Annotated in this window: 112 protein-coding genes, 3 tRNA genes and 3 pseudogenes (2 of these 118 cut by a window edge); 56 read left to right on the top strand and 62 right to left on the bottom strand. The window is 71.0% G+C overall.

The annotated features are described in order from the left end of the window. The 4 genes from AMR74_RS09155 to AMR74_RS09170 form a co-directional block, all read left to right on the top strand. Nucleotides 1-300: the final stretch of a phosphatase PAP2 family protein gene (locus AMR74_RS09155; protein WP_053771765.1), read on the top strand. 534 nt of this gene lie to the left of the window's left edge; only the last 300 of its 834 coding nucleotides appear in the window; the start codon falls outside the window, past its left edge; its stop codon occupies nt 298-300. A 182-nt stretch (nt 301-482) separates the two neighbouring features. After that, nucleotides 483-968, top strand: a complete 486-nt coding sequence (locus AMR74_RS09160; protein WP_053771766.1) for a FlaD/FlaE family flagellar protein — start codon at nt 483-485, stop codon at nt 966-968. After that, complete coding sequence (locus tag AMR74_RS09165) at nt 965-2017, top strand: cell division FtsA domain-containing protein (RefSeq protein WP_053771767.1); 1053 nt, start codon at nt 965-967, stop codon at nt 2015-2017. The genes AMR74_RS09160 and AMR74_RS09165 overlap by 4 nt, the downstream gene beginning before the upstream one ends. A gap of 434 nt (nt 2018-2451) precedes the next feature. After that, nucleotides 2452-3384 (top strand): hypothetical protein, encoded by a 933-nt coding sequence (locus tag AMR74_RS09170; RefSeq protein ID WP_053771768.1) that lies wholly within the window; start codon nt 2452-2454, stop codon nt 3382-3384. Between the two features lie 50 nt (nt 3385-3434). On the opposite strand, the gene AMR74_RS09175 is transcribed toward AMR74_RS09170, so the two are convergent. Continuing rightward, nucleotides 3435-3923: a hypothetical protein gene (locus AMR74_RS09175; RefSeq protein ID WP_053771769.1), complete on the bottom strand. Its 489-nt coding sequence runs from the start codon at nt 3921-3923 to the stop codon at nt 3435-3437. Nucleotides 3924-4019: 96 nt separating this feature from the next. Here AMR74_RS09175 and AMR74_RS09180 point away from each other — a divergent pair. Together AMR74_RS09180 and AMR74_RS09185 are read left to right on the top strand one after the other, a co-directional pair. Next, a pseudogene (locus AMR74_RS09180) lies at nt 4020-4671 on the top strand (hypothetical protein). A gap of 103 nt (nt 4672-4774) precedes the next feature. After that, nucleotides 4775-5200, top strand: a complete 426-nt coding sequence (locus tag AMR74_RS09185; RefSeq protein WP_053771770.1) for a low molecular weight phosphatase family protein — start codon at nt 4775-4777, stop codon at nt 5198-5200. A gap of 138 nt (nt 5201-5338) precedes the next feature. On the opposite strand, the gene AMR74_RS19085 is transcribed toward AMR74_RS09185, so the two are convergent. Together AMR74_RS19085 and AMR74_RS09190 are read right to left on the bottom strand one after the other, a co-directional pair. Beyond that, a tRNA-Gln gene (locus AMR74_RS19085) sits at nt 5339-5490 on the bottom strand. A gap of 68 nt (nt 5491-5558) precedes the next feature. After that, complete coding sequence (locus AMR74_RS09190; protein WP_053771771.1) at nt 5559-6149, bottom strand: AsnC family transcriptional regulator; 591 nt, start codon at nt 6147-6149, stop codon at nt 5559-5561. Between the two features lie 127 nt (nt 6150-6276). Between AMR74_RS09190 and AMR74_RS09195 the strand changes: the two genes are divergently transcribed. Then, on the top strand, nt 6277-6471 hold the full coding sequence (locus tag AMR74_RS09195) for a heavy-metal-associated domain-containing protein (protein WP_053771772.1): 195 nt from the start codon (nt 6277-6279) through the stop codon (nt 6469-6471). Nucleotides 6472-6520: 49 nt separating this feature from the next. Here AMR74_RS09195 and AMR74_RS09200 read toward each other — a convergent pair whose 3' ends face one another. After that, the gene (locus tag AMR74_RS09200) at nt 6521-6745 is read right to left on the bottom strand and encodes a hypothetical protein (RefSeq protein ID WP_053771773.1); all 225 of its coding nucleotides are present in this window, start codon (nt 6743-6745) and stop codon (nt 6521-6523) included. Nucleotides 6746-6862: 117 nt separating this feature from the next. Between AMR74_RS09200 and AMR74_RS09205 the strand changes: the two genes are divergently transcribed. Continuing rightward, nucleotides 6863-7753, top strand: a complete 891-nt coding sequence (locus AMR74_RS09205) for an NAD-dependent epimerase/dehydratase family protein (RefSeq protein WP_053771774.1) — start codon at nt 6863-6865, stop codon at nt 7751-7753. Nucleotides 7754-7787: 34 nt separating this feature from the next. On the opposite strand, the gene AMR74_RS09210 is transcribed toward AMR74_RS09205, so the two are convergent. The 4 genes from AMR74_RS09210 to AMR74_RS09225 all read right to left on the bottom strand — a co-directional run bounded on the left by AMR74_RS09210 (nt 7788) and on the right by AMR74_RS09225 (nt 12973). After that, nucleotides 7788-9056 carry a DUF5305 domain-containing protein gene (locus tag AMR74_RS09210; protein WP_053771775.1) on the bottom strand — a complete coding sequence of 423 codons (1269 nt, stop codon included), beginning with the start codon at nt 9054-9056 and terminating at the stop codon, nt 7788-7790. A gap of 3 nt (nt 9057-9059) precedes the next feature. Continuing rightward, a complete protein-coding gene (locus AMR74_RS09215; protein WP_053771776.1) occupies nt 9060-10223 on the bottom strand; it encodes a signal peptidase I in 1164 nt (387 codons plus the stop codon). A 163-nt stretch (nt 10224-10386) separates the two neighbouring features. Next, on the bottom strand, nt 10387-11322 hold the full coding sequence (locus AMR74_RS09220; RefSeq protein ID WP_053771777.1) for a hypothetical protein: 936 nt from the start codon (nt 11320-11322) through the stop codon (nt 10387-10389). Nucleotides 11323-11431: 109 nt separating this feature from the next. Next, entirely contained in the window at nt 11432-12973 is a 1542-nt protein-coding gene (locus AMR74_RS09225; protein ID WP_053771778.1) for a CARDB domain-containing protein, read from the bottom strand. Nucleotides 12974-13293: 320 nt separating this feature from the next. On the opposite strand from AMR74_RS09225, the gene AMR74_RS09230 reads away from it, so the two are divergent. The 3 genes from AMR74_RS09230 (at nt 13294) to AMR74_RS19540 (ending at nt 16011) form a co-directional block, all read left to right on the top strand. After that, on the top strand, nt 13294-13881 hold the full coding sequence (locus AMR74_RS09230; RefSeq protein WP_053771779.1) for a DUF7344 domain-containing protein: 588 nt from the start codon (nt 13294-13296) through the stop codon (nt 13879-13881). A gap of 178 nt (nt 13882-14059) precedes the next feature. Next, complete coding sequence (locus tag AMR74_RS09235; protein WP_053771780.1) at nt 14060-15046, top strand: hypothetical protein; 987 nt, start codon at nt 14060-14062, stop codon at nt 15044-15046. 338 nt (nt 15047-15384) lie between these two features. Continuing rightward, nucleotides 15385-16011 (top strand): hypothetical protein, encoded by a 627-nt coding sequence (locus AMR74_RS19540; RefSeq protein WP_240471141.1) that lies wholly within the window; start codon nt 15385-15387, stop codon nt 16009-16011. Between the two features lie 145 nt (nt 16012-16156). Here AMR74_RS19540 and AMR74_RS09240 read toward each other — a convergent pair whose 3' ends face one another. Then, the gene (locus AMR74_RS09240) at nt 16157-16447 is read right to left on the bottom strand and encodes a ribbon-helix-helix domain-containing protein (RefSeq protein ID WP_053771781.1); all 291 of its coding nucleotides are present in this window, start codon (nt 16445-16447) and stop codon (nt 16157-16159) included. Nucleotides 16448-16507: 60 nt separating this feature from the next. Further along, nucleotides 16508-18220, bottom strand: a complete 1713-nt coding sequence (locus AMR74_RS09245; protein ID WP_053771782.1) for an L-lactate permease — start codon at nt 18218-18220, stop codon at nt 16508-16510. Between the two features lie 242 nt (nt 18221-18462). Here AMR74_RS09245 and AMR74_RS19090 point away from each other — a divergent pair, with 242 nt between their 5' ends. After that, complete coding sequence (locus AMR74_RS19090) at nt 18463-18612, top strand: DUF7550 family protein (RefSeq protein WP_167551902.1); 150 nt, start codon at nt 18463-18465, stop codon at nt 18610-18612. Nucleotides 18613-18670: 58 nt separating this feature from the next. On the opposite strand, the gene AMR74_RS09250 is transcribed toward AMR74_RS19090, so the two are convergent. From AMR74_RS09250 to AMR74_RS09260, 3 genes are all read right to left on the bottom strand, one after another. Beyond that, entirely contained in the window at nt 18671-19837 is a 1167-nt protein-coding gene (locus AMR74_RS09250) for an ABC transporter ATP-binding protein (protein WP_053771783.1), read from the bottom strand. A 161-nt stretch (nt 19838-19998) separates the two neighbouring features. Then, nucleotides 19999-22260: a phosphoribosylformylglycinamidine synthase subunit PurL gene (purL, locus tag AMR74_RS09255; RefSeq protein WP_053771784.1), complete on the bottom strand. Its 2262-nt coding sequence runs from the start codon at nt 22258-22260 to the stop codon at nt 19999-20001. A gap of 391 nt (nt 22261-22651) precedes the next feature. Then, the gene (locus AMR74_RS09260; protein WP_053771785.1) at nt 22652-23029 is read right to left on the bottom strand and encodes a hypothetical protein; all 378 of its coding nucleotides are present in this window, start codon (nt 23027-23029) and stop codon (nt 22652-22654) included. A gap of 127 nt (nt 23030-23156) precedes the next feature. On the opposite strand from AMR74_RS09260, the gene AMR74_RS09265 reads away from it, so the two are divergent. From AMR74_RS09265 to AMR74_RS09300, 8 genes are all read left to right on the top strand, one after another. Further along, nucleotides 23157-24206, top strand: a complete 1050-nt coding sequence (locus AMR74_RS09265) for an MBL fold metallo-hydrolase (protein ID WP_053771786.1) — start codon at nt 23157-23159, stop codon at nt 24204-24206. Nucleotides 24207-24370: 164 nt separating this feature from the next. Then, entirely contained in the window at nt 24371-25318 is a 948-nt protein-coding gene (locus AMR74_RS09270; protein ID WP_053771787.1) for a DUF4129 domain-containing protein, read from the top strand. Nucleotides 25319-25370: 52 nt separating this feature from the next. Further along, nucleotides 25371-25922, top strand: a complete 552-nt coding sequence (locus tag AMR74_RS09275) for a DUF7269 family protein (RefSeq protein ID WP_053771788.1) — start codon at nt 25371-25373, stop codon at nt 25920-25922. Then, complete coding sequence (locus AMR74_RS09280) at nt 25919-27424, top strand: DUF58 domain-containing protein (RefSeq protein WP_053771789.1); 1506 nt, start codon at nt 25919-25921, stop codon at nt 27422-27424. The genes AMR74_RS09275 and AMR74_RS09280 overlap by 4 nt, the downstream gene beginning before the upstream one ends. After that, on the top strand, nt 27364-27969 hold the full coding sequence (locus AMR74_RS09285; protein WP_053771790.1) for a DUF7519 family protein: 606 nt from the start codon (nt 27364-27366) through the stop codon (nt 27967-27969). The genes AMR74_RS09280 and AMR74_RS09285 overlap by 61 nt, the downstream gene beginning before the upstream one ends. A 56-nt stretch (nt 27970-28025) precedes the next feature. Beyond that, entirely contained in the window at nt 28026-28721 is a 696-nt protein-coding gene (locus tag AMR74_RS09290) for a phosphoribosyltransferase (protein WP_053771791.1), read from the top strand. Nucleotides 28722-28733: 12 nt separating this feature from the next. After that, on the top strand, nt 28734-29372 hold the full coding sequence (locus AMR74_RS09295) for an HD domain-containing protein (protein ID WP_053771792.1): 639 nt from the start codon (nt 28734-28736) through the stop codon (nt 29370-29372). A 153-nt stretch (nt 29373-29525) separates the two neighbouring features. Next, nucleotides 29526-30923, top strand: a complete 1398-nt coding sequence (locus AMR74_RS09300) for an FAD-dependent oxidoreductase (RefSeq protein WP_053771793.1) — start codon at nt 29526-29528, stop codon at nt 30921-30923. A gap of 49 nt (nt 30924-30972) precedes the next feature. Here AMR74_RS09300 and AMR74_RS09305 read toward each other — a convergent pair whose 3' ends face one another. Further along, nucleotides 30973-32397 (bottom strand): HD domain-containing protein, encoded by a 1425-nt coding sequence (locus AMR74_RS09305; protein WP_053771794.1) that lies wholly within the window; start codon nt 32395-32397, stop codon nt 30973-30975. Nucleotides 32398-32528: 131 nt separating this feature from the next. On the opposite strand from AMR74_RS09305, the gene AMR74_RS19095 reads away from it, so the two are divergent. The 3 genes from AMR74_RS19095 (at nt 32529) to mtnP (ending at nt 34619) form a co-directional block, all read left to right on the top strand. Then, nucleotides 32529-32690, top strand: a complete 162-nt coding sequence (locus AMR74_RS19095) for a hypothetical protein (RefSeq protein WP_167551903.1) — start codon at nt 32529-32531, stop codon at nt 32688-32690. After that, nucleotides 32687-33685, top strand: a complete 999-nt coding sequence (locus tag AMR74_RS09310) for a YeiH family protein (protein ID WP_053771795.1) — start codon at nt 32687-32689, stop codon at nt 33683-33685. Before AMR74_RS19095 ends, AMR74_RS09310 begins: the two co-directional genes overlap by 4 nt. 67 nt (nt 33686-33752) lie before the next feature. After that, nucleotides 33753-34619 carry an S-methyl-5'-thioadenosine phosphorylase gene (gene mtnP / locus AMR74_RS09315; RefSeq protein ID WP_053771796.1) on the top strand — a complete coding sequence of 289 codons (867 nt, stop codon included), beginning with the start codon at nt 33753-33755 and terminating at the stop codon, nt 34617-34619. Between the two features lie 380 nt (nt 34620-34999). Here the strand turns inward: mtnP and AMR74_RS09320 are convergent, their stop codons facing one another. The 4 genes from AMR74_RS09320 to AMR74_RS09335 all read right to left on the bottom strand — a co-directional run bounded on the left by AMR74_RS09320 (nt 35000) and on the right by AMR74_RS09335 (nt 41385). Then, nucleotides 35000-36244: a glycosyltransferase family 2 protein gene (locus AMR74_RS09320; RefSeq protein WP_053771797.1), complete on the bottom strand. Its 1245-nt coding sequence runs from the start codon at nt 36242-36244 to the stop codon at nt 35000-35002. A gap of 91 nt (nt 36245-36335) precedes the next feature. Continuing rightward, nucleotides 36336-37340 carry a segregation and condensation protein A gene (locus AMR74_RS09325; protein WP_053771798.1) on the bottom strand — a complete coding sequence of 335 codons (1005 nt, stop codon included), beginning with the start codon at nt 37338-37340 and terminating at the stop codon, nt 36336-36338. After that, entirely contained in the window at nt 37333-40917 is a 3585-nt protein-coding gene (smc, locus tag AMR74_RS09330; RefSeq protein ID WP_053771799.1) for a chromosome segregation protein SMC, read from the bottom strand. Before smc ends, AMR74_RS09325 begins: the two co-directional genes overlap by 8 nt. Nucleotides 40918-40935: 18 nt before the next feature. Continuing rightward, on the bottom strand, nt 40936-41385 hold the full coding sequence (locus tag AMR74_RS09335) for a DUF7518 family protein (RefSeq protein ID WP_053771800.1): 450 nt from the start codon (nt 41383-41385) through the stop codon (nt 40936-40938). Nucleotides 41386-41563: 178 nt separating this feature from the next. Between AMR74_RS09335 and AMR74_RS09340 the strand changes: the two genes are divergently transcribed. The 3 genes from AMR74_RS09340 (at nt 41564) to ftsZ (ending at nt 43797) form a co-directional block, all read left to right on the top strand. Then, on the top strand, nt 41564-42163 hold the full coding sequence (locus AMR74_RS09340) for a double zinc ribbon domain-containing protein (protein WP_053771801.1): 600 nt from the start codon (nt 41564-41566) through the stop codon (nt 42161-42163). 214 nt (nt 42164-42377) lie between these two features. After that, nucleotides 42378-42557, top strand: coding sequence for a ribbon-helix-helix domain-containing protein (locus AMR74_RS09345; protein WP_004595187.1), 180 nt, complete (start codon nt 42378-42380; stop codon nt 42555-42557). A 4-nt stretch (nt 42558-42561) separates the two neighbouring features. Then, nucleotides 42562-43797, top strand: a complete 1236-nt coding sequence (ftsZ, locus tag AMR74_RS09350) for a cell division protein FtsZ (RefSeq protein WP_053771802.1) — start codon at nt 42562-42564, stop codon at nt 43795-43797. A gap of 65 nt (nt 43798-43862) precedes the next feature. On the opposite strand, the gene ncsA is transcribed toward ftsZ, so the two are convergent. Beyond that, entirely contained in the window at nt 43863-44840 is a 978-nt protein-coding gene (gene ncsA / locus AMR74_RS09355) for a tRNA 2-thiolation protein NcsA (protein ID WP_053771803.1), read from the bottom strand. 201 nt (nt 44841-45041) lie between these two features. Between ncsA and AMR74_RS09360 the strand changes: the two genes are divergently transcribed. Further along, a complete protein-coding gene (locus tag AMR74_RS09360) occupies nt 45042-45560 on the top strand; it encodes a DUF4442 domain-containing protein (protein ID WP_053771804.1) in 519 nt (172 codons plus the stop codon). Between the two features lie 21 nt (nt 45561-45581). Here the strand turns inward: AMR74_RS09360 and AMR74_RS09365 are convergent, their stop codons facing one another. The 4 genes from AMR74_RS09365 to AMR74_RS09380 form a co-directional block, all read right to left on the bottom strand. Next, the gene (locus AMR74_RS09365) at nt 45582-46532 is read right to left on the bottom strand and encodes an alpha/beta fold hydrolase (protein ID WP_053771805.1); all 951 of its coding nucleotides are present in this window, start codon (nt 46530-46532) and stop codon (nt 45582-45584) included. Between the two features lie 81 nt (nt 46533-46613). Next, nucleotides 46614-47780, bottom strand: a complete 1167-nt coding sequence (gene meaB, locus AMR74_RS09370) for a methylmalonyl Co-A mutase-associated GTPase MeaB (RefSeq protein ID WP_053771806.1) — start codon at nt 47778-47780, stop codon at nt 46614-46616. Beyond that, complete coding sequence (locus AMR74_RS09375) at nt 47781-48200, bottom strand: cobalamin B12-binding domain-containing protein (RefSeq protein ID WP_053771807.1); 420 nt, start codon at nt 48198-48200, stop codon at nt 47781-47783. 90 nt (nt 48201-48290) lie between these two features. Then, on the bottom strand, nt 48291-49343 hold the full coding sequence (locus AMR74_RS09380; protein WP_053771808.1) for a sodium:calcium antiporter: 1053 nt from the start codon (nt 49341-49343) through the stop codon (nt 48291-48293). A 232-nt stretch (nt 49344-49575) separates the two neighbouring features. On the opposite strand from AMR74_RS09380, the gene AMR74_RS09385 reads away from it, so the two are divergent. Then, a complete protein-coding gene (locus tag AMR74_RS09385) occupies nt 49576-51837 on the top strand; it encodes a helix-hairpin-helix domain-containing protein (RefSeq protein WP_053771809.1) in 2262 nt (753 codons plus the stop codon). A 288-nt stretch (nt 51838-52125) separates the two neighbouring features. On the opposite strand, the pseudogene AMR74_RS09390 reads toward AMR74_RS09385, so the two are convergent. After that, a pseudogene (locus AMR74_RS09390) lies at nt 52126-52386 on the bottom strand (phosphate signaling complex PhoU family protein); the annotation flags it as partial. Between the two features lie 76 nt (nt 52387-52462). Here AMR74_RS09390 and AMR74_RS17150 point away from each other — a divergent pair. Further along, complete coding sequence (locus tag AMR74_RS17150; RefSeq protein ID WP_077152242.1) at nt 52463-53098, top strand: IS6 family transposase; 636 nt, start codon at nt 52463-52465, stop codon at nt 53096-53098. 58 nt (nt 53099-53156) lie between these two features. After that, a complete protein-coding gene (locus tag AMR74_RS09395) occupies nt 53157-53453 on the top strand; it encodes a DUF7853 family protein (protein WP_053771810.1) in 297 nt (98 codons plus the stop codon). Nucleotides 53454-53487: 34 nt separating this feature from the next. Here the strand turns inward: AMR74_RS09395 and AMR74_RS09400 are convergent, their stop codons facing one another. The 4 genes from AMR74_RS09400 to AMR74_RS09415 form a co-directional block, all read right to left on the bottom strand. Beyond that, entirely contained in the window at nt 53488-55668 is a 2181-nt protein-coding gene (locus tag AMR74_RS09400) for a (Fe-S)-binding protein (protein WP_053771811.1), read from the bottom strand. 110 nt (nt 55669-55778) lie between these two features. Continuing rightward, nucleotides 55779-56492 (bottom strand): energy-coupling factor transporter transmembrane component T family protein, encoded by a 714-nt coding sequence (locus AMR74_RS09405; protein ID WP_053771812.1) that lies wholly within the window; start codon nt 56490-56492, stop codon nt 55779-55781. Continuing rightward, the gene (locus AMR74_RS09410; protein WP_077152274.1) at nt 56489-57241 is read right to left on the bottom strand and encodes an energy-coupling factor ABC transporter ATP-binding protein; all 753 of its coding nucleotides are present in this window, start codon (nt 57239-57241) and stop codon (nt 56489-56491) included. The genes AMR74_RS09405 and AMR74_RS09410 overlap by 4 nt, the downstream gene beginning before the upstream one ends. A 10-nt stretch (nt 57242-57251) precedes the next feature. After that, nucleotides 57252-57833, bottom strand: coding sequence for a biotin transporter BioY (locus AMR74_RS09415; RefSeq protein ID WP_053771813.1), 582 nt, complete (start codon nt 57831-57833; stop codon nt 57252-57254). Nucleotides 57834-57979: 146 nt separating this feature from the next. Between AMR74_RS09415 and AMR74_RS09420 the strand changes: the two genes are divergently transcribed. Together AMR74_RS09420 and AMR74_RS09425 are read left to right on the top strand one after the other, a co-directional pair. Next, complete coding sequence (locus tag AMR74_RS09420) at nt 57980-58195, top strand: ribbon-helix-helix domain-containing protein (RefSeq protein ID WP_053771814.1); 216 nt, start codon at nt 57980-57982, stop codon at nt 58193-58195. After that, complete coding sequence (locus AMR74_RS09425; protein ID WP_053771815.1) at nt 58188-58907, top strand: queuosine precursor transporter; 720 nt, start codon at nt 58188-58190, stop codon at nt 58905-58907. Before AMR74_RS09420 ends, AMR74_RS09425 begins: the two co-directional genes overlap by 8 nt. 40 nt (nt 58908-58947) lie before the next feature. Here the strand turns inward: AMR74_RS09425 and AMR74_RS09430 are convergent, their stop codons facing one another. Then, nucleotides 58948-59994 carry a WD40/YVTN/BNR-like repeat-containing protein gene (locus tag AMR74_RS09430; RefSeq protein WP_053771816.1) on the bottom strand — a complete coding sequence of 349 codons (1047 nt, stop codon included), beginning with the start codon at nt 59992-59994 and terminating at the stop codon, nt 58948-58950. A 145-nt stretch (nt 59995-60139) separates the two neighbouring features. On the opposite strand from AMR74_RS09430, the gene AMR74_RS09435 reads away from it, so the two are divergent. Beyond that, nucleotides 60140-60871: a DUF5781 family protein gene (locus AMR74_RS09435; protein WP_053771817.1), complete on the top strand. Its 732-nt coding sequence runs from the start codon at nt 60140-60142 to the stop codon at nt 60869-60871. A gap of 102 nt (nt 60872-60973) precedes the next feature. Here AMR74_RS09435 and AMR74_RS09440 read toward each other — a convergent pair whose 3' ends face one another. Continuing rightward, nucleotides 60974-62401 (bottom strand): hemolysin family protein, encoded by a 1428-nt coding sequence (locus tag AMR74_RS09440; protein ID WP_053771818.1) that lies wholly within the window; start codon nt 62399-62401, stop codon nt 60974-60976. A gap of 184 nt (nt 62402-62585) precedes the next feature. Between AMR74_RS09440 and AMR74_RS09445 the strand changes: the two genes are divergently transcribed. The 3 genes from AMR74_RS09445 to AMR74_RS09455 all read left to right on the top strand — a co-directional run bounded on the left by AMR74_RS09445 (nt 62586) and on the right by AMR74_RS09455 (nt 64066). Continuing rightward, the gene (locus AMR74_RS09445) at nt 62586-62846 is read left to right on the top strand and encodes a glutaredoxin family protein (RefSeq protein ID WP_053771819.1); all 261 of its coding nucleotides are present in this window, start codon (nt 62586-62588) and stop codon (nt 62844-62846) included. Between the two features lies 1 nt (nt 62847). Continuing rightward, nucleotides 62848-63357 carry a redoxin domain-containing protein gene (locus AMR74_RS09450; RefSeq protein WP_053771820.1) on the top strand — a complete coding sequence of 170 codons (510 nt, stop codon included), beginning with the start codon at nt 62848-62850 and terminating at the stop codon, nt 63355-63357. Between the two features lie 79 nt (nt 63358-63436). Next, entirely contained in the window at nt 63437-64066 is a 630-nt protein-coding gene (locus AMR74_RS09455; RefSeq protein ID WP_053771821.1) for an L-threonylcarbamoyladenylate synthase, read from the top strand. A 27-nt stretch (nt 64067-64093) separates the two neighbouring features. Here AMR74_RS09455 and AMR74_RS09460 read toward each other — a convergent pair whose 3' ends face one another. The 4 genes from AMR74_RS09460 to AMR74_RS09475 form a co-directional block, all read right to left on the bottom strand. Beyond that, complete coding sequence (locus AMR74_RS09460; protein WP_053771822.1) at nt 64094-64360, bottom strand: HAH_0734 family protein; 267 nt, start codon at nt 64358-64360, stop codon at nt 64094-64096. An 89-nt stretch (nt 64361-64449) separates the two neighbouring features. Then, complete coding sequence (locus AMR74_RS09465) at nt 64450-65193, bottom strand: creatininase family protein (RefSeq protein ID WP_053771823.1); 744 nt, start codon at nt 65191-65193, stop codon at nt 64450-64452. A 75-nt stretch (nt 65194-65268) separates the two neighbouring features. After that, nucleotides 65269-67089 (bottom strand): ribosome biogenesis/translation initiation ATPase RLI, encoded by a 1821-nt coding sequence (locus tag AMR74_RS09470; protein ID WP_053771824.1) that lies wholly within the window; start codon nt 67087-67089, stop codon nt 65269-65271. 1 nt (nt 67090) lies between these two features. Further along, complete coding sequence (locus AMR74_RS09475; protein WP_053771825.1) at nt 67091-67399, bottom strand: EMC6-like membrane protein; 309 nt, start codon at nt 67397-67399, stop codon at nt 67091-67093. Nucleotides 67400-67683: 284 nt separating this feature from the next. Between AMR74_RS09475 and AMR74_RS09480 the strand changes: the two genes are divergently transcribed. Further along, a complete protein-coding gene (locus AMR74_RS09480) occupies nt 67684-67965 on the top strand; it encodes a MarR family transcriptional regulator (RefSeq protein WP_008443026.1) in 282 nt (93 codons plus the stop codon). Between the two features lie 104 nt (nt 67966-68069). On the opposite strand, the gene AMR74_RS09485 is transcribed toward AMR74_RS09480, so the two are convergent. Beyond that, a complete protein-coding gene (locus AMR74_RS09485; RefSeq protein ID WP_443984485.1) occupies nt 68070-68375 on the bottom strand; it encodes a DUF7536 family protein in 306 nt (101 codons plus the stop codon). A gap of 142 nt (nt 68376-68517) precedes the next feature. Here AMR74_RS09485 and AMR74_RS09490 point away from each other — a divergent pair, with 142 nt between their 5' ends. Further along, nucleotides 68518-69492 carry a C-terminal binding protein gene (locus AMR74_RS09490; RefSeq protein WP_053771826.1) on the top strand — a complete coding sequence of 325 codons (975 nt, stop codon included), beginning with the start codon at nt 68518-68520 and terminating at the stop codon, nt 69490-69492. A gap of 30 nt (nt 69493-69522) precedes the next feature. Here the strand turns inward: AMR74_RS09490 and AMR74_RS09495 are convergent, their stop codons facing one another. Next, nucleotides 69523-70362, bottom strand: a complete 840-nt coding sequence (locus AMR74_RS09495) for a DUF6663 family protein (RefSeq protein ID WP_053771827.1) — start codon at nt 70360-70362, stop codon at nt 69523-69525. A gap of 120 nt (nt 70363-70482) precedes the next feature. Between AMR74_RS09495 and AMR74_RS09500 the strand changes: the two genes are divergently transcribed. Then, nucleotides 70483-71172 carry a methyltransferase domain-containing protein gene (locus AMR74_RS09500; RefSeq protein WP_053771828.1) on the top strand — a complete coding sequence of 230 codons (690 nt, stop codon included), beginning with the start codon at nt 70483-70485 and terminating at the stop codon, nt 71170-71172. Nucleotides 71173-71239: 67 nt separating this feature from the next. On the opposite strand, the gene AMR74_RS09505 is transcribed toward AMR74_RS09500, so the two are convergent. Continuing rightward, nucleotides 71240-71686 carry a type IV pilin gene (locus tag AMR74_RS09505; protein WP_053771829.1) on the bottom strand — a complete coding sequence of 149 codons (447 nt, stop codon included), beginning with the start codon at nt 71684-71686 and terminating at the stop codon, nt 71240-71242. A gap of 75 nt (nt 71687-71761) precedes the next feature. Next, nucleotides 71762-73102 (bottom strand): DUF7094 domain-containing protein, encoded by a 1341-nt coding sequence (locus AMR74_RS09510; protein WP_053771830.1) that lies wholly within the window; start codon nt 73100-73102, stop codon nt 71762-71764. 178 nt (nt 73103-73280) lie between these two features. Between AMR74_RS09510 and AMR74_RS09515 the strand changes: the two genes are divergently transcribed. The 6 genes from AMR74_RS09515 (at nt 73281) to AMR74_RS09540 (ending at nt 79201) form a co-directional block, all read left to right on the top strand. Next, nucleotides 73281-74579 carry a helix-turn-helix transcriptional regulator gene (locus AMR74_RS09515; protein ID WP_053771831.1) on the top strand — a complete coding sequence of 433 codons (1299 nt, stop codon included), beginning with the start codon at nt 73281-73283 and terminating at the stop codon, nt 74577-74579. Nucleotides 74580-74725: 146 nt separating this feature from the next. Then, nucleotides 74726-75514 carry an electron transfer flavoprotein subunit beta/FixA family protein gene (locus AMR74_RS09520; protein WP_053771832.1) on the top strand — a complete coding sequence of 263 codons (789 nt, stop codon included), beginning with the start codon at nt 74726-74728 and terminating at the stop codon, nt 75512-75514. Next, nucleotides 75511-76458, top strand: a complete 948-nt coding sequence (locus AMR74_RS09525) for an electron transfer flavoprotein subunit alpha/FixB family protein (RefSeq protein WP_139042985.1) — start codon at nt 75511-75513, stop codon at nt 76456-76458. Before AMR74_RS09520 ends, AMR74_RS09525 begins: the two co-directional genes overlap by 4 nt. A gap of 81 nt (nt 76459-76539) precedes the next feature. Then, a complete protein-coding gene (locus tag AMR74_RS09530; protein ID WP_053771834.1) occupies nt 76540-77463 on the top strand; it encodes a DUF5995 family protein in 924 nt (307 codons plus the stop codon). A gap of 96 nt (nt 77464-77559) precedes the next feature. Next, nucleotides 77560-78543: a replication factor C small subunit gene (locus tag AMR74_RS09535; RefSeq protein ID WP_053771835.1), complete on the top strand. Its 984-nt coding sequence runs from the start codon at nt 77560-77562 to the stop codon at nt 78541-78543. A 124-nt stretch (nt 78544-78667) separates the two neighbouring features. Next, nucleotides 78668-79201, top strand: coding sequence for a metallophosphoesterase (locus tag AMR74_RS09540; RefSeq protein ID WP_053771836.1), 534 nt, complete (start codon nt 78668-78670; stop codon nt 79199-79201). A 359-nt stretch (nt 79202-79560) separates the two neighbouring features. Here AMR74_RS09540 and AMR74_RS09545 read toward each other — a convergent pair whose 3' ends face one another. The 3 genes from AMR74_RS09545 to AMR74_RS09555 form a co-directional block, all read right to left on the bottom strand. After that, nucleotides 79561-82287 (bottom strand): TRAP transporter permease, encoded by a 2727-nt coding sequence (locus AMR74_RS09545; protein ID WP_053771837.1) that lies wholly within the window; start codon nt 82285-82287, stop codon nt 79561-79563. After that, nucleotides 82284-82727 carry a DUF1850 domain-containing protein gene (locus tag AMR74_RS09550; protein ID WP_394324738.1) on the bottom strand — a complete coding sequence of 148 codons (444 nt, stop codon included), beginning with the start codon at nt 82725-82727 and terminating at the stop codon, nt 82284-82286. The genes AMR74_RS09545 and AMR74_RS09550 overlap by 4 nt, the downstream gene beginning before the upstream one ends. Nucleotides 82728-82921: 194 nt before the next feature. Further along, complete coding sequence (locus tag AMR74_RS09555) at nt 82922-83884, bottom strand: TAXI family TRAP transporter solute-binding subunit (protein WP_053771838.1); 963 nt, start codon at nt 83882-83884, stop codon at nt 82922-82924. A gap of 262 nt (nt 83885-84146) precedes the next feature. Here AMR74_RS09555 and AMR74_RS19805 point away from each other — a divergent pair. Further along, nucleotides 84147-84278, top strand: a pseudogene (locus AMR74_RS19805) (DUF7859 family protein); the annotation flags it as partial. Beyond that, entirely contained in the window at nt 84278-85453 is a 1176-nt protein-coding gene (locus tag AMR74_RS09560) for an inorganic phosphate transporter (protein WP_053771839.1), read from the top strand. The pseudogene AMR74_RS19805 and the gene AMR74_RS09560, both read left to right, overlap by 1 nt. Before the next feature lie 28 nt (nt 85454-85481). On the opposite strand, the gene ygfZ is transcribed toward AMR74_RS09560, so the two are convergent. The 3 genes from ygfZ to AMR74_RS09575 all read right to left on the bottom strand — a co-directional run bounded on the left by ygfZ (nt 85482) and on the right by AMR74_RS09575 (nt 87575). After that, complete coding sequence (ygfZ, locus tag AMR74_RS09565) at nt 85482-86639, bottom strand: CAF17-like 4Fe-4S cluster assembly/insertion protein YgfZ (RefSeq protein ID WP_053771840.1); 1158 nt, start codon at nt 86637-86639, stop codon at nt 85482-85484. Between the two features lie 47 nt (nt 86640-86686). After that, nucleotides 86687-86986, bottom strand: a complete 300-nt coding sequence (locus AMR74_RS09570) for a DUF6432 family protein (RefSeq protein WP_053771841.1) — start codon at nt 86984-86986, stop codon at nt 86687-86689. A 67-nt stretch (nt 86987-87053) separates the two neighbouring features. Next, nucleotides 87054-87575: an archaemetzincin family Zn-dependent metalloprotease gene (locus tag AMR74_RS09575; RefSeq protein ID WP_053771842.1), complete on the bottom strand. Its 522-nt coding sequence runs from the start codon at nt 87573-87575 to the stop codon at nt 87054-87056. A gap of 39 nt (nt 87576-87614) precedes the next feature. Between AMR74_RS09575 and AMR74_RS09580 the strand changes: the two genes are divergently transcribed. Both AMR74_RS09580 and AMR74_RS09585 read left to right on the top strand, forming a co-directional pair. After that, nucleotides 87615-88082 (top strand): UPF0146 family protein, encoded by a 468-nt coding sequence (locus AMR74_RS09580; RefSeq protein ID WP_053771843.1) that lies wholly within the window; start codon nt 87615-87617, stop codon nt 88080-88082. A 119-nt stretch (nt 88083-88201) separates the two neighbouring features. Continuing rightward, the gene (locus AMR74_RS09585; RefSeq protein ID WP_053771844.1) at nt 88202-89065 is read left to right on the top strand and encodes a TIGR01548 family HAD-type hydrolase; all 864 of its coding nucleotides are present in this window, start codon (nt 88202-88204) and stop codon (nt 89063-89065) included. 442 nt (nt 89066-89507) lie between these two features. On the opposite strand, the gene AMR74_RS09595 is transcribed toward AMR74_RS09585, so the two are convergent. Then, nucleotides 89508-89582, bottom strand: a tRNA-Ile gene (locus tag AMR74_RS09595). 69 nt (nt 89583-89651) lie between these two features. After that, nucleotides 89652-89724 (bottom strand) — tRNA-Asn (locus tag AMR74_RS09600). 161 nt (nt 89725-89885) lie between these two features. Between AMR74_RS09600 and cca the strand changes: the two genes are divergently transcribed. Continuing rightward, nucleotides 89886-91316: a CCA tRNA nucleotidyltransferase gene (cca, locus tag AMR74_RS09605; protein ID WP_053771845.1), complete on the top strand. Its 1431-nt coding sequence runs from the start codon at nt 89886-89888 to the stop codon at nt 91314-91316. 58 nt (nt 91317-91374) lie between these two features. Here the strand turns inward: cca and AMR74_RS09610 are convergent, their stop codons facing one another. The 4 genes from AMR74_RS09610 to AMR74_RS09625 all read right to left on the bottom strand — a co-directional run bounded on the left by AMR74_RS09610 (nt 91375) and on the right by AMR74_RS09625 (nt 93704). Further along, on the bottom strand, nt 91375-91689 hold the full coding sequence (locus AMR74_RS09610; protein ID WP_053771846.1) for a hypothetical protein: 315 nt from the start codon (nt 91687-91689) through the stop codon (nt 91375-91377). Between the two features lie 68 nt (nt 91690-91757). Then, nucleotides 91758-92117, bottom strand: a complete 360-nt coding sequence (locus AMR74_RS09615) for a fluoride efflux transporter FluC (RefSeq protein WP_053771847.1) — start codon at nt 92115-92117, stop codon at nt 91758-91760. Beyond that, nucleotides 92114-92506 carry a fluoride efflux transporter FluC gene (locus AMR74_RS09620; protein ID WP_053771848.1) on the bottom strand — a complete coding sequence of 131 codons (393 nt, stop codon included), beginning with the start codon at nt 92504-92506 and terminating at the stop codon, nt 92114-92116. Before AMR74_RS09620 ends, AMR74_RS09615 begins: the two co-directional genes overlap by 4 nt. Before the next feature lie 49 nt (nt 92507-92555). Then, nucleotides 92556-93704 carry an ATP-binding protein gene (locus tag AMR74_RS09625; RefSeq protein ID WP_394324736.1) on the bottom strand — a complete coding sequence of 383 codons (1149 nt, stop codon included), beginning with the start codon at nt 93702-93704 and terminating at the stop codon, nt 92556-92558. An 80-nt stretch (nt 93705-93784) separates the two neighbouring features. Here AMR74_RS09625 and AMR74_RS09630 point away from each other — a divergent pair, with 80 nt between their 5' ends. Next, on the top strand, nt 93785-94261 hold the full coding sequence (locus AMR74_RS09630) for a DUF7382 domain-containing protein (protein WP_053771971.1): 477 nt from the start codon (nt 93785-93787) through the stop codon (nt 94259-94261). Between the two features lie 28 nt (nt 94262-94289). Here the strand turns inward: AMR74_RS09630 and AMR74_RS09635 are convergent, their stop codons facing one another. From AMR74_RS09635 to AMR74_RS09650, 4 genes are all read right to left on the bottom strand, one after another. Next, nucleotides 94290-95057, bottom strand: a complete 768-nt coding sequence (locus tag AMR74_RS09635) for a protein-L-isoaspartate O-methyltransferase family protein (RefSeq protein WP_053771849.1) — start codon at nt 95055-95057, stop codon at nt 94290-94292. Nucleotides 95058-95106: 49 nt separating this feature from the next. Further along, complete coding sequence (locus tag AMR74_RS09640) at nt 95107-95739, bottom strand: protein-L-isoaspartate(D-aspartate) O-methyltransferase (RefSeq protein ID WP_053771850.1); 633 nt, start codon at nt 95737-95739, stop codon at nt 95107-95109. Between the two features lie 145 nt (nt 95740-95884). Continuing rightward, the gene (gene hsp14 / locus AMR74_RS09645; RefSeq protein WP_053771851.1) at nt 95885-96298 is read right to left on the bottom strand and encodes an archaeal heat shock protein Hsp14; all 414 of its coding nucleotides are present in this window, start codon (nt 96296-96298) and stop codon (nt 95885-95887) included. 98 nt (nt 96299-96396) lie between these two features. Beyond that, on the bottom strand, nt 96397-96885 hold the full coding sequence (locus tag AMR74_RS09650; RefSeq protein WP_053771852.1) for an Hsp20/alpha crystallin family protein: 489 nt from the start codon (nt 96883-96885) through the stop codon (nt 96397-96399). A gap of 95 nt (nt 96886-96980) precedes the next feature. Between AMR74_RS09650 and AMR74_RS09655 the strand changes: the two genes are divergently transcribed. The 3 genes from AMR74_RS09655 to cysS all read left to right on the top strand — a co-directional run bounded on the left by AMR74_RS09655 (nt 96981) and on the right by cysS (nt 101594). Next, nucleotides 96981-98366, top strand: a complete 1386-nt coding sequence (locus AMR74_RS09655; protein WP_053771853.1) for a cryptochrome/photolyase family protein — start codon at nt 96981-96983, stop codon at nt 98364-98366. Nucleotides 98367-98435: 69 nt separating this feature from the next. Continuing rightward, nucleotides 98436-99698, top strand: coding sequence for a threonine ammonia-lyase (gene ilvA / locus AMR74_RS09660; RefSeq protein WP_053771854.1), 1263 nt, complete (start codon nt 98436-98438; stop codon nt 99696-99698). 408 nt (nt 99699-100106) lie between these two features. Beyond that, nucleotides 100107-101594 carry a cysteine--tRNA ligase gene (gene cysS, locus AMR74_RS09665; protein WP_053771855.1) on the top strand — a complete coding sequence of 496 codons (1488 nt, stop codon included), beginning with the start codon at nt 100107-100109 and terminating at the stop codon, nt 101592-101594. Nucleotides 101595-101626: 32 nt separating this feature from the next. Here the strand turns inward: cysS and AMR74_RS09670 are convergent, their stop codons facing one another. The 8 genes from AMR74_RS09670 to AMR74_RS09705 all read right to left on the bottom strand — a co-directional run bounded on the left by AMR74_RS09670 (nt 101627) and on the right by AMR74_RS09705 (nt 108371). After that, nucleotides 101627-101908: a hypothetical protein gene (locus tag AMR74_RS09670; RefSeq protein ID WP_053771856.1), complete on the bottom strand. Its 282-nt coding sequence runs from the start codon at nt 101906-101908 to the stop codon at nt 101627-101629. A gap of 55 nt (nt 101909-101963) precedes the next feature. Continuing rightward, nucleotides 101964-102239, bottom strand: a complete 276-nt coding sequence (locus AMR74_RS09675; protein WP_053771857.1) for an ArsR/SmtB family transcription factor — start codon at nt 102237-102239, stop codon at nt 101964-101966. 103 nt (nt 102240-102342) lie between these two features. Continuing rightward, the gene (locus AMR74_RS09680) at nt 102343-102831 is read right to left on the bottom strand and encodes a fasciclin domain-containing protein (protein ID WP_053771858.1); all 489 of its coding nucleotides are present in this window, start codon (nt 102829-102831) and stop codon (nt 102343-102345) included. 197 nt (nt 102832-103028) lie between these two features. Beyond that, on the bottom strand, nt 103029-103835 hold the full coding sequence (gene pheA, locus AMR74_RS09685; RefSeq protein WP_053771859.1) for a prephenate dehydratase: 807 nt from the start codon (nt 103833-103835) through the stop codon (nt 103029-103031). Nucleotides 103836-103924: 89 nt separating this feature from the next. Further along, on the bottom strand, nt 103925-105136 hold the full coding sequence (locus tag AMR74_RS09690; protein ID WP_053771860.1) for a DR2241 family protein: 1212 nt from the start codon (nt 105134-105136) through the stop codon (nt 103925-103927). Nucleotides 105137-105138: 2 nt separating this feature from the next. Further along, nucleotides 105139-106008, bottom strand: a complete 870-nt coding sequence (locus AMR74_RS09695; RefSeq protein ID WP_053771861.1) for a CbiX/SirB N-terminal domain-containing protein — start codon at nt 106006-106008, stop codon at nt 105139-105141. 113 nt (nt 106009-106121) lie between these two features. After that, a complete protein-coding gene (locus AMR74_RS09700) occupies nt 106122-106649 on the bottom strand; it encodes a DUF7523 family protein (protein ID WP_053771862.1) in 528 nt (175 codons plus the stop codon). Between the two features lie 105 nt (nt 106650-106754). Continuing rightward, a complete protein-coding gene (locus tag AMR74_RS09705) occupies nt 106755-108371 on the bottom strand; it encodes a BCCT family transporter (protein ID WP_053771863.1) in 1617 nt (538 codons plus the stop codon). 184 nt (nt 108372-108555) lie between these two features. Between AMR74_RS09705 and AMR74_RS09710 the strand changes: the two genes are divergently transcribed. Beyond that, nucleotides 108556-108891 (top strand): hypothetical protein, encoded by a 336-nt coding sequence (locus AMR74_RS09710; protein WP_053771864.1) that lies wholly within the window; start codon nt 108556-108558, stop codon nt 108889-108891. A 66-nt stretch (nt 108892-108957) separates the two neighbouring features. After that, nucleotides 108958-109469: the 5' portion of a hypothetical protein gene (locus AMR74_RS09715; protein WP_053771865.1), read on the top strand. 13 nt of this gene lie beyond the right edge of the window; 512 of the gene's 525 nt are visible here — the first part of the coding sequence; the start codon lies at nt 108958-108960; its stop codon lies off the right edge, out of view.

The following is a 109469-nucleotide window of genomic DNA, read 5'->3' on the forward strand; positions in this document are numbered from 1 at the left end:
GCGGCCCCCGTCGAGCCGCTGCTCCTCGACTGGTTCGGGGGAGTCACCCAGCTCACCTCGCAGGTGAACGCCGCCACGAACGTCTTCCCCTCCCTCCACGCCGCGCTGTCTGTGACCGTGTTCCTCGCCGCCGTCTCGACCCACGAGGAGTTCCCGTGGTGGACCTACGTCGCGGGGGCGCTGGCGGGCAGCATCGTCGTCGCGACCGTGTTCCTCGGCATCCACTGGGTCACGGACGTCGTCGCCGGCGGCGTCCTCGCGGCGGGGAGCGTCGCGGCGGCGAACCGGATCGTCGGCTGAGCGGCGGGGCGGCTGACTCGCCGTGAGCGGGGGATCCGAACCGGCTCGCCGTGAGCAGGGCCCGAACCGGCTCGCCGTCGGGCCCGCCGGCGCGGTAGTTTCTCACCGCTGATAACTGAGGGCCAACTATCATATAACCCCGCCGCGACAGTGCCGGTACGGACGCGAACGACGGACGGAACATGAGTCTGAATCCACGACGGTACGACGTACGGGAGCTGCGCCGGATCGCGGACGCACCGCGAGACGGTGCGGACGGAGCGCCTCGGGAGCGGGCGCTCCGGCGGCCGAACCGGAACCGAGCCGAGCAGGCGGCGCGTTCGGCGGTGTTCACGGAGCTGCTCCAGCGTCGGCGTGGTGCGCGGTTGAACGGCGGGGGCGCGGGGGAGAAGCCGTACCTGACGGCGATCCCGGCGTCGCCGGCGGCGGAACGCGAGCTCGGCGAGTGGCTCGGCTACCTCGTCGACGTCGGCGGTCACGTGCGGGCCCGAGACGCGCTGTCCTACTACGGCGAGCTCGACTGGGTCGGCGACGACGCGGTCGCGGCGCTGACGCGCCGCCTCGAGGGGTTCGACGCCCCGACGCGCGACCGGCCGTTCACGCCCGCGGACCACCGGATCAGCCTCGTCTCCATCGTCCGGATCGCTTCGTGTGCGAGTGACCAATGAGCGACGACGAATCCACGGACATCAACGAATCGGACGAATCGGCGGCGGTCGGCGTGAAATTAGGCAGCACCCGAACGGTGCTCGACATCCCCGACGGGCGGGGCGGCCGCGAACGCCACTCGGTGCTGACCTGCCTGGCGACTTACGAGGACGCCATCACCGGCGAGGAGAAGGTGCTGTTCGGGGAGGAGGCGGCGGTCGAGTACCCCGACCGCGTGCGCTTCATGCTGCGCTCGGGGCTCCCCGAGGACGACGACAGCGTCGCCGACGCCGAGCGCTTCTTCGAGGCGGTCGTGGACGCCCACGACGTGCCCGAGGACAGCGCGGTCGTCTACGCCGTGCCGACCATCGACAACGAGGCCGGCGTCGAGAACCTCAAGTCGGTGATCGAAGGCTCCTCCATCGGCGGCGTCGAGACGCGGAGCTACCCCGAGTCGCTGTGCGGGGCGATCCCCGCCTACGGCGACGACCTCGACGCGATCGACGAGGTGTTCGTGTCGGTGAACCTCGGCTCGACGACGATGGAGGCGTGCGCCTACCGGCGCGGCGAGCAGCTCTCGCCGTTCTCGACCGGCTCGGTGACGGGCAACGAGGTCGACCGCCGCATCGTCGCGGCCGTCGAGGAGGAGACGCAGGGGCGCGTCCACATCGACCGGACGACCGCTCGGGAGTACAAGGAGCAGCACGGCGACGTGTACGACTTCGAGCCGTTCACCGACGTGGTCCAGCAGCCGGGCGGCGGGAGCCACGAGTTCACCGTCGACCGCGGCGTCCAGGAGCCGATCGACCGGTACATCGACGAGGCGGTCGACGTCGTCGCCAACGAGTTCCTCCCCGAGCTCGCGAACGACCACATGAAGCCCTACCAGCTGGCGCTCGGGCGCCCGCTCGCCATCACCGGCGGCATGGCGTGTATCCCCGGGCTCACCGAGGAGTTCGAGAAGCGCCTCAGCGAGGAGCTCGACCGCGACGTCGAGGTCGTCTCGCCCGACGACCCCGCGACCGCGGCCGCGGACGGCGCGGCGCGCATCGCGGCGCGGCTCGTCTGAGCGGCGCGCGAGCGGTCCGGTTTTTTTACCAATTTTAATTCTCACAGCGGCCGATCCGCGCTCCGCCGATCGAGGCCAACGCGGTGGCGCTCGCAGACACGTGCGGGGGACTGCGGCGACCGGAGCGAAGCGGAGGGAGCCGCGAGGCTGGGGAGGTGTGGGGCTGTGCGGTACGGCTGGGGCTTTGGAGGTGTTCGCGGTCGATCCACTATCAATTATTCAGCTCTGGTGAAATCTTCAGCAGGTGATATGTTCTTCGAGCCGTGCCGAATACAGTGCGCGTGTCGGTCAGTGGTCACTCGTTACTCACGGGTGCCTAGAGCGATAGACAGGGGGCGGTACCGGTACGAGGCGAACCAGGCGACCCTTCCAGCGGACTCGCCGGCAACGCCATCCACAAGAGACTTGGCGGGAGAGCAGGCATTGCCGCACATATGGAAGAGCCCTCCTGGACGCGTCGAACCCTGCTCCGTCGCGGGAAGACGGCCGCCACGACGGCAACGCTCGTCGGCCTGGCTGGCTGTTCGGGGGTCGGGTCAGTCGTCGACGGGAGCCCCGACAGTCCCTACCCCGCCACGTGGCTCCCAGCGCCTGATCGCGTCTTCGCTTCGGACACCGACCCGGCCCAACGCTGGTACCCGTTCCGCGTCCGGCGTTTCGACGAGCTAGCAACGTATCTACAGGACCGGGGAGCGTCCTTCGAGTCGACAGCGCTGTATCAAGACGGCAAAGCGCACCCGGTGCTCGACATCGAGCCGAGCCGAGCAGCAATGGAGATCCGTGCCGGCGGACGAGGACTGTCCGTACTGGAGACGGACCTCCTCGCCGAGGAAATCGTCGAAGAGTTCCAGACCCCCGAATCGGGAGAGCCCATTCAGAAGGCGTTCGAACCGCTCGACGAGTACGAAGGGTATCGCCTGTTCGGTGCCCCCGACACCGACTGGGTCGTCGGCATCAAGGCCGGGGTCGTTGTCGAGGCCTTCGCCAGTATGGCACCCGACCCGCTGGGCGATAAGCGTGCGGCCGTCGAGGCGATCATCGATGCCCGTGACGGCGAGGGACGGTACACTGCCACGGACGAGACGCTGGCGGGTGTTGTCCGTCGACTTGGCACCGGGATGACTGTCCGCGCCGAGTCACCTGGCGTCGAGGTCGCCGACGCCGACGGGGAACCGGCGGCGAGCGGCACCGCTCACACGAGTGCTGAGACGGAGAATGCCACACGAGTTCTCGCGTTCGAGACCCGGGAGGACGCGGAGACGTTCGCCGCTGACCCGCAGTCGGAGCAAATGCGCTCGTGGGAGGACATAGCGGTCTCTCGTGACGGCCGGTTCGTGACGATTACCGGCACGAGCCACCCAGCATAATTGTCGCCGTACGCAGCGGACCGAGGGCGAAACAATCGGGAATCGACTAGTTATAGGTCAAAGAGGCGCTCGGCGTCGATCGCCTGTCGGCGGTAGATGCCGCGACCCTTCAGCCGCGGGACCTCGTGACGGTGGAGCCGCTCCGCCTCGGTGTCGTACACGAGCGGGAACACGTTCGTCCGTCGCTTCGCGACCGTGAACCCGGACATCGCGTCGAGCAGCGACGCGTCCGGGTCCGGCGTCGCGAGCGTCACGTAGCCGACGGGCGTCGGCGCCTCGCCGCCGTCGGCGCGTCCCGGTCGGGGGTCGACGGTGTCGGTCAGTACGTCGCGGAACGCCGCCGCGGCGTCGAGCAGCGTCTCCGCGTCCGCCCCGTCGGCCTCGACGAGCGTCGCCAGCACGACCACCTCGCCGACCGTGTCGTCCGTCTCGCGCGCCGTCCACAGCCGGTCGAACTCGTCCGTCCGCCCGTCGACCGCCTCGAAGCCGTGTTCGCGCCGGTTCGCCGCGACCTCTGCCCGGTAATCGGAGATGTCCATGGGACACCCACGATCCGCATGGTAAAAAATGACACACACGATCGGCGGGCGGATCCCCGACAACAACGCTATACCCTCACTGGTGCTGTCGGACCGATGACACCGACTCGACGGCGGTACCTCCGGGGTGTGGGCGGAGCGAGCGCGGGCGGACTGATCGCGCTCGCCGGGTGTGCGTCGACGGGCTCGGACGGCGACGGGTCCGACAGCGACGGCCTACCGGGGTCGGACGGGAACGACGGCGACGCCGGCGGGACGCGCCCCGAGGGGACCGGCGGCCCGGGCGTCTTGATCGTCGCCACCGACGGCGACATGGACTTCCCGGTCCAGCCGAGCGTGGAGGTCACGAGCGAGGCCGCGACGACCGACCACCCGCCGCAGCTACGCACGACGCTGACGAACGCGGGCGACGAACGGGTGCGCGTCGGCGAGAGGGCGCGCCGTCCACTTCGAGTACGTCTCCGACGGGAGCAACGCGCTCGTCTGCCTGCCGGCCGACGGCGAGTATCCCGCCGAACCCGACTGCTGGCGGCTGACCGACGCGATCGCCACGACCGAGGAGTCCCGGACGTTCGCGCTCGACCCCGGCGAGTCGAGCGAGCGGCTCGTCGGCCTGTACGCGACGCCCGGCGAGGACGCCTGCCTCCCGGTGGGCGAGTACCGGTTCGAGACGACGATGGCGGTCGTGTCCGACGACGCCGAGCCCCGGTCGTCGGCGGCGTGGGGGTTCTCGGTAGTGCTGGAGTGAGTGCCCGTCGCCGATGCCCGCCCCTCGGCGCCGACGCGCGGAATACATAGCGCTCTATAGCCCTCTTAGGAAGCGTTAATCGGGCGCGCCGGGACGCACGGGTATGAACGACGACGACGTCGTGACGTTCGGGTTCGTCTGCGTCCAGAACGCCGGTCGCAGCCAGATGTCGGCGGCGTTCGCGGAGCGCGAGCGCCGCGAGCGCGGCCTCGACGACCGCGTCGAGGTCGTCACCGGCGGCACGCATCCGGCCGACGAGGTCCATCCCGAGGTCGTGGAAGCGATGGGAGAGCTCGATATCGACCTCTCCGATCGCGTCCCCCGCGAGGTCTCGACCGCGGAGCTGAACGCCTGCAACGTCGTCGCCACCATGGGGTGCTCGACGCTGACGCTCGCCGACGGCGTCGATGCCCGCGACTGGGCGCTCGACGACCCGCACGGGCAGGAAATCGAGCGCGTCCGCGAGATCCGCGACGAGATAGAGGGGCGAGTCGTCGCCCTCTTCGACGAGTTCTTCGACGAGGCGTAGGGGGTGTCGAACGGCGGGGCCCACAAGTCGGCCGGAAATAGTCCCGGGCGGATTCGAACCGCGAGGACTCGCTGCGCTCATCCGCTGGGTTCGAACCGCTGCGGATAGTTGCGCCTCACGAGATTGTTCGGCGCAAAGTAGTCCCGGGCGGATTCGAACCGCCGTCAATGGCTGACTTCGGGTATCCGACGGGGCGTTCCAGCAGAAACGCCCAACAGCCGCGTTTGAGCCGCGAACGCGGACGGATTCCCTCCAAAGGCCATTATGATTGGCCACTACACCACGGGACTGCAAGTTCGGCTAACCGGCGGGCACTCAAGTACGTTACTCTCCGCGGCGCGTCGGGGGCGTCCCCCGACTACGCGCCCTCCTCGATCCGGTCGAAGCGCTCCTCGAAGTTCTCCCGGCAGGAGCCGCAACAGAAGTGGTACAGCGTCCCGTCGATCCGGGCCGACTCCCCCTCGGCGGTGACGGTGTTCCCGCACTCGACGCACTCGACCGCGAGGTCCGCGTCGCCGACGGCGGGCGACCAGTCGTGGGCGTCGAGCGGCCGCACCGACAGCTCGGTCACGGCGTCCAGGCCGACCGCGTCGTCGACGAGGTCGCGGGCGGTCCCCTCCTCGACGCGCGCGACGACCGTCACCTCGCCGTCGGCGGTGAGGAAGGCGTGCTCGACGCGCTCGTGGGCGGCGACCGACTCGTGGACGCGCTCGGCGTCCGCGGGCGCGACGGCGAGCGTCGCGAGGACCCGCAGCCCGTCGGAGAGCGCGTCGCCGTCGATCCGGAGGGTGAACCCCTCGATCACGCCCACCTCGCGGAGGCGGTCGACGCGGTCGGACACCGCGGGCGCCGACAGGTCCACGCGCTCGGCGATGTCGCTGTACGGGCGCCGCGCGTCGGCCAGCAGCAGCCGGATGATCTCTCGGTCCGTCTCGTCGAGGGTGCGCATGGGCGGGCGTTCGACCGGCGCGGTCAAAAGCGGTCCGACGGTCGAGCGACGCGAGAGCGACCCCGGGAACCGGTCGCCTGCGGGGACGACGGAAAGGCAGTTGTGTCCGCGGCGGCTACGCCCGGACATGACGACGGTAAACGTCGACGGCATGTCGTGTACCGGCTGCGAGGACAACGTGACCGACGCGCTCGGTGAGCTGCCGGGCGTCGAGTCCGCGAGCGCCGACCACGAGGCGGGGACCGCGACCGTCGAGGGCGACGTGGACGTCGACGCCGTCGTGGCCGCCATCGAGGACGCCGGCTACGAGGCATCGGCGTAGGCGACGGCGTCGAGCCCGCGGAGCGTCGGCGCCCGCCTCGGCGGCCCGCTCAGACGGAGCCGGACCGGTCGGTCGGCTCGGCGCCCGCCGAGGGGCGCTCGCGGGCGGCCGCGACGCCGACGGCGGTGCCGAACGCCGCCCCGAGACCGATGCCGAGCCCCGTCCAGAAGGCGAGGTCGCCGGTCGTCGCGCCCACCGCGAGTCCGGTGCCGGCGCCGAGCGCGTGGCCGAGTCCGAGCCCGAGCGCGATCGTGCCGTTGCTACTCGTTGCCATGAGCCACACACGCACACCGCGAACATAGCCCTTGCGCCCGGCGGGACCGGTGCGACCGGCGCGACCGAGCGTCCCGGGATCGCCGCACCTATGTCCCGGAGTCGCGCTCGCGGTGACATGGACACCGTACTGGTCACGGGAAGCGCCGGCGGCGTCGGCGCGCGCACGGTCGACGCGCTCGCCGACGCGGGCCGCGAGGTCGTCGCCGTCGACCGGCGGACGCCCCTGAGCGACGAGCGCCGCGACGGCGTCGACTACGCGGCGGCGGACCTCACCGACTACGGGGAGACGCGACAGGTGATCGGGGCGGCCGCGCCCGACGCGGTCGTCCACCTCGCCGCGATCCCGCACCCCGAGGACCACGCCGGCTCGCGGGTGTTCGCGAACAACGTCGAGAGCGCGTACAACGTCTTCGACGCGGCCGGCGCCGCGGGCGCCCGGATCGCGTGGGCGTCGAGCGAGAGCCTCTACGGCACCGTCTTCGCCGACGAGGACTGGCTCCCCGACCGCCTCCCGATCGACGAGGCGACGCCGACCGAGCCGGAGGACCCGTACGGCCTCTCGAAGGTCGTCGGCGAGGAGGTCGCGGCCGCGGCCGCCCGCCGCCACGGCGTCCCCGTCGTCTCGCTGCGCCTCTCGTGGGTGACCTACCCGGGCGACGAGCGGCGCCGCGAGGCCCGGGAGACGTTCGACCCCGCGACCGCCGACCCGAGCGGCAACTGCTGGTCGTACGTCGACGTGCGGGACGCGGTCTCGGCGATCGAGGCCGCGATCGACCCAGAGACCGATATCGAGGGCCACGAGGCGGTGCTGATCGTCGCCGCGGAGAACTTCCTCGGCCGCGACACCGCCGCGACGATCGAGGCGGTCCGCGGCACCCTCCCCGCCGACTGCGACCTCGACGGCGACGAGTCCGTCTTCGACTGTACGAAGGCCGAGCGGCTGCTCGGGTGGGAGCCGGAACACTCCTGGCGCGACGACGAGGCGAACGCGGACGAAAACGGCTGAATCGCGGTCGGTGACGGCGAGTGCGGCCAGGAGGTCAATCCCGCTCGTCCCCCCCGTCGGACCCCGTCGCGTCGGCGGTGGAACCGTCGAGGTCGGCGGCGTCGAGGTCGGCGTCCGGCGAGTCGCCGTCCTCGGCCGGAGTCGAGGCGGTCGCGGCCGAGTCCGGACTGACCGCGGCCGTCGCTCCCGGGGCGGGGCCGGCGACCGCCTCGCCGTCGGCGGGGCCGTCGCCCGTCGCCGGCGCGGGCGGGCGGTAGGTGTAGACGAACTCGCCGGCGACCGCGTGGAAGGCGCCGGTCTCGGGGTCCTCGACGACGCCGGTGTCGTTGTCGATCGCGAAGTCGACGAGGTCGCGCAGCGACCCGGCCTCGGCGGTCGGACGCTCGTGGACCGACGCGGGGAGCCGGAACGTCGTGATCCACTCCGCGAACTCCGAGCGGTCGTCGCGGTACGAGAGGTACGCGCGCTCCGCCTCGGTGAGCGCGAGGTCGTACTCCCGTCTCGCGTAGGTGACGCCGCCGGCGCCCGCGAGGCCGACGAGCAGGAGGAGGGGGCCGCCGAACGACCGGAGCGCGCCGTACTCCCGGTCGACGGTCTCCGGCTCGGTCCGCTCGGTCGTGTCGGACTGGACGCCGGGCTCGGAGACCGAGTAGGTGTCGCCACCGTGGGTGACCGTCATGTCGAGTGTCTGCGTCGAGGCCGTCGGTACGCCCCCGATCGACCCGTCGACCGCGACCTCGGTCGTGACGAACGTCTCCGTCTCGCCCGGCGAGGCGCCGAGCTGCTCTTCGATCGCGGCCACGCGGCCGTCTATCGCCGTGCTGTTGAGCGTAAAGGAGGCGTTCACGGTCTCGCCGGGCGCGACGCCCGAGGCCGTCTCCGACGCGATCGGCTCCGTTTCGCGCCAGTAGACGGTCCCCTCCTCGCCGACGTTGCGGATCACGAGCGCGGAGTCGACCTGGACGGTCACGTTCTCCGCGGTCGACGTGCGGTAGCTCGTCGCCACGCTCACGTCGAGCTCCGGCGCCACCCGCGTGAAGTACGTGTCGCGCCCGTCGAGCACGCGCCCGGTCTCGAAGACGGCGTTCGGCTCCGTCACCGTCGCGCTGTGGCGGTACTCGCTCTCGACGGTGAGCGACGAGACCGTCCGCTGCTCCGTCTCCGTCTCGGGGTCGACGTGCGTCGTGTACACGAGCCCCGCCCCGACCGCGACGAGGAGGAGACAGACCGCGAGGATCGCGGTGGACTGTGCGTTCAGTACGGCGCGGAGTCGGAGTCGACGTTCGTCGGGCGCTGAAGACATGTGTTACCTGTAGAGCTCGCGGAGGAGTCGCTTGTACAGCGGGGGGCGCTCGCGGGAGCCGCGCGACCGGATCCGGGCGGGCTCGCCGCGCAGCAGCAGCAGTCCGATCCCGACGATGCCGCCGCCGAGCAGGCCGTTGATCGCGACGAGCGGCGCCCAGGGGTGGACGCCGTACAGCTCGTCGACGACGCCCGAGGGCAGCACCGCGAGGTAGCGGTGTTCGACGACGAACAGGCGGTAGTAACCGGTCTCGTCGGGCGCCGAGAGTGTCACCGTCGTCGACGCCTCGCCGCGGCTGCCGACGGCGAGGCGCTGCGGCTCGACGTCGACGCCGGGGCTCGCCGGGGTGACGTACGCGTACACCGGGACGAGCCCGGCGTTGGGGACGACGTACTCGATCTCCTGGCTCGTGCCGCGCTCGATGACGGTCGGGTTCTCGGACTCGAACTCGGCGCTCACGACGCCGTACTCCTGGGTCCCGCCCGGGACGACCATCGCGGCCGTCGCGGTGGCCATCAGCACCAGCGCCAGCACGCCGAGGATCGCGAACACGGAGGTGCCGTCGTCGCGCGACCGGTCGCGCGACTCGCGGTCGCGGGAGCCGGCGTCGAGGTACCAGTCGACCGCGTACGCGATGATGGACAGCCCGAAGACGATGTACGCGAGCCCCTGCGTCCCCTGGAACGACCGAACGCCGAACGTCACCGCGAGCCACGTCTGCACGGACTGTAACGCGGACTGGAAGCCCATGGCGACGGTGCCGAGGTGCGGGATCACGACGACGCCCCCGCCGACCTGGAGCGCCTTCGCGACGACGTCCGCGTCTTGGACCACCGGCTCGCCGCCGTCCTGATCGGTGAAGGGGTTGTTGTCCCCGCGGGTGATGTACCCCCGCTCGGTCTCCTCGACGACGCGGTGGGTCGTCAGCCCGCCGCCCTGGATCTCCTGGGCGTCGAACGTCACCACGTCGCCCGGCCCGATCCCGCCGGCGATCTGCGCCGGGATCGCGACGAACCCGTCGCCGGGCGAGAGCGTCGGCTGCATGCTCCCGGTCTCGACGTAGCTGAGCAGGATCGGCTGTCCGAGGAACTGACCGACGACGAGCGAAACGACGACCAGCACCGCGGCCGCCTGAAGGGCCACGGACAGCGTTCGTTTGATGGACATGGTGTCGGACTCGGCTCGGAGACGGGCCGGGAACGGTCTCGGGGGGGCCGCCGCCGCGCGGCGATTCCTGTCGCCCGATCGTCAGGTAGCCGTCGATCGCTGAACGTCGGCGTGCCCTAATAAGTTCGTGGGTGGAGGCGAATCGGGGCGGTCGACGGCGGCGTCACTCGTCGAAGACGCCGGCGGCCAACAGCGCGAAGGGGGCGATGAAGCCGAGGCAGAACCCGAGGAGGTGGACGTAGAGGTTCACGACGCTGCCGCCGCCGGCGGGGTCAGACGGGAAGCCGACGACGGGGTACCCCACGGCGATCACCGCGCCGACCGCGAGCAGGTCGCCGTAGCCCGGGCGCGCCGCGACCGACTTCGCGTGCGCCCGGAGCGGTCGCGGGAGCCGGACCTCGCTGCTGGCCGCGTACAGCAGCGCGAGGAGCGGGCCCGCGACGCCGACCGACAGCCCCGCGATCCCGACCCCCTCGGTCGAGACCGGCAGCGCGAGGAGCGCGATCCACCCCACGAGCGCGAAGAAGACCGCCGGCAGCGCGGCGACGGAGGCCCCGGGCGCGAACTGCTCGCGGGCGTAACAGTACCACAGGATGGAGAGCAGCCCGGCGAGCGCCATGTTGACGCCGGAGAAGCCGAACCCGATCGCGTTCCGCGGGACGGCGAGGTTCAGCGCCGACAGCGCGAACGGGAGGGCGGCGAGGTAGGTGACGAACGCGGTGAAGAAGAGCCGCCGGCGCCCGCCCAGGACCGCGAGCGCGTAGCCGACCCCGGCGAGCAGCCCGTACCCGGCGAGGTTCCCGAGCAGGTGGTCGGCGCCGAGGTGGACGTAGTGCGCCGTGAACGCCGACAGGAGCGTGGGGTCCGTGTACGCGAACGCCAGCGAGCGCCGGGTCGCCCGCGGGAGCGCAAACACGGCGGCGAGGGCGATCGGCGGGACGCAGAGCGCGAGGAGGTCGACGACGCGGGCGCGGGCGACCAGTTCGTCGGCAAACGCCGCGTAGCCCGAGCGAGCGCCCGCGTCGCGGTCGCGGACGGGGCCGTCGCTGCCGCCGCGGCCGGGGACCGAGCGGTCCGTCTCGGACGAGAGGTCGCTCACGGGTCTCCCTCCGGTGACGGTCGCTTAACCTCTGTGGTCCCGCGATCCAGCGGTGATAACTGTCGCCCGGCGGTCGCGCGAGGAGCGCGGAGCCGGCCGCGAGCGCGCGTCACGACCGCGGCATCCGCCGGACGAGCGCGACGGCCGTGAGGACGATGGCGACGAACACGGCGAGCCCGACGACGTTCGACGGGTCGATCCCGCTCGGCTCCTCCGTCGGCGGGTCGGTCGTCGCCGCCGCGTCGTCGGTCCCGTCTCCCACCGAGGCGGTGTCGTCCCCGTCGCCGTTCGCCGGGTCGCCGACCGCGAGCGTCCCCGCCGAGGCGCCGTCGACCGCGACGTCGTACTCGCCCGGCTCGTCGAAGGTCGGTTCGAACGCGACGACGGTGCGCTCGCCGGGGTCGAGCTCGACCCGCTGCGTCGCGAGCGGCTCGCCGTCCGCCGTGAGCGTCACGTCGCGCGCGCCGTCGGCCCGCCCCCCGTTCGCGACCGTCGCGCGGACGACGACCGATTCGCCCGCACTGACGGCCCCGCGGTCGAGCGAGGCGTCGGCCGCGCGGATGCGGGCCCGGTCGGTCGCCACGGCGAACACCGAGAAGTCGTCTGTCGGGGCCGTGAGGTGGACCCGGTCCTCGGGCAGGTCCAGCAGGCGGCGGACGGCCGGGTCGACGCGCTCCGTCTCCAGCCGCTTCCAGCCGTCGGGCGCCGACGCGGACCGGCGGTACAGCGAGACGTCGTCGGGGTCGGCGCCCGTCTCGTTGAGGTAGTCGCGGTCGACGCTCACCGAGAACCTGACGCGGGACACGTCCTCGTCCGTGAAGGTGTGGTCGAACTCGAAGTAGCCGACCGGCGCCGCCCCCCGAGAGTCGTTCATCGGTCCGGCCGACGCGAACGGCTCCGGTCGCCCGACGGTCTCGAACGCGACGTCGCGGCCGTTCGCGCTCTCGATCCGGACGCGGTCGAGCGTCACGTCGCCGCCGACGATCTCCATCGCGCCTGCGTCGAAGGTGACCCACTCGCCCCGAGGGAAGTCCGAGCCCTGGAACTGTCTCCGGGTCGGGACGGGGCTGCTGACCGTGGTGCTGGCGCCGTCGCCCCCGTCCGCCTCGTCCCCGTCGCCCGCGGTGTCGGGCGAGTCGACGGACTCGGGGTCGGCGACCTCGGCGCGGATGTCGAAGTCGTCGCCGCCCAGCTGCGTGCCGGCGACGGCGCCGCGCGCGTCGACCTCGAGGCCGACGGCGACGGTCTCGTCCGGGCCGAGCGTGATGTTGTTCGACGCGCCCTCGATCGACTCGCCGTCCGCGACGAAGGTGACGTTCTCCTCGGGGTGTTCGATCCAGACCCGGGCGTACTCGTCGGCCGTGTAGGTGATCGTGAACACGCCGTCGGCCGACGCGAGCGTCCCCGGATTGACGCCCTCGAAGTCGCTCGGGAGCTTCGGGTTCGACCCCGAGACATCGACGACGATCTCGTCGTCGTCGTTCAGGTACGCGTAGGCGCCGTTGGGTCCCTCGACGGGCTGGACCGCGAGGCGCTCCTCCGCGAACGTGTCCGCCGGTCCGTCGACCACCGCCGCTCCCGTGGCGAAGGCGAGGCCTCCCGCGGCGGCGACGACGATGGCGAGGAGAAGGGTCCGGCGGACGGTAGACATATAGCTGATCGCCTCTTCCCCTCGAAGGGACTTGGTTATGCTGTGCTTGAAGTCCGGAAGGGGTTGATCAAGCGACCCGAGAGCGGCTCGTGACCCCGGCGTCGCCGCTCCGGGAAGTGGTTCGGGATGTGATAATCCCGGTGTGTTTTACGCGATCGAGTAAGCTGTCCTTCAGTTGAAATGCGCCATAGAACCACTCAAGACGCCCAAAACAAGAGTTTCAGCCGTATTCGCACGGAGTATCGTGAACGCTGATAAACGTTGTAGAGTTATCACAACCCGTAGTTTTATGTTGGCGTGTTCATAGTTGTCTGACGTTAATGGCGTCGGCACAGCAGATCGAGACGGGAGGGGCAGAGCCGGCGGCGGAGATCTCCGAGGACGATCTGTTCGACGTACTGGCCAACCAGCGGCGGCGGTTCGCGGTCCACCTACTGAAGCGCGAACCGGACGACGCCGTCGAGATCGGCGACATGGCCGAGCAGATCGCGGCCTGGGAGAACGGGATCGACACCGCCGAGATATCCAGCAGCGAGCGGAAGCGAGTGTACACGGCCCTCCAGCAGTCGCACCTGCCGAAGATGGACGACGCGGGGGTCGTGGAGTTCAACAAGGCGCGCGGGGTCGTCGAGCCGACGCCGGCGCTGACGGACGTGGACGTGTACTTGGACGTCGTGGAGGGCCGAGAGATACCGTGGAGCGAGTACTACCTCGGGCTCTCCGGCGTCGCCGCCGCGCTCGTGTCGGCGGTGTGGATCGGGGTGTGGCCGTTCACCGTCCTCCCCGAGATGGCGTGGACGCTGGCGATCGTCGTCGCGTTCGCGTTCTCGGCGCTGGCGCACAAGTACTACACCGCGGAGATGGAGGTCGGCCGCGGCGAGGAGCCGCCCGAAGTGAACCGCGAGTGAGCGACCGGCGAGCGGGCCGACCGCGGGCGGCCGATGACCGGCGGTCGGCGGCGAGAACGGGGTTCAGGCCAATGTCACGGGAATTCAAGCGGTGCGATACCCGCTTCCGACGGCTCATAACCTTAAGTGTGCGACACGTGTTGTCAGCCAGTAAGCGAGTCGCGGTCCCACGCACATCATGAAACGACGCAACCTCATCCTCCTGCTCGGCGGAACCGGGTCGGCCGCGCTCAGCACCGGCACCGGCGCCTTCTCCAGCGCGAGCGCGGACCGCTCCGTGGAGGTGTCCGTCGTCGAGGACGAGAACGCGTACGTGGGGTACAAAGCCCTCCCGGAAGTCGAGGAGCTAAGTGACGACGACGGGGAGAAGAAGTCGATCACCGTCGAGGACGGCGACCGAGTCACGCTCCTCAGAGTCGCGAATCGGTTCCCGAAAAATTCCGGGATCGGTATCGTGGGTATCGACTTCGCAGACAACAAGGACCTGTTCAGCGACCTGGCAGTCGAGCTGTCGACCGACGACGAGTACGAACAGATGGGCGACAGCGAGGTCCGTCGCGGGCCCTTCGAGGACGGCGGGCCGGTTCGTGACGAGTACGCGTTCGGTCCCGGAGAGTACGCCTACGTGACGGCGGACGTACACGGAGAACCAGGCCCGTACGATATCGAGATCACGATCCGCGTCCGCGGTACCGAGGACACGGGTGTCTCGGCGAGTATTTTCGGGGACACGCGAGCGTTCAAACTCAGGATCGAAGCGGACGACGACGGCGGGACTGCTACCGTCTCTGGCGTGGAGTTCAGGTCTGGGAACTCAGGCGTCGTTCTCAACACGCAACAGAGCGACAACAGTCCGGGAACCGCGTCAGCTGGAGGCGACAGTAGCACCGAAATCACGGCGAGCGCCTACTACGAGGACGGAGGGGACGTGAAAAAGACCGGTGAGGCCTCTGTCTTGGCCGACGAGAAACTCAAACTGAAGGACTTCGACGACAGCCTCGACAACGGCAAGCGGATCGTCGGGATCGAGGTCAAGGGGGTCACTGGCGTGTTCGACCGCGGGCAGACTTCGGCGTCCGGGAACAGCGACAACTACAGCGGGACGACGGACGGGACAGTCGACCTACAGGACGCTTCCTTTTACAATCAGTTCGTCGACGACTGAGGCTCAATCGTATCTGCGGCGTCTTCGAGTACGACGCCGAAGAGCGTCGCGTCCGTCCGGCCTCGTTTCCTTCGATGTCGGCTCAACACTGTTTCAGGGACCCACTGATGCCGAGGCGGGCGCTAACACGACCGGTTCTGGCTGGTCAAGAGCAGTCGAAGGAGGTTCCTGAACGGTGTCAGAGTGGCTGTGAACGTGCTTCAGGGTTTGACGGTGGTTCTTCCGGTCGCTCATAACGATATGGGATACGTCCTATAGGTGTAATAGAGCGACCCGGGGTGACACGGGATGTCTCGTGCTCCCGTCGGGTCGTGTGCGGTAACAGAGGTAGACAATCCATGGAACGACGCAAATTCGTAGTTGGTCTGGGTGCATTGGCAAGCGGAAGCGCGGCGGCAGTTGGTACTGGAGCGTTTGAAACCGCTAGTGCCGAGCGGACCGCAAGGGTTGAGATCTCTGCTGACTCTGAGAGTTTCATCGAGATCACCGAAGGAAACAGTGTTTCTGGAGGGTCTAGCAGATACGCCGAAGAAAGCGATGGACAGTTGGAACTGTTCTTTAATGATGAAGCACTCGATGGTTCCAAGATCATCGGTTCGGTTGATGGAATAGGCCTCAACCCGAACACGGAGTACAATTTCTCGGAAGTTTTCAGTATATCTAATATTGGAGGGTTTGGTCAGCTTGACTTCGTGGTTGAGGCAGAAGGTTTCGACGGCACGGTGACGCTGACAGCTAGTGGGGAAAGTGGGACTTTTGAGGGAACCGGTGGTCAGTCGCTGATGGCTCAAGATTACAGCTCAACGAGCAACATCCCACGAATCAGTCAACCAGGGTCGTGCGTGGTCGATGTGAAAATAGAGACAGGAGACTCGCCTAACGAATCTGCAGGTGGAACGCTGACTATTCACGCGGCCACAATCGGAAACGCCTCTGAGTTATCTGACGTTATTGGAGGGGAGTAAGACAAATCAACCGTCTCGATCACTTATTGTATCTGTCAGCGAAGTAGGATTCCACCGTTTAGTACTAATAAGAAATCCTCATTAAAAATAACTAATAATATAAAATATCGCTAGCAAGGGCGGTCAAAACTCTCACGTCCAGTCGTCACTCCTCGTCATCGATCATTTCGACGACCTCGTCGCGAGAGACGGCCTCGTTGTCACCCTTTCGCATCGCGTACTCCTCGGCGGCGATGCTCGCCAGCATATCGCGTGACGCGCCCGGATGCTCCGTCGCGTCCCGGATCGCGTGCCGGAGGAACTCGCTCCGCGACGTGTAGCCCTCCTCCTTCCAAGCCGCGTCGATCTCCGCCAGCTGGCGCTCGGTGACGCGCACGTTGATCGTCGTCGTCTCGGGGTCGTCGACGTCGGGGGCGTTTGTACCCGTTTCAGACATACGTGTGTATTGCGTCAGCGGTTATATAAAATATCGGCCCCGAACCGACCCGCCGCGGGCTCAGAACAGCCCGGGGACGAGGACGTAGCTCAGGAGCATCCCGAACAGCCCGGCGAACAGCGCGAACAGGGCCATCGGGATGATGGCCTTGCGGAGCAGGTCGCCCTCGCGGCCGGTGATGCCGACGACGCCGCAGATCGCGGCGACGTTCAGCACCGAGACCATGTTGCCGAGGCCGCCGCCGACGTTCTGGAGGCTGACGACGACCGTCCGCGAGAGCTCGACCGTCTCGGCGGCGTTGTACTGGAGCACGCTGAAGAGGATGTTCGAGGAGGTGTTGCTCCCGGTCATGAACGAGCCGATGGCGCCGATCCACGGCGAGATCAGCGGGAGCAGGCCGCCCGCGCCGATGGCGAGCGCGCGGCTGAGCGCCTCCATCATGCCGAGGAGGTCCGCGGTGTTCGTCTGCGACTGGATCATCACCTGCGTCATCGACACCGCGATGATCAGCGTGAGCGCGGCGGGCGCGACCTGCTCGACCGAGCGCCGCCACGCGGCGCCCATCTCGTCGAGGTCCATCTTGTGGAGGAGCCCCGTGAGGACGGCGATGGGGATGAACGGCATCGTCCCCGGGAGGTAGAGGTACTGGAGCGTGTAGCCGAGCTCCGTGCCGAGGATCGAGTCGATGCTGACGGAGAAGCTCTGGATCCACGCGAGCACCTCGGTCCCGGCGACGGTGAGGTCGGGCCACCGCGTGACGAGGAGCGCGAGGGCGACGAGCAGGTACGGCGTCCACGCGAGCAGCACCGACATCTCCTTTTTCGGCTGGTCGCGGGAGATCTCGTCGAGGTCCAGCCCGCCGAGCCAGGTGTCGCTCCACCGCGAGTCGCTCGGGAAGTCCCACTCGCGGTCGGGGACGAGGACGTCGTTGTTCGCGAGCAGGAGCCCGACGCCGAGGACGACGAACCCGGCCGCGATGTCGGGGAGCGCGGGGCCGACGACCCACGCGATGGCCAGCTGCGTCCCGCCCGTGACGGCGCCGAGCAGGAGCGCGAACGGCGCGATGGGGAGCGTGTCGCGGACGGCGCCGCCCACGCTTCGCCCGCCGTCGGCGTCGCCGAACCAGTACGTCAGGAAGAACACGCCGAGCAGGCCCCAGAACACGTAGGTCACCCCCGTGACGACGCCGGACCACGCGGAGACCATCGAGAGGAACTCGCCGACGCTCATCGAGCCCGACAGCGCCGGCTCGATGACGGCACCGGTGCCGCCGATGACCGGGGTCCCGGCCGCGCCGAAGGGCGGGTTCGGCGCGTTGAAGAAGAGGCCGAACACCGCGGCCGCAAGCGGCGGGAAGCCGAGCCCGATGAAAAGCGGCGCGGCGAGCGCGCCGGGGGTGCCGAACCCGGCCGCGCCCTCGATGATCGTCATGAAGCCGAGGCCGATGAGCAGGACCTGGATGCGTCTGTCCTCCTCGATCTGGCCGAAGTACCAGCGGATGGTGGCGATGGCGCCGCTCCCCTCGAGGTAGTTCATCAGGAGGATGGCGCCGAAGACGATGAGGATGATGTCGACCGCCTGGAGCGCGCCGTAGACGGCCGACGCGACCAGCCAGTCGAGCTCCATGCCCCAGTACGTCAGTCCGATCCCGCCCGCGAGCAGCCACCCGACGCCCATCGCGCGGGCGGCCGACCACCGCAGTCCGGCGAGCAGGACGAACGCGACGGCGATCGGAATGACGCCGACGAACGCTAGCGTGAGGACGGTTGTCATAGTTGTGTCAGTTGACCGTATATTGCCGTCCCGCAACGAACCATATGTAAGTTTCTTTTCTGACGATATTACCGAGCTGATCGGGGCACGAGAGCGTCCTCCGTGGCCGAACGGGCGGTACATATCGCGTCGAGAAACCGCGTACGGGGGGCGGCCCGGGACGGCGGGTGCGCCCGGCTCCGGGCGGGTCGACGCCGTCGGCTTCAGGTGGGCTTATGTATCCCCCGACCGGAGTCGCGGGCATGGACGACCACTCACACGAGCCCGACCCGGACGCGCGCGTGACCGCTCCGATGCAGGAGTTCGGGACCCGTGAGGTCGGTATCGGCGCGGCCGTCACCGTGATCGGCCTGCTGATCGCGTACGCCGTTCCGTTCCTCGCCACCTTCTGAGCGCCGCCGGCGCTCTTCGGGCACAGTTACCGACACGAGATCGCCGGCGGCGGCGCGCTCAGCGCGGGTACCAGGCGAGCGGGTGGTCCGCGGTGAGCTCTAGGGAGACCGGCTCGTCGAGGTCGAACTCCTCGACGTGGTTGTGGAGGCAGTGGACCGCCTCGCCGGAGTCGAGCTCGACCCGGTAGACGAACGAGGGGCCGACGTACTGCCGCGAGGTGACGACGCCGTCGGCGAGCTCGGGGCTCGCCGGCGTCGCGCGGAGGTCGTCGGGGCGGACCAAGACGTCGACGGGCGCCCCGTCGTAGACGGTGTCGTACCCCTCCAGCGTGACGGCGTCGAAGCGGCCGATACCGGTGTCGACCTTCCCGTCGCGGAGCTCGCCCTCGAGGAACGACGCCCGGCCGAGGAAGGAGGCGACGAACTTCGACTCGGGGCGCTCGAAGACGGACTCGGGGCGGCCGACCTGCTCGATCTGCCCGTCGTTCATCACGGCGACGCGGTCGGAGATGGAGAGCGCCTCCTCCTGGTCGTGGGTGACCGAGACGGCGGTGACGCCCGCCTCCTTCAGGATGCGGCGCACCTCCTCGCGCATCTCCACCCGGAGGCGCACGTCGAGGTTCGAGAACGGCTCGTCTAAGAGGAGCACCTCGGGCTCGGGGGCCAGCGAGCGGGCCAGCGCCACGCGCTGCTTCTGCCCGCCCGAGAGCTGGTCCGGCGTCTTCTCGCCGTGGTCGGTCATTTCGACCAGTTCCAAGAGCTCGTCGACGCGCGCTTCGCTCTCGGCGGCGTCGGCGTCCGACAGCCCGAACGCGATGTTCTCGCGGACGGTGAGGTGGGGGAAGAGCGCGAAGTTCTGGAAGACGATGCCCACGTCGCGCCGCTCCGGCGGGACGAACGACCCGTCACCGGCGACGACCTCGTCGCCGAGCGTGATGTGGCCCTCCGTGGGCTCTTCGAGCCCCGCGATGGTGCGCAGCGTCGTCGTCTTCCCGCACCCGGACGGCCCGAGGAACGTCAGCAGCTCGCCCGACCGGACGTCGAGCGAGACGTCCTCGACCGCGGTCTCCGGGCCGAACGCCTTCGTCACGTCCGACAGCGACAGGACGTGGTCGGCGTCGTCGCCGGCCGACCGCCGGTCGTCCGAGTCGTCGCGGGGTCGCTCGCTCGTCGCGTCGTCCGACTCGACCGAGCGCGTCGTGCCGACTGGTTCCGTGGATGCCATCGGTGAGGGGCGGGCGCCGGGCCGACCGGCGTCCCGCGGTTGCAGCCACATACTTTAGGAGTGCCTAAAAGCGTATCGCTCGCTCTCGCGGCGTCGAAATCGGGCGGTCGCGGGGACGGACCGCGGACGGTCGAAGCCCCCGCGTGCCGCGTCTCGGCGGTTCAGGCCAGTTCGCGGTCGATCACGTCGCGGCGGTCCCGTATCGCGTCGGCGGAGAGCGCGACCGACTCGTCGCCGACCGAAAGCGAGAGCGTCCCGTCCGTCGTCACCTCGCCGAGCCGGAAGACCGGGAGGTCGCCGGCCTCGGCCGCGACGCCCTCGGGGTCGGTGGTCTGGACGAGGAGGCGGCCGGGCGTCTCGTCGAAGGCCGCGACGCGGTCGGGGAGGGTCGCGTCGACGCCGGCGTCGTCGGTCACCAGCTCGGCGAGCGCGACCGCGAGCCCGCCCTCGCTCACGTCGTGGGCCGCGAGCGTCGACTCGTGGCGGGCGGCCGCCGCCAGCGACGCGACGAGGCCGGCGAGGTCGTCGGCGCCGCCGGAGTCGTCTGGCAGCGCCGGGAACCGGTCGCTGCCGCCGGCGTGCGCGAGGTACTCGGAGCCGCCGAGCGCGTCGCCGGCGGCACCGACGAGCAGCAGCTCGGAGTCGGCCGCGCGGCCGGCGTCGAGCGCGGCCGGCGGCGCGTCGTAGCCGCGCGTCGTCCCCAGCACCGCGAGCGTCGGGGTCGGCGGGATCGGGCCCTCGACGCTGTCGTTGTACAGCGAGACGTTCCCGCCGACGACCGGGGCGTCGAGCGCGGCGCAGGCGTCGGCGAGCCCGTCAACGATCCCCTCGAACGCGCCGTACACGTCGGGCTTCTCCGGGTTGCCGCCGTTGAGGCAGTCGACCGCGGCGAGCGGGACCGCGCCGGTCGCGGCGAGGTTCGTCGCGTTTTCCAGGGCGACGGCGCGGGCGCCCTCGTACGGCGCGGCCGCGGTCCACTTCGGGTTCGCGCCGGAGGCGAGCGCGAGGCCGACGCCGTCGGCGGACTCATCCGCGCCGCCGTCGGCCCCGTCCTCCGCTTCCGTCTCCCGGATCGCGAGCAGCGCGGCGTCGTCGCCGGGCTTCAGGGCGGTTCGCGTGCCGACCTCGTGGTCGTACTGGCGGTACACCCAGCGCTTGCTCGCGGTCGAGGGGGCCGACAGGACGGCGGCGACCGCCTCGTCGAGCGGCGGCGCGTCGTCCGGGAGGTCGCGCTCGGGCTCGCTCGGCGGCGCGCTCGGCAGGTCGTTCATCGGCGCGCCGTCGGCGAGGAACTCGGCCGGCGCGTCGACGACGACCTCCGGCTCCCCGTCGCCGTCCGCGTCGCCCGCGAACTCGCAGACGTAGTTCCCCTCGGTCACCTCGCCGATGACGGAGCAGCCGAGGTCGAACCGCTCGGCGAGCGCGGCGACGCGGTCGACGTCGTCCGGGTCCACCTCGTAGCACATCCGCTCCTGGCTCTCGGCGAGCAGTATCTCGGTGGCGTTCATGTTCGGCTCGCGCTGGTGGACCCGGTCGAGCTCGATGCGGGCGCCGAGGCCGCCCTTCGCGACGAGCTCGGAGGAGGCGCCGCCGAGCCCGGCCGCCCCGAGGTCGCGGGCCGAGCGGACGAGGTCCTCGTCGAGCAGCGCCTCGTTGCACTCGATCAGCCGCTTCTCGGCGTAGGGGTCGCCGACCTGGACCGCGGGGCGGTCCTCGGTCTCCGCGTCCTCGGCGAGGTCCTCGCTCGCGAAGGAGGCGCCGCCGAGCCCGTCGCGGCCGGTGCCGTTGCCGACGAGGACCAGCTTGTTGCCCGGCTCCTGCGCGGTGGCCGTGACGAGTCGCTCCTCGTTCGTCAGCCCGACGCAGGCGACGTTGACGAGGGGGTTCCCCTCGTAGCCGCCGTGGAAGGCGACGCTGCCGCCGACCGTGGGGACGCCGATACAGTTGCCGTAGTGGGAGATGCCCTCGACGACGCCCTCGAAGAGGTACCGCGAGCGCTCGCGGTCGAAGCCGCCGAAGTACAGCGAGTCGAGGAGGCCGACCGGGTACGCGCCCATGCTCATCGTGTCGCGGACGATGCCGCCGACGCCCGTCGCCGCGCCGTCGAACGGGTCGACGAAGGAGGGGTGGTTGTGGCTCTCGACGCCGAACGTGACGTAAGTGTCGCCGTAGTCGTCGGCGGCGCGCTCGGCCGCGGGGGCGTCGGCCGCGTCGGGCTCGGGCAGCGCGAGGACCGCGGCGTCGTCGCCGGGGCCGACCACGACCTGGTCGCCCTCGCTGTCGAACGCCGACAGCAGGGGCCGCGAGGAGCGGTACGCGCAGTGCTCGCTCCAGAGGTTCTCGAACAACGCGGCCTCGGCCGCCGTCGGCTCCCGACCGAGCTCCGCGGTCACGAGCTCGTGGTCCGCATCGGACAGACTCATTCACTTACGTGGTCACCAAGCCGGGTCTAATGCTTTTCTATACGCACGTTCGTGTTGATACTCTACCGAGATCCCACACAAATTGCGGTGCTGTGCGGCGGCGCGTGCCTGCGAGCGGCCGGAGCGAAGCGGAGGCCGCGAGGCGGCGCGCGCGAGGTCGCCGGCGCGACGCGCCGGCTGCCAGAGAATCTCCGATTCTCGCTGGACGCGGTGAGGGAGGGCGACCGCAGGGAGCCCCGAGCGAACCGCGAGGCCGGGGAGGTGTGAGGCGCGGGGCTGTGCGGTCGGGGGAGACTCAAAGGGGCAGCCGTGCGCCTGGATCTTTGGCGGTATTCGCCGCCGACCCGCTCGCAATCAGTAATAAACGAACGGTCCGTAACGGTACGGCTATCTATAGAAAGACGGTCACCGCGGCGAAGACGACCACCGTTCCGGCCGCGCCGAGCGCCATCGCCTTCGCGTTGAGGCGGACCGCCTTCTTGCGGTCGGCGGCGAGCGCCTCCTCGTTCTGAATCTCGTTCGCCCCGTCGCCCACGTCGAAGACGCCCATCCCCGCGAAGCCGATACAGAAGCGCTCGCGGTACTGTAACGCGCCCATCGCGGCGCCGTACAACGGGACCACGGCGGCGATCAGCGCCCACCGCGGCCACGCGAGCGAGACGACCGCCGCGACGTACGCCGCCGCGGCCAGCAGCGACCCGACGCCGAGGAGCAGCCGCCGTCGCTGTTGGGTCGGTCCGATGTTACACACGCCCGGTTGATACTCCATATCACCGGAACGGGCGGGAGAAGCAAAGCCCCAACGGTCGCGTCCGCGGACGGACGGGAGGGCGGCGAGCGGCGGTCGGTCGCGCCGCGGTAGAAACCGTGAAATGCCCGGCAGCCGACGGAGTCGTGTGAAACGGATCCAGCTCGGCAACACCGTCTTCGAGGGCGAAAACGACGTGTACCTGCTCGACGGCGAGACGACGGCGCTCGTCGACACCGGCGTCGCGCTCCCGGGCGTGCGCGGGGAGTTGGTCGACGGCCTCGCCGAGCACGGCCGCTCGTTCGCCGACGTGGACGCGGTCGTGCTCACCCACTGGCACCCGGACCACGCGGGGCTCGCGGGCGAGGTCCAGGCCGCGGGCGGCGCCGACGTGTACGTCCACGAGGCGGACGCCGGCCTCGTCGACGGGGCCGAGACGCCGCTGTTCGCCGACCGCGACCTCCAGCGCGAGACGTTCGAGCGCTGGGGGATGCCCGCGGCCGACCGCGAGCGCCTGACGGGGTTCTTCGACGCGGTCAGCGCGGACCTCTCCGGCGACCCCGCGGACGTGACGACGTTCGGCGACGGCGACGTGATCGAGGCCGGCGGCGTCGAGCTCGAAGTCCTCCACCTGCCGGGCCACACCGCGGGCCTCTCCGGGTTCGCGTTCGACCCCCGGACCGTCCCCGACCACGAGCCCGTGGCGGGAGACGACGCGACGGAGGAGGTGTTCACCGGGGACGCGCTGCTCCCGAAGTACACACCGAACGTCGGCGGCGCGGACGTGCGCGTCGAGGGGGCGCTCGCCGCCTACGCCGAGAGCCTCGCGCGGCTCGTCGCGCGCGACTTCGACGCCGCCCACCCCGGTCATCGCTGGCGGATCGACGAGCCGGGGCGCCGCGCGGCGACGATCCTCGACCACCACCGCCACCGGACCCGCCGGGTGATCGACGTGCTCGACGAGTCGGGCCCCGCGACCGCGTGGGAGGTGTCGGCGGCGCTGTTCGGCTCGCTGGAGGACATCCACGTGCTCCACGGCCCCGGCGAGGCGTTCTCGCACCTCGATCACCTGGCGGCCGCCGGCGTCGTCGAGCGCGACGGGACCGCGTACCGCCTGGTCGACCCCGAGCCCGACGTGGACGCGCTGTTCCCGACGACGCCGCTCGACGACCTCGTCGACGGGAGCGAGGACGCGTAAGGGAGCGGTCCGACGGTCGACCGAGCCGCCCGCACGGAGGCGCCGGTGACGCCAGCCCGGACCGATGACGCCAGCCCGGCCGATGAGGCCAGCCCGAAGCGGTGAGCCACAGCCCGGGTGGCCGACGCCGTAAGCTATTCCCGGCGGCCGGCGTATTCGGGGACGTGAAGCGGGACGCCCTCGTCGCGGTCGCGGTCGCCCTCCTCGCCCTCGTCGCGCTCGGCGTCGCTGCCGCGACGCTGAACACCGCCGTCGACACGGGTAGCGGCGGCTTCGGCGGAGGCGGCGGCGAGGCCCCGAGCGTCGGATCGGACACCGGCGACCCAGGCGTGCTCTCCTCCTCGGGGGAGGCCGGCGAGTTCTCCGCGTCGGGGCTCTGTTTCCCGTCGCTGCGGGAGCCGCCGGCCGTGTTGGCGCTGCTCGTCGGACTGGCGCTGCTCGCCGCGATCACCTACCGCGACACCGCGTCGCCGTTCGCGAGCGTCGCCGTCGCGAGCGTGATTGGCGCCCCCGTCGGCGTCCTCTTCTGGGTGCTGTCGACGTGCCGCTCGGTCGCGGAGAGCGTCACCGTCTCGCTCGGCCTCGGCGGCAACGGGACGAGCATCCTACCGGCCGGCGCCGTCGGCGGCGCAGGCGTCGGCAGCGGCGAGGGCACGGCGTCGGCGCCGCAGATCCTGTTCGCGCTCGTCGTGGTGGTCGCGGTGATCGCCAGCGTCGCCGCGCTGCTCCTCGCCGGCGGCGACGACGAGGCGGACGGGGACGCGGCCGCGCGGGCCGAGGATCCGGCCGAGGAGCCGCCGGACCTCGACGCGATCGGTCGGACCGCCGGCGAGGCCGCCGACCGGATCGAGTCGTCGGACGCGGACAACGAGGTGTACCGCGCGTGGCGGGACATGACGGACGTGCTCGACGTCGACCGGCCCGCCTCCTCGACGCCCGCCGAGTTCGCGACCGCCGCGGTCGACGCCGGCGTCGACGAGGAGCCGGTGACCGCGCTCACCGAGGTGTTCGAGCGCGTGCGGTACGGCGGCGAGGACGCGACCGACGACCGCGAGCGCCGCGCCGTCGAGGCGCTGCGCCGGATCGAGGAGCGACACGGGGGCGACTCGTGACGCGCGACCGGTCCGCGACCGCGGCCGCCGGACCCGACGGGGGTGAGCCGTAGTGCGACCGCTCGCGATCGTCGGGGTGGCGGCGGTCGCCGTCGGCGTCCTCGCGGCGCTCGACCGCGGCGTCGCGGCGGCCATCTCCCCCACCTCGGCCGTGGTGACGCTGCTCGGCGTCCTCGGCGTGGTCCAGGGAGTGCGGTACGCGAACGCGCGCCGCGACCGGCGGCGGCTGCTGACCGACCCCGGCGAACCGGAGCGGCGCGCGCCCGCCGCGGTGCCCGGGACGGACCTCGACGAGCGGATCGCGCGGGTCGTCAGCCCGGCGCCGGGGGGCTACCGGGACCGGCGGGACCTCCGCGACCGGATCCGGGAGGTCGCGGTCGACGCCGTGGCCCGCGACCGGAACTGCCCGCCAGAGGCCGCGGCGGCGGCCGTCGACGACGGGACGTGGACGGACGACCCCACCGCGGCCGCCTTCTTCGACACCCGGAGCGGGTACCCGGTCCGCGTCCGCCTGTCGGCCGGGATCCGGGGGCGTTCGAACTACTGGTACGGGCTCCGGGCCGCGGTCGACGAGATCGAACGGATCGAGGGGGGTGCGGGGTGAGCGACCCGCGAGGCGCCGAGGTGGCGGCCGGCTCGGACGCGGCCGCGAGCGGCGGGAGCGAGACGAGCGGTCCGGAACGGGACGACCGACCCGGGCCGACGGCCGACCGTGTCGACGAGTCGGGGTCCGACGCGCCAAAGTCCGAAGACGAGGCGGCCGAAGAAACTGGCGAGGCGATCGGAGACGCTTCCGCGGCGGCCGGACGGCCGGCCGCGGCGCCGACCGACCGCGAGCGCCGGCGCGAGGTCGCGACCGACCGCTGGCTGGGGATCGCCGGGGCGGCGCTGGCCCTCGTCGGCCTGGGCGTGCTCGTCCGCCAGTCGTCGCTGGTGCTCGCCGGCGCGGTCGGGGTCGGCTACGCCGTGTACGCCCGGGCCGGGGAGGCCCCGACGCCGACGCTCGCGGTCACCCGGACGGTGAGCGACGAGGCCCCGGCGCCCGGCGACGAGGTGCGCGTGACGGTCCGCGCGGAGAACGTCGGGGAGGCGCCGCTCCCGGACCTCCGCCTCGTCGACGGCGTCCCGCCGGGGCTGGCCGTCGCCGAGGGCCCCGCGCGGGTCGCCACGGCGCTGCGGCCCGGGGCCGCGGTGACGTTCGAGTACACGGTGCGCGCGGCCCGGGGCGACCACGAGTGGGAGCCGATGACCGCGGTCACGCGCGACGCCGCGGGCGCCCGCGAGCGAGCGACGGCCCTCGACGCGCCGACCGCAATCGCCTGTACCCCCGAACTGGCCGCCGGCGGGGACCTCCCCCTCCGCGGGCTGACGACCGTCCACCACGGGCGGGTCCCGACCGACGTGGGCGGCGCCGGCGTCGAGTTCCACGCGACCCGGGAGTACCGCCGGGGCGACCCGCTCAAGCGGATCGACTGGAACCGCCGGGCGCGGACGGGCGAGCTGTCGACCGTCGAACTGCGCGAGGAGCGCTCGGCCACCGTCGTGCTGCTCGTCGACGCCCGCGAGTCCGCGTACGCCGCGTCCGACCCCGACGCCGAGACCGCGGTGGAGGCGAGCGTCGCGGCCGCCGGCCAGGCGTTCTCGGCGCTCCTCGACGGCGGCGACCGGGTCGGCATCGCGGCGCTGTCGCCGATGGACTGCTGGCTCCCGCCCGGCAGCGGGACCGTCCACGCCGCTCGCGGGCGGGAGACGCTGGCGACCGCCCCGGCGCTGGCGCCGACGCCGAGCGACGAGCGGTTCTACCGGTCGCTGTGGCTCCGGCGGTTCCGGCGGCGGCTCCCGGCCGACGCGCAGGTGCTGTTCTTCACGCCGCTCGTCGACGACACCGCGGCGACGCTCGCCCGCCGGATCGACGCGCACGGGCACCTCGTGACGGTCCTCTCGCCGGACCCCACCGCGACCGGAACGGTCGGCCAGCGGCTGACGACCTTCGAGCGGCGCCAGCGGCTGCGGTCGCTCCGGTCGGGAGGGATCCGCGCGGTGGAGTGGGGCGACGACTCCTTCCCGGTCGCCGTCGCGGCCGCGACGAGGCGGTGGTCGCGATGAGCGGCGACGGTTCGGCGGTCCGACCGACCGGTGACGACGCGCACGGCGACTTCCACGAGACGGACGCGCGGTCGCCGACGGTCGCGGTCGTCGCGAGCCTCGCGGCCGCGGGTGTCGCCGCGACCGCGGGGCTGGTCGCGAGTCCGGTCGGCGGCGCGCTGCTCGGCGTCGCCGCGCTCGGGTTCCTCGGCGGTTCGCTCCGGCGGTCGACGCGGGTCCTCACGTGGGGCGCAGCCGTCGGCGTGGTCGGGCTCGCGGTCGCCGGGTACCGCGGCGCGACCGCCGAGCCGCTGCTCGTCGCCGCCGTCGGGCTGGCGGTCGCGTGGGACGTGGCCGACCACGGCGTCGGCCTCGGCGAACAGGTCGGCCGGGGCGCGCGGGTCCGGCGCAACGTCGCGGTCCACGCGGGGCTGAGCCTGCTCGTCGGCGCGCTCGCGGCCGGGCTCGTCTACGGCGTCTCCCTCGCGGTCGGCGGCGGCCAGCCCGTGGCCGCGCTCGCGCTGCTTTTGGCCGGCGGTATCGCGCTGATCTCGGCGCTGCGGTGAGGCCCGCGACACCGGAGCTAAACCCTTATCAGCGCGCGGGTGGCAGGTACGGTCGTATGAGCGACCTCCCGGACGACTTCGACTGCACGCTCACCAACTGGGAGTACATCTACGGGCTCTGCCGCAACGTCTCCGACGCGGTGAAGCGGGCCGACTTCGAGCCGGACATGGTGGTCGCGCTGGCCCGCGGCGGCTGGTTCGCGGGCCGCTGCGTCTGCGACTTCCTCGGGCTCAACGACCTCACGAGCCTCAAGATGGAACACTACGTGGGCACCGCCGAGAAGAGCGGCGAGCCCCAGATCCGTTACCCGATGCCGGAAGGGAGCGTCGAGGGGAAGAACGTCCTCATCATCGACGACATCGCCGACACGGGCGGCTCGATCCGCCGCGCCGAGGAGTACGTCGACGACCGGAACGCGGCCGAGATCCGCACCGCGACGCTCCAGCTCCTGGGCACCTCCGAGTTCCAGCCCGACTTCGTGGGCGAGCGGCTCGAACAGTGGACGTGGGTCGTCTACCCGTGGAACTTCCTCGAAGACATGATCGACCTCACCGAGGGCGCGATGGAGCGCGCCGACGAGTCGGCGTTCTCGCGGGAGGACCTGCGTCACTACTTGGAGGAGTACCACGGCATCGGCCGGATCGAGATGGAGGTCGCCCAGCCCGACCGCCTCGACGAGGTCATCGACGAGATGGTCCGCCGGGACGTGGCCGAGCCCGTCGGCGACGACAGCTGGGCGCTCGCCGAGTAGCGGCCCGGAGCGATGGCCGACGAACAGCGCGACGCGGACGCTGAACGGGCGTTCGACGCCGTCCTCGCCGCCTACGACCTGAAAGACGAGCGGCGCACGGGCTGGCAGCTCCGCGGGGTCGACGCGCCCGAGTCGGTCGCCGCCCACTCGTGGGGGGTCGCCTACCTCGTCGTGACCCTCGGCGATCGGTTTCGCGAGGACCTCCCGGGCGTCGACCTCGACCGCGCGCTCCGGCTCGCCGTCGTCCACGACGTCGCGGAGGCGGAGACGGGCGACGTGGCGACCCGGGCCGACTCGACCGCGGACGCGGTCGACCGCGGGGCGAAGGCGGCGGCGGAGCGCGAGGCGATGTCGGACCTCGCCGGCCCGCTCCCCGAACGCGTTGCCGACGCCTGGGAGGCGTACGAGGCCCGCGAGTCGCCGGAAGCGGTCCTCGTCAAGGAGTGCGACCTGCTCGACGTCTGTCTCCAGGCCCTGCTGTACGAGCGGGACGACCGGTACGACCCGGAGCGGGGCGAGCCCGACGCGTTCCGCGAGTACGACGGTCTCGACGAGTTCTTCGCGACGGCCGAGCCGCGGCTCCGGACCGAGGCCGGGAGGGAACTGTTCGCGGCGGTCCGCGAGCGGTACCGCGCCGCGCGCGACGGGTAACTCGGGAGGGGCCCGAACCGCGGCGCCGACAGCTGTTCGACGATCGTCGTTTTCGAGATAGACGTTCGTAGGGGCTCTACCCCGCGATTTCGCGCGAGGATGGTAAAAGGGTTAACGGGGGAGGGCGTCTCGCGAGGTGAGCTTTCACCACGCATGTCTGACACCGATCTCGTAATCGTCGGCGGCGGGATAAGCGGGGCGTCGCTTCTGTACACGGTGGCGAAGTTCACCGACGTCGAGGACGTCACGCTGATCGAGAAGGAACGGGAGATCGCGGCGATCAACTCACACCGGACGAACAACTCCCAGACCCTCCACTTCGGGGACATCGAGACGAACTACACCCTGGAGAAGGCCGAGGAGGTCAAGGAGGGCGCCGAGCTGCTCGCGGGGTACCTCGAAGGGGCGGACCCCGACCGCGAGATGCACAGCAAGCGGAGCAAGATGGTCCTCGGCGTGGGCGACGAGGAGGTCGCCAAGCTGGAGGAGCGCTACCGCGAGGAGGGGTTCGGCGACCTGTTCCCGAAGCTCCGCGAGATCGGCCGCGAGGAGATCGCCGAGCTGGAGCCGAAGGTCGTCGAGGGGCGCGACCCCGGCATCGAGCTGAAGGCGCTCCAGACGCCCGACGGCTACGTCGTCGACTACGGCGCGGTCGCCGAGTCGTTCGTCGAGGCCGCCCGCGAGGAGGACGCCGTCTCCGTCCACCTCGGGACGACCGTGACCGGCGTCGACGAGCGGGGCGACGGCTTCCGCGTCGACACCGACGACGGCGCGTTCGACGCCGAGGCGGTCGTCGTCGCCGCCGGCTCGCACAGCCTCCAGTTCGCCAAGGAGATGGGGTACGGCGAGGGGATGTCGCTTTTGCCCGTCGCGGGGAGCTTCTTCCTCGCCGACGACCTGCTGAACGGGAAGGTGTACACGCTCCAAATGAAGAAGCTCCCGTTCGCGGCGGTCCACGGCGACGCCGACGTCCACGACGGGAGCGTCACCCGGTTCGGCCCGACGGCGAAGCTCGTGCCCGCCTTGGAGCGCGGCCACCTCTCGACGGTGAGCGACTTCGTCGACGTGTTCGGGTTCAACCCCGACTCCGTGCTGAGCTACGTCAACATCCTCTCGGACAGGATCCTCTTCCCGTACGTCGTCCGCAACCTCGTGTACGACCTCCCCGGCGTCGGGAAGCGCGCGTTCCTGCCGAACGTCCGGAAGGTCGTGCCGAGCGTCGACGTCGACGACATCGACCGCGCGAAGGGGTACGGCGGCGTGCGCCCCCAGATCGTCGACACCGAGAGCAGGGAACTGGACATGGGCGAAGCGAAGATCGTCGAGGACGGCATCCTGTTCAACATCACGCCCTCCCCGGGCGCGTCGACCGCGCTGAAGAACGCGATGACCGACGTCGAGACCGTCCTCGGCTTCTTCGAGGGCGACTACGAGTTCGACGAGGCCGCCTTCCGCGACGCGACCATCGAGAACTTCCCGCGGGCCGACGGGGAGTCCGACGCCGAGGCCGACGACGCCGAGGGCCCCGTTCCCGCCGAAGCCGACGACTGATCCGACCGGCCCCCGATCCGAACCTTTCTCCGAACGATCGAACGCCGACTCACGCCGCCTCGTCCGCCGCGACCTCCCGCTCGAACGCCTCTCGGAGCACGCGGATCGCCCGCCGCTTCGTCCCGTCGGGGACGAAGACGAAGGGGATCGGCACGTCGAACGCTCTGTCGCCGTAGAGCCCCCAGTCCGCGACCGACCGCGTCGTGCCGCCGTACGCGATGGGGATGTCCTCCAGCTCGTCGGGGTCGTATGCGGGGACGTACGAGCGGTCGATCCACACCTCGTGGACCGGCACGTCGAGGGCGTCGGCGAGGAGCCGCTCCAAGCGGTCGTCGCCGGCCGTGAGCCACGCGGTGAACTCGTCGAGCGGGTCGCCGTCCACCGGGAGGTCGTCGCCGAGGTCGCCGCCGATCCGGTCGGCGAGCGCGATCCGGTGTTTCCAGCAGGTGGCGGGGAAGCGCCGCCCGCGGAAGCGGTCGTACATCGACGCGAGCGTCGAGTCGGGGTGCTCGCGGGCCGCGACCCGGAGCCGTTCGAGCACCGCGTTGTCGTCGAGTTCGCGGTCGATGATGCCGTCCACCGTCACGGGGCTCTCGCCGGTGACGCGCTCGTACTCGCCGAGCATCGCCTGGAGCAGCCGGTTCGCGTACACCGACTTGTGGTGCTGGGTGACCCACATGTACAGCGCGATCCGGCCTTCGAGGTAGTTGCCGATGGTCGACAGCGCCTTCTCCGAGAGGGCGAGGCCCGCTTCCGGGTGGGCGGTGTAGGCGTCGACCATGCGCTCGACGTCGAAGCTCAACACGCCCGCGCCGGTCATCTCGTTGTCGCGAGTGATGTAGTCCAGCCGGTCCACGTCGACGGGGGAGTGGAGCAGCTGCGCGCCGACCCCGTACTGCCACGGCTCGCCCCGCTCGTACGCGAGGCTGTACCCGAGGACGTACGCGCACACCTCGAATGGGTCCACGTCGAACGCGCGGAGGGCGTCGCCGTACTCCTCGACGATAACCACGCAGCCGAGCAGCTCGTGGGGGTTCGCCGAGCGGAGCGGCGCGCCGCCGACGCCGGCCCGGTCGAAGGCGTCGACGAGGCCGGTCTCCGCGACGCGCTCCCGGAGGACGCCCTCGTCGAGGAACCCCTCGGAGAGGTGCGAGAACGGCGAATGCCCCACGTCGTGGAGCAGGCAGGCGCACGACAGTGTCCGCTGTATCTCCTCTAGCTCCTCGACGGCCGCGTCGCGGGTGAAGTATGACTGGCGGCGGAGGTTCTCGAAGACGGTCCGTCCGAGGTGGTAGACGCCGAGCGAGTGCTCGAACCGGGTGTGGTTCGCGCCCGGGTACACCAAGTGGGTCGCAGAGAGCTGGCGGACGTACCGCAGCCGCTGGAACGGTCGCGTGTCGACGACGCCCTCGACGAGCGCGTCCGGCAGCTCGATGTAGCCGTGGACGGAGTCTTTGATCTGCGTGGTGGGCATCGATTGTGGTCACCACACCCTCCCGCGCCGTGCCTCTTTCGGTCGCCGGTCGAGCGACGGCCGTCCGGGTCCCACCCTCGGAGAACGCCCCGAGTCACACGGCATAAATGCGAGCGCGCCGAGCCACGGGTATGGTATCGGACGCCGCCGACGGGACGGACGCGGGAGCGGGCGACGCCGGCGCGGCCGGCCCCTCGCTCGTCGACCGCTGGACCGCGCTCGACCGCGGCTGGCAGGCGCTCGCGCTGGGGCTCGGGATCGTCGCCGCGCACCTCGTCGGCCAGGTGCTGTGACGGGGGTCGTCGAGGCGGTCCGGGCGTACCTGCCCGGCCTCGCGCTGCTCGCGGGGGGCGCGGTCGCGGCGACGCTCGTCGCGGACGCGGTGCCCGGCCTCCAGCCGCTCGTCGTCGCCGTCGCGCTCGGCGTCGGGGTCGGGAACACCGTCGGGATCCCCGCGGTCGCGGAGCCGGGGGTCGGCGTCGACAAGCTGTTCCTGGAGACCGGGATCGTGCTGCTCGGCGCCGCGGTCGCGGTCGAGGAGTTCCTGGCCGCCGGCCCGCGGGTCCTCGGCCTCGTGGTGGCGGTCGTCGCCGGCGGGCTCCTGTTCGCCGAGGCCGTCGCGCGCGGCCTCTTCCGGATCGGGTCGCCCACCTCGTCGCTCCTGGCCGCGGGCGCGAGCGTCTGCGGCGTCTCCGCGGTCGTCGCGATCGGGAGGGTGCTGGACGCGCGCGGCGCCGCGATCACCTTCGCGGCCGCGACGATCCTGCTGTTCGACGCCGCGACCCTCGTCGCGTTCCCGCTGGCGGGCGAGTGGCTCGGCCTCACGGGCCGACAGTTCGGCGTCTGGGCGGGGGTGAGCATGTTCTCGACCGGCCCCGTCGCGGCCGCGGGGTTCGCCTACTCCCCCGAGGCGGGCCAGTGGGCGACGGTGACGAAGCTGGCGCGGAACTCGCTGCTGGGCGGGGTCGCGGTCGCGTACTCGGTCGCGTACACGGCGCGCTCCGCGGCCGATCCGGGCGTGCGGCGGCTGTGGGCGGAGTTCCCGAAGTTCCTGCTCGGCTTCCTGATCGTCGCGGCGGTCGCAAACAGCGGGCTGCTCTCGCCGGCCGCGCTGGCGTCGATCGGGCGGGTCTCGGACGCGCTGTTCGCGCTGGCGTTCGTCGGCCTCGGGCTCTCGATCCGGATCGGCGACATGCGCGCGGTGGGCGCCGCGCCCGTGGGCGCGGTGCTGGTCCACCTGCTCGCCGTGAGCGCTGTCGCGCTCGCGGCGGTGCGCTGGCTGCTGTGAGCCGCGTCGACGGGCCGGCGTCGGACGGGTTCACGTCATATAAGTAGCGAGCGGGCGCACTCCGGGTATGGGCACCATCGGATTCATCGGCGGCAGCGGCATCTACGAGGCGCTCCCGCTCGACGACGTGCGCGAGGTCGAGTTCGACACGCCGTACGGCGAGCCGAGCGACGCGGTGACGATCGGCGAGTTCGGCGACACGGGCCGCGAGGTCGCGTTCCTCCCGCGTCACGGCTCGAACCACGGCGTCTCGCCGACCGACCTCCCGTACCGCGCCAACATGTACGCGCTGAAGCAGGCCGGCGTCACGCACGTCTTCGCGTCCAACGCGGTCGGGAGCCTGAAAGAGGAGCTAGAGCCGGGGACGCTCGTCGTCCCGGACCAGATCTACGACCGGACGAAACACCGCGACCTCTCCTTCTACGGCGACGGCGTCGTCGTCCACCAGCCGTTCGCGGACCCGTACAGTCCGGAGCTCGTCGACCACCTCACCGAGGCCGCGGAGTCGGCCGCGCCCGAGGATACCGGCGTGGTGAAGGGCGGCACCTACGTCTGCATCGAGGGGCCGCAGTACTCGACGCGCGCGGAGTCGGAGTTCTACAAGTCGCAGGGGTGGGACCTCGTCGGCATGACCGCGATCCCGGAGGCGAAGCTGGCCCGGGAGGCCGAGATCGCGTACGCGACGATCGCCGGCGTCACCGACTACGACGTCTGGAAAGCGGACAGCGAGGTGACGCTCGAAGAGGTGCTCGAAAACGCCGAGAAGAATCAGAAAGCGATCAAGGCCGCCGTCGAGGAGGCGGTGCGGACGCTCCCCGAGGACCTAGAGTGCGAGGCGCACACCGCGCTCGAAGGCACTGTCAACACGCCGACCGAGGCGATCCCGGAGGAGACGACGGAGCGCGTGGAGCCGCTGCTGGGCGAGTACTTATAAACGGATCTGCGGTGCGGCGGCGCGCGCCTCCGAACGCCCGAAGGGCGTGAGGAGCGCGTGCGAGGGAGTCAGTCGCCGGAGCGAAGCGGAGGCGACTGACGAGGCTGGGGATGCGCGAGGCTTCGGTGCGGGGCGGCCGGGTGGAACTCAAAGCCCCAGCCGTGAGGCGGGCGCAGGCGACGCAAGCACCGTAGCGAGGGAGCGAACGAAGTCAGCGACCGAGTGAGGAGCGCAGCGAACGTACGCCCGCCTCACGGCTAGGACTTTGGAGGTGTCGGCCGTCGATCTAGTAGTGGCTATTTATAAACGAGCAACTGAGATTTTGGACGTTTTCTCTGCGGAGGCAACTGCGTATCGACGAAAATCGCTCTAACCACGTATCAGTCGTTGAACACGTCGAACGTGAGCTCCTCGTCGGACTCTCGGACCAGTCGTTCGGAGCCGTCGTGGTCGGTGACCGTCCCCGGTTCCATCGACTCGTGAACCCGCTCGACCGCGTCCGGCGTCACCTTCTCGGTCACCTCGAACGTCGTCACCGGCGAGACGAGTCCCCACAGCGCGCCGGCCGAGTGCGTGAGGAAGGCGAGTGGCGTCAAGAGGAGGTAGATCGGCCACGTGAGGGGATGCTTGTCGTACGCGGCCGCGCCGACGAGCGTGTAGACGAACAGGATCCCGAAAAGCGCCAGTGACGCAGTGCGGTACCACTCCATGCCGGGCGCGGTGCCGGGGAAGACGAGCGACGCGAAGACGAGGAGCGGCACCAGCGGGGAGAGCGACCACGCGATGACCCGCGTGTAATACACCGGTCGGTACCTGAGTGGGAGCAGGCCGCCGTCGGCGCGCGTCCCCGAGATCCACCGGCGGCGCTGCTTGGCCATCGCGCGCAGCGACGGCGGCGCCTGGTTCCGAAAGCGCACGTCGAGCACGGCGAAGGAGACGCCGAGCTGGTCCGCGGCCCGCCAGATGAAGTTCGTGTCCTCGGTGATGGTCGCGACGTCCCACGTGATCGACTGCTCTAGCGAGTGCCGAACCGCGACCCCGCCGCCCCACGCGTACAGCGGGTAGCGGAGCCTGTGAAACGCGAACTGCTCGTACTGGTAGCCGACGCGGAAGATTTCGCTCAGGTACGCGACCCGTGAGCCGGTGTACAATGGCTTCTCGGTGAACTGGACCACGTCGGCGTCCGGTAGCCCCTCGAAGCCGGCCATGATCGTGTCCTCGTCCAGGTAGAGGACGTACTCGCGATCGCACGGCACCACCCGGCGGGCCCACTCGACGGCGCGCCCCTTGTTCGTCGCGTCGCACTCGAACTCCTCGGGGACCACGTGGACGTCCGCGCCCTCGACGTCGATCGGCTTCTCGGCGATCACGCGCACGTCGTCAAGCGCCTGCGGGACCGCGTTGACGGTCGCCTGTACCACCTCCTCGGCGTCGATCGTCAGGATCCGGACCTGGATGTCGTCGTACCCCCACTCGACCTCGTCGGGGTCGACGCGACCGCCGCGAGCGAGCACCGTCGCTTCGAAGAGCCACCAGAGCGCCGAGGCGCCGTACAGCAGGAGCGCGATCCACAGCGCCGCGACGACGGCAGCGAGCGCGGGGTTCGCGGTCGCGAACGAGATCACTACCGGTGTGTGTCGCGAGATAGACAAGAGCGTGTCGGAACGCTATCTCTCGCGACTCGGAACCGGTGAGACCGAGCGGTCCGCCGGTAACTTAGTCCGCGATCGCTTCCGATTCGCCGGTCATCGCCGCCGGGTCCTTCACCCACAGGTCGCCGAACAGGTCGTCCTGCTGGAGCCGGACCGAGCCGCGGTGGGCCATGAACAGCAGCGCGAGGTACGTCATGAACGGGCGGCCGCCGGCGGTCTCGATCTCCGCGAACAGCACCTCCGTGCGCCCGCGGTCGAAGCGGGTGCGGAGGGCGTTGTCGATCTCCACGATGACCTCCTCGATGTCCTCGTCGTGGGTGCGGTCGGTCGCCTCTCCGGCAGTCGGCTCCCCGTCCTGTCGGAACTCGTCGTCCGCGTGGTAGTCGAGCGTCTGCGTGCCGCGGGCGTGGCCGTGCGGCGACTCCGAGGTGTCGTACTCGCGGGAGTCCTTCCACCAAGAGCCGCGCTCGGCCTCGCGGAGCTCGCGGACCAGTTCGTCGAGCGTCTCCGGCGAGCCCCGGGTGTTCTTGCGGTCGAGCCGGCGGTCGATCTCCGCTTCCAGCTTGTCGACCGGGTCGAACCCGTCCGCGGCCGGGTCGGGCGCGCCGCCCTCCATCGCGGCCTCCCACGGCTCCGGCTCGGGCTCCTCGTCCTCGTCGTCGTCCGCCAGCATGCCGTCGCTTTTCATGCGCAGCAGGACGCTGGCGTAGAACAGCGCCCGCCCCGTCGTCCGGAGGTCCGTCTCGTCGAGCTTCTCGAGAAAGGCGTCCGTCACCCGGACGATGTCGATGTCCCACGGCTCGATCTCGCCCTCCTCGGCCAGTTGGACGAGCAGCTCGACGGGCTCGACCTCGTCCTCGTCGGTCTCGTCCGGGGGCGAGATGTCGGTCACGTCCGACCCGGGGTCGGCCGCCGTCGACGCGGGTCGGTCCGCCGAGTCGGAACTGTCGGAGAACTCGGAACCGGCGTCCGACGCGGTCCCGTCGCCGCCCGGGGCGTCGTCGGCGAACGGGTCGGCGCCGTCGCGCTCGCTCGTCAGGTCGAGGTCGGGGACGCCGTCGTCAGTCATCCGCGCTCACCTCCTCCTCGTCCGCGTCGTCGCCGAACTGCATCCCGGTCACCGCCGAGAGGTTGTCGCCCTGCATCGTGACGCCGATGGCGCGGTCGGAGCGCTCCAACAGCGCCGAGCGGTGGCCGACGACGACGAACTGGGCGTCCTCGGCCAGCTCCTCGATCATCTCGCCGACGCGCTCGGCGTTGACCGCGTCGAGGAAGGCGTCGATCTCGTCGAGCGCGTAGAACGGCGCGGGGTTGTGCCGCTGGACGGCGAAGATGAAGGAGAGCGCGGTCAGCGACTTCTCGCCGCCGCTCATCGCGTCGAGCCGCTGGACCGGCTTGTCCGCAGGCTGGGCCTTCATCGTCAACCCCTCCTCGAAGGGGTCTTCGGGGTTCTCCAAGACGAGCTCGCCCGTCCCGGCCGAGAGCCGCGCGAAGATGTCCCGGAAGTGGTCGTTGATCGACTCGAACGTCTGCATGAACGTCTCCTTCTTGGCCGCCTCGTACCCCTCGATTCGCTCCTCGATGGCGTCGCGCTCCTCGACGAGCACGTCCCGGCGCTCCTGAAGTTCGTCGAGCGCCGCCTGGACCTCGTCGTACTCGTCTATCGCGAGCATGTTCACGGGCTCTAACGCCTCCATCTCCCTCTCGATCGCCTCGATCCGCGACTCCACCTCGTCGAGGTCGGGGATCTCGTCGGCGTCGTAGTCGCCGACCTGCGACTCCAGCTCGTCGATCTCCCACTCCAAGCGGTCGCGGCGGTCCGTGAGGTCCGACAGGTCCGACTCCGCCTCGGAGACGAGCGAGCGCTGCTCGTCTCGCTTCCGGGTCGCCTCGCGGATCTCCTCGCGGAGCTCCTCGCGCTCCTCTTTCAGCTCCGTGAGCTCCGCTTCGAGGTCGGCGATCGCCTCCTTCTTCTCGGCCAGCTCCGCCTCCTTCTCCTCGATGGCGGCCTCGTGGTCGGCGATCGCCTCCTCGGCCTCCGCCTTCGCGTTCTGCGCCTCCTCGACGTCGTCGTGGAGGTCGTCCAAGGCGTCCTCGGCGTACCCCTTCTCCAACTCCAGCTCGTTGATCCGCCCGTCGAGCGAGTCCATCCGGTCTTCGAGCTCATCGATCTCCGCGCGGATCTCGTCGGCGCGCTCGGAGAGCTCCGGGATCTTCGAGTCGGCGAGCTCGGTCTCGATGTCGTCGATCTCGGCTTCGAGATCGTCGATCGCCGCGTCCGTCTCCGCGAGCTCCTCGTCTAACGCCGTCATCTGCTCGTCGACGGACTCGCGTTCCGCCTCCAACTCCTCGAGTTCGTCCTCCAACTCCTCGATCCGGGCTTCCGCCTCGGCGAGGTCGTCCTCGGCGCGCTCGACGTCGGCCTCCAGCGACCGGACGCGCTCGGCCGCGTCGGCCTTCCGGTCGCGCGCGTCCGCGATGTCGTCGTCAAGCGCGTCGATCTCCGACTGGACCGACTGCCGCTCGTCTTCGAGCTCGGATATCTCCGTCGCGAGCCGCTCCAGTTTGCCGCCGCCGGACTTCGTGAACGAGTAGCGGGAGCCGCCGCCGGAGCCGCCCGTCATCGCCCCCGACTTCTCGACGAGGTCGCCGTCGAGGGTGACCATCCGGTAGTCGCCCATCAGGTCGCGGGCGGTCGCCATGTCCTCGACGACGAGCGTCGAGCCGAGCACGTACGAGAAGATCGACTCGTACTCCGCGTCGTAGTCGACGAGGTTCCGCGCGAAGTCGACGACGCCCGGCACCGACGGCTTCCGCGGGAGGCTCCGGTCGTCCATCTTCGTGATCGGGAGGAACGTCGCCCGGCCCGCGTTGCGCCGTTTCAGGTAGTCGATACAGGTCGAGCCGACGCCGTCGTCGTCGACGACGACGTTCGCCAGCCGCCCGCCGGCGGCGGTCTCGCAGGCCTCGGCGTACTCGGCCGCGACCGAGCCGAGCTCGCCGACCGCGCCGTGGACGCCGTCGATGCCGCCGTTCTTCACCTCGGTGACCGCCCGCGGCCAGGAGGCGTCGCCGCGCTCGTCGGCGGCCGCCTCCAGCTTGGCGTACTCGTTCTGCTTCTCCCGGAGGGTGTCTTCGATCTCCCCCAGTCGCTCCTCCGTCTCGGCCTTCTCGGCGAACAGGTCCGCGACCGCGTCCTCGATGGTCGCCTCGTTCTTCTCGGCCTTGTCGAGCTCGCCTTTCAGCTCGGAGATCCGCGCCTTGTGCTCCGGGATCGACTCGCGGGCGTCCTCCAGCTCCTCGCGGGCCTCGCTCACCGCGTTCGAGCGGCGGCGCGCCTCGTCGAGCAGCCGGTCCTTCTCGCGTTGCGTCTCGTTTTTCTCCTCGCGGAGCGACTCGACCGCCTCCTTCTTCTCCGCCAGCTCGGCCTTCAGCTCGTCGAACTCCGTGTCGGCGCCCTCGATCTCGGCCTCGACGTCCGCGAGCTCGGACCGCTTCGTCGCCAGCTCCGACTTCACCGACGCCTTCTCCACCTTCGTCTCGCGGATCTCCGCGTCGAGCTCCTCGATCTTCTCCTCTTTCCGGTCGATCTGGACGAACGCCTGCCGGCGGTCGTTCTCCGCCGACTCCGCGCGCGACTCGGCCGACTCGATCCGGTCTTCCAGCCGCGAGACCTCGCCTTTGATCTCTTCGATCTCCGAGCGGATCTCGATCTGTTCCTCCTCGCCCTTCGTCTCGATCTCGTGGTTGAGGTCCGCGAGGTCCTCTTCGAGGCGGGTGAGCTTCCCCTGCCTGGCGTCGAGCTCCTCGCGGAGCTCGGCGAGGTCGGCCTCCGCCGCGTCGATGTCGCCCTCCACGTCCGCGAGCGCCTCGCGCTTCTCTTCGAGCTCCGAGGCCTTCCGGAACCCGCGGTACTCCGCTAACTCGTCGCGGAGCTCCTGGTACTGGAGGGCGGTCTCGCGCTCGTCGGCGAGCTGGTCGAGCCGGTCCTGCTTCTCGCCGATGCGGAGGTCGGCCTCGCCGATCCGGTCCTCGACCGTGTCCAGCTCCTCGTAGGCGGCCTCCTTCTTCTCGTCGAACTCCGCGACGCCCGCGATCTCGTCGACGATCCCCCGCCGCTGGTAGGGAGTCATGTTGATGATCTCGGTGACGTCGCCCTGCATCACCACGTTGTACCCCTCCGGCGTCACGCCCGCACTCGCGAGCAGGTCCTGGACGTCCGAGAGGTTCACCGACCGCCCGTTGAGGTAGTAGTACGAGTAGTAGTTGTCCTCGGTCTCCTTCACGCGGCGCTTGATCGTGATCTCGGAGACGTCGCCGACGTTCTCCGTGCCGGCCGCGGAGACGACCTGCGAGCGGTCGAGGGTGCCGTCCTCGTTGGAGAGCACGACCGTGACGGAGGCCTCGTTCGGGCCGTCCGCGGCCTCGCCGTCGTCGTGGCCGGGGTTGTAGATGAGGTCGGTGAGCTTCTTGGCGCGGATCCCGCGGGTGCGGGCGAGGCCGAGCGCGAACAGCACGCCGTCGATGATGTTCGACTTCCCGGAGCCGTTCGGCCCGGTGACGACGGTGAAGTCCTCGTAGAAGGGGATCCGCGTCGTACGCCCGAAGCTCTTGAACCCGTCCAGAACGACTTCAGTGATGTGCATGGGGTCGGAGGCGACCGCTTACGCGACGATGATGTCGTCGCCTTCGCTCGACTCGCCCTCGTCGTCCTCGGCGCTCTCCTCGGCGTCGGGGGTCGTCGCCGACTGCTCGGGGACGATGACGTCGTCTCCCTCGGCCGCGTCGGCGGGGGCCGCCTCGTCCGCGCCGTCGGACGACTCCTCGACGGACTCGAAGACGTCGACGTGGTCGTCGGAGTGCGTCGTCCGCTCGCCGCCGGCCCCGGCCCGCCCGGCGTCGTCGGCAGCGGGCTCGTCGTCCGTCGCGTCGCCGGCCGCGCTCGCCTCGGAGCCGGCCGCCGCGCCCGCGGCGTCGGCCTCGACCGCGACCGACCGCTCGTCTTCCAGCTGTCGGACGCGCTCTTTCATCTCGACGAGCTCCTCGGTGAGCCCGTTGACCGCCGCCTGTAGCTCCGCGACCTGCCGTTCGAGGTCCTCGACGCGGTTACTCATATACACACGCATGCTCGCGCGACGCGTATAAATCTGCGTCAGACACACGTGTGACCAAACCACACGATTCGGCGGGCGGTCGCTCGATTCGGCCGGCGAGCGGCGAACGTTTCGACGCCGTTAAACGTGTCAGACGCCGGGGGAAGATACTTGTACTGACCGAGGATACACGTTCGGTATGAGCAAGATCACCTTCCGGGCGGACGACGACCTCGTCGACCGGCTGGAAGCGTGTGACGCCTCCAAGAGCGAGGTGATGCGGGAGGCGCTCCGGACCCACCTCGACGGGACGGGAGACGAGCCCGACGCGTCGGACGCATCGGCCGGGAGCGTCGACGACGCCCTCGCGGACCGCGTCGACGACCTGATCGCGGAGCGGCTCGACGCCGCGCTCGACGAGCGGCTCGGTCCGGTCGGCGGTGCCGCGGCACCGGCGTACGCGGCCGGAACGCCGGGCGACATCAACGTAAACGTCACCCTCGACGCGCCGGGGACCGAGTCCGACGACCGGGACGACGACGTGCGTGTAACCCGTGAGACGGCCGGCGACGCGGAGCCGGCGGCGCGTAAGACGGACCCGGGCGCGAAGACGCGCGAGAACGCCTGCGGCGGCTGCGGAGAGATCGTCCCGTCCGAACACGTGTACTGCCCGAACTGCGGCGAAAAGCAGTCGCACAGGGCCTTCTGCGAGTGCGGCGACGAACTCCGGACCGACTGGGCGTTCTGCCCCGGGTGCGGGCGTCGGACGCCGGCGGCGGACGTGTTGAACGATCAGTAGCCGGCGTAAGACCTCGCGCATACGCTGAGGCACGTTCACCGGCAGGTTGTCTTACAACCTCCGATAGTTTTATATTGGTAGCCTCGGAGATACGAGTTGCGTAAGACGGTCGTCTTACAGCGTCCGTCCGGTCGGGGTGATACCCCGGTTTCGGGCGGTCTCGCGCTGTAAGACACACGCGTCGCGTGGTCGCCGTCTTACCGGGGGAATACCAATGGAGCGTGTGACACTACGAATCCCGAAACAGCAGATCGACGAGGTCGAACAGATGGTGGAGACGGGCGAGTTCCCGAACCGGAGCGAGGCGATCCGGTCGGCCGTCCGCGACATGTTGAACGAACAGGACGGCGAGCGCGACGAGCGCGGCCGCAACCGCAACTGGGCGAAGGTGTAAACTGATGCAAGATCTCGTTCAGGACGCCCTCGACAACGCGGAAGCGGAGAAGCGCGACATGGACGTCGACATGGACGACGACGAGTTCGGGGACCCCCGAATCGTCATCGTCGGTGCCGGCGGCGCCGGGAACAACACGGTCAACCGACTGTACAACATCGGCGTCGACGGCGCCGACACCGTCGCCATCAACACGGACAAACAGCACCTCAAGATGATCGAGGCCGACACCAAGATCCTCGTGGGCAAGTCGCTCACCCAGGGGCTCGGCGCCGGCGGCGACCCCAAGATGGGCGAGCGCGCCACCGAGATGGCCCAGGGCACGATCAAAGAGGTGCTCGGCGACGCGGACCTCGTCTTCGTCACCGCCGGCATGGGCGGCGGCACGGGCACCGGCGCGGCGCCGGTGGTCTCGAAGATCGCCAAAGAGCAGGGCGCCATCGTCGTCGGGATGGTCTCGACGCCGTTCAATGTCGAGCGCGCCCGCACGGTGAAGGCCGAGGAGGGCCTCGAAGACCTCCGCAACGAGGCCGACTCGATCATCGTCCTCGACAACAACCGCCTGCTCGACTACGTTCCGAACCTGCCGATCGGGAAGGCGTTCTCCGTGATGGACCAGATCATCGCGGAGACGGTGAAGGGAATCTCGGAGACGATCACCCAGCCGAGCCTCATCAACCTCGACTACGCGGACATGTCGACGATCATGAACCAGGGCGGCGTGGCGGTCATGCTCGTCGGCGAGACGCAGGACAAGAACAAGACCCAAGAGGTGGTCAACGACGCGATGAACCACCCGCTCTTGGACGTCGACTACCGCGGCGCCTCGGGCGGGCTCGTCCACATCACGGGCGGCCCCGACCTCACGCTGAAGGAGGCCGAGGGGATCGCGAACAACATCACCGAGCGGCTGGAGGCGAGCGCCAACGTGATCTGGGGCGCCCGCATCCAGGAGGAGTACAAGGGCAAGGTGCGCGTCATGGCGATCATGACGGGCGTCCAGAGCGCGCAGGTTCTCGGTCCCTCCACTCAGAAGCAGGCGGACAAGTCCCGCGCGGCCGTCAACGGCGAGGAACTCGGCGACTCGCGCTCGCGCGCCGCCGAGGCGAACGGAAGCCCGAGCGCCGCGGGCGACAGGGGCGAAGCGGCGGTCTCCGGCGGCACCGACCGCGGCGCGTGGGAGTCCGACGGCGGCAGCGACCCCATCGAGAAGAACAACGGCCTCGACGTCATCCGCTGAGCCGCACCCCGGAGGACAGACGGCTAACCGCTTTTTTTGACTCGGTTCGGCGAAGAGGCGTCCGGTCAGACCGCTTCGAGCGACTCCAGCAGCCGGCACTTCCGACAGACGCCGCGGCTCGTCTGCGAGCCGCAGCGCTCGCACTCGCCGAGGTCGGGGTTCTCGCCGTCGCCGTCCCCGTCGCGGTAGGCGTCGGCCGCGAGCGCGGACAGCTCCTCGTAGCCGGCCATGATCGAGTGGCGCGCGCCGGGGTGGTTCTCCTCTAACGCGTGGATCGTCGACTGGATCTCGCCGCGGTACGCCTCCTCGGCGTGGGGGCACTCGGCCATGTGGGTCGGGAGGTCGCGGACGTGGCAGTACAGGGCGACCTCCTTCTCCGGCACGTTGCGGAGGGGCTTGGCGCGCGGGACGAAGGCGTCGGTCTCGGCGCGCTCGTCGAAGGGGCCGAGCGAGGCGTCGAAGTGCTTCGCGACCTGTCGCACGTCGCCCTCGAGGAAGTTCATCATCGCCGTCTGCGCCTCGTCGTCGAGGTTGTGACCGGTGAGCAGCTTGTCGGCGTCGAACTCGGCGGCGTACGTTTCGAGGAGGTCGCGGCGGAACACGCCGCAGTACGCGCAGGCCGCCATGTTCTCCGGGTCGTCCTCTACCACGTCGTCCATCCGCACGTCGAACTCCTCCTCGTACGACACCAGCTCGTGGCGCATCGAGAGGTCGTCGGCCAATTCGACGCAGGCGTCGACGCTCGCGTCGCGGTACCCCTCGATGCCCTCGTGGATCGTCAGGGCGAGCATCTCCACGCGAGGGTCCTTCCCGAACACGTCGTCGAGGATCTGGGTCAGGGCGACGCTGTCTTTCCCGCCGGAGAGGCCGATCACCCAGCGGTCGGGGTCGTCGGGCGTCGCGTCCGGGTCGAGGAGACCGTCCTCGCGGACCCGACGCTTCACGCGCTTCTCGACCGACAGCCGGAGGTGCTCGCCGCAGAGGTGCGCCCCGGAGTAGGCGGCGTGGTGGATCGCGTCGGCTCCGCACTTGTCGCACTCCATCGGTGTCCGGTTGCGCTCGCGCGGGGATACCCGTTTCGGGCCGCCTACGCGAGGAGGGCCGCGGAACCGGGACGGACCGAGGGCGAGCGCTCGCGGGCACGCGCGATGAGACCCGCGTAAACGAGCGGTAAACGTCGACAACCCCGGGCGCGTTGTCGCCCGTTCCGACACCGGTTTGTCGCCGGCCCGTCGCGGATCGCCGTGAGCGATTCCCCGACCGGCGTCGACCGCGACCCCGACCCGCGACCCTTACGCGAGGACCCCCCGGCGGAGAGCCGTCGGACGCGGCTCTGGCGCCTCGGGTTCAACCTCATGCCCGCGTACCGGGGGACGGGCGCCCGCGTGGACCACATCGCTGCCGACTGGCGCTACGTCCGGATCCGCGTCCCGCTCAACTGGCGCACCCGGAACGCGGTCGGGACGGTCTTCGGCGGCAGCATCTACGGCGCGATCGACCCGGTGTACATGATGATGCTGCGGCGAGTCCTCGGCGACCGCTTCACGGTCTGGGACAAGTCGGCCGCGCTGGAGTTCATCGAGCCCGGCCGCGACACGCTGTACGCGGAGTTCGACCTCTCCACCCGGGAGACGGCGGCGATCCGCGAGGCGCTCGGGCCGGGCGAGTCGACCGACCGCGAGTACCTCGTCTCGCTCGTCGACGAGGGGGGAGAGGTCCACGCGGCCTGCGAGAAGACGCTGTACGTGCGCCGCGACGAGTAGCCGACCGGGACCGTCGCCGGGCTACGCCGTCGCGCCGGCGACGAGCGCTTCCTCGACCGTCTCGACGAACCGGTCCGGGTGTTCGACGTGCGGGAGCAGCCGCGCGCGGTCGAAGACGACGAGGCGGGCGTCGGCCGCGTCGGCGAGCTCGCGGCCCTCGGTGAGCGGGCTGACCGTCGCCTCGCGCCCCCAGACGATCGTCGGCGGCACGTCGAGGTCGGCGAGCGCGGCCGCGAGGTCGACCTCGCTGTTGAGCGTCCCCGAGACGAACGACGCGGGCGCGAACCGGGCGTTCTCGACGTGGGTGGTCCGCCACTCGTAGTCGGTCCACTCGGCGCTCGGGTTCGCGGGGTCGTCGTAGCCGTGGTCGGCGTTGAAGTAGCGGATCGACGGCTTCGCCGTGATGGCGTTGAACAGCGCCCGTCCGACGAGGGGGGCGCGGAGCAGTTCGCGGAGCCACCCCTTCGCCGGGCTCGGGCCCGCGGTCGCCGTCGGACAGACGGCGACGAAGCCGCGCAGCTCGACGCCGTCCTCGCCGTCGCCGTCGGTCGCCGCGACCGCGTACGCGGCCGACAGCGAGGAGGCGACCACCGCGGGCTCGTCGAACGCGGCGAGGAAGTCGTGGACGAAGTCCTCGTACAGCGCCGCGGAGTAGCGGAGCGGCGGGCGGTCGGACCGGCCGTAGCCGGGGAAGTCGGGCGCGATAACGTGGTAGTCGGCGGCGAGGTCGCCGAACACCGCGCGCCACTCGCCGGATGAGCCGGCGGCGTTGATCCCGTGGAGCAGGACGAGGTCCGGGTCGTCCGGGTCGCCCGCCTCGGTGTACGCGACGTCCATCCCGCGCCAGCGGAAGACGCCGTCGTCGCCGTCGAGCGGGGACTCCAACTCGCCCTCGTAGCGGAGGCCGGTGTTGAGCGCGGCGAGCGCGCCGACGCCGAGGACGGCGCTGCCGAGGAGGTTCCTGAGCTTCATGGAATACTGTTGGTTCGCTGGCGACTTATACTCGTGGGACGCGGCCCGGCGGACCGCGGCCGCGACGGCGGGGCGTCGCAGTCAGTCGTCGCGGTCCCGGTCGGCCGCCTCCTCGACGCAGTCGGCGATCGGTCCGACGATCGCCTCCGCGACCGCGTACGGGTCGGTCTCGCGGTCGCGGACCCGCTCCGCGAGGCGGTCGATCCCGCCGTGCCGCTCGATCTCGGCGGTCGCGAGCCCTCCCACGTCCGCCCGCACGAGCGTGCGGATCTCCGCGGCGTACCGCCGGCGCTCGGTCGCCTCGATCTCGCCGGACTCGCGGAGGTACGCCGCGTGCGCGTCGAACGCCTCGATCAGCGCCTCGACCCCCTCGCCGGTGTTCGCGACGGTTTCTAACACATTCGGCGTCCACGACTCGTCGCCCCCCGAGTCGTCCGCGTCGGGCTCGTCGCTCCCGGAACCGCCCGACCGGGCGCCGTCGCGCTGTCCCGCGGCGCCGCCGGTCGAGGCCATCGAGGCCGCGCCGTGGTGGCCGGCGTCGCGGGCCGTCGTCGTCCCCTCGCGGCGGTGGACCATCTCCTCCAGCTCGGCGACGGTCCGCTGGGCGCCGTCCATGTCGGCCTTGTTCACGACGAACACGTCCCCGATCTCTAAGATGCCGGCCTTCAGCGTCTGGACGTCGTCGCCGGAGCCGGGCTGGACCAGGACGGCGACCGTGTCCCCGGTCCGGACCACGTCGACCTCGTTCTGCCCGGCGCCGACGGTCTCTAAGACGACCACGTCCTTCCCGAAGGCGTCGAGCGCCTTCACGGCGTCCGCGGTCGCGGTCGAGAGGCCGCCGAGCTGGCCGCGGGCGCTCATCGAGCGGAAGAACACGTCCATGTCGCCGACGTTCGACCCCATCCGGATCCGGTCGCCGAGGACGGCCCCGCCGGTGTACGGCGAGGAGGGGTCGACCGCGATCACGCCGACCGTGTCGCCGCGGTCGCGGTAGGCGGCCGCCAGCTTGTCGACGAGGGTCGACTTCCCGGCGCCCGGCGAGCCGGTGACCCCGATCACGTCCGCCCCGCCGGTGTGCTCGTGGAGCGCGGAGACGATCGCCCGGTACCCGGGCGTTCGGTTCTCGATCTTGGTGATGACCCGGGCGAGCGCGCGGTGGCTCCCTGAGAGGAGGTCCTCGACGAGCGCGGCGTCCGCGTCGGTGAGCGACGGCGCGTCCGCGAACGCCGGTGCGTCCGGCCCGGCCATCTACGCGCGCTCCGGGACGTTGCTCCGGATGAACTCGATCGTCTCCTCCATCGGGGTCCCGGGTCCGAACACCTCGGCGACGCCCAGTTCCTTCAGGTCGTCCTCGTCCTCGTCCGGGATGATCCCGCCGACGAGGACGAGGGTGTCGTCGAACGCGTCGTACTCCTTCAGTCCCTCGATCACCTTCGGGACCAGCGTGTTGTGCGCGCCGGAGAGGATCGAGATCCCGAGGACGTCGACGTCCTCCTGGACCGCCGCCTGGACGATGTCCTCCGGCGCCCGGTGGAGCCCGGAGTAGACGACCTCGAAGCCGGCGTCGCGGAACGCCCGGGCGATGACGTGTGCGCCCCGGTCGTGACCGTCGAGCCCGACCTTCGCGACCAGACACCGCACCGCGCGTTCCTGCTGTTCGGCGCTCATGTCCCACACTCGGTCGCGTGCGGGTTTGATTCTAACGGACGATTGGGAAGGTTCCGGCGCCGAGGTGGCCCCGGTCGAGTCACCGACCGGTCACCCGACGATCGTCCGGAGCGTCGACTCGGTCAGGAGCGTGGTGACGCCGACCGCCTCGGTCGTCATCCACGCGAGGAAGATCAGGTACATCGCGAGGAACACGTACCCCTCCTCGGTGGTGATCTCGAAGTCCGTCGCGGCCATCACCACGACGACGAGGGTGGTGTAAAACAGGAACAGCATGAGCGGGACGGACGTGAGGAACCCGATCGAGACGCCGCCGGCGAGGACGACGCCGATCGGCAGCGCGGCGACGAGGTTGAACGTGTTCGTCCCGAAGACGTTGGCGACCGCGGCGCGCTTGTCGCCGGCCTGCCCCATCTTCACGCCGACGAGGAGGTCGGGGAACGAACTCATCACCGACAGCACGGTGACGGACATCAGGAACGGGGGCGCGTCGAGCGCGTCGGAGACCTCGAGCGTCATCCCGATCATCGACTCGACGCCGACGAGCACGACGGCAAGCCCGGCCGCGAACAGGCCGAGCTGCTTCGGAACGTTCGTCGACTCGGTCCGCTCCATGTCCGACGCGCCGCTCTTGCCCCCGACGAGCAGGATCACGTACACGCCGTACAACACTAACAGTCCGACGCCCATCTGCGGGGTGATCCGGGCGAGTTCCCGTCCGTCGGTGCCGAGGACGCCCAAGGCGATCACGCCGAAGAGCGCGAGGACGGCGACCATGTAGAAGATGGCGTCGCGGTAGACGATCCCCTGCGTCGTCGTCGTGTCGCCGCTCGTGACCGCGACGGCGGCCGGGATGACCAAGATGTTGAAAACCGCCGTCCCGATGAGCGCCCCGGCGCCGACGCCGAACTCGCCGAGGACCAGCACCGAGATGACGATGATCGCGAGCTCGGGGAACGAGGTCGCGGCCGCGACGATCAGCCCGCCCTGGATCGCCTGCGAGACGCCGTAGTGGTCGCTGATCTTCGAGGTCGTCGACTCGACGACGTTCGCGCCCTTCCAGGTCAGCAGGAACCCGACGAGACCGATCGGGACCCAGACGAACAGCGACTGGTCGCCGATGAGCTCCCCGAGTAACGTCACGGTGTGACGGTGTGCGCGGAGGGGATTAGTGCTTCCGGAGTCCGGTATCGCGTCCGGAGCCGATCGGCCGTTCCCGCCGCGCCGGCCGATCGCTGCGGTGCGGTCCCGGCAGTCCGGCCGTCACAACTTCGAACGCTCGGTATGTTGTAAGTCAAATTTTGGGTTAAAAATATATATCATTAAAATATATTACTAAATTGTCCTGTCGGATACAGGACCAAGGGTGCCAGCAATGTCCACGAACGACCCATCCGAACTGGAGCAGATCCCCGGAATAGGCCCCAAGCGAGCGAAGGCGCTCCGCGTTGCTGGCTACGAGACGCTCGACGACCTGGAGGCGGCGACGGAAGCCGACCTCCGGGACGTCGCGATGTTCGACGACATCCTCGCTCGCGACATCAAAGCGATGCTCAATCGGGACGCCGACGACGTCGTCCCGGTGAAACAGCCCAACGTCGTCACGCCGGACGACTGGCGAGTGACCGAGCGGCAACTGGCGCACATTCGAACGCTGACCGACGACGCCCCGTCGGACTTGGTCGGGACGACGGCGCTCGACGTCCGCGACCAGCTGGAGTTCGCGATGGCCCCCGAGCTGCTCGGCTTCCGGCAGGTCTGCGGGCGCGTCGTCACCCACGACTCGGCGACGGGCGAGTACCACCCCGTTCCGAACGCGACCGTCCACGTCGAGGACACCGACTGCTCGTTCCTCTCTCGGTTCCCGTCTGACCTCGGCTACGGCTGGTTCTTCCCGTTCGACTGTACGCGGGAGACGGTCGCGACGACGACGACCAACGAGTGCGGGGAGTTCTGCGTCTACGTCCCGCTGTGGGACATCGATCGCGTTCTCGACTTCCGCCGGGAGCGCGTCTGCCTCCCCGAGATCGTCCGGCCCCGGATCCGGGACGTGCTGGAACGACCCGAGGAGTTCCCGGACCCGGTGAACCCGCCGGAGCCGCGGCCGGAACCGCGTCCCGACCCCGGGTTCGGGCGGCTGTTCGACCCGGGCGTCTTCGAGCGTACCGCCGAGCTGGTCGGCGAGGACGTCGCGCTGCGGCTGGGCGCGGGCACCGAGCGCGGCGACTTCGGTGACCTCGAGCCCGAGGCGGCGACGCTCCTCGACCGGCCGGCGTTCCCCGAGCCGCCCGAGCCGCCGCTGCCGGAAGGCTTCCTGCGTCCGGACCCCGAGGAGCGGCTCGAACTGCTCGGCGACGAACTCCCGGTCGACCCCGAGGTTATCGCCGCGGTTGACCCCGACCGGCTCGTCGGCCCCTTCCTCCGGTGCCGCGACGTGTTCGTGCCCGAGTGGCGGACCTTCGTCGACGTCCCCGATATCACCTTCCGCGTCACGCAGGACTTCGACGGGGACGGGACGCAGGAGACGATCTACTCGGAGGGGTTCTTCGACGTCCGTTGGAACGAGGAGCAGTCCCTGGACGTCGACCTCGTGGCGGACGACGCCGCGAACTCGATTCCGACCTGCGACGGGCTCACCCCCGAGAACGTCGAGTGCGAGACGCCCTCGATCGAGTCTATCGGCCTGCTGCCGACCCGAAGCCCGATCTACGACGACGCCACCGGGTACGCTCGGCGGATCAACCGACCCAAACCGCCCGGCTCGTCGACCCGCCCCGACGGCACCGCGCCGTTCGCCGGCACGCTACAGCTGCACGGCTGTCACCGCTTCGAGGAGGCGTCGTACTACCGCGTGCTGTACTCCTACGAGGGCGGCCCCGAGCGGCCCTTCACCGGCCACGAGTGGCACGTGCCGGCGATCGGCCGCGACCCGGTTCACGTCCAGCCCAGCGCGACCGACGGCTGGTATCCGATCCTCGACGTGCCGTACTTAGAGTCCTACTACGGCGAGAATCTCAACGACAACCCGCTTCTGTTCCCGTACTGGGTGTTGAACTGGAACACCCGCGGCTACCGGGACGGGAGCTACGAGGTGCGACTCCAACTCGGTGACTCGGACATGGATCCCCTGTCGGTGACGTCGCCGTCCTCGACGATCACGGTCGACAACCGGGCGCCGAACCTCGACATCGGCGGTATCGTCTGGGGACCGACGTCGGAGCCGCCCGAGGAGTGGGACAACGAAATCACCGAGTCGTGCCCGCGGATCGAACGCCCGTCGGGTGAGGACATCGGTATCAGGGTGACGTTCAGGGCGTGGGGGAAACACTTCCGGAGCGTGGAGGCGTCGGCGCACGGCTGCGGACGGAATCCGACGCTGGTTCAGCCCTCGTCTAGCGGCCGGTCGAACCGCTACTCGTACTGGCACGAGTCGGTCGGCGACCGGAGCCACAGACAGACGGTCGTGTTCGAAGTGCCGGCCGGCTACCAACAGGGCGCGTACCGGATCCGACTCCGCGGCGTCAGCCGCGCGTTCAACCCCGCCGGCGGCGGAAGGGGACCGTCGACGAACTGGGAGTACGACACCGACTACATCGACTCGCACTTCACCCGGCTGATCAGCATCACGGACGCGTAGCGCTCTCCGAGACGCCGGACGCCGTCCCGAACGCCCGGCCGGCCGTCGAATCCGGCCGGCGACCGGGCGATTTTTCGATCGGTGGGCGCCCCTCGATCCGGAGAGTCCCCTCCCACTCGCCCGTCGTCCGCCGTCGCCCTCACGGAACCGCTCGTCGAAGACCGTCACCGCGCGGCGTTCGGTCTCGTCACGGGTCACGAGGCCGGGAACCGCCCGCGACGGGGCGAGCCGCGAGCGCTTCGTTCAGTAGATCAGCTCGCCGTCGTTCTCGATCGTGTACAGCGTCCGCGCCGCGACGTTCGTCGCGAGGTCGGCCGCGCTTTCGAGGTCGGTGATGATCTTGACCGAGGCGGCGACGAGCCGGAGGTCGCCGGCCACCGGCTGCTGGAGCGCTAAGAGCTCGGTACACTCGTCGTCCAGGGCCAGGTACGTCTCGTCGATCTCGTGGTCGGTCTCGATAACCGAGCGGGCGAGCGCCTCGTCGCCGGAGACGGCGGCCTCGCCGTCGTCGTCGAGCCGGTCGTAGACGGCCTCGCCAATCGCGACCACGGCGTCGACGACGGGCGCCGATCGGCGGTGTTCAGATAAGGATTGAAAGGTGAGGCGGTGCGTTTTCAAAGTGTCTATGCCCGAAAACGACCGCCTCGGCGGCTGTTTAGACGAGATCAACTTAGAGTTTGTGGAGCGAGAAGCAACACCGAAACTGTTGATGAAGCTCAGTATTCAGCTACATTTGTCTGGATTGTCTCTCTCGAATACTGTTTTGTTTCTTGAGGTATTCGGTGTTGATCGGGTTCGATCCACTGTTCACAACTGGGTTCACAAGGCCGATCTACAGCCGGAATCTGGTCGGAGCCCGAATCACGTTGCGGTCGATGAAACCGTGATTCAGCTTGACGATGAACAATATTGGCTGTACGCTGCCGTCGATCCTGACTCAAACGATTTACTCCACACAAAGCTTGAGCCGACAAGAACAAACGTGATCGCAGATCAGTTTTTCGCAGAACTCCGTGAAAAGCACCACGTGGATGACGCGATATTTCTCATTGATGGTGCGGTTCCACTTCATCGAGCATGTGAAAAACATAGCCTCGATTTCAGATACGAACGACATGGAAATCGGAATAGCGTTGAACGTGTCTTTCGTGAGGTAAAACGCAGAACTACCAGCTTCTCAAACTGTTTTAGCAACGCCAAAGCAGAAACTGCTGACGAGTGGCTAAAATCGTTCGCTTTCGCATGGAATCAGCTTATCTGAACACGAGGCGCCGATCGGGACGTAGTTTTAAGTCCCCGTACCGGGAGAAGCCGGACGAATGAGCCCTCCCACCACCGACGGGCCGCCGGCGCCGACGACCTCCCGGGAGGAGGCGTGGGTAGCCCACGCCGCGCTGATCGACGCCGCGACCGCGGCCACCGACGACGACAGGCCGTACCGCCGTTCGATCGAGTCGATAGAGCGCGGCGCGGCGCTCGACGACGAGGGGATCGCCCTGCTCAGGGACGCGCTCGTCGACTACCTCGGCGACGCCCCGGTTCGCGACCGCGCCCCCGCGCGGGCGCTGCTGCGGCGCACCGACGACGCCGCCGACCCGCGGTCGCCGCACGCGTAGGGTCGAATGGTCCCGAAAAACGAGTCCCCGACCGCTACGAGCCGGCCTCCACCGCCTCGATCAGCAGCTCCGCGACGTCGACGATCTCCACGTCGTCCTCGAAGTTCCCCGTCTTCCGCCCGTCCTCGAACATCGTCGTACACATCGGGCAGGCGACGACGAACTTCTCTATCGCCGCCCCCGCGTCGGTGTCCTCGACCGCCTCCCGGAGGCGCTCCTCGCTCGGCTTGACTTCCTCGTCGTGTTCGGTCCAGAGGCCGCCGCCGCCGCCGCCACAGCAGAACGAGTCGTCCCGCGAGCGGGGCATCTCGTAGAGGTCGGCGCCGGTCGCCCTGATGAGTTCCCGAGGCGCCTCGTACTCGTCGTTGTACCGGCCGAGGTGGCAGGGGTCGTGATAGGTGACGGTGTAGTCTAACTCGTCGCCGGCGAGGTCGAGCCGACCGTCCGCGACTAACTCCTCGACCACCTGCGTCCAGTGGAACACGTCGACCGCGCCGTCCGCGTTCCACGGCTCCTCGCGGTCGAACGGCATCATCGGGTCGTCCGCGAACTCCGCGAAGTCGACCTCGGGATACTCGTTTTTGATGGTGTTGTACGAGTGCGGGTCGGTACAGACGATGTTCTCGAACTCGCAGTCAGCGAACGTCTCGACGTGGTGACCGGCGAGTTCGAGGTAGAGGAACTCCTCGCCGATCCGCCGGATGTCGTTGCCGTCCGTCTTCTCGTCGTCGAACAGGATGCCGAACGACACGTCGGCCTCGTCGAAGAGACGCGCGAGCGCGCGGGCGACCTTCTTGTTCCGGTCGTCGAAGCTCGGGTAGTCGCCGACGTACCAGAGGTACTCGACCTCGGTCTCGCGGGCGTCGGGCACGTCGACGGCGTCGTCGAGGTCGTCGGTCCAGTCGCCGCGGGCCGACTGCGACTCGCCGAAGGTGTTCCCCTTCCCCATCACGTCCTGGAACACGTCCTGGAGGTTCGAGTCGACTGCCCCCTCGTCGACGAGCTGGCGGTTCATCTTCGTGAAGGAGGTGAGGTGTTCGATGTCGACGGGGCAGGCGTCCATACACGCCATACAGGACATACACGACTCCATCGACTCGGCGTCGATGACGCCGCCCTCGTCGGCGACGATGGGGACGGTCCCCCCGTCAGAGGCGGCGGTCCCGCCGTCGGTCGCCACCGGCCCGTCCCCGCGCCCGGCCACCGGGTCGTCGCTCACCGACTCGCGGTACGACTTCAGGTCGAGGATGACGTTCCGCGGGTCGAGGTTCCGCCCGACGGTGTCGGCGGGGCAGGCGTCTGTACACCGCCCGCACTTGGTACAGGCGTCGCCGTCGAGCAGCTCCTTCCACGTGAAGTCCTCTAACGACTCGGCGTTGGTGTGATCGAGGTCCGCGGGGACGTTCGGGAGCCGCGCGCCCGCCTTCTCGTCGCGGGCGACGACGTTCGCGAACGAGGAGATCATGTGGAACGGCTTCGCGTAGGGGATCCACGCGACGAACGCGAACGCGAGCAGCGAGTGGCTCCACCAGAGGGCGCCGTATATCGCCTCCGCGCCCGCGGCCGTGAGCCCGGCCGCCTCCAGCCCGGTCGCGAGCGCCATCCCGACGAAGCTCACGGTCTCGGTCGCCCGCTGCGGCTGGCCGACCATGCTCACGCCCTCGACGAGGAAGCCGCCGACGCCGAGGAGGAGCAGCGTCCAGACGAACGCGTCGTCTTCGAGGGAGGTGTGTTTGCCCCACAGCCGGCCCTCGCGCTGCCGGTAGCGGCGGTACGCGGCCATGCCGACGCCGACGACGAACAGCAGGCCGAACGCGTCGACGGCGAACTGGTATGCGAGGTAGAAGTCGCCGACCCAGAACGACTCGCCGGTGAGCGGGCGGTAGAGGTCGATGTCGATGCCGAGGATCGTCGTCGCGACGAGTAAGACGAGGAACCCCCACAGCACGAACGTGTGCATCACGCCGGTGTACAGGTCCCCGTCGAACTGGTTCTCGTTCGCGAGGACGGTCTTCGTCGCGGCGGCGACCCGGCCGGGCAGGTCCGACAGCCGGTCCCGCGGGTCGGCGCTACCGCGCGCGTACGCCGCGAACCGCGCGTACACGCCGTACAGAAAGACGAGGACCGCGACGGCGGCGAGCCAGTAGAACGCCGCCTTCCCCACCGGACCGATCGTCCAGAAGGTCTCTCGGGTGGCCGCCTGTAGGGGAGTCATGATCGATCACCGGGATACCGTGAGGTTAAAACTTGCCACAACCGGGCGGCCGTCGCTCGGCGTTCCCCGGTTTCGAGCGCTCGGCGACGCGCCGCCGGTGCCCTGCCGCCTCACGCGACCCGGAGGACCGCGGCCGCGAGCAGGCACCCGGCGAGCGCCAGCGCCGGGGCGTCGACGCGGCGGAACGCCAGCCGCGGGAGGGTCGGGTTCCACGCGAAACAGCGGGCGACGAGCGCCGTCCCGAGCCGGTCGGCCCGGGAGAGCGCGCGGTCGATCCCCGCGACGGCGACGATCCGCATCCGGTCGCGGACGGGGCGCTCGTCGCCGAGGCGCGCCCGCATGGCGTCGCGCGCCGCGAACAGGTCGCGCCGCAGGAGCGGCAGGAACCGGAAGACGAGTGCGACGCCCGCGCCGAGGAAGACGCCCGGGCGCCCCGGAATCGTCCGCTGAACCGCCGCGCGGGACTCCCGGACCGGCGTCGACCGGACGTACGCGGCCGCGACGACCAGGATGAGGAGGACGCGGTAGCTCGCGAGCGCCGTGCCGGCCGCGCGCTCGACCCGAAACCACGGCGCGCCGAGGGTCGCGCCGGCGACGAGCGGCGCGACGAGGAGGAACGGCAGCGCGACCCGGTACGCCCAGAGGTCGCGGGCGCCGCCGTCGGCCGCGAGGAGGCAGGCGGCGGCGAGGGGGGTGAGGACGGCGAGCCCGCGCGGCGTGGTGTGCGCGTACGCCGCCGCCGCGAAGGCGACCTGCACGAGCAGCTTCGAGCGCGGGTCGAGGCGGTGGCCGACCGAGTCGCCGGGGACGTACGACAGCGTCATCCGTCGCTCGGGCGGGGCTCGGCGGGGTCGCCCTCGGGGACGCGCACGTCGAGCCCGGGGAGCGCCGCGGCCGCCTCGGCCGGCGGCGCGTCGATCGCGACGCGGCCGTCCGCCAGGCCGACCACGCGGTCGGCGACGCCGAACACGTCCCGGAGGTCGTGGGTGACGACGACGACCCCGGTCCCCTCGCGGCGGAGCGCGCGGAGCCGCTCGACGACCGAGCGCCGCGCCGGCTCGTCGAGGCCGGTGAACGGCTCGTCCAAGACGAGGTGGTCGGGCTCCATCGCCAGCGCGCCGGCGATCGCGACCCGCTCGCGCTCGCCGCCTGACAGCGACGCGATCCGGTCGGTCTCGCGGCCGGCCATGTTGACGGCGTCGAGCGCGGCCTCGACGCGGCGGTCTATCTCCGCGTGCGAGAGGCCGAGGTTCTCCGGCCCGAAGGCCACGTCGGCGCCGACGGTCGCCGCGACGAACTGGTCGCGGGGGTCCTGAAACACCATCCCGACCGCGGTCCGGGCCGCGACGAGGTCGGTCTCGACCGGGGTCCCGTTGACCGCCACGCGGCCGGCGTCGGGGTCGACGAGCCCGTTGAACGTCCGGACCAGCGTCGTCTTCCCGGAGCCGTTCGCGCCCGCGACGATCAGGAACTGGCCGTCGGGGACCGAGAGTGAGACGTCGTCGACTGCCGTGACGCCGCCCTCGTCACCGGAGCCGCCGTACCGACAGGTGACCTCCCGGACCTCGATCACGGCGGGCCCCTCACCGCGCCGCGATCGCGTCCGACCGGACGATGCCGATCGCCGCGGCCATCTTCGCGCCCTCCGCCGGGAGGAAGACCACGGCGCCCTGGATCACGGACTCGGCGAGGGTGAGGTCGAGCGTCAGGTAGAGGCCGGCGACCCCCATCGCGTAGACGACGACCGTCCCCGCGGTCATGGCGGCCACGAGGAGCGGGGCGGAGACGGCGTCGAGGTCGCGGAGAGCGGCGCCGCGGTGCGCGATCGCCCCCACGAGCCCCGCCGCGAGCGGGTACGACCAGAGGTAGCCGCCGGTCGCGCCCACGAGCTCGCCGAAGCCCGCCGCGCCGCCGGAGAACACCGGCGCGCCGAGCGCCCCGGCCGCGAGGTAGAGGACCAGGGCGGCGGCGCCCCAGACGGGGCCGAGGAAGATCCCGGCGAGGAACACGCCGAGCACCTGGAGCGTGACGGGCGCGGGCGACACCGGGAACGGGAACGATACGTACGCGAACGCGCCGACGAGCGCCGCGAACAGCGCGGCGCGCGCGAGGTTCGTCGCCGCCTCGTCGCCGACGAGGTCGACGGACTCCGTGTTCGTTGCCATGGCTGAACGGACTCGTAAACCTACTTCAACGTAGCGGTTTACGAGTTCGGCGCCGCCCGCTCGCCCCCGAGTCCGACTACCGTGAGAGCCCCGGGATAATCTTCGGATAATAACGTTCATCCCCGGCCGGCGTCCACGAGACGAGTATGCCCAAGATAAGCGTCGAGATCCCGGCGGAGCTGCTCGCCGACCTCGACGAGCACGTCGGGGACGACGGGAAGTTCGTGAACCGCAGCGACGCGGTGCGCGCGTCGATCCGCAAGAACCTCGACCTGCTCGACGAGATCGACGCCCGCCACGACCGACTCGACGGCGACCGCACGTCGACCGCGGCCGAGACGAGCGGAGGGACCGATGAGTAGCCGGACCGCGACCGGCGGGAGCGGGCCGTTCCGGACCGACCCCCTCGACCGGTCGGCGGTCGCGGCGGTCGGGCTGATCACGCTGTTCACCGTCGCGCTCGCGACCGCGCAGCTCACGGCCGCGAAGGTGCTGGCGCTGCCGCTCCCGGTCGCGTTACCGGTCGTCGGGCCGGAGATCCTGCTGCCCGGCGCGGCGCTGGCGTACGCGCTCACGTTCCTGGCGTCGGACTGCTACGCGGAGCTGTACGGGCGGCGGGCGACGCAGGTGGTCGTCAACGTCGCGTTCCTCGCGAACTTCCTCGTGTTGGCGCTCGTGTGGTCGACGCTCGCGGCGCCCGGGGTCGACCCCGAGGTGTCGGCCGCCTTCCAGACCGCGCTCGGGCCCGCGGCGAACATCGTCGCCGGGAGCCTGCTGGCGTACGTCGTCAGCCAGAACTGGGACGTGTTCGTCTTCCACGCGATCCGCGACCGCACCGGCGAGCGCATGCTGTGGCTCCGCAACCTCGCGTCGACGGCGTCGAGCCAGGCGATAGACACCGTCATCTTCGTCGGCGTCGCCTTCTACGCCGCGCCGCTCCTGCTCGGCGTCGGACCGGTGTTCGACCCGCCGACGCTGCTCGCGCTCGGCCTCGGCCAGTACATCCTGAAGCTCGGGATCGCGGTCCTCGACACGCCGGTCGTCTACCTGATCGTCGGCGCGGTCCGGGACTGACCGCGTCGCTCGGTTCCCGGTCCCTTTCTTCTCGCGGCCGTCAACCGACCGCGAGCGCCCGCGCCGCCCGGTCCGGGAGGTCGACCGGCACCTGCTCGAAGGAGTCGCCCGCGTCGCGGGTGACGAAGAGCCCGCGGTTCGAGAGCGCCCATATCTCCCCCGCGGCCCGACCGGCGGCCAGCACCGCCCGGTAGGTGCCCGCGCCCGTCGGGAACCCGCGGTCGTCGAGGCGCTCGAACGCGCCGGGACCGCGCTCCGAGCCCGCCGCTCCTCCCTCCTCGCCGCGCCGGTAGCGGTAGAGGTAGCTCTCGCCGCGGCGGTGGGCGGCCGTCGCGCCCGCGGCCGCGCTGACCAGCGCGGTGTCGGGGTCGTCCGGGTCGACCGCGAGCCCCCAGGCGTACCCGTGGTCGAGGCCGGCCTCGGGGACGCGCCACGAGTCGCCGCGGTCGTCGCTCTCGGCGAAGCCGTCGCCGGCCGCGGCGTAGACGCGGGCGGGCGCGTCCGGATGGGTCGCCATCGCGTGCGTGTCCCGCCGGGCGCCGGCCGGGCGGTCGGTCCACGTCGCGCCGCCGTCGGCGGTCACGGCGAGCGCGCCCGCCTCGATGCCGACGAGCCACCGCTCGGGGTCGGCCGGGCAGGGCTCGATCCACCGCACGTGGTGGGTGTCAGGCCGGGGCGGGAACGACCACTCCGACGCCGAGGTGAGGTCGGTCAGGCCGCCGACCGGATCGGCCGTCTCGCCGCCGTCGGCGGAGCGGTACGTCCGCGAGGGCTCCGTCCCGATCCACACGACCGCGGGGTCGTGCGGGCTCGTCGCGACCGCGGTCACCGCGTCGGGACCGGACCCCTCGGGGCCGAGCGTCGCCTCGGCCGCGCGGGCGAACCGCTCGCCGCCGTCGACGGAGCGGAACAGCCCCGCGTCGAACGTCCCCGCGAGGACGCGGGGTCGTCCGGGGTCGTCGGCCCCGGCCTCGCGGCGCGCGACGGAGAGGCACTCGACGCGCTGGCCGGAGAGGCGCGTCTCGACCGCGCCGGTCGCGGGGTCGACGATCCGGAGGCCGTCGTCGTAGGCCGCGTAGATCCGCATGGGTCGGGGTTCGGCCAGGAGGCCCAAAAGCGTACGCCGGCGCATCCCGGCGGCGAGGCTTCGGCGCGTCGACCCCGGACGCGGGCGGAACCGGGGTTCGACGAGCGCAAGAGACTTATCGCCGCCGCCCGTGTCAACTGTACGCATGGATCTTCGCGTCCAGGGGGACGTACCCCCCGACCCGTTTCTCGGCGCCGCGGACCTCTTCGAGACCGAGCGCTCCGTGGAGGCGCCGGTCCGCGTCGTGGTCCGCGAGGACCCGGACGAGCGGACCTGGGCCGGCCACTACGACGACCACCACGTGCTGAACGTCTCCCGGCGGGCCGCCACGAGCGCGATGGCGCGCGAGCTGGCGATCCACGAGCTCGCGCACATGGCCCGGTACGAGGAGGGCCACCCCTCGCACCTCCAGTCGACTGAGGAGGCGCTGTACCTCGGGCTCGCCGGCGAGACCGTGGAGCGCCGCAAGCTCGCGCATTGCTACCAGATCGCGAACCACATGAAAGACATCTACGCCGACGACATCACGCTCTCGGTCGCGCCCGCGGGCAAGCTGCTCGGGTTCCTCGAATCCACGCTGGCGGCCGCGGTCGCGGACCGCCCCGACGTGTCGCGCACCGGCTCGCCGCCGGTGACGGCGGGCGCTGACCCCGAGATAACGGCCGTCAACGCGGCGTTCGCGCTGGCGCTGGTCGAGCGCCACGGCATCGCGGGCCCCGACCACCGCATCTACGACCTCGCGCGCGCCGCCGGGAGCGACACCGACGCCGTCGACGTCGACGCGTTCAAGCAGCGCTTCCTCGACCTCGGCCACGACCCCTCCGAGAGCGACTACCGGAAGGCGCTCGTCGCCGCCGCGCGCGCCTACGCGGTCTGAACGGGGTAGCGCGTCGCTCGCGGGCGACGCTGCGGGGACGATGGTCGGTATCGGCAGTCGTTGACGGTCGATCCGAGTCCGGAAGGCGTCGGCGGCGCCGTCTCACTCCGCGTCGTTCTGGACCGGATCGCCCTCGCCGTCGGCCTCCGCCGCGTTCTCGTCGGTCGAGTCCGTGGCCTCGACGGGCGCGCTCGACTCCTCCGCCTCGGCGGCGCCGCCGTCGAGGACGGTCACGCGGGCGGACATGATCCGGGTGTTGTCGACGCGCTCGATGCGGATCCGGACGCCGTCGAACTCGATCTCCTCGCCCTCCTCGACGAGCCGCCCCGCGCGGTTGAACACGAAGCCGGCGAGCGTCTCGAACTCCTCGCCCTCGGGCAGTTCGATCCCGAGTATCTCGTTGACCTCGTCGATGTTGACTTGTCCTTGGACGACCGCGACGTCGTCGTCGACGAACTCCACGGGCGCCGACTCGTCGCCTTCGAGGATCTCGCCGACGATCTCCTCGGCCACGTCCTCCAGCGTGATGATCCCCTCCGTGGTGCCGAACTCGTCGATGACGGTGACCATCTGGAGGCGGTTCTCCTGCATCTCCGCGAGCAGCTCGTCTGCGTTCTTCGACTCGGGGACGTGGAGCGTCGGCTTGACGACCCGCTCCAGAGAGGGCGTCCCCTCGGAGTAGCGCAGCTCGCGGACCAGGTCGCGCACCGTGACGACGCCGACGATGTTGTCGAGGTTCCCCTCGTAGACGGGGACGCGCTCGTGGTCGGCCTGGATACACGTCTCGATCGCCTCCTCGACGGTGTCCTCCTTCGCGACCGCCGTGACGTCGAGCCGCGGCGTCATCACCTCCTTGGCGATGGTGTTGTTGAACCGGAAGATGCGGTCGAGCATCTCGCGCTCCTCCTCGTCGATGACGCCCTCGCGCTCGCCCGTCTCGATGATGTCCTGGATCTCGTCGCGGGTGACGTACGACGACTCGATCGCCGAGCGGCCGCCGGTGATCTTGTTGACGACCCGGGTCAGGTAGTCGAACAGGACCACGAGCGGGAGGAGGACGTACTCGGAGAGCTTCAGCGGGCGGGCGATGCGGAGCGCCCACGACTCGGTGTTCTCGACGGCGTACGACTTCGGCGCGCTCTCGCCGAACAGCAGGACGAGCGCCGTGATCCCGAAGGTGGCGATGGTGACGGCCTGCCCCTGCCCGAAGCCGAGGTAGACGAGCAGTCCGGTGGAGATGGAGGACATCGCGATGTTGACGATGTTGTTACCGACGAGGATCGTGATGAGGAGGCGGTGCGGGTCGGTCTTCAGCGCCTTCACCGTCTCCGATCCCGGCACCCCGTCTTCGACGAGGCTGTCGATGCGGTGCTGCGGCAGGGAGAACATCGCGATCTCCGACGAGGAGAAGAACGCCGACAGCGCGATCAACACCAGGATCGTGAGCGCGCCGAGCGCGGCGACGACGGTGTCGCCGGGCATCTGTATCTGGAGGAGACCGGCCGTCAGCGTACTCGACCACAAGCCCATATTCGTTTGTCATCCGTCGGCCCACGATTAAAGGGTTCCCTTCGGTGAGCCCCGCGGCGGGGCGGCTGAGTGCCGGCGGGGCGGCTGAGTGCCGCCGAGGCGCGTGCCGCCGCCGACCGGGGCCCTCGTCGACGGGGGTGCCGCCGCCGACACGGTTACCCGTCTCGCGGGCGAATCGCGGGACATGAGCGAGCCACAGATCACCCTGTACCGGCTTCAGGCGTGTCCGTTCTGCGAGCGGGTCGTCCGGACGTTGAACGAGCTCGACGTAGCGTACCGCTCCCGCTACGTCGAGCCGATGCACTCCGAGCGCAACGTCGTCAAGCGCGTCTCCGGCGCCCGGAGCGTGCCGGCGATCGTCGACCGCGAGACCGGCGTCACCATGTCCGAGAGCGCGAACATCGTCGAGTACCTGAAGGGGATGTACGGCGAGGAGGGGGCTTGAGATGCCGGATTTCGACGTCGTCTCCCTGCCCGAGACCGACCACGTCGCCGAGGGCGACACGGCGCCGGACTTCACCCGCCCGCTCGTGAACGGCGAGTACTGGGAGGACCGCGCGCTCGCCGACGTCGTCGACGGGCCGACGCTCCTCCTCTTCCATCCCATGGACGGCACCTTCCAGGGGACGTACCTCTACAACACGGTCGACGACCACGGGTGGAGCGACGACCTCGACGTGCTCGGCGTCTCCATCTCGACGCCGTACGCCCACAAGCGCCTGCTCGCCGAGCGCGGCGACGGCGTCCGGATCTTCTCCGACCCGGGCGCGAGCGTCGTCGAGGAGTACGGCCTCGCACACGAGATCGACGGCATGAGCGGGATCACGGAGAGCCGTCCCGCCGTCTTCCTGCTCGACGCCGACCGCACCGTGGAGTACGCGTGGGTCGCGAGCGAACACCCCGAGTTCCCCGACGCCGAGGCGATCGGCGACGCGGTCGCCGACCTCGTCGACTGACCGGACCCGGGACCGCGGCCCGGCGCGCGGACCGCACACACTCGTCACGCTTTTTCAACTCGCCGCCGAACGGTCGCGCGTGACCGCCGACACGAGCGACGACGGACCGGACCGATCCGAGGAGCTGCGCGCGGCGGCCGCCGCCGTCGACCGCGGCGACCTCGTCGTCTACCCGACCGAGACGGTGTACGGGTTGGGCGCCGACGCGCTGGACCCCGAGGCCGTCGAGCGCGTCTTCGACCTGAAGGGCCGCGACCGGTCGAACCCCCTCTCGCTCGGCGTCGCGAGCGTCGACGACGCGCTCCGCCACACCCGCCCGACGGAGGTGGCCGTCGCCTTCGCGCGGGCGTTCCTCCCGGGGCCGGTGACGGTCGTCGTCGAGCGCGGCGACCGGGTGCCCGACGCGCTCACCGCCGGGCGCGACCGCGTCGGGATCCGCGTGCCGGACCACGACCTCGCGCGGGCGCTGCTGGCCGAGACGGGCCCCCTCACCGCGACGAGCGCGAACGTCTCCGGGACGGGCAGCGTCACCGACCCGAGCGACCTCTCCGACCGGATCCGCGAGGGGGTCGACGCCGTGATCGACGGCGGCGAGACGCCGGGGACGGAGAGCACGGTCGTCGACCCCGAGGCGGGAACGATCCACCGCCGCGGGGCGATGGCCGGCGCCATCGAGGCGTGGCTGGCGGACCCGCCGGTGGACGGGTGAGTCGGCGAGAAGAGCCGTTCGCGGCGCTCAGACGGAGAGGTCGCCCTTCGCTTTGATCACGTCGAGGTCCTCGGCGTCGACCGTCTCGACGTCGAGCCAGTGGGGGACGTACTCGCGTTTGTCGTACGCCTCGCGCTCGTCTTCCGTGCCGACGGTACACCAGAGCTGCGGCTCGTCCGGGCCGTGCCAGCCGCCCTGAACGTTGATGCCGAAACAGACCAGCTCCTCGCCGTCGTGCTCGATCACCGCGTCCTTCCGGATGTCGGGGTCGCCGCGGATGATGAGGTGGTGCATGTGCCGGGGTTCGCGTGTTCCGGGCTTAATCGCTTCGATACCGCGGATCGAACGGCGGCGGCGACCCCGCGGACCGCGGGGGTGGCCCCCTACCAGCCCCGGTCGAGGTCCTCGACGAGCGCGCCGAGGATCTCCCGGGTCGTCGCGGCGACGATGGGTTCGAGCGCGTCCGGGTCGCTGTTCGTCGGGTCGCCGAGCCCGCCCAGCTCCGTCACCTCGTCGAAGTACTCGTAGCTCCGAGTGCTGGGCAGCTCCGCGGCCTCCTGCGGCTCTTTCTTTGCGGTCCGCACGAGGTCCGGGCGGTACAGCTCGACGAAGCTCGTCTCGTGGTCGCCGGCGTGGCCCCAGCCCTCGCCGTACGCCTCGGTCAGGTCTTCCTCCGCGAAGTCCGTCCAGTGAACGAAGTGGACCGTCAGGTCGGTGTCGCGGCCGAGCCGGTCGGCGGCGACCGACAGGGGCTCGCGGTTCCCGCCGTGGCAGTTCAGAATTAGCAGCCGGTCGGCGCCGTGTTCGGCCACCGACTCGCCGATCTCACGGACCACGTCGACGTACGTCTCCGTCGAGAGCGTGACCGTCCCGGGGAACCGCATGTGGTGTTCCGACTGCCCGTACGGCAGCGTCGGGAGCCGCAGCAGGTCGAGGTCGAACTCGTCGGCGGCGTCGACCAGCTCGGCCGTGAGGTGGTCCGCGCGGAGCGTATCCGTCGACACCGGGAGGTGCGGGCCGTGCTGCTCGATGCTGCCGGCCGGGAGCACCGCGAAGTCGGCGTCGTCGATCGCGGCGCCGGCGTCCTCCCACGTCATGCCGAACAGGTCGGCGTCCGTCTCGGGCATGCCGGAGGCTCCGGGGTCGAACGACGAAAGCGTCGGGGTAGCGGCGAGAGCGAACCGGTCGTCCGAGCGACTGCCTCAGCCCGAGTAGTAGTACTCGCCGTCGCGCTTCTGCTGGCTGTCGAGCTGCGACCCCGGCTTGTTGATCCGGGGACGGCCGGTGCGCTCGTCGCGCCGGAAGGTGATCTCGAGGTCGGCGAGGAACTCGTTCATCCCGTCGCGCATGTCCTGCGGCGGCGCGGCGCGCCCGCGTTCGGCCGGCTCGCCGTCGAACACCATCAGGCGGTCCGCGAGGAGGTCGATCATGTAGATGTCGTGGTCGATCACCATCACGGTCGCGTCGTGGTTCTCGGCGTACCGGCGGATCGCGGTCGTCGCCCGCACGCGCTGCTCGACGTCGAGGTGGGCGGAGGGCTCGTCGAGCAGGTAGAGGTCGGCGTCGTCGGAGAGGCACGCCGCGATGGCGACGCGCTGGCGCTCCCCGCCGGAGAGGTCCGAGAGGTTCTGCTCCATCACGCGCTCCAACTGGAGCGGCTGGGCGATCTCGGTGTTCCAGTAGGAGGAGCCGAACTCGTCGGTGATAGAGGAGAGGAACGCGTCGACCCGCATGTGCCGGTCGATATCGATGTACTGCGGCTTGTAGGAGATGTCGAGCGCGAAGTCGAGTTCGCCCTCGTCGGGCGCCAAGTCGCCCGTGAACAGCTGCGCGAGCGTGGACTTCCCGATCCCGTTCGGGCCGACGACGCCGAGCACCTCGGAGCGGTTGATCGCGCCGCCCTCGACGCGGAGCTCGAACTCGCCGTCGCCGTACGACTTCCGCAGGTCCGGGTACTCGATCAGCGTCTCGCTCCGGGAGGCGACCCGCGGCGCGTGCTCCTCGAAGGTGATCGCGGAGGGCCGGATCCGCATGTTCTCGTTGTCGAGGTACCCCTTCAGGTACTCGTTGATCCCCTTCCGGACCGACTTCGGGTCGGTGATGACCCCGTACGCGCCCGGCTCACCGTACGCGACGTGGAGCGTGTCGGCGAGCAGGTCGAGGATCGCGAGGTCGTGCTCGACGACGAGCATCGAGCGGTCGGCGGCGGCGTCGTCCGCGAGCTCGCGGATGAGCCGGGCGACGATCATCCGCTGGCCGATGTCGAGGTACGGCGTGATCTCGTCGAGGAAGTAGAAGTCCGCGTCGCGGGCGAGGCAGGCCGCGATGGCGACGCGCTGGAGCTCGCCGCCGGAGATTGAGTCGATGTCCTGGTCCATCACCGGGCGGATGTTGAGGCGGTCGACGAGGTCGTCGAGCGCGCCCCGCTCGTCGGTCCGCTCCAACAGCTCGCGGGTGTTCCCGTCGAACTGGTTGGGGATCTGGTCGACGTACTGCGGCTTGCGCGCGACCGTCACGTCGCCCGCCTTCAGCGATTCGAGGTAGTTCTGGAGGCCGGTGCCGCGGAAGCGGTCGAGGACGCGCTCCCAGTCGCCGTCGGCGGCGTGGTCGCCGAGGTTCGGGACCATCTCGCCGGCGAGCGCGTGGACCGCGGTCGACTTCCCGATCCCGTTCGGCCCGAGGATGCCGGTGACGCTGCCGGGCTCCGGCGTCGGGAGGCCGTACAGCGAGAAGGCGTTGTCCCCGTAGCGGTGGACCGGGTCGTCGTCGAGCTCGGAGGGGAGGTTGATGATCTCGATGGCGTCGAACGGGCACGACTGGACGCAGATACCGCAGGTCTCGCCCAGACAGATCTCCTCGGAGATGTGGATCTGGTCCGGGTCGCCCTCCTCGGCGTCCGGGCCGCGCTCCGTGATACACTCCTTGCCCGTCCGGTTTGGCGGGCAGTCCTTCATACACTCGTAGTTGCAGCGGTCGGGCTGGCACCGATCGAGATCCACGACCGCGATACTGTCGTCGGCCATCTCAGACCCCCAGGTCGACGGCCGAGGTCAGCAAGACGGTGTAGCTGATGAACCAGAGGGTGAACGTGAGAAACGCCACGTAGAGGTTGTCTTTGATCCCGAGGTCGCCGACGCCGACCGCCTTGAATATCGGGTACTGGGCGATGACGAACGCGCCGAGCACGAATACCGCGGTGGTGCTCGCGGCGGACGCCGGGTCGGTGCCGACGTAGACGGCCGAGACGACGCCGGCCGCGATCCCGGCGAGACTGCAGATGGTCGTGACGACCACGCCGCGCGCGTGGTCGGACAGGCCCGAATCGTCGCTCATGGCTTCGGATCCGCGAGCGCCCGTGAAAAGCCGTTCGTTCCCGCCGTCGCTCGCGACCGGGACGGGCCGCCCTCGGGACGCGACGCTCGGGCACCGCCGCGCGTCGCCGCGGCCGAGGCGCGCGCGCGAGCCGAATCGCTGACTGACTGGTCAGTCCAGCGGGAAATTAGCGGCTTATTTTGCTGGTTTGTGACGCGAGATGCGGCCGATTTCGCCGGTAAACGGCGCTGAGACGGGGTTGCTCCATCAACATTTATGAACGTGTGCGGTTTCGAATCGTAACGATGGAAGGAACTCAAACGGAGGGGCTCGACGACCTCCCACCGAGCGCCAAACTCGTCTTCAAGGTGCTCGAGTACAACGGACCGCTGACCCAGAAGGGGATCGTCCAAGAGTCGATGCTGTCGGCCCGCACCGTCCGGTACGCGCTCGAACGGCTCGAAGGGATCGGCGTCGTCGACGAGGACGTCTACTTCGCGGACGCCAGACAGAACCTCTACAAGCTCACGGAGCCGGCCCAGGAGTTCACCGCCGACGAGGGCGAGGCCTCCTGTACCGCCGACTGACCCGCGGCGGTCGACTCCCCGTCCCGTCCGTATTCTCACCCTCTCTCGGCGACGCCGAGCGACGCGTCCCGCGCGCCACGGACCGCCCCGCACGGCGTCCCCCGCTACTCCGGCGGCTCCGCCCCGCCCTCGCGCGCGCCGCGGACCGCCGCCGCGACCGTGAGGACGACCGCCACCGCCAGCGCCGACGTCGCCGCCAGCACGAACGCGAGCAGGAGGAACCAGACGTCGGGCCCGAACAGCGGGTACTCGCGCGTGTCGATCACCGGCCCGAGCAGTTCGAGCGTCCGGACGAGGTACAGCGAGAGCGCGAGCAGCGCGCCGGCGGCCGCCCCGATCCGGACGTTGCGATAGAACGACAGCGACTCCAACAGGACCAGCATCGGGGGCTTCGAACTGTCCTCGCTCACGGGGGGACGTACGGCCGGCCGCCGCAAAGAGCCATCGGAACGCGGCGCCCGGTGCGGCGATCTGTCACGATCGAATCGGACGGAAGAGAGCCTGACAGCGTTAGTGACAGCCGTCAAGTGGGTCGGTGATGAAGGACCGCGCATGCCCAGAGTCGTGCTGTCGGCGTTCCCGATGATAGACCCGGAGACGTACCGCGAGGTACTCGCCGACGCGGTCGACGAGCCGGTCAATGTCGAGGTCGCGGAACTGGGGTCGACCGAGCGGCTGATCGACGCGGCGGCCGACGCCGACGCGGTCGTTACCGACATCAACACCCCCGTCACCGAGGCGGCGCTCGACGCCACGGACCCGCGGGTCGTCGTCCGCTCGGCCGTCGGCGTCGACAACGTCGACGTGGCGGCGGCCGCGGAGCGCGGGGTGACCGTCACCCGGGTGCCGGACTACTGTACCGACGAGGTGGCGACCCACTCCGTCTCGCTGCTCCTCGCCTGTCTGCGCTCGCTCAAGCCGTACGACGACGCGGTCGCGGAGGGCGGGTGGAGCTGGGAGGCGGGCGTCCCGACCCGGCGGGTGAGCGCGTCGACGATCGGCCTGCTCTCGTTCGGTCCGATCGCCCGCCGGGCGGCCGAACAGCTCTCCGGGTTCGGCGCCGACCTGATCGCGCACGACCCGTTCGTCGACGCCGAGGAGATGGCCGACCACGGCGTCGAGAAGGTCGAGTTCGAGGCGCTGTTCGACTGCGCCGACCACGTCGGCGTCTACGCCCCCCTGACCGACGCGACGCGGGGGATCGTCGACGCGGACGCGCTGGGGCGCCTGAGCGAGGACTCGGTGGTCGTCAACGTGAGCCGCGGCCCGGTCGTCGACGCCGACGCCCTCCTCGACGCGCTGGAGCGGGACGGAATAAAGGCCGCCGGCCTCGACGTGCTCGCCGAGGAGCCGCCGGAGGACGACCCGCTCGTCGGCCGTGACGACACGGTGGTCACGCCGCACGCGGCGTGGTACAGCGAGGAGGCGAAAGACGACCTGAACCGGAGCGGCGCCGCCGACGTGGCGGCGGTCCTCAACGGCGAGACGCCGGACGGTCGGGTCGACCCCGAGGCGGACTGGCTGTAGCGCCGCGGGAGTCCGGGGAGACGCGCCGGCCTACAGGCGGTCGAGGGCGTCGAAGTCGTCGTCATCGTCGAGCGGGTCGTCGTCCGACCCGTTCGACTCCCCCGGGGCGTCGTCCGCGGCGTCGGAGACGAGCGAGTCGCCGTCGTCGCCGCCCGGGTAGCTCGCGTCGAGCCCCGCCGCCAGCCCGGCCCCGAGGTCGTAGGTGTCCCGGACCGTCTGCGCGAGGACGCCGTCGCGGTCGAAGACGACGTAGACGGCGACGAACTCGTGGGCCGCGGGGCGCAACACGAACACCTCCCGCGGACCGTCGTCGTCGCGCGACTCGTTCACGCGCGCGACGAGCGGTTCGATCGGGAGCCGGCCCGTGCGGACCTCGTCGAAGGTGTCGCTGCCGGGCGCGTCCGCGAAGAGGTATAACGCGCCGTTGGGGTCGCCGTCGTTCGACCGGGTGGTGATCGAGCCGACGGGTTCCCCCTCGGCGCGGATCTGCCGCCAGGTCTCGACGGCCGCCTCGAACATTCCCTCGACGTCGTCGGCGAAGCGGAAGCGGGTCTCGCGGACGACCCCGACGTCGCGGAAGCGCGCGGAGCCGTCGGTCCACGCCAGCGTCGCGTCGACGACGAAGCCGGGCCGGAGCGCGTCGACGGCCTCGCCGAGGTCGCCCTCATATCCCTCCGCGGTGGCGTAGAGGGGGTCGTAACGGTCTTCGGCGTCGGGGGCTGTCGGGTCGACCGGCTCGTCGGCGAACTCGACGAGGACGAACTCCTCGGCGTCGGCCGCGCCGGGGTCGCCCCCGTCCGACTCGTCGGCGATGTCCGGCCGCCGGCGCCGGTCGTGGACGCGGAACCGGCCGCTCGTCGTCGGGTCCATACCGAGCGGTGGGGCGGCGGGCGGAAAAGCCGGTCGGAAGCGGCGCGGCCCGCTCGTCCGCGGCCGATCCCGCCCGCGGATCCGTGTCGTTATGGGGCCGCCGGCCCAAGGAACCGGTAAATGGGGATCCTCGAGGACAAGTCGAACGCCCGGCTCTTCTACAAGTACCTCTCGAAGGTGTACGACCGGATTAACAGCTTCAACTGGAACGAGGAGATGCGCGCGGAGGCGCTCTCGTGGCTGGAGTTCGGCGACGACCCGACGGTGCTCGACGTGGGGTGCGGGACCGGCTTCGGCACGGAGGGACTGCTCGAACACGCCGACGACGTCCACGGGCTCGACCAGAGCATCCACCAGATGGAGAAGGCGTTCGAGAAGTTCGGGAAGCGCGACCGAGTGAACTTCTACCGCGGCGACGCCGAGCGGCTCCCGTTCCGCGACGACGCGTTCGACGTGGTCTGGTCGTCCGGCTCCATCGAGTACTGGCCGAACCCCGTCGAGGGGCTGCGCGAGCTCCGGCGCGTCGCGAAGCCCGGCGGGCAGGTGCTCGTCGTCGGCCCCGACTACCCGCACAACCCGATCCTCCAGCGGGTGGCCGACGCGATCATGCTGTTCTACGACGCCGACGAGGCCGACCGGATGTTCGAGGCGGCCGGCTACGAGGAGTTCGAACACCACATCCAGCAGGCGACGCCGCAGAGCCCCCGCGCCATCACGACCGTCGCCCGCGTCCCCGACGACGGCGAATCGGGCGACGAGTCGGCCGCGGCCGCTCCCGACGCGGATCCCTCGGCGCCCGGCGCCGAGTAGCGGTCGGATCCCTCGGCGCTCGACGCCGAACCGGGACGCCGGTGCGAAGGCGTCCGAGGCGCGCGTTCTACCCCGGCTCGACGACCGTCTCCAGCGTCGCGACCGGGCGGCCGGCGGCCGTGATCTCGACGGTGACCCGTCGGCCCGGTTCGAGCGTCGGGTCGTTGGTGTCAGCGACGCGAAACGCCGCCGTCTCGCCGACGCGCAGCGTGTCGTCGCCCGCGGAGTTGAACGGGCCGGTCGGACCGGGGTGGAAGCCGGCGGCCGAAAAGAACGGGAGCGGCGGCTGCTCGTCGAGCGGTTCGCCGTCGACGCTGACGCGGACCCGGACGGCCGCGACGTCGATCGGGTCGCCGCCGCGGTGGTCGATCGCGACCCGATCGTCGGTCGCCGACAGCGACAGCACCGCCGACGGCGGCACCGTCGCGCTCGGCCCGCCGAGCGCGGCGGCCGCGACGCCGCCGGCCAGCACGACCGTGATCGCGATGAGCAGCACGCCCGCGACGGGCGCCATCCCTCGGGCGCGGCGAGCAACTGGTGACACGGGGGCGGTGGGGCGGTTTCGGGTAAAAGCGTCGGCCCCGGGCGGTCACTCGTCGCCGACCGGCCGCGGCGTCGGGAGGGGTTCGATGCCGTCGAGGACGACGACGCGGGGCTCGTCGACGACCGTGATGCGGTACGGCTCGGCGGGCGAGAGCGTCCGGACGACGCCGTTCTCGTCGGTCGCGCCGATCGCCCGGCTGTCGCCGCCGCCGACGGACTTGGTGACGGTGACGCCGGAGACCGGTTCGCCGGTCTCGTCGTCGAGGACGGTCACGGTCACCGGCCCGCCGGGGTAGGTCCGTTCGACGGTGACGTTGAACCCGTCGCCGGCGGCCGCGACCGGCTCGGTGTCGGGGAACGCGGCCAGGTCGACGCGCTGGTGCTCGACGAACACCCGCTCGGTGCCGCCGCTGACGAACGTCCGGAGGACGCCGAACTCGTGCGGGATGGTGATCCGCTGGACCGCGCCCGCGCCGAACGCGTCGGGCTCGCGCAGCGCGGCCGTCTCGGGGTAGGCCGCCTCGGTGATCGCTATCGCCGCGTCATTCGAGATGTCGCCGCCGCCGCGGTCCCAGCGGTCGGTCCGGAAGACCTCGCGGACGTACTCGCCGTCGACGACGGTCGCGAGCACGACGGCGTCTTCGCTCGACGCGACGTAGATGTCGTTCGGCGAGGACTGGCCGCGAGCGGTCGCGAGCGCGTGGTCCCGGACCGGCCCCTCGTACACCTGGAGCGCCACCTGAAGCTCGTCGAGCCGACCGGGCGAGCTGAACCCGTCCGTCGACTCGGCGAGCGCGTCGATGGCCTCGAGCCGCTCGTCGTACTCGCGGGCGGTCGCCGCCACCCGGACGAGCTCGTCGACCAGCTCGCGGTCGCTCATCTCGCCGGCGGCGTGCGCGCTGAAGGCGTCCGCCTGGCGGCTGGACAGCGCCACCTCCGCGCGCTCGACGCGGTTGATCTCGACGAGGATCTGCTGTTGGCGCTCGACACCGGCCTCGGCGCCCTCGATCCGGTCGACGACGGCCGCGGTCTCGACGGCCGCGTCGGCGTCGGCGGTGGCGAAGCCGAGCGCCGAGCCGAGGTCGGGGCCGCGGGCGTACGTGCCGACCCGCGTCTCCGCCCCGGGCGGCGTCGAGAGCGTGCGGAGCGTCAGGTTCGTCGTTTCGATCTGCGTCGCCGGCTGGCCGGCGGCGACTGTCGGGTCCGCGGGCGACGTCGAACTACCGGGCGACGCCGGACCGGCGGGGAGGTCCGGAGCGGCCGGCGAGGCCGAATCGGCGGACTCCGCCGGGTCGACGGACGGGGAGACGGCGCCCGGCGCGGTGACGCCGGCGACCGGGGCCACGACCAACAAGACCGCGACCGCGGCGATCGGGAGGGCTCTCATCGGCCGACGGTTCGGCCCGGGACACAAAAAGTCCACCCACTGCGGCCGGCCGCCCGGGCCGACGGACCCGCGTCGCCGTCAAGCGGCACGCGGGCGCGAGCGGCGACTCGGCCGAGCTTCCTGTCAAAAAACAGCGTATGGAAAGCGTTTTGCCCGGCGCGCGAGTGGCCCGTGACGTATGCGGAACCCCGCTCTTCGCGCGCTCTTGGTCGCCGTCGTCGCGCTCGCGCTGGTCGCGAGCGCCGGCGTCGCGGCCGACGGCGCGGTCACGGCCCCCTCCCCCCTCGACGCTGCCGAGAACCCGACCCGCGCGTCGGCCGCCGCCGACGGTTCAGGCGTCGCCGGTGCCGTCGGCGACCGCTCGACCGCCGTCCGCCAGCAGACCGACGACGGCATCACGTCGCCGTCGACGACGCGGATCCGGATCGGTCTGAACCCCGACCGCAGCGCCGACTGGACCGTCGCGGTCCGGTACTCGCTGGCGGACGCGAACGAGACGGCGGCGTTCAGGACCGCCGGCGACCGCTTCGAGGACGGCGAGGTCGGCCCCGACGCCGCCCTGTTCGAGGGGTTCCGCCGCGAGGCGAACCGCAACGTCGACCGCTCGATGGCGATCGAGGACGTCGGGCGCGAGGTCGAGGTGTACGAGGACCCGAGCGAGTACGAGGTCGCGACGGAGGACGCGGTCGCGGTCGGCGAACTGCGGCTCACGTTCACCTGGACGGCGTTCCTCGAACGGGACGGCGAGAGCCTCGTCCTCGGCGACGCGCTGACGACGCCGGACAACGAGACGTGGCTCCGCAGCCTGGAGGCGGGCCAGACGCTGGAGGTGGCGACGCCCGAGGGGTACACCGTCACCGGAACGCCGAGCAGCGCCGTGACCCAGCTCTCGGACGGCGACGTGATCATCGAGGGGCCACAGACGTTCGAGGAGGGCGAGCCCGTGGCGATCGTGTACGGCCCCGCCGGAGCGGGCGCCCCGTGGACGATGCTGATGGCCGCGATCGTGCTCGCCGCGGCCCTCGTCGCCGGGAGCGTCGTCGGGTACCGCCGGATCAACCCCGGGAGAGACGGGCCGGGCGAGTCGGCGGCGAACGGCGGCGAGGACGTGGCGACCGGCGGCGGGCCGGGTCCGGGCGGCGTCGGGAGCGCCGGTCGGGAACCGGAGGCGGACGACGACGGCGCCGACGCGGGCGACGAGGGGGACGACGGCGACGACGGCGACGACGGGGAGGACCTCTCGCTGCTCTCGGACGAGGAGCGCGTCGAGCGCCTCCTCGACGCCAACGGCGGCCGGATGCGGCAGGCCGACATCGTCGCCGAGACCGGGTGGTCGGACGCGAAGGTGTCGCAGCTGCTCTCGGCGATGGCCGACGAGGGCCGCGTCGAGAAGCTCCGCCTCGGCCGCGAGAACCTCATCTCGCTGCCCGACGACGAGGACGGCGGAGGGGCCGACGGCGACCGCGCCGACGAGTAGCCCGCCGATCGCGGCAGTGGTGGCGGGCAGCGGGGCGGTCGCCGCGGCGTCGGCCGTCGCCCAGAGTCGGACGAACCGAGGAAAACCGCTGGTCCGCCGTCGCTCGTTCCGAAAACCATTACAGGACGAGCGACTGAGTAACGATCATGAAGGTTCTGGTGACCGTCAAGGAGGTCGCGGAGGCCGACGACGACTTCGCGATCGAGGGGACCGATATCGCCGAGTCCGACCTCGAGTACGACCTGAACGAGTGGGACGACTACGCCGTCGAGGCCGCCGTCCAGCTCGCCGAGGCCGGGATCGCGGACGAGGTCGTGACCGTCACCGTCGGCCCGGAGCGCGCCGAGGAGACGATCCGGATGGCGCTCGCGAAGGGCGCCGACCGCGCGGTCCGCGTCTGGGACGACGCGCTCGCCGGCGGGTTCGCCGACGTGGCCTCGAAGGTCGACCTGTTCGAGGCGGTCGTCGAGGAGGAGGAGCCGGACCTGATCCTCGGCGGCGTCCAGGCCGCTGACACCGGCTTCGGCGCGACCGGCGTCGCGCTCGCGGAGCGGATCGGCTTCGAGCACGCCGCGGTCGTCAACCACCTCGACGTCGACGCCGACGCGGGCGTGGCGCACGTCCACCGGGAGCTCGAGGGCGGCGTCGAGGAGCTGACCGACGTGGACCTCCCGGCGGTGCTGACGGTCCAGACCGGGCTCAACGAGCCGCGGTACGCGAGCCTCCGCGGGATCCGACAGGCCCAGCGCAAGGAGATCGCCCCGAAGGACCTGTCCGACCTCGGACTGAGCGCCGAGGACGTGGAGAGCGCGCTGACGGTCACCGAGATGTACGAGCCGGAGAGCGAGTCCGACGCGGAGATCATCGAGGGCGACGCCGGCGAGTCCGCGGGTCGCCTTGCCGAGGTCCTGCGGGACAAGGGGGTGGGCGCGTGATGAGCGTGCTCGTCGCCGCCGAACACCGCCGCGGCGCGCTCCGGGACGTGACCTACGAGGCGATCACGGCCGGGCGGGAGCTCGCCGACGCGCGCGACGCCGACCTCCACGTGGCCGTCATCGGCGGCGACGTCGACGGCTTCGCGGAGGACCTCAACCGCGAGGGCGTCGACGCGATCCACGCCGTCGACGACGGCGAGGAGTTCGACCACAACGCCTACCAGGCGGCCGTCTCGACGCTCGCGGACCGGCTCGACGCCGGCGCGGTGGTGCTGCCGAACTCCGTCAACGGCCTCGACTACGCGCCGGCGCTCGCGGAGGGCCTCGGCGTCCCCGTCGTGACCGACGCCGTCGGGATCGACTACGACGACGGGCTCACCGTCACCCGCGAGATGTACGGCTCGAAGGTGGAGACGACCGTCGACGTGGCCGGCGACCGCTTCGTCATCACGGTCCGCGGCGGCGAGTGGCCGCCGGCGGAGGGGGTCGGCGACGCGACCGTCGAGGCGGCCGACGTCGACATCCCCGAGTCGGGCGCCCGCGTTACGGGCTTCGAGGAGGTCGGCGGCGGCGACGTCGACATCGCGGACGCCGACGTGCTCGTCTCGGTCGGCCGCGGCATCGAGGAGGAAGAGAACCTCGAACTCGTCGAGGAGCTCGCCGACGCGCTCGGCGCGACCCTCTCGGCCTCGCGGCCGATCGTCGACAACGGCTGGCTGCCGAAGAACCGCCAGGTCGGCCAGTCGGGGAAGGTCGTCACGCCGGACGTGTACATCGCGGTCGGCATCTCCGGCGCGGTTCAACACGTCGCCGGCATGAAGGGCTCGGACACGATCGTCGCCATCAACACCGACCCGAACGCGCCGATCTTCGACATCGCCGACTACGGGATCGTCGGCGACCTCTTCGACGTGGTGCCCGAGCTGGTCGACGAGTTCGCGTAGTCGGCGCCGACCCCCTCGCAGCAACGTTCTTTGGCTCCGACCGAGTACCGGGCGGTCAGACGGCTCGGCCGTCCGTCAGTCATGACTCCGATCCGCGCCGCCGTCCCGACGACCGAGGAGGCGAGAGCGCTGCTCGTCGGGCTCCGCCGAGCGGTCGACGGCGAGCGGGACGCGATCGCCGCGGACCTAGCGGACGACGAGCCGGACGCGGCGCTGCTCGACCTCGTCGCGGCGCCGTTCGCGTCCGTCGCCGACGTCGACGAGCGGCTGGCGAAGACCGAGTCGTACCTCCGGGAGCGGGGCGACCGCCGCGCGGTGTTCCTCACGGTGTACAGCCGGATGACGGCGACCGTGCGGACCGCCATCGACGACGGCGCCTTCGTCGATCCGGAGTGGACCGCGGCGTACCTCGTCGCCTTCGCGGAGCGCTACCGCCGGGCGCTGGTCGCGTTCGAGCGGCGGGCGTTCGGCTCGCTCCCGCGGCCGTGGCTGCTCGCCTTCGCCGCCGCGGCCCGCGGGGAGACGCTCGTCGCGCAGGACGCCCTGCTCGGCATCAACGCGCACATCGCCTACGACCTCACGTACGCCCTCGGCGACGTGGGGATCGACCCCGACCGCGGCGCCAAGCTCGAGGACCACGACCGCATCAACGCGGTGTTTGCCCGGCTCGTTCAGACCGCCCAGGACGCCCTCGTCGATGCGTACGGGGCGCTCGGAATTGCCGGGATCGACGCGGCGTTCGACCCCCTCGACGACCGGCTGGCGCTGCTCGGACTGACGGCGACCCGCGAGTTCGCGTGGCGGAACGCCGTGTTACGCGCGGACCTCCCGGCGCGGCTCGCCGAGCGGTACATCGACTGGCGGACGGAGACCGTCGCGACGGGCGCCGCGGCGGTCGTGCTCGCGCCCGAGTTCGACGCCGAGGCGGGCAGGCGACTGCGGGTCGCGGAGACCGAGGGCGACGCCGCGGGCGCGTTCCGCGAGGCGTTCGGACGGCTGACGTAGGGGACGAGGACGGGCATCGGACGAGGGGCCGGGGACGCGCGTCGGCGCGGCCGGCTCTCGGTTCGTTTATGACCCCGCCGGCCCTCGGATCCGGTAATGAGCGAGGCCGACGAGCAGGCGGCTGCGACCGCGACTGGGCGGGAGATCTGGATCGAGAAGTACCGGCCGCAGTCGCTCGACGACATCCACGGCCAAGAGGAGATCGTCGAGCGCCTCCAGAGCTACATCGCGCAGGACGACGTCCCCCACCTGCTCTTTTCGGGGCCTGCGGGCGTCGGGAAGACCACCGCCGCCACCGCCATCGCCCGCGAGATATACGGCGAGGACAACTGGCGCGGCAACTTCCTGGAGCTGAACGCCTCCGACCAGCGCGGGATCGACGTCGTCCGCGACCGGATCAAGGGGTTCGCGCGCTCGTCGTTCGGCGGCGACTTCCGGATCGTGTTCCTCGACGAGGCGGACAGCCTCACCGACGACGCCCAGTCGGCGCTGCGCCGGACGATGGAGCAGTTCTCCGACAACACCCGCTTCATCCTCTCGTGTAACTACTCGTCGAAGATCATCGACCCGATCCAGTCGCGCTGCGCCGTCTTCCGGTTCTCGCCGCTCTCCGACGAGGCGGTCGGCGGGATGGTCCGCGAGATCGCGGCCGCCGAGGATATCGAGGTGACCGACGCGGGCGTCGACGCCCTCGTGTACGCGGCCGACGGCGACATGCGCCGCGCGATCAACTCGCTCCAGGCGGCGGCGACGACCGGCGACGTGGTCGACGAGGAGGCGGTGTACGCGATCACGGCGACCGCCCGGCCGGAGGAGATCGAGTCGATGGTGACCGACGCGCTGGAGGGCGACTTCGCGCGGGCGCGGTCGACGCTCGACACGCTGCTCACGGAGACGGGAATGGCCGGCGGCGACGTGATCGACCAGCTCCACCGCTCCGTCTGGGAGTTCGACCTGAGCGAGCGCGAGGCGGTGCGGCTGATGGAGCGCGTCGGCGAGGCCGACTACCGGATCGCGGAGGGCGCCAACGAGCAGGTCCAACTGGAGTCGCTGCTCGCGGCGCTCTCGTTGGACGAGTAGGCTGTTTTCGGACCTCTGCTCGTCGTTCTGTATCCTGCTAGCCACAGATCGACGGAGAACACCGCCAAAGCCCCGGCCGGGAGGCGGGCGCGAGTTTTAACCCACGCTGGCGCGGACGGACGGTATGCTCGTCGTCGTCTCCGACACGCACGCACGCGAGGAGTCGAGGCTTCAGGGGCGGACCGCCGAGGCGGTCCGCGAGGCCGAGCTGGTGGTCCACGCGGGCGACTTCTACCGCGAACCGGTGTTGGACGCCTTCCGGTCGGCCGCCGCGAGCCTCCGCGCCGTCTACGGCAACAACGACGACGCCGCGATCCGCGACCGCGTGCCCGAGGTGCGGACGGTCGAGTACGCCGGGGTCCGGTTCGCGGTCGCCCACCGCCACCGCAGCGGCGACACGGGGCTCGTCATGCTCGGTCGCGGCCGCGACGCGGACGCCGTGATCTGCGGCCACAGCCACCGGCCGCGGTTCGACGACTCGGGCGGGCTGCCGATACTGAACCCTGGGAGCCACGCGCAGCCGCGCGGGAACCGCCCGGCGCACGCGGAGCTGACGCCGGTCGGCGGGGAGCGCGGGAACGGACTGGCGGGAGAACTGGTGACGCCGGACGGCGAGGTCTTCGAGACGTTCCGCATCGAGGGCGGGAGCGCGGAGTAACGGATCGAGAGCGCAGGGTAACGGAGCGGGGCGCGAGAAGCGGGCGTGAGGCCGTCGTGCGCGGCGGCGGGGACCGATCGCGACGCCCCGCGTGCGGCCGGACCGGCCGACGGTCGCGTGCACGGTGGCGGACCCGAGTCGGTGCGGGTGGACGCCGGCGGGCGGACCGCGCCCGGGGGAGGGGTTCTGGGCAGGGAGGGAGGCGGCGAGTCCGACCGGCCGGAGCGTCGACCGGCTTCTCCGGGCGTGTGAGGGCCGAAGCGGGGGTCGCGTTTCCACCTACGAGCGGCGCGATCTTATAGGTGTCCGAGGCGCAAACGAGCGTTTTAGTCACCGAAACGCGGCGGCCGCGGCCGACCTCAGGCGGTCGTCGGCTCGCCAGAGGGGCCCGCGGGCTCGACGCTGGCCTTGCGTCGGTTCCTGACGGTGAGCGCGACGAACAGCACGAGGCCGACGCCGCGGAGCGTCAGGTCGAGCAGGAGCGCGTTCACCGAGACGCTGACGCCCGCGAGGCCGAGGACGTCGAAGACCGACTCCGAGAGCAGTCGGGGCGCCATGAGCAGCAGCGAACTGAGCGCGAACACGGCGCGCTCGGGCTTCGGGACGTCGGCGTACAGCGTCCCGATGACGGTCGCGCCCAGCGCCACGACGCCGAGGAAGACGCCGACGACGGGGATCAGGATCTCCGGCACGGAGTACGACAGCTCCGCGAGGTCGGCGAAGTTGACGACGCGGTACTGCTCGCGGAGCGGCAGTTCGTCCGCGTTCGCCTTCTCGCGCAGGAGGACGATGCCGGGAGCGAGCACGAACGCGAAGGGGACGATCGCCTTGTTCAGCGACAGCGAGAACGCCTTCACGCCGGTCTCGAACGGGTCCGACTTCGCCACCCCGCTCGCGGCGTAGGCGGCCACCGCGACCGGCGGCGTGATGTCGGCCATCACGCCGAAGTAGAGGATGTACAGGTGCGCCGCGAGCAGCGGGATCCCGAACTCGACGAGCGGCGTCGCGAGCATCGAGATCAGGATGATGTACGTCACGGTCGTCGGCATCCCCATCCCGAGGATGATGCTCGCGACCGCGGTGACGAGCAGCATGACGACGATGGACCCGCCGGACAGCTCCAAGAGGAGCGAGGTGAGGTTCGGTCCGAGCCCGGAGACGCTGATGACGCCCGGGATGATCCCCGCCGCGGCGACCGCGATGACGACCGGGACGGCCGTCCGCGCGCCCTCCTCCATCGACTTCACGACGAAGGTCCCGACGCGGAACAGCTGGTTGTCGCCGAGGTCGCGACCGGTCCGCTCGCCGGCGGACTCGGCGGCGGTCTGAACGGTGGGGTTGAGATCGAGCACCGCCGACTGGACGTCGGCGTGGACGATCATCGTCGCGACGCTGCCGAGCATCGCGTACCACCCGATCCGCGGACCGATGACCGCGAGGGCGTCGCCGAGCGGGACTCCGGCCCCGCCGGCGCCGGCGAGGAGTCCGGTGATCGGGACGCCGGCGACGGTGTAACTCGCCAGCTCGACGCCGAAGATGGCCGCCGTCGACGCGAGGAGGAACGCACGGGTCTGTTCGCTGTACGCCGCGATGAACGCGATAAGCGCGACCAGCGCGACGAGCGTGAACCACGCCGACCGCGACACGGAGAGCCGCGCGCCGATCAGGTAGTAGAGGAGCAGCACGATGGGGACCAGGTAGAACCACCCGCGCTTGAGGTGGGTCCCGAGCGACACGGTGTCGGCGTCGACGCCGCCGATCCCCTGTTGGACCGCCTTGAGGTGGACCATCACCCAGACGCCGAAGAAGAAGACGACCGCCGGGATCGTCGCGAGGATGATGATCTCGCGGAACGGCGTCGCGGTGTACTGGACCATGAGGAACGCCGCCGCCCCCATCACCGGGGGCAGGATCTGGCCGCCGGAGGAGGCCGACGACTCGACCGCGCCGGAGAACTCGGGCGAGTAGCCCGACTTCTTCATCAGCGGGATGGTGAACGCCCCCGTCGTGACCGTGTTCGCGATCGACGAGCCCGAAATGGTGCCCATGAAGCCGCTGGCGAGGATGCTCGACTTCGCCGGGCCGCCCTTCCGGTGGCCGGTGGCGGCGTACGCGAGGTCGATGAACCACTGGCCCGCGCCGCTCATCTCGAGGAACGAGCCGAACAGGATGAAGATGTAAATGAAGCTGACGGAGACGGTGACCGGGATCCCGAACACGCCGTTTTCGGTGTTGTACCACAGGTTCTGGATGATGTCGGGCCAGGTGAACTGGGGGATCGCGAGGAGCCCGACGAACGGCGTGTTACCGCTGATGAGGTACCCCCAGCGGGCGTACACGATGAAGCTGGCGACGATGATCATGAGCGGCAGCCCGAGCGTCCGCCGGGTGGCCTCCAGCACGAGGAGGACGCCGAGCACGCCGAGCAGCATCGCGTAGGAGTACTCGCTGACGAACGGGACGCCCCCGAGCAGCGGTTCGAGGACCGAGTAGACGCCGGTGATCGGGCGACCGGACTCGAGCCCGAAGGCGCGGATGTCGCGGATCTCCCGGAACTCGGTGAGGAAGTAGACGACCGCGAGCAGCGAGACGATCATACAGGCCACGTCGAACGGCGTGACCCGGCTGCGGTCCGGGTCGACGAACGCCCACCGGACCGCGCGCCGAACGCCGTCGAGGACCCGCGAGAGCGGGTTCGAACCGCCGAGGCGGCTCGCGGCGGCGTCGACTGCCCCGCCGAGCCGCCGCGAGAGGGGCCCGTCGCCCATGGTGGCCGGGAACATCAGGAAGGTGAGCACGAGCGCGAAGCCGACGTGGACCGCGTTGGCCTGGAGCAGTTGGAGCGAAATCTGTATCGGCCGCACCGTCAGCAGTCCGAGATCGACCGTCGGCAGCGGGATCGTGAAGGTGAAACTGCGCGCCGCGAGCGCCAGTTGGAAGAGCGAAAAGCAGATCCCGATGACCGCGACGGCGAGGGCGGCGAGCCCCTGTAACGACCGCCGGCGCTCGATCTCGTCGATTATCTCGTCGGCCTCTTCTCTGGAAATCTCCTCGGCGTCGTCCGGTTGTGTGTCGTTCGTGCTCATGAGAATACGTCCGTGAGGCCCCGGCGTTCCACGCGGATCCGAACGTCCCTCGCGCCGGTCTCCGCGACCAGGTCGTACCGGGTGTCCTCGACGATCAGAGTGTGGTTAGCGATCCGCCCCGGGGAGACCGACAGGGTCTCGAGCGTCGTTATCGGCCCGGGCGGGTCGTAGACGAAGGTCCCGTTGACGTTCGTGACGTTCACCCGCGAGGGGAGTCCCCAGCCGTACGACTCGAACTCCATGCGCGTGTTCACGAGCGTCTCGCCCTCGACGCGGTACTCGTCGTACACCGGGGTTTTCTCGACGCTGTGGGTGTACGACAGCGCGACCGTGCTCCCGTCGTCGACCGGGTGCGTCAGGTAGCGCTCGCCGGTGTCGATCCCCTCGACGACGAGCACCTGTCCGGAGGGGGCCGCGACGGCGGCGCCGGCGATCGACAGACACAGCGCGACCGCTACCACCGCGAGCGCCGGGCCGAGCAGGTCTCGCGAAGTCGCGTCTCGGAGTGCCACGTGTGATGTTCAGGTGCGGTGACGAGGGTCCCGCGTCGGACAGAGTGCGAGCGTCGCGTCTCGCGGACGGAGACGCGGGCGCGAAGCGGTGCGTTGCCGCCGGAGCCGACCTACCGGGTCGGTCAGGCGTCGAAGTACGCCGCGGCGCCCTCGTGCAGCTCGATGGACATCCCGTCCTGAGCGCTGTCGGCGGAGATGAAGTCGGTCTTGATGCTCAACTCGCCGACGTTGTCGAAGATGGCGCCCGTCACGGTCTCGACGGTATCGGCCGGGACGCCGGCGTGGGTGGCTATCATCGCCTGGACCGCGACGGTCTCGACGTCGCTGTCGATGCCCGTGTAGGTGCCGCCGGGGATCGTGTCGTCGGCGAACCACGAGGCGGCGTCCTTGACGGCCTGGCGGTTGTCCCCCTGGATCGGGACGATGTTGATGTCGTTCGTGGTCGCGAGCTCCTCGATGGCCCCGACCGGCCAGCCGCCGACGACGAACGCGGCGTCGATGTCCCCGTTCGCGAGCTGTTCGGAGGCCTGCGAGAAGCCGGCGTTCTGCTCGTTGTAGTCGCTGATGCCGACGGCCTCGAGGATCTGGTTCGCGTTGACCTGCGTCCCGGAGCCGAGGTCGCCCGTGTTGATCGTCGCGCCGCTGAGGTCGGAGAGCGACTCGATACCGGAGTCCGACAGGGTGACGACCGTGATCGTCTCGGGGTACAGCGTCGCGACGCCCTGCAGGTTCTCGACAGCGTTGCCCTCGAACGTGTCAATGCCCGTCCCGTTCTTCGCGAAGTAGGCGATGTCGTTCTGGATCAGCGCGAAGTCGGCGGACTCGTCGCCGAGGCTGCCGACGTTCTCGACGCTCGCGCCCGTCGACTGAACGTTCAGCGAGAAGTCGGTGTTCTCCTCGACGACCGTCTTGATCTCGTTCGAGAGCGGGAAGTACGTCCCTCCCGTGCCTCCGGCGTGCCAGCTCAAGCGGGAGCCGTCACCGCCGTCGCCGCCGTCGCCGCCGCCGCTACACCCGGCCAGCGCCGCGATGCCGGCCACACCGATCGCTTCCAGTACCTGTCGTCTGTTCTGTTTGTCCGTCATACCACTATAACCCAGAACGATACAGCTATATAACTGTGTTCATGAGAAGAGTAAACAATACCCACTTTACGGGGGCAGAGAGGAGTTCGTTTCGCGACGGCACCGGATTCGTCCCGGCAACGAGCCGGTTCTGCCGCGCGTCGCGTCGATCGGCCTCACGACGGCGGGCCGGGGTCCTGAAGACGTTCGAGAGCGGGGCACCGCGCACGCCGGTCCCCGCCGCGTCGCCCGAAACGCATAACACCGTCCCGACGGATTCACGTCTATGCTCCCGGTACAGCCGCTGTTCGTGCTTCTGTTGGTGGGTCTTCTCGGGCTGTTCTTCTTCGGGTTCCTCCTCGTTCGGCGCACGGTGAGGGGGCTAAACGAGGGGTACAACGACGGGCGGAGCTGATGGTCGTCGTCACCGCCGCGACGCTCGTCGTCGCCGCCGCGGCCAGCCTCTTCATGGCGTGGTCGATCGGCGCGGGCTCGTCGGGGTCGACCCCGTTCGCCCCCGCGGTCGGCGCGAACGCCATCTCCGTGATGCGGGCCGGCCTGATCGTCGGCGTCCTCGGGCTGCTCGGCGCGACGCTCCAGGGGGCGAACGTGACGGAGGCGGTCGGCACCGAGCTGATCGGCGGCGTGACGCTCACGGCCGCGGCGGCCATCGTCGCGCTCGTCACGGCCGCCGCGCTGGTCGCGGTCGGCGTGTTCGCTGGCTATCCGATCGCGACGGCGTTCACCGTCACCGGGGCGGTCGTCGGCGTCGGCCTCGCGATGGGGGGCGACCCGGCGTGGCCGAAGTACGCCGAGATCGCGACGCTGTGGGTGCTCACCCCGTTCGTCGGCGGCGGCGTCGCCTTCGGCGTCGCCCGGCTGCTCATCGGCGAGTCGCTGCCCGAGCGCCCGCTGACCGCGGCGCTCGCCGGGCTCGTGGGCGCGCTCCTCGCGAACGTCGGGTTCGCGCTGCTCGGGCCGGCCGGCGAACAGGCGTCGGTGGCGGGCGTCCTCGGGGCGGATCTCGGGATCGGCGGCGCGGGGGCGCCCGCGGTGACCCTCGGGATCGCCGCCCTGGTCGCGGTCGCCGTGTACGCCGACCTCGGCCGCGACCGCGAGGGCGCCCAGCGGCGGTTCCTTTTGGCGATGGGGGGCCTCGTCGCGTTCTCGGCCGGCGGGTCGCAGGTGGGGCTCGCGATCGGCCCCCTCGTCCCGATCTTCAGCGAGGTCGGGGTCCCGCTGTGGGCGCTGCTCGTCGGCGGGGGCGCCGGGCTGCTGGCCGGGTCGTGGACGGGCGCGCCGCGGATGATCAAGGCGCTCGCGCAGGACTACGCCTCGATGGGGCCGCGGCGGTCGATCTCCGCGCTGATCCCGTCGTTCGCGATCGCGCAGACCGCCGTCGCCTTCGGGATCCCCGTCTCGTTCAACGAGATCATCGTCTCCGCGATCGTCGGCGCGGGCTACGCCGCGGGCGACGCGGGCGTCAGCCGGAAGAAGATGGGGTACACGGTCCTCGCGTGGGTCGGGTCGCTCGTCGGCGCGTTCGCGCTCGGGTTTAGCCTCTACGCGGCGGTCGACTTCGTCGTCTGAGCCGCGGCGGGCGCCGTCAGCGGGACGCTCAGGCGCGCAGATCGGGGTACGTCGGCAGCCTCGCGGACGCCGCGCTCCCGTCGACGAACGGGAGGTCGACCGCGGCGGCCGAGACCTCCTCGCCGTCGACGCGGACGGTGACCGGGCCGAGGCCGGCGTCGAACGCGACGAGCGCGAGGGCGACCGGGACCTCGGTCGCGGGGCCGACCGCGGCCCGGGTCACCTCGCCTATCGCCTCGTCGCCGTCGAAGACGGCCGCGCCGGGGTCGGGGAGCGCGGCGTCGATCCCCTCGGGGTCGGCGTTCGCGTCGACGCCGGCGACCGCCTCGGCGGCGCCGTCGAGTTCGAGGCCGACCAGCCGGCGGCTCGGTCGCCCCTGGTTCTCCACGCGCGAGACGACCTCCTGGCCGACGTAACACCCCTTCTCGAAGTCGAGCGCGTTCCGGAGGCCGAGCACGTTCGGGACGGTGCCGGCCAGCTCGTGCTCGAAGAGGGGCGTCCCGGCCTCGGTCGCGAGCGCGTCCCACGTCCGGTAGCCGAACGGCGCGGCGTTGAGCCCGCGGTTGATCAGGGTGTCGAACACCTCGCCCGCGTCGGCGGCGGCGCAGACGATCTCGTACCCCTCCTCGCCGAGCGGGGCGTCCGTCGCGATCACCGTGACGCCGGCGTCGACCATCGACCCGCGGACGAAGGAGAGGGGGTCCTCTGGCGCGCCCGGTCCGCCGAGGACGGAGGCCACCTTCTCCGTCGACTTCGGGCCGTGGACGCCGAACACGCCGAACTCGTCGGAGACGTCGTCGATCTCCACGTCCTGGATGAACACGTTCTCCGCCCAGTCGGCGGCGACCGACTCGGCCCGCTCCGGGGGGAGGAAGACGAGCAGTCGCTCGTCGGCGTTGTACACGTACATGTCCGTCTCGATCCCGCCCTGCGGGTCGAGCAGCAGGGCGTAGGTCCCCTCGCCGTCCGCGGTCGGGACGCGGTTCGAGACGGCGTTGTCCACGAACTCGACGCGGTCGTCGCCTCTGACGGCGAGGACGCCGTACCCCATCTCGATCACGCCGGCGACGTTGCGGACCGCCTTGCCGACGCGGACGGGCTTCCCGTAGTGGTCGACGACCTCTCGGCCGCCGCGGTCGCGGTACACGGCGCCGTGCGCGTCGTGGGTGCCGGAGACGAGCGTCATGGCCGGAGGGACGCGAGCGAGAGCCAAAAGGTCGCCGTCTCCGGCGGCTACAGTCCGAGGCGGTCGCGGATCGCGTCGACGAGCCCCGCCGACGGGTCGTCGTCCGGCGCCTCGGGGTCCGGAACGACCTTGTCGTGGGCGTACACCCGGACGTGCTCGTCCGACTCCACGGTGATGAGCGAGTCCTCCTTCAGCGCCGAGAGGGCCTCCTCGACGGCGTCGATGTCGGCGTCGACGGCCGCGCGAAGTTCGAGGACCGTCATCCCCTCGTCGCCGCGGTCGACGAGCGCGTCGAGCAGCGCGACCTCGACGTCCGGCCGGTCGCGGTATTCCGGCTTTGCGGCCATACGTGTCCCTTGTGCGGGGCGGACTTTACGTCTACCGGCGGTCGGCGAGCGGGCGGCGGCCGCGCGCTCAGCGTATGAGCCGAGAACAGGTGCCGCAGAGGTTCTCCTCTTTTACGTCGACCTCGCGGACGGTGGGCGAAAACGACATCACGCACTTGCTGTTGTCGCAGTGCTCCAAGCCGAGCGTGTGCCCGATCTCGTGGACCACCTCCTTGCGGACGCGGTCGCCGAAGACGTCGACGGCGGGTTTAGTCGAGACGCCGCCGTCCGAGGAGGTGCGGAGCCGGTGGGTGGAGATGACGGAGCCGCTGCCGTTGAGGTACGCGAGGCCGAAGACGTAGTTCCGGCGCCGGTAGTAGAGGTCCTCGGGCGTGATGCCGATGTTCTTCTCGCCGCCGCCGACCCGGGTGACCGTCTCGATGAGGTCCTCGGCGCGGTACTGGTCGCGGTCGGCGTCGAACGCGGAGTCCGGGATCGCCTGGTCGTCGTGGACCGTCACGTCACAGTCGTACACGGAACGCAGCGCAGCGGAGGCCTCCCGTTTCACTCGGGGCGTGACCTCCCCGACCGGGACGATGTCCACGAGCATGGAACCGCTTTTGACCGCCGCGGTCATAAAGGCCGCGCCGTGGGGTCACCGCCGCCGTCCGAACGGGCGCTCGTCGCCGCACTCGACCCGTACGAGCGGCTGATCGAGGTCGGCGTCGGGCGGCGTCCGGACGTCGCCCTCGCGCTCGCGGACCGGGGCCGAGCGGTCGTCGCCGTCGACGTCACTGTGAGCGAGTCGGCGCGGGAGGCGGCGACGGCGGCACAGTCGGGCGAGGGGTCGCTCCGCGTCGCCGCCGCGGACGTGACGGCGTTGGCGGCCGACGACGGACGGGCGATCCGCGACGCGATCGGCTCCGAGTCGGTCGGAGACGGGGTCGACGCCGTGTACGCGCGGAACCTGCCCGCCGAGATCCAGCGCCCGACCGTCGCGCTGGCCGAGCGGCTCGACGCCGCCTGCCTGTTCACCACGCTCGGGTTCGAGGAGCCGGTCGTCGACGTCCGGCGGCGGTCGCGGGAGGCGGGGACCGTCGTGTACGTCGCCCGGTGACGCCGCGGCCCGGCGACCGCTCCGTCGCGACGCTCGAACCGGCGGTCGGGGCGTCCCTCGAACCGGCGACGCCGGCCGCGAACCCGAACGTTCATTCCGCCCCCAGACGGCCTTGCGGTATGCAGGTCGACGCAGTGGTCCTCGACATCGACGGGGTGTTGGTGGACGTGGCGGACTCCTACCGTCGGGCGATCCTCGAGTCGGTCGACCGTGTCTGCGGCAAGCCGATCGACCGCGACGCGGTCCAGGCGTTCAAGGACGCCGGCGGCTTCAACAACGACTGGGAGCTGACCGACGCGGCCGCGCTGTTCGTGTTGGCCCGCCGGGAGGGGCTCCGGATGGACGTCGAGGAGTTCACCGACCGCGTCCGCGAGCTCGGCGGCGGCCTCGACGCCGCCAAGGAGGTCGTCGGCGACCTCCCGCGGGTCGCGCAGGCCCGCGTCCGCGATCAGTGGGATCGGGACGCGCTCCGCGAGACGTTCCAGGCGCTGTACCTCGGCGCGGAGCTGTACCGCGAGCTGGAGGGCGGCGAGCCGCCGGTCGAGACGGACGGGTACATCCACGACGAGCCGACGCTCGTCGCCCCCGAGACGATCGCCGAGCTCACCGATCGGTTCGACGTCGGCGTCCTCACCGGTCGGCCGGCGGCGGAGGCCGACATCGCCCTGGATCGCGTCGGTCTCGACGTGCCCGAGGACCGGCGGTTCACGATGGACGACTGGGAGGAGGGGAAGCCGCACCCGCGGGCGCTCGTCGAGCTCGCCGAGCGGTTCGACGCCGAGCGCGTCGCGTTCGCGGGCGACACCCTCGACGACGTGCGGACCGCGCGCAACGCCGACGAGACCGACGAGACGCGCGTGTACTACGGGATCGGCGTCCTCACCGGCGGGCTCACCGGCGACGCGGGCCGCGAGAAGTTCGCCGAGAACGGCGCCGACGCCGTCGTCGAGGACGTGAACGAACTGGTTGAGCTGGTGGAGTGACCGACGGCGCGTCGCGGCCGTACCGCGCGGGCGACCGAGCCAATCGGATTCCTTCGGCCGACGCGGTCGCGGAACTCGCCGGTACCGGAGACGCGTCGCGGCGGCGGCTGACGGCGAGCCGGCCGGGATTGACACTCTCGACGCCCGTATGCTGCCTCGACGCGAGACGCGGGCCACGGCCACCGGCACGAACCGGACCGGTTTTGACGGTTTATGACCCCTCGCCCGCTAGCGCGGTCGATGAGTGACGCCAACGCGACGCAGCGGATGGAAGTCAGCGGCGAGAGCGACGGCGAATCCGCGTTCGTCGCCCGGGCCCGCGACCACGAGCTGGTGATGGACGACCCCGAGTCGACGGGCGGCGACGACGCCGGCGCGGTCTCCGGCGTCTGGACGATTCGGGCGCTGCGAAGAGACTCTCCGGTAGCGAGTGTGATGTCGATGGGCCCTGCCGGATTCGAACCGGCGATCAACTCGTTATGAGCGAGTCGCTTTAACCGGACTAAGCTAAGGGCCCGTATCTGTCGATACGTCGGAGACGTTTTTTAGCGTACCGACTCGCGACGAAGCAGGTGAAAGCAGGAGGCGCCGAAGCCAGGACTCGAACCTGGGACCGCCTCGTTAACAGCGAGGCGCTCTACCAACTGAGCTACTTCGGCTCACTTCCCGGTACTCGGGTCGTTTTGATAGGGCTTTCGTTTCCGCCCGACTGCGGGGAATCCGACTGCCCGGAAGGCGCGCTACGGCCCCCGATCAGACGCACCGCCGCGGGCGCCGATCCGACCGACACGTTTTCGGCCGGACCGCGAGACCGTTCGGTATGGACGAGTTGGAGGCGGTGCTGTCGCGGGTCCGCGAGCGGGTCCTGCCGGAGCCGGCGGAGCGCGAGCGCCTGCGGGAGACCGCCGCGACGTTGACCGACCGGACCCGCGAGGCCATCGCCGACCTCCCCGTCGGCGCCGACGTGGTCCAGGTCGGGTCGACCGCGCGCGGCACGTGGGTCGCCGGCGACCGCGACATCGACCTGTTCGTCCGGTTCGACGCGGACCTCGACCGCGCCGAACTGGAGGAGTACGGCCTCGAGGTCGGCCACGCGGTCCTCCCCGACGGCCACGAGGAGTACGCCGAACACCCGTACGTGAAGGGGAGCTACGAGGGGTTCGACGTCGACCTCGTTCCCTGTCACGACGTGGAGAGCGCCGGCGAGCTGGTCTCCGCGGTCGACCGCACGCCGTTCCACGACGCCTACCTCTCCGCGCGGCTCGACGACGACCTCGCCGCGGACGTGGTGCTGGCGAAGGCGTTCCTGAAGGGGATCGGCGCGTACGGGAGCGACCTCCGCACCGAGGGGTTCTCGGGGTACCTCACGGAGCTGCTCGTGTTGGAGCTGGGCGGGTTCGTCCCGCTGGTGGAGTCGGCGCGGAGCTGGCACCCGCCGGTGGAGTTCGACCCCGAGGGGCACGCCGAGCGGACGTTCGAGGACCCGCTGGTCGTCGTCGACCCGACGGACCCGACGCGGAACGTCGCCGCGGTGCTGTCGGCGACGAACCTCGCGCGGTTCCAGCACTACGCCCGGGAGCTCCTTGCGGCCCCGAGCGGGGACCTCTTCGAGCCGGACGAGCCGGAGCCGCTGGACCCGAGCGAGGTGCGCGCGCACCTCGACCGGCGGGAGACGACGCCGGTCGCGGTCGTCTTCGACGCGCCCGACGTGGTCGACGACCAGCTGTGGCCCCAGCTCCGGCGGTCGCTGGACGGGATCGTCGGCGGGCTGAACGACCGCGGCTTCGACGTCCTCCGAGCGCGGGCCATGACCGACGCCGCGAGGGCGACAGGGGACGTTGGGCGGCACGGCGCGGAGAGGACGGCGGGACGCGACGGGTCCGACGGGACGACCCGGGCCGCGCTGTACGCCGAACTGGAGGTGACCGAGCGGCCGGCCGTCGAGCGCCACGACGGGCCGCCAGTCGCGGTCCGGAAGCACGCCGCGAGCTTCTACGAGTCGTACGTCGACGACGTCGACCCGGACACCTACGGCCCGTTCATCGACGGGGACCGATACGTCGTCGAGCGGGAGCGGGAGTTCGCCACCGTCCGGGAGTACTTGGAGAGCGACGCCGCGAGCGACGTGGCGCTCGGCGCGCAGGTGGAGCCGGCGTTCGACGACCGCGACGTGCTGGTCGGCGAGGCGGTCGCGACGCTCGCGCCCGCGTTCGGGCGGCCGCTCCGGGAGTTCTACGAGCCGCGGCCGTGAAGTCAGCGGGACGGGTCGTGCGGGGTAGCGACCCGGAACGCCGACGGGCGGGCGGGGATCAGCCGGCGACGCGGTCGAGGAGCCAGTAGACGGCGGCGGCGGCGGCGGCGACGATCAGCGCGAGCGCCGAGAGGAGCCCGGCGGCGGCGGGGAAGGACAGCCAGAACGCGGCGTAGAAGGCGAGCGCGAACGCGAACAGGCCGACGACCAGCAGTCCGCGGGAGGGGTTCTGCGCGGCGGCGACGAAGGCGCGCTGGGCGATCGAGAGGTCGCCGAACTCGGGGACGTCTTCGGGGTCCACGGCGTCGGAGAACGGCCCAGAGTCGGCCGGGTCTGTCGACTCGCCGTCGACGGAGCGGTCGGTGTCGGTCACGGACGCGGGTACGGGCCGAGGGATGCTGTACCTATCGCTTGCGGGCGGACGCCGGGCGTCGACGCCCGTCAGAGGAGCCGCCCGGCGAGGAGCGAGCCGAGGTGAAACGCGGCCAGCGCGGCCGCGAGGTTCGACCCCGCGACGGCCGCGGCGGCGCGGGCCCCCGTCTCGCTCGCGGTCCGGACCGTCCCGACGGCGAACGAGGAGAACGTCGTGAACGCGCCGCAGAAGCCGACGCCGAGGAGCAGCGCCGCCGTCGACCCGACCGGGGCGGCAGAGACGGCTCCGAGCGCGAAGCTCCCGAGCGCATTGACGAGGAGGACCGATTGGCGCCCCTCGACGCGGAGTCCGACCGCGTGCCGGGACGCGGCGCCGAGCGCGCCGCCGACGCCGACGAGCGCCGTCGCGAGGAGCGACGCGACGGTCATCGGCCGTCTCGACCCCCCACGGCGAACCCGAGCGCGGCCGCGGCGAAGCCGGTCGCGTAGCTGGCGGCGACGTACCACGCGCCGGCAGGCGTCCCGAGCGCGACCGCGTCGGCGACGAACGTGCTGTACGTCGTGAACGACGACAGCGCGCCGGTTCCGACGAACAGCCTGACTCGGTCGCTCGACGCGCGGGTCAGGAGGAGCCCGAGCGCGAACGATCCGGCGACGTTCGCGACAAGCGTTCCCGCGCCGGTCGGAGCGCCGCCGCCCGCGGCGGCGGTGGCCGCAGCGACGGCCTCGCCCGCGCCGAGGTCGACCGCGTGCCTGGCGACCGCGCCGAGGAAGCCGCCGGCCGCGACGAGCAGGAATCCGTACGGCGTCCGTTCCATGAGCGTCGGTGTGTCCGCGGGGGCTTGTGCGTTCCGAGCCGCCTCGGCGCTACTCGGCGTCCGACGGCCGGCTGGCGCGGGGGCTCTCTCCCCCGTGCGGCGTGCGTCGTTCGCGGATCCGGACCGTGTGGGCCGTCTCCGTCGCGTCGTCGACGACGAGCGCCTCGCCGACGCCCTCGGGGAGCCGCGCGGCGAGGTCGCCGGCGAGGTACGTCGCTTCCGCCTCGGCGAGCCGGTCGACGTCGCGCGCGGCCGTGAGCCGGTGGGAGACGAGGAGGTCGGACTGGGAGACGGCGACGCTCGGCAGCGCGGCCGGCCGCTGGGTCGCACAGACCAGCGAGACGCCGGGCGCGCGGCCCCGCGTGAGGAGCGTCCGGAGCGCGGGCTCGGCGACCCCGTCGAAGAACGCGTGCGCCTCGTCGACGAGCAGCCACGGCAGCCGTCGGAGGCGCCCGTCGATCCGCGCGTCGTAGAGGCCGCGAGCGACCGCGCGAACGGCGGCCGCCGCGGCGGCGTCGGGCACGCCGGCGAGGTCGATGACGGCGGGGTCGCCGTCGGCCGCGAGCGACGTGACCGAGCGCGCGTCGGCGTCGAATATTCCCCAGGAGGCCGCCAGCCGGAGGTGGTTCGCGGCGGCGCGGCGCGTCTCCGCCGGCGCGTCCGCGGCGGCGACCGCGTCCCGGAGCGCCGCGAGCGAGGGCGAGGCGCCGCCGTCGACCGCGTCGGCGACGACGCGCCAGACGAGGCTTCCCGGCCCGCTCTCGGGGTCGAGTCCCAGCAGGTCCGGCCACGTCGACGGCGGTATCGAGCCCGGGCGGACCGCGGGGTCGACGACCTGTCCCCCGGCCGCTTCGAGGCCCCCGAAGACGCCCATCGGGTCGACGACGACCGGCGCGACGCCGTCGGCGGCGGCGAGCTCCTCCGCGAGGACGCCGAGCGTGTACGACTTCCCGGTTCCGCGCTTCCCGAAGACGACGCCCGCGTGCGGGCGGTCGAGGTCGACCCCGACGGGTGCGCCCGCGCTCCCGTCGCGAGCGAGGAAGGATCCGATCCGGGCGGTGTGGGACGGGAGGTCGCCGTCACGATCGATCGCGTCGCCGCAGTCGGAGTCGCGGTCGCTCGCGTCGCCGAGGTCGCGGCCGGGGTTGCTCGCGTCGTCGCCGTCGGGCTCCGGTCCGTCGCGGCCGAGTACGTACACGCGGACGGCTGGCCTCGGTATGAGATAAAAACGGTCGGGCGGCCGATCTTTTATACCGGATGCCGCGGCCAGCGGGGCGTATGTCCGATCGAACACACGACTCGCGCACCGCGAACCGCCGGACGTTCAGCACCGACACCCGCGCGATCGAGGGGCTCCCGGTCCGCCTCGTCATCGCGCTCGTCGTCGGCGTCGCCAGCCTCAGCGTGATGATGAGGATGATCGGCGACATCGACGGGTTGGCCGCGACGGAGCTCGACGCGCAGCCGCAGCCGGAGGTGACCACGCCCGGGGAGCAGTCGATCGACGTCGCGGTCGTCGACCCGGACGGCTCCCGCGTCGCCGACGCGACGGTGATCGTCCGCGGCGGCTCCGCGCGGATCGACGGCGTCGTCACCGCGGAGACGAACGGCGAGGGGATCGCGACCGTCGACGTCGACCCCGAGTTGGGGCCGAACCAGGCCGACGGGACGCTCACCATCGACGTCAAGCCCCCGGCGGAGGGCGACTACGTCGACGAGCGGGGGAACACCGAGGTGCTCGTCGTCGAGGAGTGACGCCGCGGCGGCGCGCTGCGAGAGGCGGTCAGAGCTGATCGTCCCAGTCGATCCAGTCCTGCTCCCAGCCGTGTCGGCGCTGCCGGCCGCGCTCGGCGCGCTCGGCGTCCTCGCGGCGGGTCCGGTTGCGTTCCGTTCCCGGCTGTTCGCCGTCGACGAGCATCGGCTGGAGCCGTGCCGGGCCGTGGGTCGCGACCGTCTCGAACCCCGGCGGCGCCGGGTCGTCCCCGTCCTCGGGGGCGGTCGACGGCTCGATCGCCGCGACGGTCTGGACGCCCGCGCCGCGCGGGTAAACGATCCGGCCCCCGGACGCCAGCTGTTCGCGGAGGGGTCGCGGCGGCTCGACCACGGCGGCTTCGAGGAGGATCCGGTCGTAGGGCGCGTAGGCGGGGAGCCCGTCGGCGCCGTCCGCGCGGTCGACGAGGACGGCGCCGTAGCCGGCCGCGTCGAGGTTCGACCGCGCGGCGTGGACGGCGGCGCGGTCGATGTCGACCGCGTGGACGCGCCGCGCGCCGGCGATCGCCGCGAGCAGCGCGACCGAGTAGCCGATCCCCGCGCCGACGACGAGGACCGAGTCGCCCTCGTCGGCGTCGAGCGCGGTGAGCAGTCGGACCAGCGTCGCGAGCGAGAGCGAGTGAGGGTCGTCGCCGTCGACGGCGCCCCCGCGGGGCGAGTCGTCGACGAAGGGGTCGCGGGGGACGCGCTGAAGGGCGGTCAGCACGGGCGGCTCGATCGGCTCGCCGATCTGGTGTTCGAGCCCCTCGATCATGTCCGCCCGGAGCGACGCGTCGTCCATGCGCCGTCTCGGGACTCGGTCCTCTAAAACTGTGCGTTCGGCCGCCCGCCTACCGCATCGGGACGAACCGCACGCCGCCGTGGTCCTCGCGGTCGATCCCGTCCTCGCGGGGGGTGAGCCGGACGAGCCGCTGGCGACCGCGCTCGCTGACGGGCGCGACGACGCGGCCGTCCGTCTGGACGCGGTCGACGACGGCGTCCGGGACCGCCTCCGGCGCCGCGCAGGTGAGGTACGCGGCGTCGAACGGGGCCGCGTCGGCGAAGGCCTCGCGCCCGTCGCCGGCCGACACGGTCACCTCGTACCCGAGGCGGTCGAGGCGGTCGCGGGCGGCGGCCGCCAGATCCGGGACGCGCTCGGCCGAGAAGACGTTCCCCGGGCCGACGACCTCGGCGACGACCGCGGCGTGGTAGCCGCAGCCGGTCCCCACCTCGAAGACGCGGTCGCCGCGCTCGACGTCGAGCAGGTCGGTCATCATCGCGACCATGTGCGGCGCGCTGACCGTCTGCCCGTGACCGATCGGGAGCGGTCGGTCGGCGTACGCCGACCCGCGCACCGACTCCGGAACGAACTCGTGTCGCGGGACGGCGCCGATCGCCGACAGCGTCCGCTCGCTCGCGTCGAGGCGGTCGCGGAGCGCGTTCACCAGGTCGCGCCTGGCGGCCGCGTGGTCGGCGTCGTTCATACGGAGAGTTACCACGGGGTCCGTGGAGAAAGCATCGGCCGGAAAGAGCGGGGGTCGGCTCGACCGCGACGCATCGAGTCGTTCGGTTCGCGTCGAGCACGGGTCGGTTCGCGTCGAGCACGGGTCAGTTCGCGTCGAGCACGGGTCAGTTCACGTCGATCCGGTGGCCCTCGTCCGCGTCGACGGCGTCGAGCGGGACCGTCACCGTGAGCACGCCGTGGCGGTACGTCGCGGTCGCGTCCTCGAGGACCGCGGTCGCGGGGAGTTCGATCGTCCGAGTGACGGACTCGTGACGGCGCTCGCGGCGGAGGTAGCGTCGGTCCCCGTCCTCGCGTTCCGTGTCGCGCTCGCCGGAGATAGTCAGCCGATCGCCGCTGGCGCGAACGTCGATCTCCTCGCGGTCGAAGCCCGGGAGGTCGGCCATCACGACGAACTCGTCGTCGTACTCGGCGACGTCGATGTCGGCGGCGCGGAGGTCGCGGCCCCAGGTCCGCCCGCCGGCGAAGGGCGTGCGGCCGAGGAACTGCTCGATCTCGTCGAAGGGATTCGTCGTGTTCATAAAAACAGAAAGGCGCCGTGAGATATTAAACACAGAGTGAGGCGTGCTATCCCACGACCGCGCCGGCGTCTCGGTTAGCGGCGGCGGCGCGCTCGCGCTCAGTTGACGTCGATCGTGTGCCCGCGGTCGTCGTCGGGCGAGCGCTTGGGGAGCGTGACGGTGAGCACGCCGGCGTCGAAGGCGGCCGTCGCCGCGTCGGCCTCGACCGGTTCGGGGACCGGGACGCGGCGCGAGACGGACCGGAGGCGGCGCTCGCGCCGGTGGTAGCGGACCTCGTCGCCCTCGTCCGCGTCGTCCGCGTCGTCGCCCTCGGCGGCGAACTCGGCGGACTCCTCCCGGGAGCCGGCGATCACGAGCGCGTCGTCGCGCAGCTCGACATCCACGTCGTCGGCGTCGAACCCGGGGAGGTCGGCGACGACGGTGATCGACTCGTCGTCCTCGATCACGTCGACGTCCACCTCGCGGGCCCCGGGGAACCGCGGGACCTCGGGCCCGGCCCCCTCCAGCGTGCCGCCGAGTTCCTCGAACTCGCGGCCCATCCGTTCGAGCAGGTCCTCGATCTCGTCGAAGGGATCGCGTCGTGTCATACGGGTCAGGATTCGAGGCGGAGCGCCTTGAACGTACTGGCGGCGGGACCGGCCCCGGGCGACAGACACTATCTGCTGGCGCCCCTGGCGATCGTATGCGCCTGTTCTGGCACCGAGGCGACGCGCGGACGCGGGACAACGCCGGCCTCGCGGCGGCGGCCCGCGAAGGAACGGTCGTTCCCGTCTTCGTGTACGACGCGGACCTGCTCGCGACGGTCGGCGCGCGTCAGCGCGCCTTCTTCCTCCGGCACGTGAAGCGCTTAGAGGAGCGGTATCGAGAACTCGGGAGCGACCTCGTCGTCCGCGCGGGCGACCCGGACGATGTCCTCGTCGACCTCGCCGACGAGCACGACGCCGAGGCGGTCGTCTACAACGAGCACTACCGGCCGGCCCGCCGGAACCGACAGCGCGCGGTCGAGGACGCGCTCGCCGGCGCGGGCGTCGCGACGGACTCCCGGACGGACCTCGTGTTGGTCGACCCCGGGCGGCTGGAGGAGCGGTACCCGAACCACAGCCAGTTCCACGGCGACTGGGAGGCCGTGCCGAAGCGCGGGCCGTACGCGGAGCCCGACCCGGACGCGCTGGCCGACGTGCGCGACGGGAAGACGGTCCCCGAGCCCGACGCCGACATCGACCTCCCGGGCGCCGGGTACGAGGCCGCGCGCGAGCGGTTCGACGAGTTCCTCGACTACGGGATCACCTCCTACAACGACACCCGCGACGACCTCTCGCGGGCGGTCGAGGCGCCGACGCACGCGGTCTCCAGGATGTCGCCGTACCTCGCGACGGGGGCGATCGGGATCCGCGAGGTGTGGGCGGGCGCGAGCGACGTCTACGACGCCGTGACGGGCGGCGAGCGCCGCAACGTCGACAAGTACCGCTACGAGCTGTCGTGGCGCGAGCAGATGTACCACCTGCTGTACTACACCCCCGACCTCGCCGTCTCGAACTACAAGTCGTTCCCCAACGAGGTCGCGTGGCGGGAGTCGGACGCGGACTTCGAGGCGTGGACCCGCGGCGAGACCGGCTACCCGCTCGTCGACGCCGGGATGCGACAGCTGAACGAGGAGGGGTACGTCCACAACCGCCCGCGGCAGGTGGTCGCGAGCTTCCTGACGAAGCACCTCCTGATCGACTGGCGGCGCGGGGCGCGCTACTTCACGAAGCAGCTGATCGACCACGACTACGCCTCGAACCACGGCGCCTGGCAGTGGACCGCCTCCACCGGCACCGACTCCGTCGACGTGCGCATCTTCGACCCGGTGAGCCAGATGTCGAAGTACGACGACGGCGCCCGATACGTGAAGGCGTACGTCCCTGAGCTGTCGGACGTGCCGGCCGGGAAGGTCGTCGACTGGCCGACCCTCTCGCGGGCGGAGCGCGAGGAACTGGCGCCCGACTACCCGCACCCGATCGTCGACCGGAACGAGGGGTACGAGCGGGCCCAGCGCGTCTTCGAGGAGGCGCTCGGGAAGCGATAGGTGCGGCCAGGGCGGAAACGGCGTTCCGTATCCGAGTTCTTTTCACGGGAACCGGCGAACACCGCGCCCATGTCCCCCGTCACGGTCGACGACGTCGAGGCCGCGGCCGAGCGGCTCGCCGGCACCGACATCGCCCAGCGCACGCCCGTCGAGCGGAGCCGGTCGCTGAGCGAGCGGTGCGGGGCCGACGTGCGGCTGAAGATGGAGCACCTCCAGCGCACCGGCTCGTTCAAGACGCGCGGCGCGTACAACGCGATCTCGCGGGCGGTCGACGGCTCCGGCGAGGGGGCCGACGAGCCCGCGGTCGAGCGCGTCGTGGCCGCGAGCGCGGGCAACCACGCGCAGGGGGTGGCGCTGGCGGCGTCCGACGCCGGGATCGACGCGACGATCGTGATGCCGGAGTCGGCGCCGGCGGCGAAGATCGAGGCCACCCGCGCGTACGGCGCCGAGGTCGTCCTCCGCGGGAGCGCGTTCCCCGAGGCGATGGCCCACGCCCAGACGCTGACCGACGACCCCGGGACGCGGTTCGTCCACGCCTTCGACGACCCGGACGTGGTCGCCGGCCAGGGGACGCTCGGCTTAGAGGTGCTCGACCAGGTGCCCGCCGCCGACACCGTCCTCGTCCCGGTCGGCGGCGGCGGGCTCGCGGGCGGCGTCGCGACCGCGGTGAAGGCGCGCTCGCCCGAGACGCGCGTGATCGGCGTTCAGACCGAGGGCGCGTCGACCCTCTCGGAGAGCCTCGCGGCCGGCGAACTCGTCACGCGCGACGAGCCGGACACCATCGCGGACGGCATCGCGACCGGCGGGCTGAGCGACCTCACCCTCGGCCTGCTGGACGAGCACCTCGACGGCGCCCTCGTCGTGAGCGACGACGACGTGGCGAGCGCGATCCTCCTGCTCTTGGAGCGCGCGAAACAGCTGGTGGAGGGCGCGGGCGCGACGGCCGCGGCCGCCCTGTTGAACGACGACGCGGTCGACGAGCTCGACCTCGCCGGCGAGACCGTCGTCCCGCTGCTCTGCGGCGGTAACATCGACGTGACGACGCTGAAGGAGGTGGTGACCCACGCGCTCGTCGACCGCGACCAGCTGATCGAGCTCTCCGTCCGCATCGACGACACGCCCGGGACGATGGGGGAGATAGCGACCCTGATCGGCGGCGAGCGCGCCAACATCCGGACGGTGCGCCACGAGCGCAGCCGCCCGGACCTGCCGGTGGGCGACGCCGACCTCGTGTTCGAGGTGGAGACGAACGGGCCCGCCCACGTCGACCGCGTCCTGACGGCGGTGCGCGAGGCGGGCTACGAGGTCGAGTGGACGACGCGCGAGGCGTGAGAAGCGAGGTCGGGTGTTTATAAACTGGACTGCGGTGGCGCGCGCCTCCGAGCGGCCGCCCCCGGCGGCCGCGAGGAGCGCGTGCGAGGGAGTCGGCCGACCGGAGCGAAGCGGAGGGAAGCCGACGAGGTTGGGGAGGTAAGAGGCGCGGTTGCGGTGCGGGGTGGGACTCGAAGGGGCGGCCGGGAGGCGGGCGCGGGCGACGCAAGCACCGCAGGGAGCGAACGGAGTGAGCGACCGAGGAGCACAGCGAGCGCGCGCCCGCCTCCCGGCCGGGGCTTCGGCGGTGTTCGCCTCGGCGACCATGTACCGCCGAACGACCGGAACTTTGGCGGCGTCTGTCGCCGATTCGTCCGCGTCTCGCTCGATCCGACGATTTGAAACGCTCACCTCGGCAACCACGTCGTAATGAGTCTCGTCGTTACCGACACCCTGGAAGGCGAGCGCGTCGAGTTCACGGCCGACGGCGACGTCACGCTGTACGTCTGCGGCCTGACGGTGTCGGACGACCCGCACCTCGGCCACGCCCGCCTGTGGTTCCACGCCGACGTGCTCCACCGGTGGCTCGAACACGAGGGGTACGACGTGCGCCACGTCGAGAACGTCACCGACGTCAACGAGAAGATCACCGCCCGCGTCGGCGAGCGCGACGAGTGGGCCGCCGAACGCGACGTGGCCGAGACGTTCACCGCGAGCGTCTTCGACGCGATGCGCGGGCTGAACCTCTTGCGCGCGGAGGTGTACCCCCGCGTCACCGAGCACGTCCCGGAGATAATCGACCTCGTCGAGACCCTGATACAGAAGGGGTACGCCTACGAGTCGAACGGCTCCGTCTACTTCGACGTGACGCGCTTCGACGGGTACGGGAAGCTCTCGAACCAGGACCTCGACGCGCTCGAAGCGCAGGGCGAACCGGACGAGCGCTCGGAGAAGCGCAACCCCGCGGACTTCGCGCTGTGGAAGGCCGACGGCGTCAGCGAGACCGCGGCGCGGGAGCACGCCAAACACGACCACGGCGCCGAGACGCCCGACGGCGAGACGTGGGACTCCCCGTGGGGCGAGGGGCGCCCGGGGTGGCACGTCGAGTGCTCGGCGATGTCGACGACGCACCTCGGCGACACGCTCGACGTCCACATGGGCGGGCGCGACCTCGTCTTCCCGCATCACGAGAACGAGATCGCGCAGTCGGAGGCGGCCACCGGCGAGGCGTTCGCGCGCCACTGGCTCCACGTCGGCCTCCTGGAGATGGACGGCGAGAAGATGTCCTCCTCCATCGGCAACTTCTGGACCGTCCCGGACGCCCTCGAGGAGCTCGGCGTCAACGTGGTCCGGACCTTCTACGCCGGCGCGGCCTACCGCTCCGAGCAGGCGCTCACCGAGGAGACGATCGCCGAGGCCGAGGAGCGCTGGGAGCGCCTCTCGCGCACCTACGACCGCGCCGTCGAGGCGCTCGACTCGACCGACTCCCGCGCGAAGGCCGCGGACGACGACCTCCGCGAGGCGGTCGCGACCGCGCGAGAGGGGTTCGCGGCCGCGATGAACGACGACCTCAACCTCCGGGAGGCGACCGCGGCGCTCCTCGATCTCACCGACGCGGTGAACCGCCACGTCGACGGGGTCGACGAGGCCGAGGACGCCTACGATTACCGCGGCCTCCGCGAGGCCGTGGCGGCGTTCGAGGACCTCGGCGGCGACGTGCTCGGGCTCCAGTTCGAGACGGAGAGCGGCGGCGACGTGGAGCTGGCGGGCGAGCTGGTCGAGCTCGTGCTCGACGTGCGCGAGGCCGAGCGCGAGGCTGGCAACTACGAGCGTGCGGACGAACTACGGGACGCCCTCCGCGAGGTCGGCGTCGAGATAGAGGACGGGCCGGACGGCGCGACGTACCGGTTCGAGTAGCGGGCGGAGCGGCGCTCGCTCGGACAGGGCAGTCAGTCCCAGGTCACGTAGACGAGGAACGCGATGCCGACGAACTCGAGGACCTGGAGGTACATCATCGCGCGGACCGCGGGCGTCGACATCTGCGGCGGGTTCAGGTAGTAGAACAGCGCCAGCGCGTTCTCCGCCAAGAGGAAGGCGGCGAACACCGCCGACCCGAGCGTGTGCTTCGACCGCACCTCGAGGTAGCTGCGCCCCCAGATGCCGAGGAGGACGAGCAACAGCAGGATGTTGACCCCCGCGGCGACTCGCGCCACGTCGAGCGTCAGGGTCATTCCGCGTCGCCTCCGATTCCACGATCAGTCGCCGCGTTCCAGGTTCGGGTCATGCTCACTCCAGTTGGTCGATGATGGATTCGACGGTCTCCCAGTTGTCTCGGGTGCGCTCGGTCGGTAGGTACACCGCGCCGTAGGTCTGTTCCGTGCTCTCGACCACGTCGTTCTCTTCGAGCACGTCGAGGTGGTGTCGCACGGTCTTGTACGCCAGGTCGAGGTCCTCTGCGAGCTGGTTTGCGTTCCGCGGGCGCTCGTCGAGCGCGCGGAGCAGGCGGGCCCGGTTGGGACCCCCTCGCGTTCCGGCCAGCACCTGCCAGAGAACCGGCTCCATCGACAGTACCGATCGGCGGAGCGGCCTATAAACGCGTGGATACCAGCACCGCGAGGGCGGAGGACGGGAGCGTCGGCGGGGACCATCTGGCGGCTCGGGGCCGCTACGGTTGTAACACGCCGTCGATGACGTGGATGATGCCGTTCGAGGCCTCGATGTCCGTGTCGACGATATCGGCTTGGTCGCCGTTGAGATCGGTCCCGTCGACGTCGACCTTCGCGCCGTTCAGCGTCGGCACCTGGCTCGCGTTGACGATCGAGTTCGCCTTCCGGCGGCCCGGCACGACGTGGTAGGTGAGCACGTCGCCGAGCCCGTCGACGTCGCCGACGTTGTCGACCGTGATTCCGGCGGCGTTGAACGCCTCGTCCGTCGGGGCGAACGCCGTGAGCTGTCTGTTCCCGCTCAGCGTGTCGACGAGCCCGGCCTCCTGGACCGCGGCGACGAGCACGTCGAACCCGTCGGCCGCGACGGCCACGTCGACGATCGTTTCTCCTTGGCTCAGCGGCTTGGCGGCGGCCGCTCCGACGCCGCCGACCAGTGTCGCCGTTCCCGCGCCGAGGCCCTTCAGTACCGTCCGTCTGTTCGCGTTCATGGGAGATACCCGGCCGGGAGAACGTTTCAGTATGTATTCAATAATTTGGAGAAAGTAACCCGCATCCGGCACGAAAGCGACCCGAATCTTCGACGGTATTGCCGGTAGGGGGCGGCGACCGGACCGGGGCGGGGTCGCTCGGGGGCGGGGTCGCTCGGGGGCGGCGTCGTTCGGGGGCGGCGAGCGGGCGCCGGGGCTCAGTCCAGCACGTGTTCGGTGTCGTACGAGCCGAGCACCTTGACCCAGCCCTTGTCGGCGATGGCCTCGACGTCCCCGACCGCCTTCGCCATGTGGTCCTCGTAGAGGCCGGCGTCCACGTCGAAGTGGAACAGGTAGTCGCCGAGGCGCTCGCCGCTCGGGCGCGACTCGATCCGGGAGAGGTTGAGGTTGCGGTCCGCGAACGCCTCCAGCAGTTCGAGGAGGAGCCCCGGGTAGTTCGCGTTCGGGTAGACGATCAGCGTCGTCTTGCCGCCGGCGTCGGAGCGCGCGGAGTCGGGCGCGACGACGAGGAACCGGGTCGCGTTGGAGGTCTGATCCTGGATGTCCGCGGCGAGGATGGAGAGGTCGTCGCCGGCGTTGTCCGGGTGGCCGATGCCGGCGACGCGGGCGTCCTCGCGGGCGCGCTCGACGCCGCGGGCGGTGGAGGCGACCGCCTCGAGGCCGGCGTCCGGGTACTCGGCCTCCAGCCAGTTGCGGCACTGCGCGAGCGCCTGCGAGTGGCTCGCGACGACCTCGAAGGCGTCGTCCTGCGCGAGGAGGGCGTGCCGGATCGGCGTGACGACCTCGCGGGTGACCGACACGTCGTACTCCGCGAGCGCGTCGAGGCTCTCCGTGACCGACCCCTCGATGCTGTTCTCGATGGGGACGACGCCGCGCTCGAACTCGCCGTCGGCGACGGCGTCGACGATGGCGGTGACCGATTCGCGGAACGACACCTCGGCGGCGACGGCGCGCGCGGCGCGGTGCGAGTACGTGCCGGCGGGGCCCAGGGTGACGGCGTTCATCACCCCACCGTACCGGGGGCGGTGAGAAAAGCCTGCGGGGCGCGGCGATGTTTCGGGCGCGTCCGGTCGGATTCGAGCCGCGGGGCAGGTCACTCCTCGTCCGGGTCGGTCGGCACACCGCCGAGGTTCCCCTCGTCGTCGAACAGCTTCGCGCGGAGGAACCGCGTCCGGAAGCGGTTCGCGCCCTCCTTCGTGTCCGCCTCGCGGATCTCGTCGATCCGGCCGTCCGCGACGGCGTCGATAACCTCCTCGACCTGCTCCTTCTCGCTCGGGGTCAGCTCGAACTCGTAGGTCCGCGGCTGCTCGCTCTCCAGCCGCGTCCACTTCCGCGCGGCCGACACCACCACGGAGCAGGGCTCGCGGCAGGGGAAGGCGCCGTCGCCGCCGTCGACGTCGAGGTCCGTCTCGTCGTCGTACTCCCACTCGCGGCGCTTGAGGCACTGCGAGTCGTCGCAACAGGCCTCCGCGACCCAGTTGACGTGCTCGTACCCCTCGCCGCGGTCCCACGTCTTCACGACGCCGTAGATGCCCGACTGGCGCTCCATCGTCTCCCGCCAGTGGTTCACGTCGAGTTCGCCCTCGCGCTCGCGGTGCCAGTTGGCGACCGTCGCGGGGTATATCGTCTCGACCGTCTCGTAGAGCTCGCGGGGGCCGAGGTCGGGGAAGACCCAGCCGCCCGCGAGCGACGGCGCCGTCTTGAGGGGGCGGTACCGCCCCCTCTCGTCGAAGGTGACCAGGTCGCGCGCGTCGAGCGGGTCGTCGTACGCGTCGAGCTCGTCGACCGGGACGCCCGCGTCGTCGGCGTGACGCACGTCGTAGCGGCGCTCGCCGCGGTCAGTGAGCGTCGCGGTAATCTTCAGTTCGCCCCAGGCGCGCTCGATCCCGGCCGCGAGCGCCGCGTACCGGGTCGCGACGGTCTCGCCGTCGGCGTCCTCGATCCAGCGGAGGAAGGCCCGCCGGGGGCCGAACTCGCCGACGACGCGCTCGAAGACGTACCAGTCGGTGACGGCGGGCGCGCGCTCGGCGAGCGCCTCGTGGAGGTCGCGCTCGCTCATCCCGGTCGGCCGGCTCCCGTCGGCGAGGACGTACTCGTCGGGCGAGCCGCCGGGCAGCTCCTCGTCGGTGCCCTCGGTGCCGCGCGCGACGCTGAACCCCTCGAACCGCAGGGGCTCGCCGGGGTCCAGCTCGTCGAGCGCGTCGAGGACCGCGTCGAACGCGTCGCTCGGGAGGTCGATCTCGGGGACTCCGGGGTCGTCGCCGCCCGCCTCGCCGCCGTCGGTCGCGGAGGTGGAGTCGGCCACGGTCAGTCCCCCGTGGCGACGCGGGTCGTCTCGCGCACGTCGTCGAGCGCGCTCCCGAGGTCGGCGCCGGCGTCGGCCGCGCGCTCCAAGACCACGTCGGCCATGAGCGGCTCCGTCCCCACCGCGCCGGCGTACCAGATCCGGGTGCCGTCGACCGTCTCGGGCACGTCGTACCCCTCGGTGTGGTCCTCACAGAGCCCCACGTCCTCGGGGATGTCCTCCTGGGTGTGGTAGCCGTCGGCGATGAAGAGGGGGACCAGGACCACGTCGTCGCTCTCGAAGTGCTCGGGGAGGTCGTCGACCTCGGGGTCCTCGTCCATGTACAGCGCCTTCACCTCGTCGAAGCGGTCGCGCTCCGCGATCCGGTCGGCGTGGTACTCGATCGCCTTCGCCGAGTTCTCGTTGCGCTCGGTGCCGTGGCCGACGACCGCGAGGCCGAACCCCTCGCCCACGTCGGCGTCGTTCGTCACGGACTCCGCGCGGCGGACGATCACGTCGGTCATCGCGCGGTGGGTCCCCACCGGGCCGCAGTAGTGGACCTCCCTGTCGATGTCCTCGGCGACGAGCGTCGCCTGGTCCGCCGAGAGGCCGTCGGAGTCCCATTCCGAGACGTCCCAGCCGGCGAGGCGGAGCTCGCGGGGGATCACCTGCTCGGTGAAGTACCCCTCCGAGATGAACAGCGGGACGACGTACACCTCGTCGCCCTCGACGGTGCGGAGCACCTCTCGGAAGTGCGGCTCCTCCTTCCAGAACCCGGTGCGGACCTCGTCGAAGGCACCGGTGGCGCGGATCGTGTCGGCGTGGTCGTACGTCGGCGCGCTCGACTCGGGGTTGAGGTGGGAGCCGTGCGCGACGATGACGAGCGACTGCATACCCGTACTGGGGCCGCGCCGCTCTTAGGGACTTCGGAGGCTGCGGGGCGTCGAGAACGTGGCGAGGCCGCGACTCGAGTGCGACCGGAAGCGCGGCGGCGGTCGACCGCCCGTCAGGCCGAGTCGGTCGTCGGCACCGCGTCGAGCGACGCCTCGACGACGCGGACCGCGTCCGGCCCGTCGCGCCGGCCGACGACGCAGACGAGCGCGTCTCCCGCGACCCCGGCGGCCGCGACGTCGACGTCCCGGACGGCCAGCCGGCGGAGCGCCGCCGCGAGCGCCCCGGCGTCGACGTCGCCGGTCGCGACGATCGCCGTGCGGTCGCCCTCCGGGACGAGCGCCGCGTCGCCGACGCGGAGGAGCGGCTCCCCGGCGTCGCCCTCGGTCGCGTCGTCGGCCGCCGAGAGCCCGACGCCGCTGCGCATCGAGACGGTCACCGCCCGCGACTCCGCGGCGTACGCGGGCAGGTCCTCACGGAAGCGGCGGAGGGCGGCCGCGACCGCGTCCGGGTCGCCGTCGAGGGGGGCGGCCTCGGCGAGCCACGCGGCCGCGGCGCTGTGGTTCAGGAGTCCGGCGCGGAGCGCGTCGAAGACGAACGGGCGCGATCGAACGGCCTCGCGGGTGTCGGCTGCCAGCGACATAACTCGACGTGCGGGCGTCCGCAGCAAGCCGATTTCGATCGCCGCGGGGCGAGGCGGGGAAATGGTCGGGACGACGATGTGGGATGGTCGCGACGAAGACGGAGGTCAGTCGTCGTCCTCGGCGACGGTCCCGGGCGGGACCGAGGTGCGGTTCGGCGCGCGGTCGGTGTCGTCGGCCGGCAGCGGCTCCTCGGACGCCGACAGCCACCGGACGAACCCGCCCATGGCAACGAGGCAGACGAGCGCGAACGGCGCGCCGGTCACGATCACCGACGACCGGAGCGCGGTCGCGCCGCCGACGACGACGAGGACCGAGGCAATAGCGCCCTGGAGGACGCCCCAGAACACGCGGTTCGCGCCCGACGGCTCCCGGCTCCCGCCGGTCGTGAGCATCCCGACCGCGAGCGTGGAGGAGTCGGCGGAGGTGAGGAAGAACGTCGTCACCAACACGAGGAACAGCAGCTGCCACAGCTCGCCGCCGGGGAACGCCCCGAAGATGACGTAGCCGGAGACGCCGTCGCCGAACTCGCCGACAGCGCCGAGGACGTCGACCGCACCGGACTCCTGAAGCCGGATCGAGGTCCCGCCGACGACGGTGAACCACAGCGCCGAGACCGCCGTCATCGTGCCGAACGCGGTGGCAACGACCGACCGGATCGTGCGGCCGCGGGAGATGCGCGCGAGGAACAGCCCGACGAACGGCGCCCACGCGATCCACCACGACCAGTAGAAGACGGTCCACGCGGCCGTCCACCCCGCGCCTCCCTCGACGCCGCTCCCGGTGAACAGGCTCATCTCGAAGAAGGAGGTCGCGTAGGTGCCGAGCGCCGCGACGCCGACGTTCAGCACGTCGGTCGTCGGTCCGGCGACGAGCGCGACGCCGAGCAGCAGCGTCATGATCGCGATGTTGAACACGGAGAGGCGGCGGATGCCGCGGCTGACGCCGGCCACCAACGAGAGGGTGAACAGGACCGTGATCCCGACGATGACCGCGACGGTCTCCGCGTCGCCGAAGGCGATCCCGGTGCGGAACGTGACGCCCGTCAGGAGCTGCGTCGCGATGAAGCCGAGTCCGGTCGCGATGCCGCCGATGGTGGCGATGACCGCGAGCGTGTCGACCGTCCGGGCGACGACGCCGTCGAGCCGGTCGGGACCGAGCACGGGGTACAGCGCCGTCGACACCCGGAACGGAGCGTCGTGCCGGTAGGCGAAGTACGCGACCGGAATGCCGATCGCGAGGTACCCGCCCCAGGCGCTGACGCCGTAGTGGAAGACCGTGTACGCGACCGCGGGCACCGCCGCCGCGCTCGACTCCGCGGCCACCTCGCCCGCGAACAGCGGCGGGACGGTCTGGTAGTGTAACAGCGCCTCCACGGGACCGAAGAAGACGATGCCGGCCGACAGCCCGGCCGAGAAGAACATCGCCACGTACGACGCCGTCCCGTACTCGGGGTCGCCCTCGCCGAGGCGGACGCGTCCGTAGCGACTGACGAGGAGGTAGCCGGCGGCCCCGACCAGCGCGAGCACCGTGCCGAGGTAGAGCCATGCGAGCCCCTGGCCGAACGTGACGAACGCCGCGTCGATCGCGGCGGCGGCGCCTTCCGTGTCGGCCGCCGTGTACGCGAGGAACGCGAACGTTGCCAGCGCGCCGGCGGCGAAGGGCACGGGATCGACCTCGGATCTGAACGAGCGTATCGACTCGACGACGGAGCGTCCATTCATAAACGAGTGGGTATCGATCAGCAGGGGCTCAACCGGGTTAAACCTGTTTCCGAGCGCGTGTACGTCCGTTTTCGTCCGCGCACCGCGGTCGGAAATCGACGGCGGACCGTCACCGTCGTCGGCCGCGCCGATCCGGCGGCGCGCGGGCGGCAGAGATTCGTGTCGCCGGCCCGTATCCGCGGCCGTGAACCACGTCCCGAACGAGGCGCTGGCCGCGATCGACGCGTTCGGCGAGGGGCACCTCCGCGGCGACCCGCCGCCGGTCCGCGAGCGGTTGCGCTCGGACCTCCGGATCCGGATCGAGGTCAACGACGACGGGCGGACCGCGCGGTGTCGGTTCGAGACGGAGTACACCCGGACGCCGCCGACGCTCCGTGACCGGGATTCGTTCCTCGTCACCTACGTCGACGGGGTCGACGAGCGGCTCCACGAGTGGGGGATCGAGCCCCCGCCCGCGTACGAGTACCGCGAGACTGTCGACGGCACGCACCGGTACGAGGGGACGCTGACGCTCCCGTGACGCCGCGGTCCCGAAGCGCGGCACCGCGGGCCGGAATTTATGCCGGCGTCGGCCGGACGGCACGGTGTGCTGCTCACGACCGCCTTCGTCTTCCACGTGGTCTCCGGCGCCCTGTGGACCGGCGCGACGCTGTACGTCGTCTACGCGACCCTGCCGCGGGCGGCCGACGGGACGCTCGGCCGCGCCGCGTTCGTCGACGCCGCCCACCGGCTCCTCATGGTCACGCGGTGGACCGGCGTCGTCCTCCCGGTCACCGGCGCGTACATGATCTGGCGGTTGTACACGCCGCTCGGGACCCTCGCGACGACCGGCCGGGGGTGGGCCGTCCTCGCGATGCTGTCGCTGTGGGGCGCGATGAACGGGCTCGTCGAACTGGGCGTCCTCCGGATGCGCCGCGAGGTCGACCCCGACCTCGGGTGGGGCCGGTACATGGCCGAGGGGTTCCCGGTCGACGCCCTCGCCGGGGTCGGCGGCGTCCCGGGGTCCGCCCGGCTGGCCTCCGTCGCCCGCCCCTACCTGCTCGCGAGCGCGGGGCTGGCCGTCCTGTTGCTCGTCGACGCCGCGCTCCTGGCCGGCGG

This window comes from Halorubrum tropicale, assembly GCF_001280455.1.
Lineage (GTDB): Archaea > Halobacteriota > Halobacteria > Halobacteriales > Haloferacaceae > Halorubrum > Halorubrum tropicale.

What these genes read in the sequence shown, in the direction of transcription:
- AMR74_RS09160 (WP_053771766.1), top strand. Translation starts at nt 483, where the DNA reads ATGAGTCTGAATCCACGACGGTACGACGTACGGGAGCTGCGCCGGATC.
- AMR74_RS09165 (WP_053771767.1), top strand. Translation starts at nt 965, where the DNA reads ATGAGCGACGACGAATCCACGGACATCAACGAATCGGACGAATCGGCG.
- AMR74_RS09170 (WP_053771768.1), top strand. Translation starts at nt 2,452, where the DNA reads ATGGAAGAGCCCTCCTGGACGCGTCGAACCCTGCTCCGTCGCGGGAAG.
- AMR74_RS09175 (WP_053771769.1), bottom strand. Translation starts at nt 3,923, where the DNA reads ATGGACATCTCCGATTACCGGGCAGAGGTCGCGGCGAACCGGCGCGAA.
- AMR74_RS09185 (WP_053771770.1), top strand. Translation starts at nt 4,775, where the DNA reads ATGAACGACGACGACGTCGTGACGTTCGGGTTCGTCTGCGTCCAGAAC.
- AMR74_RS09190 (WP_053771771.1), bottom strand. Translation starts at nt 6,149, where the DNA reads ATGCGCACCCTCGACGAGACGGACCGAGAGATCATCCGGCTGCTGCTG.
- AMR74_RS09195 (WP_053771772.1), top strand. Translation starts at nt 6,277, where the DNA reads ATGACGACGGTAAACGTCGACGGCATGTCGTGTACCGGCTGCGAGGAC.
- AMR74_RS09200 (WP_053771773.1), bottom strand. Translation starts at nt 6,745, where the DNA reads ATGGCAACGAGTAGCAACGGCACGATCGCGCTCGGGCTCGGACTCGGC.
- AMR74_RS09205 (WP_053771774.1), top strand. Translation starts at nt 6,863, where the DNA reads ATGGACACCGTACTGGTCACGGGAAGCGCCGGCGGCGTCGGCGCGCGC.
- AMR74_RS09210 (WP_053771775.1), bottom strand. Translation starts at nt 9,056, where the DNA reads ATGTCTTCAGCGCCCGACGAACGTCGACTCCGACTCCGCGCCGTACTG.
- AMR74_RS09215 (WP_053771776.1), bottom strand. Translation starts at nt 10,223, where the DNA reads ATGTCCATCAAACGAACGCTGTCCGTGGCCCTTCAGGCGGCCGCGGTG.
- AMR74_RS09225 (WP_053771778.1), bottom strand. Translation starts at nt 12,973, where the DNA reads ATGTCTACCGTCCGCCGGACCCTTCTCCTCGCCATCGTCGTCGCCGCC.
- AMR74_RS09230 (WP_053771779.1), top strand. Translation starts at nt 13,294, where the DNA reads ATGGCGTCGGCACAGCAGATCGAGACGGGAGGGGCAGAGCCGGCGGCG.
- AMR74_RS09235 (WP_053771780.1), top strand. Translation starts at nt 14,060, where the DNA reads ATGAAACGACGCAACCTCATCCTCCTGCTCGGCGGAACCGGGTCGGCC.
- AMR74_RS19540 (WP_240471141.1), top strand. Translation starts at nt 15,385, where the DNA reads ATGGAACGACGCAAATTCGTAGTTGGTCTGGGTGCATTGGCAAGCGGA.
- AMR74_RS09240 (WP_053771781.1), bottom strand. Translation starts at nt 16,447, where the DNA reads ATGTCTGAAACGGGTACAAACGCCCCCGACGTCGACGACCCCGAGACG.
- AMR74_RS09245 (WP_053771782.1), bottom strand. Translation starts at nt 18,220, where the DNA reads ATGACAACCGTCCTCACGCTAGCGTTCGTCGGCGTCATTCCGATCGCC.
- AMR74_RS19090 (WP_167551902.1), top strand. Translation starts at nt 18,463, where the DNA reads ATGGACGACCACTCACACGAGCCCGACCCGGACGCGCGCGTGACCGCT.
- AMR74_RS09250 (WP_053771783.1), bottom strand. Translation starts at nt 19,837, where the DNA reads ATGGCATCCACGGAACCAGTCGGCACGACGCGCTCGGTCGAGTCGGAC.
- purL (WP_053771784.1), bottom strand. Translation starts at nt 22,260, where the DNA reads ATGAGTCTGTCCGATGCGGACCACGAGCTCGTGACCGCGGAGCTCGGT.
- AMR74_RS09260 (WP_053771785.1), bottom strand. Translation starts at nt 23,029, where the DNA reads ATGGAGTATCAACCGGGCGTGTGTAACATCGGACCGACCCAACAGCGA.
- AMR74_RS09290 (WP_053771791.1), top strand. Translation starts at nt 28,026, where the DNA reads ATGAGCGACCTCCCGGACGACTTCGACTGCACGCTCACCAACTGGGAG.
- AMR74_RS09295 (WP_053771792.1), top strand. Translation starts at nt 28,734, where the DNA reads ATGGCCGACGAACAGCGCGACGCGGACGCTGAACGGGCGTTCGACGCC.
- AMR74_RS09300 (WP_053771793.1), top strand. Translation starts at nt 29,526, where the DNA reads ATGTCTGACACCGATCTCGTAATCGTCGGCGGCGGGATAAGCGGGGCG.
- AMR74_RS09305 (WP_053771794.1), bottom strand. Translation starts at nt 32,397, where the DNA reads ATGCCCACCACGCAGATCAAAGACTCCGTCCACGGCTACATCGAGCTG.
- AMR74_RS19095 (WP_167551903.1), top strand. Translation starts at nt 32,529, where the DNA reads ATGGTATCGGACGCCGCCGACGGGACGGACGCGGGAGCGGGCGACGCC.
- mtnP (WP_053771796.1), top strand. Translation starts at nt 33,753, where the DNA reads ATGGGCACCATCGGATTCATCGGCGGCAGCGGCATCTACGAGGCGCTC.
- AMR74_RS09325 (WP_053771798.1), bottom strand. Translation starts at nt 37,340, where the DNA reads ATGACTGACGACGGCGTCCCCGACCTCGACCTGACGAGCGAGCGCGAC.
- smc (WP_053771799.1), bottom strand. Translation starts at nt 40,917, where the DNA reads ATGCACATCACTGAAGTCGTTCTGGACGGGTTCAAGAGCTTCGGGCGT.
- AMR74_RS09335 (WP_053771800.1), bottom strand. Translation starts at nt 41,385, where the DNA reads ATGAGTAACCGCGTCGAGGACCTCGAACGGCAGGTCGCGGAGCTACAG.
- AMR74_RS09340 (WP_053771801.1), top strand. Translation starts at nt 41,564, where the DNA reads ATGAGCAAGATCACCTTCCGGGCGGACGACGACCTCGTCGACCGGCTG.
- AMR74_RS09345 (WP_004595187.1), top strand. Translation starts at nt 42,378, where the DNA reads ATGGAGCGTGTGACACTACGAATCCCGAAACAGCAGATCGACGAGGTC.
- ftsZ (WP_053771802.1), top strand. Translation starts at nt 42,562, where the DNA reads ATGCAAGATCTCGTTCAGGACGCCCTCGACAACGCGGAAGCGGAGAAG.
- ncsA (WP_053771803.1), bottom strand. Translation starts at nt 44,840, where the DNA reads ATGGAGTGCGACAAGTGCGGAGCCGACGCGATCCACCACGCCGCCTAC.
- AMR74_RS09365 (WP_053771805.1), bottom strand. Translation starts at nt 46,532, where the DNA reads ATGAAGCTCAGGAACCTCCTCGGCAGCGCCGTCCTCGGCGTCGGCGCG.
- meaB (WP_053771806.1), bottom strand. Translation starts at nt 47,780, where the DNA reads ATGGCCGGGCCGGACGCACCGGCGTTCGCGGACGCGCCGTCGCTCACC.
- AMR74_RS09375 (WP_053771807.1), bottom strand. Translation starts at nt 48,200, where the DNA reads ATGAGCGCCGAACAGCAGGAACGCGCGGTGCGGTGTCTGGTCGCGAAG.
- AMR74_RS09385 (WP_053771809.1), top strand. Translation starts at nt 49,576, where the DNA reads ATGTCCACGAACGACCCATCCGAACTGGAGCAGATCCCCGGAATAGGC.
- AMR74_RS17150 (WP_077152242.1), top strand. Translation starts at nt 52,463, where the DNA reads ATGCCCGAAAACGACCGCCTCGGCGGCTGTTTAGACGAGATCAACTTA.
- AMR74_RS09395 (WP_053771810.1), top strand. Translation starts at nt 53,157, where the DNA reads ATGAGCCCTCCCACCACCGACGGGCCGCCGGCGCCGACGACCTCCCGG.
- AMR74_RS09400 (WP_053771811.1), bottom strand. Translation starts at nt 55,668, where the DNA reads ATGACTCCCCTACAGGCGGCCACCCGAGAGACCTTCTGGACGATCGGT.
- AMR74_RS09405 (WP_053771812.1), bottom strand. Translation starts at nt 56,492, where the DNA reads ATGACGCTGTCGTACGTCCCCGGCGACTCGGTCGGCCACCGCCTCGAC.
- AMR74_RS09415 (WP_053771813.1), bottom strand. Translation starts at nt 57,833, where the DNA reads ATGGCAACGAACACGGAGTCCGTCGACCTCGTCGGCGACGAGGCGGCG.
- AMR74_RS09420 (WP_053771814.1), top strand. Translation starts at nt 57,980, where the DNA reads ATGCCCAAGATAAGCGTCGAGATCCCGGCGGAGCTGCTCGCCGACCTC.
- AMR74_RS09425 (WP_053771815.1), top strand. Translation starts at nt 58,188, where the DNA reads ATGAGTAGCCGGACCGCGACCGGCGGGAGCGGGCCGTTCCGGACCGAC.
- AMR74_RS09430 (WP_053771816.1), bottom strand. Translation starts at nt 59,994, where the DNA reads ATGCGGATCTACGCGGCCTACGACGACGGCCTCCGGATCGTCGACCCC.
- AMR74_RS09435 (WP_053771817.1), top strand. Translation starts at nt 60,140, where the DNA reads ATGGATCTTCGCGTCCAGGGGGACGTACCCCCCGACCCGTTTCTCGGC.
- AMR74_RS09440 (WP_053771818.1), bottom strand. Translation starts at nt 62,401, where the DNA reads ATGGGCTTGTGGTCGAGTACGCTGACGGCCGGTCTCCTCCAGATACAG.
- AMR74_RS09445 (WP_053771819.1), top strand. Translation starts at nt 62,586, where the DNA reads ATGAGCGAGCCACAGATCACCCTGTACCGGCTTCAGGCGTGTCCGTTC.
- AMR74_RS09450 (WP_053771820.1), top strand. Translation starts at nt 62,848, where the DNA reads ATGCCGGATTTCGACGTCGTCTCCCTGCCCGAGACCGACCACGTCGCC.
- AMR74_RS09460 (WP_053771822.1), bottom strand. Translation starts at nt 64,360, where the DNA reads ATGCACCACCTCATCATCCGCGGCGACCCCGACATCCGGAAGGACGCG.
- AMR74_RS09465 (WP_053771823.1), bottom strand. Translation starts at nt 65,193, where the DNA reads ATGCCCGAGACGGACGCCGACCTGTTCGGCATGACGTGGGAGGACGCC.
- AMR74_RS09470 (WP_053771824.1), bottom strand. Translation starts at nt 67,089, where the DNA reads ATGGCCGACGACAGTATCGCGGTCGTGGATCTCGATCGGTGCCAGCCC.
- AMR74_RS09475 (WP_053771825.1), bottom strand. Translation starts at nt 67,399, where the DNA reads ATGAGCGACGATTCGGGCCTGTCCGACCACGCGCGCGGCGTGGTCGTC.
- AMR74_RS09480 (WP_008443026.1), top strand. Translation starts at nt 67,684, where the DNA reads ATGGAAGGAACTCAAACGGAGGGGCTCGACGACCTCCCACCGAGCGCC.
- AMR74_RS09490 (WP_053771826.1), top strand. Translation starts at nt 68,518, where the DNA reads ATGCCCAGAGTCGTGCTGTCGGCGTTCCCGATGATAGACCCGGAGACG.
- AMR74_RS09495 (WP_053771827.1), bottom strand. Translation starts at nt 70,362, where the DNA reads ATGGACCCGACGACGAGCGGCCGGTTCCGCGTCCACGACCGGCGCCGG.
- AMR74_RS09500 (WP_053771828.1), top strand. Translation starts at nt 70,483, where the DNA reads ATGGGGATCCTCGAGGACAAGTCGAACGCCCGGCTCTTCTACAAGTAC.
- AMR74_RS09505 (WP_053771829.1), bottom strand. Translation starts at nt 71,686, where the DNA reads ATGGCGCCCGTCGCGGGCGTGCTGCTCATCGCGATCACGGTCGTGCTG.
- AMR74_RS09510 (WP_053771830.1), bottom strand. Translation starts at nt 73,102, where the DNA reads ATGAGAGCCCTCCCGATCGCCGCGGTCGCGGTCTTGTTGGTCGTGGCC.
- AMR74_RS09515 (WP_053771831.1), top strand. Translation starts at nt 73,281, where the DNA reads ATGCGGAACCCCGCTCTTCGCGCGCTCTTGGTCGCCGTCGTCGCGCTC.
- AMR74_RS09520 (WP_053771832.1), top strand. Translation starts at nt 74,726, where the DNA reads ATGAAGGTTCTGGTGACCGTCAAGGAGGTCGCGGAGGCCGACGACGAC.
- AMR74_RS09530 (WP_053771834.1), top strand. Translation starts at nt 76,540, where the DNA reads ATGACTCCGATCCGCGCCGCCGTCCCGACGACCGAGGAGGCGAGAGCG.
- AMR74_RS09535 (WP_053771835.1), top strand. Translation starts at nt 77,560, where the DNA reads ATGAGCGAGGCCGACGAGCAGGCGGCTGCGACCGCGACTGGGCGGGAG.
- AMR74_RS09540 (WP_053771836.1), top strand. Translation starts at nt 78,668, where the DNA reads ATGCTCGTCGTCGTCTCCGACACGCACGCACGCGAGGAGTCGAGGCTT.
- AMR74_RS09545 (WP_053771837.1), bottom strand. Translation starts at nt 82,287, where the DNA reads ATGAGCACGAACGACACACAACCGGACGACGCCGAGGAGATTTCCAGA.
- AMR74_RS09555 (WP_053771838.1), bottom strand. Translation starts at nt 83,884, where the DNA reads ATGACGGACAAACAGAACAGACGACAGGTACTGGAAGCGATCGGTGTG.
- AMR74_RS09560 (WP_053771839.1), top strand. Translation starts at nt 84,278, where the DNA reads ATGGTCGTCGTCACCGCCGCGACGCTCGTCGTCGCCGCCGCGGCCAGC.
- ygfZ (WP_053771840.1), bottom strand. Translation starts at nt 86,639, where the DNA reads ATGACGCTCGTCTCCGGCACCCACGACGCGCACGGCGCCGTGTACCGC.
- AMR74_RS09570 (WP_053771841.1), bottom strand. Translation starts at nt 86,986, where the DNA reads ATGGCCGCAAAGCCGGAATACCGCGACCGGCCGGACGTCGAGGTCGCG.
- AMR74_RS09575 (WP_053771842.1), bottom strand. Translation starts at nt 87,575, where the DNA reads ATGCTCGTGGACATCGTCCCGGTCGGGGAGGTCACGCCCCGAGTGAAA.
- AMR74_RS09585 (WP_053771844.1), top strand. Translation starts at nt 88,202, where the DNA reads ATGCAGGTCGACGCAGTGGTCCTCGACATCGACGGGGTGTTGGTGGAC.
- cca (WP_053771845.1), top strand. Translation starts at nt 89,886, where the DNA reads ATGGACGAGTTGGAGGCGGTGCTGTCGCGGGTCCGCGAGCGGGTCCTG.
- AMR74_RS09615 (WP_053771847.1), bottom strand. Translation starts at nt 92,117, where the DNA reads ATGACCGTCGCGTCGCTCCTCGCGACGGCGCTCGTCGGCGTCGGCGGC.
- AMR74_RS09620 (WP_053771848.1), bottom strand. Translation starts at nt 92,506, where the DNA reads ATGGAACGGACGCCGTACGGATTCCTGCTCGTCGCGGCCGGCGGCTTC.
- AMR74_RS09630 (WP_053771971.1), top strand. Translation starts at nt 93,785, where the DNA reads ATGTCCGATCGAACACACGACTCGCGCACCGCGAACCGCCGGACGTTC.
- AMR74_RS09635 (WP_053771849.1), bottom strand. Translation starts at nt 95,057, where the DNA reads ATGGACGACGCGTCGCTCCGGGCGGACATGATCGAGGGGCTCGAACAC.
- AMR74_RS09640 (WP_053771850.1), bottom strand. Translation starts at nt 95,739, where the DNA reads ATGAACGACGCCGACCACGCGGCCGCCAGGCGCGACCTGGTGAACGCG.
- hsp14 (WP_053771851.1), bottom strand. Translation starts at nt 96,298, where the DNA reads ATGAACACGACGAATCCCTTCGACGAGATCGAGCAGTTCCTCGGCCGC.
- AMR74_RS09650 (WP_053771852.1), bottom strand. Translation starts at nt 96,885, where the DNA reads ATGACACGACGCGATCCCTTCGACGAGATCGAGGACCTGCTCGAACGG.
- AMR74_RS09655 (WP_053771853.1), top strand. Translation starts at nt 96,981, where the DNA reads ATGCGCCTGTTCTGGCACCGAGGCGACGCGCGGACGCGGGACAACGCC.
- ilvA (WP_053771854.1), top strand. Translation starts at nt 98,436, where the DNA reads ATGTCCCCCGTCACGGTCGACGACGTCGAGGCCGCGGCCGAGCGGCTC.
- cysS (WP_053771855.1), top strand. Translation starts at nt 100,107, where the DNA reads ATGAGTCTCGTCGTTACCGACACCCTGGAAGGCGAGCGCGTCGAGTTC.
- AMR74_RS09670 (WP_053771856.1), bottom strand. Translation starts at nt 101,908, where the DNA reads ATGACCCTGACGCTCGACGTGGCGCGAGTCGCCGCGGGGGTCAACATC.
- AMR74_RS09675 (WP_053771857.1), bottom strand. Translation starts at nt 102,239, where the DNA reads ATGGAGCCGGTTCTCTGGCAGGTGCTGGCCGGAACGCGAGGGGGTCCC.
- AMR74_RS09680 (WP_053771858.1), bottom strand. Translation starts at nt 102,831, where the DNA reads ATGAACGCGAACAGACGGACGGTACTGAAGGGCCTCGGCGCGGGAACG.
- pheA (WP_053771859.1), bottom strand. Translation starts at nt 103,835, where the DNA reads ATGAACGCCGTCACCCTGGGCCCCGCCGGCACGTACTCGCACCGCGCC.
- AMR74_RS09695 (WP_053771861.1), bottom strand. Translation starts at nt 106,008, where the DNA reads ATGCAGTCGCTCGTCATCGTCGCGCACGGCTCCCACCTCAACCCCGAG.
- AMR74_RS09700 (WP_053771862.1), bottom strand. Translation starts at nt 106,649, where the DNA reads ATGTCGCTGGCAGCCGACACCCGCGAGGCCGTTCGATCGCGCCCGTTC.
- AMR74_RS09705 (WP_053771863.1), bottom strand. Translation starts at nt 108,371, where the DNA reads ATGAATGGACGCTCCGTCGTCGAGTCGATACGCTCGTTCAGATCCGAG.